Source organism: Halomonas sp. OfavH-34-E (genome assembly GCF_024124525.1).
In the GTDB taxonomy this organism is placed as follows: domain Bacteria; phylum Pseudomonadota; class Gammaproteobacteria; order Pseudomonadales; family Halomonadaceae; genus Halomonas; species Halomonas litopenaei.
This window is the reverse complement of record NZ_JAMXRY010000005.1, coordinates 1-115,343: the sequence shown is the minus strand read 5'-3', so window position 1 is coordinate 115,343 and position 115,343 is coordinate 1. Positions and strand designations below refer to the sequence as shown.

The window sequence follows — 115,343 nt, the reverse complement described above, 5'->3', positions numbered from 1 at the left end:
GTATTATACTTTTGTCTTTCGCAAACTCGCCTTAGAGAATATTTATTTCTTAACTTTCAGTGTCTTATATCGAAACAACGAGCTATCCAAGCCACTCGCTCCCTTGCTGCATCCCTGGAGACATACACAAAAAAAGCGAGCTCGAAGGCTCGCTCTGTCGCTTGCTGGTCGGTCCAGCACCCGTCCCTTTTGCCAGACAGTTGCCAGACCGAAATCAGGGATCTGAGACCGTCTCGGGCTCCAGCCCGGCTTGCCAGCCTGCCGCCTCGATGCCAGCGATGGCGGCGGCCTGATCGTCGGCCGAAGAGGCGCCACTGATACCGACCGCCCCCAGAATGCGCTGGTCGTCATCGAGGATCAGCACGCCCCCCGCCACCGGCACGAAGCGGCCCCCGGAGGCCTCGGCCACCGCCGCCAGGAAGGCGGGACGCTCGCGGTTACGCTCGCCGGTGGTACCACTGGATACCCCGATACCCAGCGCCGCGTAGGCCTTGCCGTTGGCCACCGGCCAGCGCAGCGGGCTGCAGCCGTCTTCACGCTCGGCCGCCACCGGATTGCCGCCGGCGTCCAGCACCACCGCGGTCAGAGGAGGCAGTTCGCCCTTGCGGGCAAAGGCGAAGGCGGCGTCGAGCAATTGCCGCGCCGACTGACGCGACAATTGTACCTGTGCAAGAAATACGTTTCCGGCCATAGCAACTCCAGCGCAAGATATGAGAGAAGACAGAAAAGGCAGGCAGCAAGACAGCGGCCGGAATCCGATCGATGCCATTCGGCCCCACCCTCCGCTGCCTCACAGGGTTACCCGAGTGCCTGGCCAAATACGCTCGCCAACACTCGCATAATTTGAATAATGAATTCATAATACGGAAAAGTTGAACCGTCAAGCGTTCGACCGTCAAACGATGATGAGCCCGGGAAATCCGCTATGGAAAAGATTCAGCCGCGTAGCCTGTACCTGGAAGTGGCCGACAGGATCCGCGACCTGATCGAGCAAGGCAGCCTGCTGCCCGGCGAGAAGATCGCCGAAAAGGCCCTGTGTGAAACCTTCGGTGTGTCACGCACCCCGCTCAGAGAAGCCCTCAAGGTGCTGACCTCGGAAGGGCTGGTCGAGAACCTGCCCAACCGAGGTTCCCGCGTGGTGCGCCTGACCCGGCGTGGGGTCAAGAATACCTACGACGTCATGGGCGCCCTGGAAGGCCTGTCCGGTGAGCTGGCCTGTCAGCACCTGACAGATACCGACGTCGAGGAGATCCGTCGTCTGCATCAGCTGATGCTGGGCCATTACCAGCGCCAGGAGCTGGCCCCCTACTTCGAGGTCAACCAGCAGATCCACGAGTGCATCCTGGCCGCGTCGAACAACGACGTGCTGATCGAGATGTACAACAACCTGAGCCAACGGGTGAAGCGCATTCGCTACAGCGTCGAGATGGGCTCGGCCAACTGGGCCAAGGCCGTCGACGATCACGAGGCCATGCTGGAGGCGATCGAGGCCCGCGATGGCAAGCGCCTGGGCGACATCCTGCGCGCGCACCTCGGCCACAAGCTCGAGGTAGCCGCCGTCAGCGGCATCATCGACGAGGAATAGCAGGTCCCGGGACGGCGCGCAGAAGTCTCTGCCGTCGTCCCGGCACTTACCACTCCTCCAGGCGCATGGCCGAGCGCTCCAGACGCTGATCCTCGGCCTCGATCTCGCGCAGCATGTCACCGATGGTGGACAGGTGCTCCAGCGCCACCCGCCGCGCCAGTTGTGGCTTGCCCTCTACCACGGCTCGGTGCAGGCGGGCGTGCTGGCGGTTGATCATGTCCCTGGCGTCAGGGCGATGATAGAGGTGCTTGACCGAGGCGAACACCGAGCTCAGCAGCAGATCGGTCAGGCTCTGCAGCGTATGCGCCAGCACCGGGTTATGCGACGCCTGGCAGATCGCCAGGTGGAAGGCGTGATCGAGTCGCGCCAGACGCTCCACCTCGAGGGGGTCCGCCTTGTCCACGTAGTCCGCCATCTCGCGGTAGCGCCGGGTGATCAACACCCTGTCCGAGGCGGTGCCTCGGCTCGCGGCCAGGCTCGCCGACTCCCCTTCCAGCAGCGCACGCACCTCGAGCAGGTCGTACAGGGTGCGCGGGTGCTCGCGAAACAGGTGCATCAAGGGCGTGGCATGGGGCGCCTCCACCAGTGGCGCCACCTCGGAGCCACGCCCCTGGCGAGTCACGATCACGCCTTTGCTTCGCAGGCTGCCAAGCGCCTCGCGCAGCGAGGAACGCCCCACCCCCAGCCGCTCGCACAGCCGCCGTTCCGAGGGCAACAGCTGGCCTGGGCGAAAGACACCGTCAAGGATCAGCGTCTCCAGCTTCGAGGCGATGGCCTGGGAGGTGCTGCTCGGTGCCAGTCGTTCTTCGTTGTCCCACATGTCCTGCCTCCCGCAGCGTGCGTGGTTCGTCGTCCGTATTGATGCCCTGAACCGAGCACATCTGCCAATAACTGGTCAGACCAGCAAACCAAAATCTGGACACCGAGGTCAAGACAACGCAGATTGTAGTGCAGACAATAACCATCATTAGCCGCACGACCGTGCTAGCTCAACCGAGGAAGCGTCATGAACATCCTCTATGACGAACGCCTGGACGGCGCCTTGCCACGCCGCGACAAGAACGAGGTGCTCGCCGAACTCACCCGCGTGGTCCCCGACCTCACCCTGCTGCACCGCCAGGAAGACCTGCGCCCCTTCGAATGCGACGGCCTGTCGGCCTACCGCGTACTGCCCATGCTGGTGGCCCTGCCAGAGCGCCTGGACCAGGTCGAGGCGCTGCTCAAGCAGTGTCGTGAACTCGGCGTGCCGGTGGTGACCCGCGGCGCTGGCACCGGACTTTCCGGTGGGGCCCTGCCGCTGGAACAAGGCGTGCTGCTGGTCATGTCGCGCTTCAATCGGATTATCGACATCGACGCCGACGCCCGCATCGCCCGGGTCCAGCCAGGGGTGCGCAACCTGGCCATTTCCGAGGCGGCGTCGCCCTACGGGCTCTACTATGCACCGGACCCCTCCTCCCAGATCGCCTGCTCGATCGGCGGCAACGTGGCCGAGAACGCCGGCGGCGTGCACTGCCTCAAGTACGGCCTCACCGTACACAACGTGCTGAGGCTCGAGGTGATGACCATCGAGGGCGAGCGCATGGCCATCGGTTCCGAGGCGCTCGACAGCCCCGGTTTCGACCTGCTGGCGCTGATGATGGGCTCCGAGGGCATGCTCGGCGTGGTCACCGAGATCACCGTCAAGCTGCTGCCAAAGCCCGAGACCGCCAAGGTGCTGATGGCCAGTTTCGATGACGTGGAAAAGGCCGGCGCCGCGGTCGGTGACATCATCGCCGCCGGTATCATCCCCGGGGGCCTCGAGATGATGGACAACCTGGCCATCCGCGCCGCCGAAGACTTCATCCGAGCCGGCTACCCGGTGGACGCCGAGGCGATCCTGCTGTGCGAGCTCGACGGCGTCGAGGCCGACGTGGACGACGATATCGAAACCGTGCGTGAGGTGCTGGCCAAGGCTGGCGCCAGCGACGTTCAGCTCGCCCGCGACGAGGCCGAACGCGCCAAGTTCTGGGCCGGTCGCAAGAACGCCTTCCCTGCGGTCGGCCGCATGTCGCCGGACTACTACTGCATGGACGGCACCATTCCTCGCCGCGAGCTGCCGAGGGTGCTCAAGGGCATCAGCGATCTGTCAGAGCAGTACGGGCTCAAGGTGGCCAACGTCTTCCACGCCGGCGACGGCAACATGCACCCCTTGATCCTGTTCGATGCCAACCGCGAAGGGGAACTCGAAACCGCCGAGGCACTGGGCGGCAAGATTCTCGAGCTATGCGTGGAAGCCGGCGGTTCGATCACCGGTGAACACGGCGTCGGCCGTGAGAAGATCAACCAGATGTGTGCCCAGTTCGACAGCCTGGAGATCACCGCCTTCCACGCGGTCAAGGCCGCCTTCGACCCGGAGGGACTGCTCAACCCAGGCAAGAACATCCCGACGTTGGCCCGGTGCGCCGAGTTCGGCGCGATGCACGTGCACAACAACGAGCTGCCGCACCCGGAACTGCCAAGGTTCTAGCCATGACAGCCACGAGAGCGTCCCGACGCTGGCGCGCTGCGCGCGATCAAGGTTCAGTGCGATGCACGTGCACAACAACGAACTGCCGCACCCGGAACTGCCGAGGTTCTAGCCATGACAGCCACGAGAGCGTCCCGACGCTGGCGCGCTGCGCGCGATCAAGGTTCAGTGCCATGCATGGTGCACAACAACGAGCTGCCGCACCCGGAACTGCCAAGGTTCTAGCCGGAGCCGCCACGCTTCCAGGCGCCGCAGGAAAGGGGCACGGTTCAGACAGGAAGGCGGCAAGCCTCGTCTCCTGCCATCGACCGTGACGCCCTTGCAGCGCTGCCGTGCTCCGTGTGTCGCGCCTTGTCGACGTTTGTCCCTCTTTGTCGGAATTCAGGTACCACCATGTCCAACAATGACGTTTCCCCTTCCGCCTTCGACGGCCTCGCGGCTCTGTCCGAAGCGATCCAGTCGGCAAGCGCCGAACGTCCGCTTCGCATCGTCGGCGGCAACACCAAGGCCTTCTATGGCCGCCCGGTGGAAGGTACGCCGGTATCCACCCGCGAACACCGCGGTATCACCAGCTACGATCCAGTCGAGCTTATCGTCTCGGTGCGTGCCGGCACCCTTCTCTCCGAACTCGAGGAGGCGCTGGCCGACCAGGGCCAGATGCTGCCCTTCGAACCCCCACACTTTGGTGCCGAGGCCACCGTCGGCGGCACCATCGCCGCCGGACTGTCCGGGCCCCGCCGCCCCTGGGCCGGCTCGGTGCGGGACTTCGTGCTGGGCCTGCGGGTACTCGATCACCAGGGGCGTGAACAGCGCTTCGGCGGCGAAGTCATGAAGAACGTGGCAGGTTACGACCTGTCACGCTTGATGGTCGGCGCCCAGGGCACCCTGGGACTGATCACCGAAGTCACCCTCAAGGTGCTGCCGCTACCCACCGCCAGCGCCAGCCTGCGTCTGGAAATGTCCCAGTCAGAGGCTCTGAGTCGTCTGGCCGAATGGGGACGCAAGCCGCTCCCCTTAAGCGCAGCAGCCTGGCACAGTGGTGCCCTGCATCTGCGTCTCGAAGGCGGTACAAGCTCGGTGGCCGCCACCCGCGAGGCGATCGGCGGGGACACCCTCGAGGCCGACTTCTGGCGCGAGCTCCGAGAGCTGTCGCTGCCCTTCTTCAGGGATGCCAGCACGCCGCTGTGGCGGATCAGCCTGCCGACCAACACCCCGAGCCTGGACATCGCCGGCGTCGAGCCACATCAACTGCTGCTCGACTGGGCCGGCAATCAGCGCTGGCTCAAGGGGCAGGTCGACGCCGAGTCGCTGCGCGACGCCGTCGCCCAGGCAGGTGGCCACGCCACCTGCTTCACACCGGGCGCCGCCGAGCCCTTCACGCCACTGCAGCCGGTGGTCGCCAAGTACCACGAGCGGGTGAAACGCAAGCTCGATCCCGACGGCATCTTCAATCCGCGCCGACTGTATCCGGACTGGTAGACCGGGCACTGAACGATCACAGCCGCCCGGCGAAGGCGGCATGATCGGACAGCCATCGACAGACGACCTGATCCCCCGTTTGGCCCCGGCGAAGGTCCGGGCCTCGACCATGACTAGCGGATAACAACATGCAGACCCATTTCAGCGAAAAAGACCTCGAGAAGCCGCACATTCGCGAGGCCGACAGAGTCCTGAGAAGCTGCGTCCACTGCGGCTTCTGCAATGCCACCTGCCCGACGTACCAGTTGCTTGGCGATGAGCGCGACGGTCCGCGCGGCCGCATCTACCTGATGAAGGAGATGCTCGAAAGCCCTGAAGACGACGACCAGATCACCGAGGAAACCCGTCTTCACCTCGACCGCTGCCTCACTTGTCGCAACTGCGAGACGACCTGCCCCTCAGGCGTCGAGTACCACAAGCTTCTGGATATCGGCCGCGCCGAGATCGAGCGGCGTGTGCCGCGCAGCACCTCCGACAAGGCGCTTCGCTTCGGCCTGCGCAAGGCACTGGTCGAGCCCGGCCGGTTCAAGGCCCTGCTGGCGCTGGGCCAGACCTTCAAGCCGCTGGTCCCCGGGGCGCTCAAGAGCAAGATGCCCCCGGCCCCGGTCGACGCTGGCAAGCGCCCCGACGGCAAGCGTCATCCGCGCCAGATGCTGATTCTCGAAGGCTGCGTGCAGCCTGGTCTTTCGCCCAACACCAATGCCGCCACTGCCCGCGTGCTGGACCGCCTGGGGATCGGCCTGACGCCTGCCCCCGAGGTCGGCTGCTGCGGCGCCATCGACTTTCACCTGAACGCCCAGGAAGCCGGACGCGAGCGAGCCAGACGCAACATCGACGCCTGGCTGCCTCACCTGGACGCCGGCTGCGAGGCCATCATCCAGACCGCCAGCGGCTGCGGCGCCTTCGTCAAGGAGTATGTCGAAGTGCTGGCCGACGACCCCGACTATGCCGAGAAGGCGCGCCGGGTCAGCGAGGCCGCCAAGGACCTGGTCGAGGTGCTGGGGCAGGAAGACCTGACAACCCTCGACGTACGCGCCGACCAGCGCCTGGCCTTCCATTGCCCCTGCACCCTGCAGCACGCCCAGAAGCTCAACGGCGCGGTGGAAACGGTACTGACCAGGATGGGCTTCACCCTGACGCCGGTGCGAGATGGTCACCTTTGCTGTGGCTCCGCCGGCACCTACTCGATCACCCAGCCCGAACTGTCACGCCAGTTGCGTGACAACAAGATGGACGCGCTGGAGGAAGGCAAGCCGGAGGTGGTTGTCACCGCGAACATTGGCTGCCAGACCCATCTCGCCGCCACCAACCGCACCCCGGTGCGCCACTGGATCGAAATCGTCGACGAGGCCCTTGGCTAGCATGTGATCATGGCGCAATGGACGGATGGTAACCGCGCTGACATCTTCAGGTGCCAGACCCATCTCGCCGCGACCAACCGCACCCCGGTGCGCCACTGGATCGAGATCGTCGATGAAGCGCTGGGCTAGCGCGAGAGCCACTGGATCGAGATCGTCGACGAGGCTCTGGTCAGACAGGCCCAGAGCGCCTAGACTAAAAACGAAAATATTTTCCACATTAACCACAACCCTCAATCACAAGGACTCCCCATGCCGACCAAGCCTTACCTCGACCAGTCCCAGGTCAACGCCATCCTCGACGCTGCCCAGAAGGAAGCCGAGGCCAATGGCTTCGCCGTGACCATCGTCGTCAGCGATGATGGCGGCTACCCGCTGGGCCTGCGCCGTCTCGACGGCGCTGCACCGTTCAGTGCCGACGTCGCGATGGCTAAGGCCCGCTCCGCCGCCATCGGTCGCAAGGAGACCCAGGTCTTCGAAGACATGATCAACGGCGGCCGCAACGCCTTCCTGTCGGCGCCCATGGAGGGCCTGATGTCCGGTGGCGTGCCGGTGATCATCGACGGCCAGGTGGCCGGTGCCGTTGGCATCTCCGGCGTCAAGCCGGACCAGGACATCCAGGTCGCCAAGGCCGGAGCCGCCGCTATCGGCTAAACGCCTGGGCAGGACACAGTGATACGTCACTCGAATCCTGTACAAGCCTGCTGTACAACTGGTATTGCGTTATCGACCGCCGCCTTGATAGGCGGCGGTGCCTTTTCCGCCAGACCTTCTCGATGACATGGACCCGTCCCGATGCCCCTCCTGCCCTTTCTGGCCCCCCTGGGCGCCGTCTTGATCTGGTCCGGCAACATGACCATCAACCAGCTGACCGTCGGCACCATCGCCCCCAGCAGCATCGCCTTCCTGCGCTGGTTACTGGCGGTGGCCGTGTTGACGCCCTTCGTCTGGCGCCAGAGCTGGCGCGAGCGACACGCCATCGCCACGCATTGGCCCAAGCTTGCGCTTCTGGGACTGCTGGGCATGGCCCTGTGGCAAGGATTGGCCTACGTCGCGGCGGCCTCTACCAGCGCCACCAACATGGGCATTCTGGCGGCCATGGTGCCGCTGTTGACGATTCTGCTCAGCGCCCTGGTGCTGCGTGAGCCACCTAGCTGGGGCGGCTGCCTGGGCGGCGTGATGGCTCTCGCGGGCGTGCTGTGGCTACTCGGCAGAGGTGACATCGCCGTCCTGGCCAACCTGGAAGTGGCCCCTGGCGATGCGCTGATGGTGGTGGCCGCGACCTGCTACGCCCTTTACGGGGTCATGCTCAAGCGTTGGCCGCTTGCCATATCGCCCTGGGTCATGCTCTACGTTCAAGCGGTGTTCGCCGTCCTGCTGTTGCTGCCGGCCTACCTGCTGGGCCCAATGACACCGATCGACACAAGCAACGCCGGCCTGATCCTGTACGCCGGCATCCCCGCCTCTATCATCACCACCTATCTGTGGATGTTCGCGATTCGCCACATCGGCGCCAGCCGCGCCAGCATCTTCATCAATCTGATGCCGCTGTTCAGCGCCCTGATCGCCATGCTCTGGCTCGGCGAACGGCTTGGCTGGTACCACCTCAGCGGCGGCGCTCTGGTGCTTGCCGGCGTACTGACGGCCCAGACCTTCCGTCAGCCGATCCGCCGTCACGGCGAGGCCCGCTGACTTTCGTCCCGCGGCCCCGTCACAAGGGCCGAGGACGTCAAGATGTCGCTGCAACGGCTAACCATAGTTAGACAAGAATAACGTCCGTATTTGCAAAACCACCATGCGTTGTATAGGTTTAGTATAACCGTTGAGCACAGGACACCAACGGCCTCTGCAAATCCAGCGACGAGAGGTTCCGCATGAAACACATCGTCAAGGCCGCAGCACTCATGAGCACGATGGCACTGTTCTCCAGCATGGCCATGGCCGCTCACCATGAGGAAAACGAAGCCCAGGAAAGCGGCGTCGATACCTCAAACAATGTGACCGAACAGCAAGACTCTTCCAGCATGGCCGATGACAGCGCCATGAATGCCGACAAGCCCCTCGTCGAAGACGGTGGCGTCGACTCTTCCAACAGCGCCGAGCAAGCCGACGACAGCATGTCCGAGACCCAGCCGAAGGGTGAGCTGGCAGAGGATAGCGGCGTCGACTCCGCCAACGACACCGAATAATCGCCAGGCCACGGATGGTCACAGTGGCAGGGACTCGCCACGGCATGGCGGCCAGGATGGCCGCTGGTGGTTCCAGGAAGGAACCGCAGGGCAGGACGCCCACGACTGAGCGATGGACAGGCTCGCGCCCGATATCCCCATGGACGATCTCGGGGCCCACGGAAGGGCCCAGGCCTTGACCCGAACAGCCGCGTGGCAGTCATCGCCGCGTGATAGCGGCCAGGATGGCCGCAAGAGGTTCCAGGAAGGAACCGCTGGGCAGGAAGCCCAACAGAGCCAGCGGACAGGCTCAGTGCCCGACACCGACAGGGAAGAACACAGGGCCCACGGAAGGGCTCAGGCCACCCACTCGATGGCGTCACCAGGAAGGTGACGCAATATGTCGCGAGCAGGCCTGCTCACGACCCGCCCCACATCCCGCCCCCCACCCTTCAGTCCCCCGCATGAAGCGACGGACAATGAAAGGTCGACGACGGGAATGCCGTTGGGCCGTCATCAGAGCATCATCAACAGCTACAACCCGGAGGTACTACGATGAACACCTACCAGACCACACTGCTGAAGCGCCTCGCCCTGGTCGGCTTGATCGGCCTGTTCTCCAGCGCCGCCCTGGCCGATCACCACGCCGAGGGAGACGAAGAGATGAAGCAGGAGCAAGTCATGCCTGAAGATAGCGGCGTCGACTCCTCCAACGATTCAGCGAAGGCCGAGGGCGAAGATGGCGCCATTCCCGGAGGCGAGATCGTCAAGGATGGCGGTGTCGACTCCAACCACGCGCCCAGCGACGACGCTTCCGCCAGCGACAGCCAGTCGGCGCTGGACGAGGGCGACCTGGTGGAAGACAGCGGTGTCGATTCGGCCAACGAGCCGGAAAACGACGTCTAAGCCTCCAGATTGCAGGACACCTGCGCTGCAGAGCTTGCACGCAGCATCCCAAGGCTCCGCTACGGCGGGGCCTTTGTCGTGGCAAGGCCCGCTGTTTGTTGGACGCGTTCTTTCCAGCGCTCTCTCCAGCGCTTCATGCTTCCCTTGATGTGCACTACTGCCCCCCCGAGCTTTAGATGCATAACGCTTATGCTTTTGCGCTATGCTGCACACCTCGTTCCGCCTTGCCCTGGGCGGCATGTTAGACTATGCGGTCCATTTCCGGAGGAACGCTTCATGTCCCTCGATGATCTTCAGCTCAATCTCCGTAACCTCACCTGTGACGACTACCCTCAGCTCAAGGGGCTGATGGACAAGGTCTACCACGACATCGGCGGAGCCTGGCCCAGGATCACCATCGACAGGCTGGTGGCGGAGTTTCCTGACGGCCAGATCGTCATCGAGGACGACGGCCGGGTCATCGGCGTGGCGCTTACCGCCCTGGTCGACTACGAGGAGTTCTCCAACCCGCACAAGTACGACGACCTGATCGGCAAGCGCGAGACGATCCAGAACGCCAAGGACGGCGATGCCATGTACGGCATCGACGTGCTGATCGACCCCGACTACCGCGGCTATCGCCTTGGCCGTCGCCTCTACGAGGCGCGCAAGGAGGTCTGTCGCCAGCTCAACCTCAAGGCCATCCTGGCCGGCGGACGCATCCCCGAGTATCACCGGGTGGCCGACAGCATGTCGGCGAGCGAGTACATCGACAAGGTCTCGCGCAAGGAGCTGCATGACCCGATCCTGTCGTTCCAGTTGTCCAACGACTTCCAGGTCAAGCGCCTGCTGCGCAAGTACCTGCCGGAAGACGAGAAGTCCCAGGGCTACGCGACCCTGCTCGAGTGGAACAACATCCTGTTCGAGCCGGCCGAACGCATGCTGGAAAGTCGTCCGACCCAGGTTCGAGTCGGCGCCGTGCAGTGGCAGATGCGCGAGTTCGCCTCGGTGGAGGCGGTGCTGCAGCAGGTCGAGTACTTCGTCGATGCCTTGTCCGACTACCAGAGCGACTTTGCGGTCTTCCCGGAGCTGTTCAATGCACCGCTGATGGGCCTTCAGGACCGCGCCGCCCAGCAGGACCAGATGGCGGCCATCCGCTTTCTGGCCGGCTTCACCGAGCGCTTCAAGACCGAAATGTCGCGCATGGCGGTGGCCTATAACATCAACATCATCGCCGGATCGATGATCGAGGAAGGTGACGACGGACGCCTCTACAACGTGGCCTACCTGTGCCACCGCGACGGCTCCATCGAGCGCCAGGCCAAGCTGCATATCACCCCCCAGGAGCGCCGCGACTGGGTGATCGAGGGCGGCGAGGATCTGTGCGTATTCCAGACGGATGCCGGACGCATCGGCATCCTGATCTGCTACGACGTGGAGTTCCCGGAGCTGGGCCGACTGCTCGCCGATCAGGACATGGACCTGCTGTTCGTGCCCTTCTGGACCGACACCAAGAACGGCTATCTGCGGGTTCGTCACTGCGCCCAGGCCCGAGCCATTGAGAACGAATGCTACGTGGTGCTGTGCGGTAGCGTCGGCAATGTGCCGTCCATCGAGAACCTGGACATCCAGTACGCCCAGTCATCGGTGTTCTCGCCTTCCGACTTCGCCTTCCCCCACGACGCAGTGATGGCAGAGACCACCCCCAACACCGAGATGATCATGTTCTCCGACCTGGATCTGTCGCGGTTGACCGTGGTGCGCGCCGAGGGCTCGGTGACCAACCTCAAGGACCGCCGCAAGGACCTGTTCGACCTGCGCCTACGCGACTGGTCGTGGAAGTCCGGCGCCAGGGACCAGGACGACAGCTAGTCGTGCTGTCACGACTCAAGCGCTGGCGGGCGGCCCGCTTCGATGCCCGCCACCCCTTCCCCGCCGCCACCTGGGCAGGCGCCCGAGCGCGCCTGCCCTTGCTGGCCCGCGTGCCCGAGGCTTCGGCCCAGCGCCTGGGCCAGCGTGCCTGGCGATTTCTTCACGACAAGCGTCTGAGCCTTCACCCGGACCTGGACCCTGCGGCACTGGATAGCGAGGAACGCCTGGCCCTGGCGGCCCAGGCCTGTCTGCTGACGCTGGGCTGGAGCGAGCACGAGCACCAGGAAGCCTTTGCCAACGTGCACGAAGTACTGGTGTTGCCCGACGCCTTTCGTCGCCAGGTCGAAGAGATGGACGAGGCCGGGGTGATGCACGTCTACGAGGACGAGCGCGCCGGCGAGACCTTCTACCAGGGGCCGGTGGTGATCGCCTTTCCCGATCTGGTCGAGAGCGGTGGCCTGGATGGCTTCAACGTGGTCATCCATGAATTCGCCCACAAGCTCGACATGGGCAATTCTCAGGACGTCGACGGATTTCCACCACTGCCGGTCACCATCGCCTCCAGGGAGTGGCATCGCGAGTTCACGGCGGTCTGGCAGGATCTGCAAAAGCGCCTCGAAGCAGGCGACCCCACGCCCATCGATGACTACGCCGCGAGCCATCCCGGCGAGTGCTTTGCCGTCTGCTGCGAGACCTTCTTCAGCGCCCCCGACCGTCTGATGGAGGCCTACCCGGGACTCTACGATCTGCTCTGTCGCTACTTTCAGCAGCAGCCCCTCACATGGGCGCTGACTGCCGATAACGACCATCCCGCACCCTCACCCGCCACTCAGGAATCCCCCCGATGACGAGGCGCTGGCTACTGCCGACCCTGGCCATCACCGTGCTGGCAGCGCTGGGACTGACCTGGCAGTGGCTGGCCATGCATGACCTGCTTACCGTCGACACCCTGATGAAGCTTTCCCAGGGTGGCACGGCGTGGCGCGACAGCCCCTGGGCCATCGTCGTGGTGGCTGCTGTCTATGCAGGGCTATCGCTTGTGATGTTTCCGCTGAGTCTGCTGGTGGCAGCGACCGGGCTGGTATTTGGCCCCTGGTGGGGCTTCGGCTACGCCCTGATCGGTACCCTGTCGGCCTCCTGCCTGACCTGGTGGGTCGGTCGCAAGCTTGGCCGCGATGCGCTGTTGCGCTACGGGGGAAAGCGCTTGAACGGCCTGTCACTCTACCTGTCGGGACGCGGCATCCGCACCATGACGCTGGTCAACCTGCTGCCGCTGGCCCCCTTCACCCTGACCAACATGATGGCCGGAGCCTTCCATCTGCGCTTTCGCGACTACCTGATCGGTTCCACCCTGGGCATCGCCCCGGGCCTGGCCGGGGTCACCCTGCTCGGCAGCCAGTTGGGCGAGTTGATCACCGCCGACAGTCGCAGCGAGATCTTCTATGCGCTGGGTGGCCTGGCGCTGGGTGTCGGCCTGCTGGTCGGACTCAAGCGCTGGGCCGACGGGAGAAAGGCCGATCGGGGATCATCCAGACAAGTGGAAAGCAAGTAGCACCGCCACGGCTGACCTACTGCGTCACGTGCACGAACTCGACTCGGTTTCGACCATTGGTCTTGGCCTTGTACATCGCCTGATCGGCCTGATTGACCAGGCTGTCGAGGTCAGCGCTGTCACTGTCGATCAGCAACGCACCGATACTGGCGGTGACGCGTATCACGCTATCGGCGACGGGTATCTCCAGCTCGGACAGGGCAAGGTTGAAACGCTCGAGGGCGGACATCAAGGCAGGCTTGTCGACGTCCGCCATGACCACGCAGAACTCCTCTCCCCCCATGCGGGCGATAAGGTCCGACTTGCGAAAGCTTGCGTCGAGCGCCTTGGCCACGGCGACCAGCACCCTGTCCCCGGATTCATGGCCGTAGGTATCGTTGATCGACTTGAAGTGATCGAGATCGACCAGCGCGACACCCAGCGCTCCCTTGCCGCGCTGCCAGCGCTTGGCCAGGGTGGCAAAACGGGTAGCAAAGGCGCGACGATTGCACACCCCGGTCAGGGGGTCGGTCTCGGACAGCACTTCCATCTCTTCGATCTGATGATGGATGCGTATGCTGGCGGCGACCCAGTGGGCCATGGCCTGCAGGCGCTCACGATCTTCATCGGTGAAGGCATTCGGGCTTTCGTGGGCGATGTTCATGGTGCCCACGCAGCGACTGCCGCTGATCATCGGGACATCGAGACAGCACCCTAGCCCCTTGGCACTGAGCATCTGGCAGTCGAGATCGGGACTCCCGTCAAAACGCTCGGCGTACTCCGCCTGGCGAGTGCGATAGACACGTCCGACCATGGTGCCGTAGATCGGCACAGGCTGATCCATCGGGATGGCGTTGTTACCTTCCATGGCGATCAGGGTCAGCTCGGTCTCGGACTGCGCCAGAGTGATGGAAGCGCGGTTGGCGCCAAACACCGTACTTGACCAGCGTGCCACCGTATCCAGCACGTCCTGGAGCGATTCGGCCGCGGACAGCTCATGCACGAAGCGTATCGGTAACTCGATGGTCAGATCCGCGCGCAGGGACACGGCGTCGTCATCACGCTGCGCCGACGATGATCGCTTGCTGTCCTGCCGTGTCTGTTCCAACGTCATACCCTCACCGAGCGCTGTTCGCTCTATCCAACCGAAGAAACGAAGCCTTTGGAGATTCTATCGTGCTCTCCTGGTGAAGCCGAGTCACATGAGCATAAAATGAATGAACGCACTATTCGGAAAATTTTGTGCGTTTAAACCTAGGTGTCTTGAATCAGCAAGCGGCGTCACCTCGACGGCAGTTCGGGTTCGTCTTCATGTTGGCCGGGCCACCAGGATGGCCGCTCCTCACGCCACTCTTCACGCCACTCCTCCTGGACCAGGTGGCGTAGCACCCTCCCTCGGTAGCGTAGCATCTGCCACTCCGCGCCCAGTCGGCTGCGTACACGCTCCCAGCCGCCGTCATCGGCGTGGGTGAAGGGGCCGCCGCGGGCGATCGCCAGGCGGTAGACCCGCAGGCAGCGCTCGGCGCAGCGAGCCTCGTCGTAGGCCTGGGCCGTGCTCAGGGCGGTCTCGTGCAGGGCCGGCCAGTATCGTGCGTCGGTACATTCGGCCAGGGCCAGGGCGAAGGCCTGCTCATCCTCATGCGCCAGCAGCCGTCCATTCTCGCCATTTCGCACGACTTCGCGAACGCCAGGGGCATCGAGGGCCACCACCGGCAGCCCCGCTGCCATTGCTTCGGCCACCACCATGCCCTGGGTCTCGCTGTGTGATGCAAAGGCAAAGACGTCCATGGCGTGGTAGGCGTCGATCAGCGCCTGCCCGTGCAGGCAGCCGGTAAAACAGACACGCTCGCTCACCCCATGACGATCGGCGGCGGCTTCCACCGCTTCTCGGGCATCACCGTCTCCTACCACCAGCCACCAGGCCTCGGCATCCTCGACCAGCGCCTGGCACACCGCGCCCGCCAGAAATGCCAGATTCTTCTCTTTGGCCAGCCGACCAAGATGGCCGATCACCCGGGCATCAGCGGGGATCGCGAAGTGGTCCCGCCAGCGATCACGCTTGCCCGTCGCAAAGAGTGAAGTGTCCACTCCGCTGGGCACCACCGTCATGTCCGGGTTGCCGGCGCGCTGGACCAGCAGTTGCTTGACGCTCTCGCTGGGAGCAATCACCTCGTCGCACAGCCAGGTGTACTGGGTCGCCAGCGCCACCGCAAAGCGCTGCATCCGCGAGGAATCCCCCGGCACGTAGTGGGTGTAGTGCTCGTACAGCGTGTGGTGGGTGAACACCAGTGGCAGGCCGTAGGTTTCCGCCGCGCGCGCTGCGGTGTCGCCCAGCAGGAAGGGATGGTGTGAATGAACGATGTCTGGCTCGAAAGCCTCGATGGCGTCGAACAGTTGTCCGGGGATTGGCACCGGCAGCGAGAAGTCGCTGCCGTTGAAATGCTGCACCGCGACGACACGCACCACGTCCGGCTCGTGTTCCGGCTGTCCCTCCAGCCGAGGCGCCACCACCAGTACACGATGCCCCGCCCGCTGCAACTGGTGCTTCAGGCGCTGCACGGACTCGCTGACACCACCGACGATCGGCGCATAGGTGTTGGTGAACATCAACACATTCACGGCGGCAGCAGTCTCCCGAAACAGATGATGGACCGCACCCCGGCGGCGACAATCCAGGGTGCGGTGCAGGCGGGAGCCGGACGGCACCCTCATTCTCAATTCTATGCTCTTACGAGCGCCAGCGCCCGCCAGCGATAGCGCTCGATCAGCGGGCACGATCATACCGACTCGATCGGCTCAGCCCCAGTCCTCCTGGAGCAAAGTGCCGAGGCCTGACCTCTTGCCGACAAAGTTGTCACGATGGCCCTGGCGCCACCTCGCCCGCCAGCCAGCGCCATAGCCGTTCGCTTTCGATACTGCCCTGCGCACTGCGCGGGCGACACAACCAGAATCCTTCGCGGGTGGGCACCTCGATGTCAAACGGGGCAACCAGCCCCTGGGGATCTTCCAGCAGGCAGCGGTGCACCAGCGCCACCCCCGCCCCTTGCCGGGCCAGGGCCATCACCATGGACAGGTTGTCGCAGATCAGACTGTGACAGTGGCTCGACAGATCCTTGCGCCCGGCGTGCTCCAGCCAGGCCGGCCAGCCGGCCGCGAAGCCCGCCGCGTGGAGCAAGGTCTGCCCGGCCAGGGCATCCAGCGAGACGAGCTGCCCTGCCAGCGGCGGCGTACAGACCGGCAACAACGACGACGCCCCCAGAGAGATCGACTCCATGCCGCGCCACTCTCCCTGGCCGTAGCGCAGTTCGATATCGGCCCCTTCGGCACCGAAATCCGAACTCCAGACGGCGCTGACCACACGCACGGTCACCTCGGGGTGGGTAAGGTGAAATCGTGCCAGACGAGGCGCCAGCCATTGGCTCTGAAGCGCCGGCGTAGTGCGCAGCGTCACTGAACGATCCGGGGTCACGCCGAACACCTCCAGGGTGCCCTCATCGAGCCGCGCAAAGGCTTCCTGGACGCTCGGCAACCAGGCCTGGCCCGCCGGCGTCAGCGTCAAGCTGCGCGGGTGGCGCACGAACAGTGGCTGCCCCAGGCGGTCCTCCAGCAGCCTAATACGTTGACTGATGGCGGCCTGGGTTACCGACAGTTCCTGGCCCGCTGCGGTAAAGCTCAGGGTTCTTGCCGAGGCCTCGAAGGCCTGCAGCCAATGCAGAGGAGGAAGTCGGTGCATGTGGTTTCTGGCCCTGTGGTTTAGCGTCGATGAAAAAGACAGTCATAAGCCAGGCTTGGCCTAAGGCGTCATATTAGTCGTTTGTCGCCATCGCCTCGAGCCCCCACCATCGGCGTCAACACTCGTCACCTATTTCGTCAACACTCGTCACCTGGGAGCCATCCATGAGCACCACCTCGTTGACCTCGACCGCCGACGCCGGCCACATCGATATGCACGAACTGGCCCCCTGGCCCCAGCACCTGACGCTGACCGACGTGGTCGCTGAAGGCTTGCGTCTCTCGCTGGTCTGGAACAACGGCGACCGAGGACAATTTCCTGTGTTGTGGCTGCGCGATCACTGCGCCTGTGATCAGTGCCGCCACCCGCTGACCCGGGAACGCCTGGTCACACCGATGGCCGCCGTTCCAGGGCTCGACGAGGCCCGCATCGAGCACGGTCAGCTCCACCTTGACTGGCAGGACGGACACCACAGCCGCTTCGCCGCCGGCTGGCTGCACCAGCGTCGCCCCGGCGAGGCCGTCATCGACAGCCTGCCGCGGCCTGTCGCCTGGCAGACGCCGTTTTCCCCCCAGCATGTGCGGCATGCCGATCTGGTAGCCGGGGGCAACGGCGAAAAAGCCTGGATCACGGCGTTGCTGCGCGACGGTCTGGTGCTGCTCGACGAAGGTCCGCTGGAACTCGAGGAGGTCAGTCGCCTGGCACGGCGCATTGGCCCGCTCAAGGCCACCAACTTCGGGGCTCGCTTCGACGTCATTTCAAAGCCCAACCCCAACAACGCGGCCTACACCTCGATTGCCCTGGCGCTGCACACCGACCTGCCCAACTGGCGCCAACCGCCGGACATGCAGTTGCTGTATTGCCTGAAGAACGATGCCGAAGGCGGCGGCTCGATCTTCGCCGACGGCATCCAGGTCGCCGAGGCGCTGCGCGCGGCTAACCCCGATCACTTCCAGCTTCTGACCGAGACCGCCATCGACTTTCGCTTCCAGGACGAGGAACACGATATCGGCGTCCGCGAGCCGGTCATCGACGTCGGCACGGATGGGCGCATCCGCGAGATTCGCTTCAACAACTGGATTCGTGACACCCTGCACCTGCCTGCCGACCTGATCACCCCCTGGTACGAGGCCTACCACCACTTCTGGACCCTGCTGCATGCACCACAGCATCAGATTGCCCTCGACCTGCGTCCCGGGCAGATGGTGGCCTTCGACAACCGCCGGGTACTGCATGGACGTGAGGCCTTCGATCCCACCACCGGGGAGCGTCACCTCCAGGGCACCTACCTGGACCGCGACATGCTGGAATCCCGGCTGCGAGTGCTGGCACGCAAGGGCTACAACCGCCGGGTACTGCATGGACGTGAGGCCTTCGATCCCACCACCGGGGAGCGTCACCTCCAGGGCACCTACCTGGACCGCGACATGCTGGAATCCCGGCTGCGAGTGCTGGCACGCAAGGGCTGACGGGGCCGGCAGTCGTTCAACCGAGTGACGGGATCCTGGCCGCCAAGCGCCGAGCGAGGAAGTCGACCAGCGCACGTAAGCGCGCGGGGACGTGCCGGCGCTGGGCGTAGACCGCGAAGAAGTCGGCACGCACCCCCTGCCAGCCCGGCAGCAGGCTGACAAGGCGCCCCTCCTTCAGTTCATCGTGAACGTCCCACCAGGAGCGCAGCATCACCCCGTGACCATCGAGCGCCAGTCGCTTGATGACCTCACCGTCATTGCTGGTAAGGCGCCCGCCGACCTTGACCGACGTCTCGACACCGTCGGCGTCGACGAATCTCCACAGCGCAAAATCGCTGTCATTCTCTCGCAGTACCAGACAGGCGTGGCGCTGCAGCGCCTGTGGAGTCTCGGCCCGACCACAGCGCTCGATATAGTCGGGAGAGGCGCAGGCAACACGCCGGCTGGCCACCAGACGGCGGGCCACCAGGCGCGAGTCGGGGGGCTCGCCGATACGGATGCCCAGATCCACGCCCTCCACCAATGGCGCGGGAAAGTTAGAGAGTTCCAGTGACGCCTCGATGCCCGGATGCAAGGCACAGAACTCGGACAGCAAGGGCGCCACATGGCGACGGCCGAAACCGAAGGTCGCGTTGAGCCGCAGCGGTCCCGCCAGCGCCTCGCGATCCTCGCCCAGGCTCTCTTCCAGTTCGGCCAGCTCATCCAGTAGCGCGACTCCCCTTGCCAGGTAACGCTCACCTTCGGCGGTCAGGGTAAGCCGCCGGGTGGTGCGCGTGGCGAGTTCCACCCCGAGCCGCGCCTCCAGCTGCTTCAGACGCTTGCTGACCGCCGACAGCGACAGTCCCAGCTCGCGTGCGGTGGCGGTCAGATTGCCGGCCTGGGCCAGTTGACGAAAGAACGCCAGATCATCGAGCGATGCCACCCTTTTCTCCACTTGAGGTCAACAATGAATTGCCATCGAGCCCCATTATCGCCTCGCTGTAAAGAGCTAGACTGACCTTACACCTTGCCGCCGCCACCCTTCACACCAAGCACAATCGTGGCCGCTGCGCGAGGCACCCTCTACACGCCAGCAGACAGGATCAAGGAGCTTTCATGGCCCATCGCATCGCCATCATCGCCGGTGACGGTATCGGCACCGAAGTCATGCCCGAGGGCGTGCGCGCCCTCGAGGCTGCCGCCAAGCGCTTCGCTATCGACCTGGATACCCAGACCTTCGACTTCGCCTGCTGCGACTACTACCTCGAGCACGGCAAGATGCTGCCGGACGACTGGCGCGAGACGCTGATCGACTTCGATGCGATCTTCTACGGCGCCATCGGCTGGCCCGAAAAGGTACCGGATCACATCTCGCTGTGGGGCTCGCTGCTCAAGTTCCGCCGCGAGTTCGACCAGTACGTCAACCTGCGCCCCTGCCGCCTGCTGCCGGGTATCAAGAGCCCGCTGGCCGGTCGCGAGCCCGGCGACATCGACTTCTACGTGGTCCGCGAGAACACCGAAGGCGAATACTCGAGCGTCGGTGGCACCATGTTCGAGGGCACCGACCGGGAGGTGGTGATCCAGGAAACGGTGATGACCCGCCACGGCGTCGACCGGGTGCTCAAGTACGCCTTCGACCTGGCCCAGAGCCGCCCGCGCAAGAAGCTGACCTCGGCCACCAAGTCCAACGGCATCGCCATCACCATGCCCTGGTGGGACAGCCGTGTGGCCGAGATGGCCAAGCAGTACGGCGACGTCGAGGTGGACAAGTTCCACATCGATATCCTGACCGCCAACTTCGTCATGCATCCGGACTGGTTCGACGTGGTGGTGGCCTCCAACCTGTTCGGCGATATTCTTTCCGACCTGGGGCCCGCCTGTACCGGCACCATCGGCGTGGCGCCCTCGGCCAACATCAATCCCGAAGGCACCTTCCCGAGCCTGTTCGAGCCGGTTCACGGCAGCGCCCCGGATATCGCCGGCAAGGGCATCGCCAACCCCATCGGCCAGATCTGGTCCGGCGCCATGATGCTCGAACACCTGGGTCACAAGGACGCCGGTGACGCCATCCTGGCCGCCATCGAGGCGGTGCTGGAAGACGGCGACAGCGAAGTGCTGACCCCGGACCTGGGCGGCAACGGCACCACCGAGCGTCTGGGCGCCGCGATCAGCGAGCGTATCGCCCAGGGCTGATCACCCTGCCGGCCCGGCATCCTCGAGCCGGGCCGGTCTTCAGAACCCCACGATCTGCTCTGGCAACCATGTCGCCAGACTCGGCACCAGTGCCACCGCCAGTAGTGTCACCAGCTGGATCGCGATGAAGGGCAGCACCCCTCGGCACATCTGACCGTAGGTGATGTCATCCGGGGCGATGGACTTCAGATAGAAGATCGACGATGCCATCGGTGGGGTGAGATAGCTGGTCTGGATGGTCACCAGCACCAGGGTGGCGAACCAGACCGGATCGATGCCCAGTTGCTTGACCACCGGCGTGAAGATCGGAACGCAGATCAGCACGATGGAGGTCCAGTCGAGCACGAAGCCGAGCAGGAAGGTCACGCCGAGGAAGAACAGTATGACACCGGTGGGGCCGCCGAGCTGCTCAGCGATCTCGGCCACCATCTCGCCGCCGCCGTTGACCGCAAAGATCCCGGTAAACATGGTGCCCCCCGCCACGATCAGCAGAATCATGGCGGTGATGCGCACCGTCAGGGACAGCGACTCCCCTAGCGCCTGGACGCTGATACCGCCATTCATCACAGCCAGCAGCAAGGCGCCGCCCACGCCGACCGCCGCCGCCTCTGTCGGTGAGGCAATGCCCATCAGCAGCGAGCCCAGCACCGCAAACATCAACAACAGCGGGGGTACCAGGGCCTTAGCGGTGATCGCGAGCTTCTGGCCCAGCGGCAAGGGTGTCGCCTCCACGGCCGGAGGGCCGTCCTGGGGGCGCAGGGCGCAGCGCACCAGAATGTAGAGAGCAAACAGCGAGACCATCAATCCGCCTGGCAGAATGATGGCGGCAAAGAGTTCGCCGATGGAAAGCTGGGCAAGGGCCGCATACACCACCACGATCACGGTCGGCGGAATGATCGTGCCCAGGGAGCCCCCAGCGCAGATGGTCCCGCTCATCAGGCTATTGCGATAGCCATAGGCCCGCATCGCGGGTATCGCCATCAGACCGATCATGATCTCGACAGCACCGACCACTCCAGAGGCGGCGGCAAAGATGGCCGCCATGGCGATCGTCGTCAGCGCCAGCCCCCCAGGCAGTCGGCCGATCCAGAGCTGGATGGCATCGAACAGTTGACGCGCGATTCCCGACTTCTCGAGGATTCCTCCCATCAGCACAAACAGCGGGATGGAAGACAGCACATAGTGGGTGGCGGCGCTGTAGACGCTACCGTACAGCTGCTGAAAGATCATCGGTCCGAAGGCGTACCAGCCAGCGGCAACCGAGACCAACGTCAACGAATAGGCGATGGGGATGCCCAGGAAGATAAGCAGAAATAAGCCGGGAAACATCAGACCGGCAACGAGGGCATCCATCAGCGACTCTCCTCGGTGGTGCGTGCTGTACAAAGCTGCCGCACTCCGTCCACCGCAAGCTGGCAGGCGAAGAGGGAAAGCCCGATGGCGATAAGGGCGTAGAGCGGCCACATCCTTGGTGCCCATACGCTGACCATTTCCACCTCATTGGTGTGCCAGGCCCGCAGGGTGCGCAGCCATCCGTGATGCGCCATCAGCGCCACCACCGGCACCATCAGCAGTAGATAGACGGCACCGTGCAGGCGCTGGACCAGACGCGGCGGAAGCAGGCGACTGAAGGCATCGACCCTGACGTGGCCATCCACCTTGGCGGTCCAGGCGATGCCGAGAACAAAGGCTGTTCCCGTGGCCATGTAGGACAGATCGAAGGCCCAGATGGTCGAGGCATTAAAGGCATAGCGTGCAATGACTTCGTAGAGCATGGCGCCGGTCAGGGCGACAAGCGCCAGGCGACTGCCCCACGCCAGCAGCGTCGACGCCCTGTCGATGAGGTTCATCAGTGTATTCATGAATAGGCGTCACCCCGCAGGCCGAGGTGACGTTCCTCCAGGATCGGTTGAGGGGTCAGTCGCGGATCAGGTAGTCGTTCTGCTCGCTCCAGCGCTGCTGGTAGGTGCGGTAGTCTTCCAGCAGCGCCCGCATTGCAGGATCGTCTGACGCTTCAACCGTGGCCTCCATCCAGGCCCGACCGCTCTGGGCCAGATCCTCGACAAACTCGGGGTCCAGGCTCACCACTTCATTGCGGCCCGAACGGTAAGCCTCCATTGCCAGCATGTCCTGGTGATAGAACTGGCTCAGGCCTTCATAGGTCGTGAGCTTGGCGGCGGCTTCGATCAGCGGCTTGAGGTCGTCTGGGACGGCCGCCCAGGTGTCCTCGGTCACGACAACCTCCCAAAGGAAGGTGGGCTGATGCACGCCGGGAACCACGATGTACTTGGCGGCTTCATGGAACCCTTCTGGCTGGTTGCTCGATGGGGTTGCCCACTCCACCGCGTCGACACCCTTGCGCTGAAGCAGGGTGTAGGTGTCCCCCGGCGGCACCACGGTCGGCACTGCGCCGTAGTATTCACGCATCACCTCCGCCCAGGGGCCCGACGTACGATACTTCAAGCCTTCGAGATCGTCGGCACCATCGATCCTGACGTTGGCGTGAGCGAAGACTTCGGTGGAGCCGATACCGACGATCAAGGAATGCAGCCCCTCGCTGGCGCGCAGCTCCTGCAAGGCCTCTTGACCGCCCCCTTCGTAGATCCAGTTGATATAGGTCTCCGGCCCCATGCCACCGGGGAAGCCGGCAAAGATGGCGTTGATGGGCTTCTGGTTTACCAGGTAGCTGGGCGTGGAGTGCCCCGCCTCCACGGTGCCTTCCAGCACGGCCTCGTATACCTGCAACGCAGGTACGATCACCCCTGCGCCGAAGGGTTTGATCTCCACCCGACCCTGGCTGAGGGTGTCGGCGTTGTCGGCAAACCGCTCCAGAAAGTTCTCGTAAAAAGGGGAGCCCGCCGGTACCGAGGTCGGCACCTTCCACTCGACGTCAGCCGCCAGGGCAGGCGCCACCAGCCCCATCACCAGACTTCCGATCGCTGCTGCACTCAAGGCCTTGTTGTTCATTGTATTGACTCCATCGGTGTATCCAGCGCCCATCGCCAGATTCCACATTCCCCAACGCTTCGACAGGCCGATACGCCCAGACTCAGGCAACACCGCCAAAACGTAGATTGTATAAAATATATTTACAGGATACCCAAATGCAAGAGCGCCGTGAAAGCCCGCCCCTGTGATCCATCACGACAACGGTCAGCCCAGAACCCGGTCAGGTGGCGCATGCCAACTCGACGTGACACAACCGCACCAGGCCACCCTGTACCAAGGCGTCGCACGTCGGCCGAGAGAGACAGAAAAAAAAGCACGGAGGGAAGGCAGGAAACAGAGAAGGATGCCGAGAGAAGAATGCAGAGAGACGACCAGAGAGCACAGAGCACAGAGCACAGAGCACAGAGCATCAGCAGGCTTGGCAAGCCCGTGCCCCCTGAGGAGGCAACCATGGGAGAGGGAGCCTCCTTGAGGAGGCACTCCGCTGCACGACATACAGCGGCAGTGGAGGGAGAAACTGTCAGGTTCGCGGCAATGGCTGGGCTTTCACAGAAAAGTCGACGAGCGAAGGTTAGACAAGGCAAAAATCGTCGAGAAAGCGCAGTTTACGGGGTGTAAATGAGCATTCTAAGGCGATTTTTAACGCCGTATTACCGAGTGCAGACACTTTTCAGAAAAGCCCTAGTGTTGCCACACCCCCTGGACCACCCGTACCCGGTCGTCGCTGAGGTTATCGAGCAGGTTACGGCCCATCTCCACGAAGACCTCACCAAAGATCAGCGCAGGCCCGGGCAAGCGGGGACGAATGGGAGGACGGGCAGCAGGTCCTGACGCCTGAGGTGACGACTCGCCCCCCTCCTGCCTGGGCGGCTGCGCCTGGTCCGTGTTGCTGCCACCATGGGCTCGGCGGTCAGCCCCGCCCTGCTCGCGACGCCGGTGATGGCTTCGCCAGGCCAGCGCCTCGGCGCTGACATCCTCCAGTGCCTGGCGCTGAAACCCGGCGGCCTGGAGGTGTTGCTCGAGATCCTTCAGGGACAACAGTCGGCTATGCTCGGGCGTTCTCGCCCAGGGCACCGGCAGCGATAACGGCGCAGGATTGTCGCCTCGAACCACCTCGTGGAGCAGCAACCTGCCGCCCGGAGCGAGCACCCTGCGACACTCGCTCAACACAGCGGCGAGGTCCGGCATATTGAGCAGGGCATGCTGGCACCACACCGCCTCGACACTGGCATCCCCCAGCGGCAACTCGGCACCATCGACGCACACGAAACGGGTAGTGTCCTCCAGTCCACAGGCCCGACTCAGCCAGGTCGCGACCTCGATGAAGCCCGGCGTGATATCCACCCCCACCACTTCGTAGCCAAGCTCACGGGCCAGCAGACGACTGGCGCCGCCGGTACCGCAGCCCAGATCGAGCAGGCGCGCTGCGCCGCTGGAACCCGTGCCCGCACCCGCGAACGCGTCCAAGCGAGGACCGTCCCCCTTGTTCGGGGGCTGGCCGGCATCCCTCCCCGCCAGGGCCATCAATCGCCGGCTGGCCGCCCTGCCCCCCAGATGCAGTTGATCGATACCGGCCATCTCGTCATGACTCAGATGGTCGGGGTCGCATCCCGCCTCGACAAAGGCACGTTCGAGCCGAGCCAGCAGGCTTCCTTTGGCATCATAGTGCTGGCCCAGCTGGCTACCTGCCGTTCCCTGCGCGGCCTCTCCTGGTGCCCCCTTTAGCGTCATGCGGCGCTCCTTGCACGTTTATGGCTGCTCGATCTCAAGCAGGAAGCCTCTTGGACAACAGCAGCAAAAAAGACATACACTTCTTGTACGAAAATTATGCAACACATCCAGCGCTGACTCGTCTTCCACCCGCCTGCCACCCTTCAGGAGCCCTCATGGACACGCAAGGACGCCGGCCTTCGTCGGCCCCGGCTCGAAAGCCGACGCGCCTCTCCACCCTGCTCGCAGCCGTTGGCGCCCCGCTGGCGCTGTCGGCCTGCACAGGCCTGCCCTCTGGCACCCAGCCCATCGAGGACTTCGCCCTGGAGGACTATCTGGGTCGCTGGTACGAGATTGCGCGCTTCGATCACAGCTTCGAGGAAGGGCTCGACTGCGTCACCGCCGACTACGCCACCCGGGATGACGGTGGCGTCCAGGTGATCAACCGTGGCGTCGACCTGTCCAAGGGCGAGCCCGACGTGGCCGAAGGCAAGGCCTACCTGCTGGAGGAAGACAACGTCGGCCGCCTGAAGGTGAGCTTCTTCGGCCCCTTCTATGCAAGCTACAACATTCTGGCGCTGGATGACGCCGGACAATGGTCGCTGGTCACCGGACCGGACCGCGACTATCTGTGGATCCTCGCCAGAAGTCCCCAGCTTGACGATGCGACCTACCGCTCGCTGGTCCAGCGCGCACAGGATCTGGACTACCCGGTCGAGGAGCTGATAGAGGTCGAACAGGGCGAGGAGTGCGAGCCCTATCGCCAGGGCTGAGCAATAGTCAGGCGCTGCCGCAGGGCCGCCTGACCTCGTCAGAATGTATAACATACAGACCAGTGAACACCTCATACGCTGAAAGGGCGACCACCTCGGTCGCCCTTTCACTGCATGGAGGTCAAGCAATGTCACTGGGAAGACGAGAGTTTCTTGCCGCCACGGCGGCCATCGGCGCCACCGCTGCGGCGCCGTCGCTATTTGCCCACGCCGGCGGCACGCCCGAGCGCTATCCGATCGACGCCTGGCAGGTGGTGGATGATCGCTTCAAGCAGTACATGCTGTTCAACGCCCCGCTGGAACGGGAATGGACGGGCGGACTCTGGCTCGAGGGGCCTGCCTGGAACGCCGTGGGTCGCTACGCAGTGTTCAGCGACATCCCCAGGGCCCGGCAGATGCGCTGGGACGAGGCCAGCGGCCAGGTCAGCGTGCTGCGTGATCATATCGGCCATTCCAACGGCAACGCTTTCGACGATCGTGGTCGCCTGATCGCCTGCGAACACTCGCCGGCCCAGGTGGTTCGCTACGAGTGGGACGGCAGTCGCCATGTGCTGACCAGCACCTTCGACGGCAAGCCACTCAATGCCCCCAACGATCTGGTCACCCTGCCCGGCGGCGCCATCATCTTCACCGACCCCGGCTACGGCGCGCACTCCGACTACGAGGGCAAGCAGCGCTCGCTCGAACTCGAGACCGCCATCTACTACTGGGAGGACGGCATGCAGGAGCCGACCCGTCTGACCACAGAGCTCTACAAGCCCAATGGTATCGCCCTGGGGCCGGACGGCAGCTCGCTGTATGTCACCGATACCGCCCCTTCGCACCATCCCGATCAGCCCGCTACCATCACGCGATTCACCTTCAGCGCCGAGAACAGGACGCTGGCTGGTGCCGAGAGGCTGGTGGAAAGCACCAGCGAGGGCTACGACGGCATGTGCTGTGATGAGGACGGCAACCTCTGGGTCGGCACCTCAGGGGGCGAGGGCAAGGATGGGGTCAGCGTGTTTGCTCCGGATGGCACCCTGATCGGTCGCGTCCTGCTGCCAGAAGTCTGCGCCAACGTCTGCTTCGTCGGAGAGAAGCGCAACCGTCTGCTGATGGCCGCCAGTCAATCGCTGTATACCCTCTATACCGGCGCTCGCGGTCTCTAGGCGCCTGCCGCTGTGGCCGCTCATCTCCAACCCGGCGGCGAATGCTGCCGGGCCTTTCATTATCGCACCCCCGGTTTTCACCAGATCGACGCTCGCTCTTGCGAGGTCCCTCGCTGCCTAAGAAGGTGAAGCGGCATCCGCGCCTCCAGCGATGATCGAATGCCCGACCATCGGCCGCTGACAGGCCACGCCCTGCCCTGTTTCCGTTCGCCCCAGCTCGGCTGGCGAGTCGGCCCGGAGGGTCGCTAGTGGGTAGGTAGTGGGCCAGCTCTGGGCCGATAAGAGGCAACGGGGTCCTCCTGGGGGCTCGCAATGGTGCGGCGACAAGAATTCGATAAATGCCTTGGCAACAAGAAGACTCCCGATGACGTTTGTTCTGACACCCGACTCAGGTTCCCTTTGTTCCTCGCCTCTGGCGGGAGGTCGCCATGCTGGCTGAGTGGCTGACGGCAAGTCTTGAGGCCGATGCGTCGTCCCCCGACCGGCCGATCAAGGGCCGGGAAGGCTCGCTAAAAGGCGGCCGCTATCGGATCGAGGGGCCAGGCCTGCTGCGCCTGATCCCGGACACCGTCGGCGCAGATGCACGCGCCTGCGTGCTGTCCGTCGGCATCCACGGCAACGAGACCGCGCCGATCGAGCTGCTGGGTGATTGCCTGGCGCGCCTGGAGGCAGGGCTTGCCTCTGTCGGTGCTCCGGTATTGGTGATCCTCGGCAACCTCGAGGCGATTCGTCGCAACACCCGCTTCGTCGAGACCAACCTTAATCGGCTGTTCCGGCGGGAACTCGACCAGCCAGGCGACGAGGCCGTCCGCGCGCGTGAGCTGATGGCCGCGGTGGATGCCTTCTTCGCCGACCACAGCCAGCTGCCAAGGCTGCACTACGACCTGCACACCGCGATCCGCGACAGCCACTACCCACGCTTCGTGGTGGACCCTTTCGCCGAGACTCGTACCGATAGCGAGCAGTGGCACTGGATGGCCGGCGCGGGCATCCAGGCGGCGCTCAAGCAGCATCAGCATAGCTGGACCTTCTCCCACTACAGCAAGCACTACCACGGCGCCCAGGCGTTTACCCTGGAACTCGGCAAGGCGTTGCCGTTCGGCCACAATGATCTCGAGCCACTTGAACCCATGGGCCGGCTGATTCAGTCGCTGATCGCCGGACAATTGCCCGAGTCGGGCGAGATCCAGCAGCTGGATGGCTTTGCGGTGGCTGTCGAAGTGTTCCGTGAAAGCGAGGACTTCGCGCTGTGCTTTGCCGATGATATTCCCAACTTCACCGAGTTCGCCCCCGGTACCGTGGTGGCGCGTGACGCCCAGGCCGGCGATACCCGTATCGGTGACGAGCCGCTCAAGGTGGTGTTCCCCAACGCCAGGGTAGAACTCGGCGCTCGAGCGGCGCTGCTGGTGCGCCCGGTGAGGCTGACATCAGCGTGAGATCGCACCTCTTTTACTTACAATAAATATATACATAACAACAACCTGGAGATAGACGCATGACAACTCCCGCCCCTATACTCGACGAAGGTCTATACCCCCTCGGATCAGCTTCGTCTGCTGCGCCGTTCCAAGCCTGTTAGAATCCCCCGTTTTTTTCGCGCCAGCCCGCGCCATCCGGCCGGCCCACCCGGCACGGCCGATTCTATCTGGAGCCCGATTCATGGCTGATACACCAATTCCGCTGGAAGTGCGCAATATCAAGAAGCGCTTTGGCAACACCGAAGTGCTCAAGGGGCTGTCTCTCGAGGCCCGCAAGGGGGACGTCATCACCCTGATCGGCGCCTCCGGCTCCGGCAAGAGCACCTTCCTGCGCTGCATGAACCTGCTTGAACAGCCCAACGAGGGCGAGCTGTTTGTCCACGGCGAACAGATCCGCTTCAAGGAAACCAAGCACGGCCGCGAGCCTGCCGACTGGAACCAGGTGGTACAGATGCGCGCCAAGCTGTCGATGGTGTTCCAGAGCTTCAACCTCTGGGCCCACATGACGCTTCTGGAGAACGTCATCGAAGCGCCTGTCCACGTGCTCAAGAAGTCGAAGAAGGAGGCCATCGAACACGCCCGCGCCCTGCTAAAGCGGGTCGGCCTGGCCGAACGCGCCGACTACTATCCGGCCCAGCTTTCCGGTGGCCAGCAGCAGCGTGGTGCCATCGCCCGGGCACTCGCCATGGACCCGGAGGTCATGCTGTTCGACGAGCCGACCTCGGCGCTGGACCCGGAGCTTGTCGGCGACGTGCTCAAGGTCATGCGTGACCTGGCCGAGGAAGGCCGCACCATGATTGTGGTAACCCACGAAATGGCCTTCGCCCGCGACGTCTCCAGTCAGGTGATCTACCTGCACCAGGGTCAGGTCGAGGAAGCGGGTCCGCCCGACCAGGTGCTGGGCAACCCCAGCTCCGAGCGACTCAAGCAATTCCTTGCACCCAAGCGCTGAGGCGGCCAGGAGAGACCCATGATTGACCTTCACGGTTACGGGCCACGCCTTCTCGAGGGGGCGCTGGTCACCATCGAACTGGCGGTGCTGTCACTGATCCTGGCCATCGGGCTTGGCCTTGTCACCGCCAGCGCCAAGATGTCGCGCAACTGGGTGGCCCACCGCCTGGGCACCCTCTATACCACCATCATCCGCGGCGTACCGGACCTGGTGCTGATGATGCTGCTGTTCTTCGGCGGCCAGATCGGCATCAACATGGTCACCGACTGGCTGTATGCCCGCTTCGGTATCGACATCTTCATCAACGTCAACGAGTTCGTCGCCGGCGTCCTGACCATCGGCCTGATCTTCGGTGCCTATATGGGCGAGACCTTCCGTGGCGCCTTTCTGGCGGTGGACAGCGGCCAGATCGAGGCAGGCCGCGCCTACGGCATGAGCCACGCCCTGGTGTTCCGCCGTATTCGCTTCCCGCAGATGATGCGCCATGCCCTGCCGGGCCTGTCCAACAACTGGATGGTGCTGTTGAAGACCACTGCCCTGGTCTCGGTAATCGGCCTGTCCGACATGGTGCGGGTCGCCGCGGAGGCCTCCAAGGCCACCCGCGAGCCCTTCCTGTTCATGATCATCGTGGCGGTCATCTATCTGCTGATCGCCAGCGTCTCGGAGTGGTTCTTCGCCAGACTGCAGAAGCGCTACGACGTCGGCTTCGGAGGGCATGACTGATGGATTCACTGCTTGCCTCAATCGAAGCACTGCTGGCCAACAACACCATCTTCACCCTCGACACCCTGTCCTACTACGGTGAGGGCCTGACCACCACGGTCCAGCTGGTGTTCCTGTCATTGATCGTCGGCCTGATCGCCGCGGTGCCACTGGCCATCGGCCGGGGTTCCAAGCGCCGCTGGATCAAGATGCCGATCTTCTTCTACACCTATGTGTTCCGCGGCACGCCGCTGCTGGTGCAGCTCTATCTTATCTACTACGGAGTGGTGTTCGTCGAGGGCATCCAGGACACCTGGCTATGGGTACTGCTGGAGAAGCCGTTCTTCCCGGCGCTGGTGGCGTTCTCGTTGAACACCGCGGCCTACACTACCGAGATCTTCCATGGTGCGATCAAGGCCACCCCGCGTGGCGAGATCGAGGCGGCCAGGGCCTACGGCATGCGCTACTCGCTGATGATGCGCCGCATCGTGCTGCCCAGCGCCTTCCGCCGGGCGCTGCCGGCCTACGGCAACGAGGTGATCTTCATGCTCCACGCCAGCGCCATCGCCAGCGTGGTGACCATCATGGACCTGACCGGTGCGGCACGCTTCGTCTATGCCCGCTACTACGCGCCCTTCGACGCCTTCCTGTTCGTGGCGGCGATCTACCTGTGCCTGACCTTCGCCATCCTGTACCTGTTCCGCTATCTGGAAAAGCGCCTGCTGGCTCACTTGAAGCCGGCCTCCGGTTAAGCCGTCGTGACGCCGGAGGCCACCGCCTCCGGCGCCGTCGCGCTATCGTCAAACAAGCGTTGGGAACTGGCGTTTCATTTCTGCCGCCCTGCCCTTCCTGAGAGGGCCCCGATTCGCTAAGGTGATGGTATGCGTCCACAAGACGCCCTCCCATCGCATCAACACCCGCTTATCAATAACAAGGGTTTACCGATATGACACTGCGCAAGCTCTTTACCGCTGGCCTGATCGGCACCGCGGTTCTCGCTTCTACCGCCCAGGCCGAGGTTCGTGACATCCGCATCGGCGTCGATGTGCCCTACGAGCCGATGGAATACCGCACCCCCGACGGCGAGCTGACCGGCTTCGACATCGATCTGGGTAACGCTCTTTGTGCTGAAGTCGGCATCCAGTGCGAGTGGGTGGTTCAGGGCTGGGACGGCATCATCCCCGGCCTGATGGCGCGCAAGTACGACGCCATCATGTCCTCCATGACCATCAACGACGAGCGTCGTGAGCAGGTGCTGTTCTCCGACCCCTACTTCACCCCGCCGTCCGCCTGGTTCGCCCCGACCGACCTGGAGATGGGCAACCCTGACGTCGAGTCCCTCGAGGGTCTGACCATCGGCGTGCAGCGTGGCACCCTGCAGGACAACTACGTCACCGACCTGTACGGCGACGTGGCCGATGTCAGCCGCTACGCCACCGCCGACGACCTGGTGCTGGACATGGACTCCGGCCGCGTCGACATCGGCTTCCTCGACTATCCGGTCGGCAAGTCGACCCTGCTGGACAGCGAGGCAGGCGACTACAAGGTGGTCGGTGAGCAGATCACCGAGCCCAAGGAGTACTTCGGTGACGGCTTCGGCATCGCCTTCCGTCAGCGTGACGAGGACCTGGCCAAGGCCTTCAACGAGGCGCTCGCCACCCTGAAGGACAACGGCACCTACGAAGAGATTCATGCCAAGTACTTTGCTGAATAAGTCTTTGCTGAATAAGCATCTTGCTGAAGCAACAAGTCCTGCCCGAGCCAACGCCTCGAGCAGGCACCGCGCCGGACCCTCTTGGGTCCGGTGTCACCACCGGCACTCGCTGGAACACTTGCTGGCAATCTTGCTGTAGCACTCGCTAGAACACTCGATAGCACCTTGAAGCGACAGGACATCTTCGTGCCCCTGACCCGGCTCCCCATCTTCGCAGAGTCCCTTCCCCGGCCGCCCTGGCTGGATGGCTTTGCCCTGAGTGAATGGTTCGACGAATAGCGTCCCCGGCGTATACTCCAACGCCTTGAAAGTTCTGCTTGTTCGCCCTCCCCTGGCGACATTCCCCTGTGTGTAGGCAGCTCCCTGCTGATGCATCGCTGCAGGGGTCATATGCTGTGGTTATTCACTCTTGTCCAAGGAAGTCCCCATGAATCGTTCTCCCCTGCTGCTCGCCTCCGCCCTGTCCGCGCTGATGATCGGCGCAGGCCCAGCACTCGCCGATGAGCCGCTTCGCCTGGCCGTCGATGTGCCCTACGAACCCTTCGAGTACAAGACCGCCGACGGTACCCTGACCGGCTTCGAGATCGACCTGGGCAACGCCGTCTGCGAGCGCCTCGAGATCCAGTGCACCTGGGTCGAGCAGCCCTGGGACGGCATGATCCCGGCGCTGATGGCGCGCAAGTTCGACGCCATCATGTCGTCCATGGCGATCACCGAGGAACGCAGCCGCCAGGTGCTGTTTTCCGAGCCCTACTACACCACCCCGAGCGCCTGGATCACGCCGCGCGGCCGCGACATCGACATCGCCGACAAGGCCAGCCTCGAAGGCCTGAGCGTCGGCGTGCAGCGCGCCACCCTGCAGGATCGCTACGTCACCGACCTGTACGGCGATGTGCTCGAAGTGCGCCGCTACGCCAGTGCCGACGACGTGGTCGCCGACCTGCGTGCCGGCCGCCTGGACCTGACCTTCATGGACTATCCGATCGCCGAGGCGATGATCGACATCGATACCGAACAGAGCGACTTCGTGCGCATCAGCGACTTCATCAAGGAGCCCGAGACCTACTTCGGCCAGGGCGTCGGCGTGGCCTTCCGCAAGCGCGACCGTGAACTCGCCGAGCGTTTCAACGAGGCCCTGGCCGAGCTCAAGTCAGACGGCACCTACGACGAGATCATGAACGAGTACTTCAGCTACGACGTCAAACTGTGAACGTTGCCCTTTATCGTTCAGGCCGGCCTGCCCCAGGGCCGGCCCTGTCTCGGGAGCCGCCATGCTGACCCTTCTGAAGAATGCCCGCCTCTACGCCCCTGCCGCGATGGGCCTGAAGCACCTGCTGATCACCGACCGCCGCATCGCGGCGGTGCTGGAGCCCGAGGCCAGCGTCGATGAACACTTTCCCGGCCTCGAGGTACACGACCTCGAGGGCCGGCGGGTCATCCCTGGCCTGGTCGATCCGCTGGTGCACATGACCGGCGGTGGTGGCGAAGGCGGCTTTGGCACCCGCACCCCCGAGCTCCGCCTCGAGGATGCCATCGCCTCCGGCGTCACCACCCTGGTGGGGGCGCTCGGCACCGACGCTCTGACCCGCACGCCGGCCAACCTGCTCGGCAAGGTACGCGAGCTCGCCGCCGGCGGCCTGAGCTGCTACGCCTACACCGGCTCCTACCAGCTGCCGCCGGTGACCCTGACCGGCTCGGTGGCCGAGGATATCGTCCATATCCCCGAGTTCATCGGCGTCGGTGAGGTCGCCATCAGCGACCATCGCGGCTCCCAGCCCAGCGCCCATGAGCTTGCTCGGCTGGCCTCCGAGAGCCGCACCGCAGGAATGCTCGCCGGCAAGTCCGGGATCGTCTTCATCCACACCGGCGACGCCGAAGGTGGCCTGGAGATCCTGCGTGAGGTAGCACGCACCACGGCCTTGCCCATCGCCCAGTTCATGCCGACCCACATCAACCGCACCGCGGCGCTGTTCGAGGATGGCCTGCGCTTCGCCCGGGACGGCGGGCGGATCGACTTCACCACCAGCACCACGCAGGAGCTTCTGGCCGACGGCGAGGTGCCTGCGTCAGAAGCCGCCGCCAGGGCGCTCAAGGCCCGCGTCGACCCTTCGCGCATCAGCCTGTCCTCCGACGCCAACGCTTCCCTGCCCCGCTTTGACGCCGAGGGGCGATTCGTCGGCCTCGAGGCTGGCCGCCTGGACAGCCTGTTCGAGGTACTGGGCGAGTGCGTCAACGACCACGGCATCGCCCTCGAGGTCGCCGTGGGCCTCGCCAGCACCCACGCCGCAGACGCCCTCGGGCTCAAGCGCAAGGGACGTCTGGCGGTCGGTCAGGACGCCGATCTGCTGGTGCTCAGCGACGATGACTGGGCCATCGACCAGGTCTGGGCGCTGGGCCAATGCCTGCATCGGCGTGACACGAATCGTTAGGCGTGTAAGGATCTCTCCATCACCACGACTGATTACGGTCCCGCAAGCTGGCGTGTAACCTTGATGGCAAGCCATCGCGCCGAGCCTGCGTCTCCCCCACCCACGAGGAGAGCCCATGAAAACCTATGAAAAGTCACCCGAGGCCATCGCCCGACTGAACCGCGAGCAGTATCGGGTCACTCAGGAAAGCGGCACCGAGCGTCCCGGCACCGGGGAGCACCTGCACAACCAGGAGCCCGGCATCTACGTGGACATCGTCTCTGGCGAGCCGCTGTTCGCCTCGTCGGACAAGTACGAGTCCGGCTGTGGCTGGCCCAGCTTCACCAAGCCGATCGAGCCGGCCTACGTCAACGAGCTGGTGGATTCGTCCCATGGCATGATCCGCACCGAGGTGCGCTCATCCCACGGTGACAGCCACCTGGGTCACGTCTTCAACGACGGCCCCAGGGACAAGGGAGGCATGCGCTACTGCATCAACTCGGCGTCGCTCAGGTTCATCCATCGCGATGACATGGAAGCCGAGGGCTACGGCGAATATCTGAATCAAGTCGAGGAGGTCTGAACATGGCACAACAACGCGCAGTTCTCGCAGGCGGGTGCTTCTGGGGCATGCAGGATCTGATTCGCCAGTTGCCAGGGGTCGAGTACACCCGGGTCGGCTACACCGGTGGCGACGTGCAGAACGCCACCTATCGTAACCACGGCACCCACGCCGAGGGTATCGAGATCCTGTTCGATCCCGACGTGATCAGCTATCGCAAGCTGCTGGAGTACTTCTTCCAGATCCATGACCCGACCACGCCCAATCGTCAGGGCAACGACCGTGGCATGTCCTACCGCTCGGCCATCTACTACGTGGATGAAGAGCAGAAGCGTGAAGCGCTCGACACCATCGCCGACGTGGAAGCCTCGGGTCTGTGGCCCGGCAAGGTGGTCACCGAGGTCGAGCCGGTGGGGGATTTCTGGGAGGCCGAACCCGAGCACCAGGACTACCTGCAGCGCATTCCCCATGGCTACACCTGCCACTTCCCGCGCAAGGACTGGGTACTGCCCAGGCGCACCGAAGAGGCCTGATGCGCGTCGTCTGACAACGCCAACCTGGCCATCGCATCACGGCACCCACCAGCGCCGCCCCTCCGGGCGGCGCTGTCGTGTCCGGCTCCTGGTGTCCCTGTCCGGGCTCTATGCAAGGGGAGACGCGGGCTTGCGCCAGCCGGGCTCAACGCCGCGGATGGACGCCACCGACGTGGGCATGCTCCAGCGTCTCGGGGGGATCGACCGGCTGGGACAGTTCATTGAGGATGCCGCACTCGCCGACCTTGCCCTGGCCTGCGCAGCGACGGCGCAGGCCTTCCAGTTCGACCTTGAGCCTGGAGAGCTGAGCGATCCTCTGCTCGACGTGCCCCAGGTGCGCCTCGATCAGGGCGTCGGCCTCCTCGCAGGGCTGCTCGGGATCGTCCTGACAGACCAGCAGCGCGCGGATCTCGTCCAGCGTCATGTCCAGGGCGCGGCAGTGACGGATAAAGTCCAGGCGCTCGGCGTGGGCCTCACGATAGAGTCGATAGTTGCCCTCGCTGCGCGCAGGCTCGGGCAGCAGTCCTTCGCGCTCGTAGTAGCGCACCGTCTCCACCTTGACCCCGCTGCGTCTTGCCAGCTCGCCGATCTTCATGGGTTTTCCTCTCGCCAAACGTCCGTCCATTCTGGCCAGGCATCGACTGTCTCGTGCCAGCCCTTGACCCTATAGTGACTACAGGGTGTCAACTCTGACTCAGAGACCCGAGTGGAGTTCCCAGGATGGTAGATTCCCCCAAGATGGCAGATTCCCCCAAGATGGCAGATTCCCCCAAGATGGCAGATTCCCCCAAGATGGCAGATTCCCCCAAGATGGCAGATTCCCCTGAAGAGCGCAGCGCGAAAAGTACGAGCAAGGCCGGCTGCTGCGCTTACCGAAGCGCAGACGGCGATTCCAGAGTTGACGCAAGACCGGCAAGCACAGATGCCCGCTGCGGCTCCGACGCCAGGACCGAAACAGTAAGCGAAACCAGCTCGGCAAGCGCTGGCAGTTGCTGCGCCTCCAGTGCCACGCCCCGCACTGAAACCAAGACCGAAACTAGAGACGAAACAACAAGCGAAACCAGGACAGCGGGTACCAACACCTGCTGCGGCGCAGCCGAGACTGCCGACACCCCACAGAGCAGCGAAGCGTCCCCTTCGGCTAGTCGTCTTGCGCTGACCATCGACGAGATGTGCTGCCCCACCGAAGAAGGCGTGCTCAGAAAGGCGCTGGCCGATCTTCCCGGGGTCGAGGCACTGAGCTTCCAGCTGATGCAGCGTCGTCTGGTGGTCCATCACCAGGGTGTCGATCGCGACGCCTTGGCCGCCCGTGTCCGCGACACCGGCATGACGCCTCGCTTCGAGGATGACCAAGGCGCCGACGCCGTCCATGATTCCCGCAGCACCACGACGACGCCCTGGGGGCGCCTCGCGCTGGCCGGCATTCTGGCCCTGGGCGCCGAGGCCATCGGCTGGCTAGGGCTGACCGCTGGCTGGCTTACGCCGCTGCTGGCCATCGTCGCCATCGCCCTGGTCGGCCTCCCCACCTGGAAAAAGGGCCTTGTGGCGCTGCGCCACGGCACCCTCAACATCAATGCGCTGATGAGCGTGGCGGTGACCGGCGCCATGCTGATCGGTCACTGGGCCGAGGCGGCCATGGTGATCGTGCTGTTCACCCTGGCCGAGCACCTCGAGGCCAGGTCGCTTGCACGCGCGCGCCAGGCTATCTCAGGACTGCTCGACCTGGCCCCGCCCAGGGCACGGGTGCTGGATGAAGGAGAGTCTGGCAGCGGCGAGTGGCGCGAGATCGACGCCGACGACGTCGCCATCGGTGATCTGGTCAGGGTTCACGCCGGCGAGCGTCTGGCGCTGGACGGCGAGATCGTGCGCGGTGACCCTAGCCTCGACGAGGCGCCGATTACCGGCGAGAGCCTGCCGCGTGATCGCTCCCTCGGCGAGAGCGTCTACGCCGGCTCCATCAACCTGGCCGGCGACTTCGACTACCGCGTCACCCGGCGGGCCAATGATACCACCCTGGCGCGCATCATCCACGCGGTGGAAGAAGCCCAGTCCCGTCGCGCGCCTACGCAGCGCATCATCGATCGCTTCGCCGCCATCTACACCCCGGTGGTGTTCGTGCTGGCCGGGCTGGTCGCGCTGGGCTGGCCACTGCTCGGCCTCGGTCCCTGGCTCGACGGGGTCTACCGCGCCCTGGTGCTGCTGGTCATCGCCTGCCCCTGCGCGCTGGTGATCTCCACCCCGGTAACGGTGGTCAGCGGCCTCGGTGCCGCCGCACGCCAGGGTATCCTGATCAAGGGCGGGGCCTTTCTCGAGCAGGCCACGCGACTCACCCACCTGGCGCTGGACAAGACCGGCACCCTGACCGAGGGCAAGCCACGACTGGTGCGCTCAGCTGCGCTCGGTGACAGCAGCGACGCCGAGGGACAGCGCCTGGCCCTCGCCCTGGCGGAGCGCTCCAACCATCCGGTGTCCCGCGCCCTGGTGCAGGGGCTGGGCTCTCAGCCTAGGGTGTCACTGGAAGGTGTCGAGGAGCGCGGCGGTCGTGGTCTGGTGGCAAGCGAGGTCGATAGCGGTGCGACGGTGTGGCTCGGCAACGCCCGCCTGGCCGGCGAGATGGGGGTCAGCCAGGCCCAGCTGACCAGCAGCGACGCCGACAACGACGACGCCGGCATCGTCTGGCTGGGGCGCGACGAGCGGCTGCTGGCCTACTTCGCGGTCAGGGACGCCCTGCGCAACACCAGCCGCCAAGCCATCGAACGTCTGCATCGCCAGGGGGTGAGCGTCAGCATGCTCAGCGGCGACGCCCAGGCCAGGGTCGATGCCATCGCTCGTGAAGCCGGCATCGACGAGGCCTACGGTGAGCTGTTGCCGGAGGACAAGCTGGCGCGCCTGGACGCGCTGTCCCGACGCGGTGTGTGCGCCATGGTCGGCGACGGCATCAACGACGCTCCCGCCCTGGCCCGGGCCGATATCGGCATCGCCATGGGCGCGGCAGGCAGCGACGTGGCCATCGAGACCGCCGATATCGCGCTGATGAACGACGACCCGGCCAGCCTGCCGCGGCTGATCGACCTGGCCCGCAGCACCCGCCGCCTGCTGGTGCAGAACATCGCCCTGGCGCTCGGCATCAAGGCGGTATTCCTGGCCCTGGCGCTGACCGGCCACGCCACCTTGTGGATGGCGGTGTTTGCCGACCTGGGCTCGAGCCTGCTGGTCGTCGGCAACGGACTGAGGATACTCAGACAGCGGTTTGATGGTTGATAGGCAAAGAGGGAGCACCTGAGCCTGGCTTTTCTGGCGAAGGCAGCTCCCATACTCCCGACCAACACCGCAGCGCGCCTAGTTGCCATGCAATCAGGTGACTACGATGAATGCACTGAATGCACTGGGAGACGCTACCTATGGCCATGCTGACGGTTCGCAACCTTCCCAACGAGGTACATCGCGCCCTGCGCATCCGTGCGGCTCGACACGGTCATAGCATGTAGGCGGAGGTACGCGAGATCCTCGAGACGGCGGTATCGCTCGAGGGCAAGGTCAAGCTGGGTTCGTTGCTGGCCGATATTGGCAAGCAGGCCAGGCTGAGCGACAGCGAATTTGCCGTGTTCGAGCAGGCCCGCGACAAGACGCCTGCGCGACCGGTGAGTCCATAACCCGACGCGCCATCACGGTATCCCTTGCGACGAGTCGAACTGGGAGAAGGTGTCCCATACCGACATACGATCAAAGTCCTCCGGCACGCTGAACTGGCCATCAAGAAAGCCAAGCCGCCTCAGGTGCTCGGGCTCCGGTCTTTCGATGGAGGTAACCCGAACCACCGGCTTGCCCGCCATTGTAATGAAGCATCCTTCTCCCTGACGGACTCGCTCGACGAGCTGTACCAATTGCGTGCTGGCTTCTTCGATGTCAAAGGATCGCATGCTCTTCCCCCCGCCTGGTCACGACAAACTGCCTGCGACATGAGACAAGCGTACAGCCGTATTCAGCTTGCTGCAGTCATCGTCACCCCTCCCTGACCGCCATCGCCTCGCGCATGAAGCGCAGTATCCACTCGGCCATCACGCCGTCGTCGATGCGTCCGGCCAGCGAGGCCTGGCCCTGGCGTACCCGTTCTTCCCCGACCAGGCCCTGGCGCAGTCGCATCAGGTCGCGGGAGTAGTCGGGGCGAAACTCGGGGTGGCCCTGGACGCCAAGAAAGCAGCGGCCGACGCGGATCAGGTAGTGGGGGCAGAAGCCGCTGCCGCCCAGGGTCGAGGCGCCTTCGGGTAGCGCCTCGACCTGATCCTGGTGGCTGACCAGCAGGTCGAGGTCATGCTGCCAGGGGGTCATCCAGGGCTCGCGCTCGCCGACCCGATTGTTGGAAAGCCCCACGCCCCAGCCCTTGGGACTCTTGATCACCTCGCCGCCCAACGCCTTGACGATCAACTGATGGCCGAAGCACACCCCCACCAGAGGCTTCTCCGCGCGATAGAGCGCGCGCACGAAGTCCTCGAGCCGGGCGATCCAGGCGTGGCCGTCGTTGACCCCGAACTTCGAGCCGGTGGTCAGCCAGGCGTCCACTGCCTCGACGTCATCGGGAATCTCGCCGTCCAGGCAACGGTAGACCTGCCACTCGAGGCTGACCCCCAGGGAAAAGGCCGCCGGCGCCAGCAGCGCCTCGAACATGGCCGGATAGTTGCCGTGGGCGTCGATCAGCTCCGGCGCCACGTCGTCGCACTGCAGTAGACCGATTCGCATGATGTTCTCCATCACCAGTACTCCCTTGACGCTGGCCGGCCACCTTGCCAGAGACGACCCGGGCGCCGCCAGGGCCATGTCATCGGGCGGGGCCGGGCGCTATTCCAAGCGCTAATACCAAGCGCTATAGCCGGCCCTGCTGGGCCGCCAGGAAGATGCGTTGATAGTCCTCGGCCGTAAAGGCGATGGGATTGCTTGCCGCGGACGGGTCGACCACCGCCATTTCGCCGATCTTCACCGCCTCGGCGTCGTCGATGCCGATGGCCGCCAGGTCGTGGGGGATAGCGAGCCGCTCGCGCAGCTCGAGCACCCAGTCGATGGCACTTGAGGTGCCCGGCTGGCGAATATCGAGATAGCGACACAGGCGCACCATGGGCTCACCGATGGCGCGCTCGTTGGCCTTGAGCACATAGGGCATCAGGATGGCGTTCAAGGTGCCATGGTGGGCGTCGTACAGCGCCCCCAATGGATGGGCCAGGGCATGCATGGCGCCGAGCCCCCGCTGGAAGGCGGTGGCGCCCATGCTCGATGCCACCAGCATGTTGAGCCGGGCCTCCAGGTCGTCGCCATGGGCGTAGGCCCGGGGCAGATAGTCACGGACCCGGCGCATGCCCTCCACCGCGATGCCCTCGGCCATGGGGTGATAGCCCGGCGCGCACCAGGCCTCCAGACAGTGGGACAGGGCATCCATACCGGTAGCGGCGGTGACCGCAGGGGGCAGGCCCACGGTCAGGGTCGGGTCCAGGATCACCCGGGCCGGCACCATGCCGGGGTGGAAGATGATGCGCTTGACCCGCTCGGCCTCGTCGGTGATCACCGAGGCGCGTCCCACCTCCGAGCCGGTACCTGCGGTGGTCGGCACCGCCACCAGCGGCACGATGGCGTCGCCGTCGGCGTTCTTCCAGTTGTCGCCGACGTCCTCCAGCGACCACAGCGACAGGCCGTCGCGCTGATTGGCCATCAGCGCCACCGCCTTGGCCGCGTCGAGTCCGGAGCCTCCGCCGAAGGCGATCACGCCGTCGTGCTCACCCTGGCGGAAGGCGTCGACGCCGGCGATGACGTTGGCACCGGTGGGATTGCCCTTGATCTCGGCAAACAGCCCCGCCCTGAGTCCTTCGCCGGCGCAGTGATCGAGCACTTCGCGCACCATCGGCAGCGCCGCGAGCCCCGGATCGGTGATCAACAACGGCGCTGTCATGCCAAGCTCTCGGCACTGGGCCGGCAGGTCACGAATCCGACCGGCGCCGGTGAGGATGGCCGAGGGGTAGTTCCAGCTGGTGGTGTAGCGGCTGATATCGCTCATGGTTGCCTCAGGCGTGTTTCAGATGGAAGGACTTGGGCCGGGTCAGGCTGTCGAAGCCGAGCCGCGACAGCGAGCAGCCGCGACCCGAATGCTTGACGCCGGTCCAGGCCAGCTCCGGGTCCAGATAGTCGCAGCGATTGACGAAGGCGGTGCCCACCTGAAGCCGCGCGGCCAGCGCTTCGCCGGCGACCAGGTCGCGGGTGAAGATCGCCCCGGTCAGGCCGAACTCGGAGTCATTCATCAAGGCGATGGCCTCGTCGTCGCCGTCCACCGCCATCACCCCGACCACCGGGCCGAAGCTCTCCTCGCGCATCACCGCCATGCTGTGGTCGACCCCGGTCAACAGCTGTGGCGCCAGATAGGCGCTGCCGGGGCGCGACAGCGGATAGTCGCCGGGGTCGATCCAGGCGCGAGCGCCGGCGGCCACCGCCGCCTCCACCTGGCCCCGTACGAAGTCGGCGGCGGCGGGCTTGACCACCGGCCCCAGGCTGGTTGACGGGTCGCAGGGGTTGCCGAGCCTGAGCTGCTTCAGCCAGGCCACCGCCCGTTCGACGAAGTCATCGAAGATGGCGCGCTCGACGTAGATCCGCTCGATGCCACAGCAGCTCTGGCCCGAGTTGAAGAAGGCGCCGTCCATCACCCCTTCCACCGCGCTGTCCAGGTCGACGTCGGCACGCACATAGGCGGCGTCCTTGCCGCCGAGTTCCAGCGCCGTGGCGATAAAGCGCCCGGCGGTGGCGGCTTCGACGGTGCGACCACCGCCCACCGAGCCGGTGAAGGACACATGGTCGATGCGAGGGTCACCCATCAGGGACTCGGTGGCCTGGTGGCTCAGATGCAGGTACTGGAACACCCCCTCGGGGATACCCGACTCTCGGGCGGCCTCGACCATGCGCTCGGCACACAGCGGGGTCTGGGCGGAGTGCTTGAGGATCACCGCATTGCCGGCGAGGATCGCCGGCACCACGGCGTTCACCGCGGTCATGTAGGGGAAGTTCCAGGGCGCGACGATCAGCGAGACGCCCAGCGGTTCGCGGCGGATATAGCGGGTAAAGCCGGGCTTGTCGGCCAGGCGCAGCGGCGCGAGCGCCTCAGGCGCCATGGCGATCATCGCCCGGGCGCGCTCCTCGAAGCCGCCGATTTCCCCGCCGCCCTGAGAAATGGGCCGGCCCATCTGCCAGCACAGCTCCTCGGCGTGCTGATCGCGCCGGGCGACGAAGGCGTCCACCATCGCACTGCACAGGCGGCAGCGCTCGGCGACGTCACGTTCGCGCCAGTCCTGCTGGGCCTCGACCGCGCGGGCCAGGGCCGTTTCGATCTCGGCCGCGCCGGCCTGCTCGCGCTCCACGTACACCGAGCCGTCCACCGGCGATATCGTCTGTTGAATGGCCATGCAGTTCTCTCGTCTGTCGGTTGGCGGGATGCCGGGCATCCGCGTCAGATGATCTCGATACCGGGCATCCGCGTCAGATAATCTCGAAATAGCGATCGAGCTCCCAGTCGGTGATATGCCGACGGAATTCGCGCTCCTCCCACTCCCGGGTGGCGGCAAAGTGCTCGACGAAGTCGTCGCCGAAAAGCCCGCGCGCAGGCGTCGATGCCTTGAGCCGCTGGGCCGCCTCCCACAGGGTTCGCGGCAGCGCCTGGTGCTCGGGATGGTCGAGCTCGTAGGCGTTGCCGGTAACCGCGGTATCGGGCTCGAGCCCCTGCTCGATGCCATAAAGGCCGGCACCGATGGCCGCGGCCAGCGCCAGGTAGGGATTGGCGTCGGCGCTGCCGAGCCGGTATTCGACCCGCTGGGACTTGGCGCTGCCGGGGATCACGCGCAGGGCGGTGGTGCGATTCTCGACGCCCCAGGTGGCGTCCGTCGGCGCCCAGAAGCCGGGAATCAGCCGGGTGTAGCTGTTGATGGTGGGGGCGAACATGGCCAGAAACTCGGGCATCAGCCGCTGCTGGCCGGCGACGAAGTGACGCTGGATGGCGCTCATGGAGTGCTCGGCGTCGGAGTCGTAGAAGGCCGACTCGCCGCTCTCGAGGTGCTTCATCGACAGGTGGATATGGCCGCTCTGGCCGGGATAGTCCGGCGACCACTTGGCCATGAAGGTGGCCATCAGGCCGCGTCGCTGGGCCCACACCTTGGTGAAGGTCTTGAACAGCGCCGCCTTGTCGCCGGCGGCCAGCGCCTCGTCGACGCCGATGGCGGCCTCGAGCACGCCTGGCCCGGTCTCGGTGTGCAGCCCCTCGATGGGGAAGTCCATGCGCTGGGACAGCTCCAGCAGCTCGTGGTAGAGCTCGGCATGCACCGAACTCCTGAGCATGGAGTAGCCCATCATGTCCGGGGTCAGCGGGCGCAGGTTGCGAAAGCCCTTCTCGCGCACCGATTCCGGCGTCTCCTGGAACATGAAGAATTCATACTCCAGCGAGCCGTGTACCGAGAAGCCCATCTCGGCGGCCCGGCCCAGCACTCGCCGCAGCAGGCCACGCGGACAGATCGCCTCGGCCCGCTCGGTGAATTCGGCCATGAACAGCAGCATGTCGCCTTCAAAGGGTACCTCGCGACAGCTCTCCGGCAGCACGCGCAACTGGGCGTCGGGATAGCCGGTGTGCCAGCCGGTGTAGCGCGTGTTGTCGTACAGCTCGTCCTTGCTGTCCCAGCCCAGCACCACGTCGCAGAAGGCGAAGCCGCCGTCGAGGGCGGCAAAGAACTTGTCGCAGTGCATGTACTTGCCGACCATCACCCCGTCCAGATCGAGGAAACCGATCTTGACGTGGGAGAGGTTGCGCGCCTCGACCACCCGGCGGGCGTCATCCGCCGTGCGCACGTCCCTGGGATTGAGTCCTGACATCGATCACCCTCCTCATGGGCGAAGGAACAAGGGCGAAGAAACAACGGGCCGACCTTGATTGCCGGGCCGGCCCGCAACGCCCGATATCTACCGAGAGTGTCAGCTGTAGCGGTAGGGAGGTCCCGCCTGCTGCATGGTCTGACGATAGTCCTTGAGGATCTGCACCACCTTGGCGTTGCGCTCGCTCTGGCCTGCGATCTCGTCCCAGAAGCTCAGCGCCTCGTCCTCGATGGTCTGCCACTCGCTTTCCGGGATCGAGGTCAGCTCCAGCTTGCCGCCCTGGGTGCGGTAGTGGGCCTCGCCCCACCAGTACCAGTGCTGACGATAGTAGTGAGAGCTGTCCATGCACATTCTGAACAGCGTCTTCAGGTGATCCGGCAGCTCGTTCCAGCGCTCGCTGTTGGCGAAGTAGGAGCCGGCCCAAGCGCCGGAAATATTGTTGGTCAGGTAGTAGCTGGAGACGTCCGCCCAGCCCACGGTGTAGGCCTCGGTGATGCCGGCCCAGGCGATGCCGTCGAGTTCGCGGGTCTGCATGGCGACCTCGATGTCCTCCCACGGCAGGGTCACCGGCACCACCCCGAAGCGGGTCAGGAAGCGCCCGGCGGTGGGGAAGGTGAAGACCCGTTTGCCCTCCAGGTCCTTGATGCTGCGAATCGGCTCCCGGGTGACAAAGTTGCAGGGGTCCCAGCTGCCGGAGCCGAGCCAGGTCACTCCCTCGATCTCGCCGTAGGCCTCCTCCCAGATTTCCTTGAGGCCGTAGTGGTTGAACAGGGTCGGCACGTCCAGGCTATAGCGCGAGGCGAACGGGAAGTAGCCGCCGAACACCGAGACATCGACCGGGGCGTTGATCGAGTCGTCGTCGCTCTGCACCGCGTCGATGGTGCCCCGCTGCATCGCTCGGAACAGCTCGCCGGTGGGCACCAGCTGGTCGGAGAAGTACAGCTCGATCTCCATCTCGCCGTTGGCGGCCTTGTTGAAGGCCTCGATGGAGGGCTTGATCACGTGCTCCGCCAGGGCTGGCCCTGCGTAGGTCTGCAGTCGCCAGCGGATCGGTGTCTTCGACTGGGCGTGGACGTAGGGGGCGGCCAGGGTGCCCGCCCCCACGGTGGCGGCGGTGGCGACACCGGCCTTCTTGAGGAAGTCGCGACGATTGGTCATCCGTTCTCTCCCGTTTTCGTTGTTGTTGCCTGACGTTGCGTCCGTAAAGGACGCCTGTTGTCGTCTTCTCCTGCCTTCTTTAAAGCTCCTTGCTTCACATCCCTGCCTGCCGGGCCAAGACCGCGACAGTCCTGCCTCAGTAGTCCCTGAACAGACCCGGCAGCCATAGCGCCAGCTCGGGAAACGCGGTGATCAGCGCAAGCCCCGCCAGCATGATGGCGACGAACGGCCAGACGCTGCGGTAGATGTCGCCGAGACTGATCTCCGGCGGGGCCATGGCGCGCATCAGAAAGAGGTTGTAGCCAAACGGTGGGGTCATGTAGGCGATCTGCACGGTGATGGTGTAGAGCACTCCGTACCAGATCGGGTCGAAGCCCAGTGTGATCACCAGCGGCACGTACAGCGGCGCCACGATCACCAGCATGGCGGTGTCGTCGAGGAACATGCCCAGCAGAATGTAAGACAGCTGCATCATCACCAGGATCTGCCAGGGGGTGAGGCCGAACTGGTCGAGGAATACCGACTCGATGGCGCGCACCGCGCCGAGACCGTCGAACACCGCGCCAAAGCACAGCGCCGCCAGGATGATCCACATGAACATGCAGGTGATGCCGAGCGAGCGACGCACCGTGGTCTCGATTACCGCCAGCGTCAGACGGCGCTTGAACGCCGCCGCCAGGGTCGCCGACAGCGCCCCCACCGCGGCGCTCTCGACCAGGCTGGTGACGCCCATCACGAACAGCCCGGTCATGAAGAAGAAGATCGCCAGCGGCATGATGCCCGCGCGCAGAAGCTTCAGCTTGTCGGCGGTGGACAGGTTGCGCTCCTCCGGCGGCAGCGCAGGCCCCAGGCTCGGCTGCAGGCGACAGCGCACCACGATGTAGATGACGAACATCGCCGCCAGGATCAACCCGGGGATGGCTCCGGCCAGCCATAGCTGGCTGACCGGCTGTCGCGCGATCATGCCGTAGAGCACCAGCACCACGCTGGGCGGCACCAGGATGCCAAGCGAGCTTCCGGCCTGGATTACCCCGGTGACCATGATCTTGTCGTAGCCCCGGCGCAGCAGTTCCGGCAGGGCGATGGTGGCGCCGATGGCCATGCCGGCCACACTCAGTCCATTCATCGCCGAGACCACCACCATCAGGCCGATGGTACCCACGGCGAGCCCGCCCTTGAGCCCGCCCATCCATACGTGGAACATCTCGTAGAGTTCGGAGGCAATGCCCGACTCCGACAGCATGTACCCCATGAAGATGAACAAAGGCAGGGTCAACAGCGGATACCAGTTCATCAACTGGATGGCAGCGCTGAACGGCATCTCCATGCCGCCATCGCCCCACAGCAAGAGCGCCGCCGCCGCGCCGACGAAGCCGATGACGCCGAACACCCGCTGTCCGGTCAACAGCAGCAACATCATCGAAGAGAACATCGTCAGCGCGATCATTTCATAGCTCATCGATCGCCCTCCGTCCCTGGCTCTGGCTTAGAAACAGCAACATCATCGACGCTCTCGACAAGGGCAGCGTAAGCGCGATCATTTCATAGCTCATCGATCGCCCTCCCCGTCCTTCTCCCCCTCGGTCTGCTCGAGCGGGTGTCCTCTCAGCACGGCGATATCCTTGAACAGGGTCGAGAGGCACTGGGCGAGCATCAGCGCTACCCCCAGGGTCATGATGATCTTGATCGGCGCCAGCGGCGGCGCCCAGGAGCTGTAGTTGGTCTCGCCGTACTTGATCGCGTAGCTGGTGCTGGAGATGCCGCCGGCCAGCAGGGTGGCGAGGAACACCAGCAACAGCAGCATGGTCAGGACGTCGCTCATGGCCTTGGCCCGTGGCGATAGTCGGGTATAGAAGAGGTCCATGCGCACATGGTCGTCGAGCTGCATGGAGTAGGCGCCGCCCAGCAGAAAGTAGGCGACCATCAGGAACTGGGAGACCTCGACGCCCCAGATCAGCGGCCGATCAAACAGGGTGCGCGAGAGCGAGGCGTAGAGCAGGACCCCGATCATCACGAAGATCAGGTACATGACGATACGACCGATACGCCGATTGAATCGGTCCACGTAGCGGACGTAGAGACGAATGGCTGCCGGCATGGGCGCTCCCGGACACAAGAGGAATCTCCTGAGTCTTGGCCCAGCCTGGCCGGACGTGCCAGTTGCATCGACTTCAACGACGTGATGACTATCGAAGCTTTCGATACTGCTCAAGCAAAGTGCAGAGAAAAGCAGCCACTGCACCGAAACCGGCCATGCAACTAACCATCGCCGGGAATATTCTCACACGGAAGTGACGATCTGCTCCTCGACCCAGGGCAGCTCCTCGGTGAGCGTGGCACGAAAGTCGCCGTCCAGCAGGCGGCGGGCGTCCCGCGCCAGCTGCCCGGGCAAGCCACCGAGTTCGTCGCGCCTTGCGACCAGCGTCAACGAGCGCTTGAGCGGCGCCAGCGGCAGCGCTTCGATACGCACCCTGAGCTGATCGAGCCCCGCCTGATACAGGCACAGCGGGGTCGTCACGGTAAAGCCGACGCCGTCGCTCACCGCCTTGAGCAAGGCGCAGGTGTTGTCCAGGTGCAGCCGCGCCGGCAGCTCCACACCGGCCAGGCGCAGGTGGCGCTCGATACTCTGGCCGATCAGCGACTGTGGCACGTAGCGCACGAAGTCGAGCTGACGCGATAGCCAGCGCAGATTGTCAGCAGGCCCCGTCCAGCTCGCCGGCAACACCAGCACAAAGGGCTCGTCCAGCACCCTGTGACGCTCCAGGCCGTCGTAGTTTTCCAGCCGATCGTCGGAGATGATCACGTCCACGTGCCGGGTCAGCAGCGAGTGGCCGTGCATGTGCGAAAGCCCGGTGGTCAGGGTGTAGTCACGGGTGTGGCGGCGGATGACATCGATCAGCGGCTTGCCCACGGCGGTGGCCAGCGAATCCACCAGCGCCAGGCGCATCTGATGCAATTGACCGAAGGCGCCGGTGATCAGTTCGCGGCGGGTATCCCGGGCCTCGCCCAGCAGACGGCGGGCACGGTCATAAAAGAAGCGTCCGGCGCTGGTGGGTTCCAGCGGCCGCGAGCGGCGCTCGAACAGCGCCAGCCCCAGGCTCTCTTCGAGGGTCGCCAGGCAATGCGACACCGACGACTGGGTCAGGCCGAGCGCCTCGGCGGCGGCGCTCTGGCTACCGCGTTCCAGGGTCTCGACGAAGATTTCCATACTGCGCAGGTCGAAGCCGAAGCCATTCTTCATGGCGTCTCCTCGGTGGTGATGTTGTTATTGTCTCGGCGCTGTTGTCGGCTCTTGCAGGGGCTGTCGCAGGGATCCTTGACCCGGTGCTGATCCTGGTCGGTGTCGAAGCTCTACTCTGACTCCTGCGGAACTTGTCGGCCCGGCACAAGTCTACCCTGGCAAGCCGAACAACAGGGAAGTCCGATGACCTACGTCGCCAGCGCCAGCTACCACGAACGACCGTCCTCCCACTGGACCGGCTGGGGCCAGTGGATCGCGCTTGTCACCATGACCCTGGACCACCTGGCACGCTACCTGGCCACCGACGCCTGGCACCTTGGCTGGGTCGACTCGAGCGTGGGCCGTATCGCCTTTCCACTGTTCGCCGGCATGGTCGCCTGGCACGGGCTATTCAATACCCGTGATCCGCTGCGCTACGCACGCCGGGTGATGATCATCGGTCTGCTGGCCCAGTTACCCTACCAACTGATGCCCCGCGAGGCGCTGTTTCAGCTCAACATCTGCTTTACCCTGGCGCTCGGGCTGATGGCCGGACACTGGCTTGAGCAACTGACCCGGCGACAGGAGGCCGGAGAGCTCGGCCATGTACGCCTGGCGCTGGAAACCCTCGGCGTGGCAACCGGCTGGTACTTTGCCGGCTTCTGGGTCGAATACGGTCACCATGGCCTGTTGCTGGTGCCGTTTTTCATGCTCGGCATGGGCCAGCTCCATCGTACCGACGACGCCCTGCTCTCGCGCCTGCTGGCGGTGGTCGGCTGCCTGCCGCTGCTGCTGGTGGCAGGCATGATGAACAGCTCCGACATGGCCAAGTCGGTGACCGTGGCCACGGTCCTGGCGGTGCTGCTGCTGGCCGCTGGTGCTCACCGGCTATGCCGCGCGCCCGGCATCGTCATGCCGCGGCGGATGTGGCTCGCATGGTATCCGGCCCACTTCGCGGTGATCGCCGCCATTCTGTTGTGGACCGGCAACGCCCAGGTCATGTAACGGCACCGGCAACGGTCAAAGAACCCGCCAAGGTGGCTCGCCTGCTCTTGATACCCCCAGGCCCACTTCGCGGTGATCGCCGCCATCCTGCTGTGGATCGGCAACGCCCAGATAATGTGATATTGAAAGCGCGGTGATCGCCGCCATTCTGCTGTGGAACGGCAACGCCCAGATCCTCTAGGCGTCCTGCGCCGGCAGCGCGAAACGGCTTCTCTGTTCCATCAAGAAGACCTTGAAGGCCTGCCAGGCCGGGCTGCGGTAGCGGTCCGGATGCCACACCAGCGAGAAGTGGCGGGTCAGCGGCAGGTCATGTGACAGCGCCAGCAACTCCCCTCGTTCGAGCTCTCCCCGCACGCTCAGGTGCGACAGGCAACCCAGTCCCAGGCCAGCCGCCACGGCCTGCTTGATCGCCTCGTGCTGTCCCAGCTCCATGCGTACCTTGAGCCTCGGCACCCGGGGCAGCACCGCCGCCTCGAGCACCTCCCGACTGCCGGAGCCGATCTCGCGCAGGATCCACGACTGCTCGACCAGATCAGCGTCCTCGACCCGGCCCTTGGCCACCAGAGGGTGCCCGGGCGCGCAGACGATCACCATATGGTCTTCGCACCACACTTCGCTGGCGAGCCCTGGCTCGTGACAGCGCCCCTCGATCATCCCCAGATCGGCGTCGAAGCGCTGTACCTCGGAGATCACCTCGCCGGTATTGCGCAGTCGCAGGCGCAGGTCGACCCCCGGATGCAGTCCGCCGAACTCCCCGGCCAGCGGCGGCAACAGATAGGTGCCGATGGTGGCGCTGGCGGAAATCGCCAGGCTGCCGTGGAGCTCGTCTCCCGGTTCCTCGGCGGCGGCGATCAGCTCTCCCAGATCATCCAGCAGCTGTTCGGCGCGCGGCAGCAGCCGATGGCCCATGTCGTTCAGGCCAAGCCGCCGTCCCGGGCGTTCGAACAGGGTGACACCAAGCTGACGCTCCAGGTCCGCCAGCGCCTGGCTGGTCGCCGACTGGGACAGGCTCAGTTGCCTGGCCGCGGCGCTGACGGTTCCCAGCCGGGCCACCGCCACGAAGACCTCGAGCTGGCGCAGGGTGATATGGGAGCGGGTGGGACTGTCTGGCGAGAAACTCATCACGGTGCTCGACGGTTGCAGGGAAGATGGCGGGGAAACGACAACGGCTCCTATATCGGCTCAGCTTATAACAGGTTTCGTTATTACACGATAATCATCTGGTATATCCACGCCTAGAATCTCCCTATCGAACCGACGCCTCAGGCTCCACCCAGACGAGCCGGTAGCGGCGATACCCTGACACGAAGAGGAGATCCGCTCATGTGGCAAGGACTTGCGCTATGCGCACTATTGACGCTGGCCGGGCAGGCCATCAGCCGACTGCCCGGTATCGCCGACGCAGGCGTGAGTCCGCTGGTGTTCGCCCTGCTGCTGGGCATCGTGGTCGGCAATCTGCCGCTCAAGCGCACCGTCGAGGGCGCCCAGCCGGGGCTCGCCTTCGCTACCCGCTGGCTGCTGCGCGGCGGCATCGTGCTGTTCGGCCTGTCGCTGACCTTCGCTCAGGTGGTCGGACTCGGGCCCAAGGTGCTGCTGCTGGACGCGCTGATCATCACCGCGGTACTGCTGGTCGGCTACCAGATCGGCACCCGGGTGCTCGGCATGGATCGCGAGACCACCCTGCTGACCAGTGCCGGCAGCGCCATCTGCGGCGCCGCTGCGGTGCTGGCCACCGAGTCGACCATTCGCTCGAAGCCGGCAGCGGCGTCCATGGCGGTGGCCACGGTGGTGCTGTTCGGCTCCCTGGCCATGCTGACCTACCCGCTGCTGTATCCGTGGCTGGGCATGGACGAGGGACTGTTCGGGGTCTATATCGGCGCTACCGTGCATGAGGTGGCCCAGGTGGTCGCCGCCGGCGACGCCGTCGGCCCGGATGCCCTGGCCAACGCGGTCATCGTCAAGCTGGTACGGGTGATGCTGCTGGTGCCCTTCCTGCTGGTGGTCGGCCAATGGTGGCTGCGTCAGCCGACCCAGGAAGGCGCCGAGGCAGGCGCTCAGGGCGCACAAAAGGCCAAGCTGGTGATCCCCTGGTTTGCCCTCGGCTTTATCGCCATGGTCGGCGTCAACAGCGTCATCACCCTGCCCGCGCCGCTGCACTCGGGTCTGGTGCTGGCCGGCCAGATCGCCCTGACCATGGCCATGGCCGCGCTTGGCATCAACACCCGGATGTCTCGCCTCAAGGCGCTCGGCGTGAAGCCCTTTCTGCTCGCCCTGATCCTGTTTGTGCTGCTGGTGGTTGGTGGCGGGATGGCCAGTGCCCTGCTGATGGGCTGACCGGATCGATGGACCGGGCAGGAACCCGATACACAGCGAAGAAGGCGGCCTTGCGGCCGCCTTCTTGCGTGGTGCTGATCCATCATTGAGCAGCGATCGACTTGCCCCCTCGACATGCCCCCTGCTACAGGGAGAATTCCTCGCCGTCGTAGGACGTCTGTACCTCGATGCTTCCTTCGACGATCTCGGCGGCGAGGCGATCGAGTTCGGCGACGATGTCGTCCTCGACCCAGGGCGCCAGCGACAGACGCACCGCCTCCGGGTTCTCCAGGCCGATACGCACCACCTCACCCGAGCTCCAGCTGCCCTGCTTGACCGCCTCGGCAGCTACAAAACCTGCCATGGACACGTTGGCGATGGCGGAGCCGGCGAACACCTCCGGGTAGTCCTCATGCCACTCGCGCACATTGCCGAACTGCCAAACGCCTTCGGCCTCCTGCATCGCCTCGATGGCCCCTTGGCGACCCGCGTTCAACATGGTGAAGATGATATCGGCACCGGCCTCGATCTGGGCGCTGGCCACGTCATGGGCCAGTGACACATCGTCCTGATCGCCGGCGAAGATGGTGAGGAAGTCGGCGTCCGGCCGGGTATGCTGCAGACCGTGGTAGAAGCCCCCGCGACCCTTGAGACCCGGAGTGACGCGAATCCCCGAGATATGGCCCACCACGCCGCTTTGAGTCAGCAGACCCGCCGCTGCACCGGCGAGCCAGGCGGACTGCTCCTGAAGGACTTCATAGCTCGACACATTGTCGCCGGTGACATCCCCCTGGGTGACGGAGAACAGCACCTCGGGATAGTCCGCGGCCACCGTCATCACCGCCTCGGAATTCTGACCTCCGTGGGCGATGATCAGGTCCGGCCCGGCATCCGCCAATCTCCGCAGGGCGGCCTCAAGCGCGTCGGGCTCCGGCGCTATCCCGTCCTCGTAGCTGATCTCGGCGCCAAGTTCGGCCTCGATGTGCTCGAGTCCACGGTAACCCGCCTCCATGAAGCCGCCGTCATCCTTCTGCCCCGGCAATAGCATGGCCACCTCGAAGGCATCCGCCACGGCCAGGGAAGGCGAAAGCGAGAGACCACACAGCGCCGCCATGTATCCAACTTTGCGAATCATCGAACACCTCATTACTTGTTTTTGTATACAGAACGCACCAACTACTCTAGCGCCGTGGTGGCGTCATCGCCACCCTGAAACGACGACGGGCCCCGTGTTGGGGCCCGTCGTGGAGGGAGCGAAACAGCGCCTGGTTCAGTCTTCGAAGCTGAAGCGCACCTCGGGCGCGTCCGGCACCAGGGCGGCGCATTCGCGCACCCGCTTGAGCAGGCTCGCGTGATCGTCGGCGACCAGGTTGATGTGACCAAGCTTGCGACCGGCGCGCTCGCTCTTGTCGTAGCGATGCAGGTGGGCGTCGCGCATGGCCAGCACCTGGCTCGGCTCGGGCTCGCGTCCGATCACGTTGACCATGCAGGTCGGCGCCCGGGCACTGGTGTCCCCGAGCGGCAGGCCCTGGATGGCACGCAGATGATTCTCGAACTGGCTGGTCACCGCGCCATCCATGGTCCAGTGGCCGGAGTTGTGCACTCGCGGTGCCATCTCGTTGGCCAGCAGGCTGCCGTCGGCGCACTGGAACAGCTCCAGGGTCAGCACACCGACATAGTCCAGCTCGTCCAGCAGCGCCCGGATGTATTCATCGGCGGTGTGCTGGACGCTGTCGTCGAGATCCGGCATCGGCGCCAGCGAGTAACGCAGGATGCCATCGACATGGACGTTTTCCGCCATGGGATAGAACACCACCTCACCGTCGCGTCCGCGCACGGCGATGATCGACACCTCGCGCACGAAGTCGACAAAGGACTCGACGATCAACCGCGGGTGATTGATGCGCTTCCAGGCATCGGCAGCTTCCGCCGGGTCCTTCAGCACCGCCTGCCCCTTGCCGTCATAGCCCTCGGTGATCGACTTGGCCACCACCGGCGTGCCCAGCTCACGAGCGGCGGCTTCCAGCGACTCGGCGCTGTCCACCAGGCGATAGGCCGGCGTCGGAATACCCAGTCGATCGAACAGCGCCTTCTCCTCGGCACGATTCTGACACACCCGGATCGCCTCACTGCCGGGGTAGACCGGTTTCTCGGCTTCGATCGCCTGGACCAACGACACCGGCAGGTGCTCAAACTCGTAGGTGACCAGGTCGACGTCTTCGAGGAAGCTCTGGACGTGCTTCTGGTCGGTGTCGATCATCACCTCGCCGATCCCGGCGCTGGGGTGGCCGGTGGTATCGAGAAAGCGGAACCGGTTGGCCAGCGGATAGCCGGCCAGCGCCAGCATACGGCCGAGCTGTCCGGCCCCGAGAACGCCAATCTTCATGACTTGCTCCTGTTTTCCTGCGGGTACACGACGCCGTTCAGCCCTGGCGAGACTCGGGCGGACGAGGATCGGGATTGTCGAGCACGGTCTGGGTCTGCTCGGCGCGGAAGGCCTCGACGGCCTCGCGAACCTGGCTGTCCCCGAGCCCCACGATCTGGGCTGCCAGCAGGCCAGCATTGGTAGCGCCGGCCTTGCCGATGGCCAGGGTGCCGACGGCGACGCCGCCCGGCATCTGGGCGATCGACAGCAGTGAATCCAGCCCCTTGAGCGCCTTGGACTCCACCGGCACGCCGAGCACCGGCAGCGCGGTCTGGGAGGCGACCATGCCGGGCAGGTGCGCTGCACCGCCGGCCCCGGCGATGATCACCTGAATACCACGCTCGGCGGCACCCTTGGCGTAGTCGAACAGCAGATCCGGGGTGCGGTGGGCGGAGACCACCTGGGTCTCGTAGCTCACGCCGAGGCGCTCGAGCATGGTCACGGCGTGTTCCATGACCGGCCAGTCGGACTTGGAACCCATGATCACGCCGACCCGGGGCGCTGGGGAAGTGGATGACATCGGCAACTCCTCGAAGAAACGACGGCGCCGCGGCAAAGAAATCGCCACGACAAGGGAACAATCGGGAAGCGGCATAGTCTAGCAGAGCCGGGGGAGCAGTACCTCTCCCTATGCGGAGACGTCGCCAGCCAGCGACAGCGCCTTTCACCCTGACTGCGCATTGGCCTGCTAGGGTAACGCTGCTGTCGCGGCCATCGCCGACACTCCACGCCGCCTGACAGGACGACCCGCTCACCCAAGGAGAGAGCCATGAAACCGACCCTGCTGCTTATTGCCGCCCTGACCTCCGGCCTGGCGCTGGCCGGTTGCGATGAGGGACAGAGCACCGCCAGCACCGCGCAGGAGGGCTCGAACGCCAGCCAGCAGAGCACCACCGAACAGGCGCAGAAAATGACGCTTGACGGTACCCTGAGCTTCGCCGAGGCCGGCCAGAGCCTGCCCGACAATGCCGAGGTCACGGTGTTGCTCAACGACGTTGCCCTCGCCGACGCCCCGGCCAGGACCATCGCCGAAACCACGGTGACCATCGAGCGCCAGGCACCGACCGACTTCTCGCTGAGCTACGCAAGCGACGCGGTGAACCCGCGCCACACCCACAGCCTGCGTGGCGAGATCCGCAACGACGAAGGTCAGTTGGTGTGGACCAGTACCGAAGCCACTCCGGTGGAAGTCGGTGCCGACGCCGACCAGCCGCCGGTGTCGGTGGTGCTGCGCCCGGTGGGTGCCGACGGCAATGCCCAGAGCGACAGCATGCAGAAGGCCCAGGAGGCGCTGCTGTCCAGCGGTGATGAACCCACCGCCGCCGAGAAGCAGGCCGTGGAAGAGGCCGACGCCGTGGCCGAACAGGCCGCCGGCATGCAGGAGCCCAGCCAGGGCGCCGCCGCGGCGAGCGGCGAAAATGCCGACACCGGTGCCAATACCGAGACCTCGTCCAGCCAGCCTCAGTAAGCGAGCGCCCTCGACGGACCGGCTCCTCCCGATACGACAACGCCGTGCCCTTGGGCACGGCGTTGTCGCTGCTGGCGGCTGCCCTGGTGCCGCTACGCTGTTGCCGGCGAGCGGCGGGCCTGCCAGAAGTTGAGGCTGATGATCGCCAGCATGACGGCTGCACCGGCGACGTCGAACACCAGCGACGGCAGGAACACCCCGACGATCGCCGGCAGCAGCAGCACGCGCTGCCAGATCGCCATGCGGGTGAACAGATAGCCTTCCAGGGTGGCGGCGAAGGCGCCCAGCGCCAGAAGCCCGGTGAAGCCCTTCCAGATCAGCAGCCAGACCGGCCCGCCGACGATGATCTCGGGGTTGTAGACCATGAACAGCGGCACCAGGTAGAGGCCCTTGGCAAACTTCCACGACTGGAAGCTGGTCTCCATGGGCTTGGCCCCGGCGATGGCGGCCCCGGCGAAGCCGGCCAGCGCGATCGGCGGCGTCACGTTGGAGTCCTGGGAATACCAGAACACCACCAGGTGGGCGATCAGCAACGGCACCCCGAACTCATTGGCCAGCGCCGGTCCCACCAGCACGATCAGCACAATATAGCTGGCCGTCACCGGCAGCCCCATGCCCAGCACGAGACTCGCCAGCAGCACCATGATCAGCGCCAGCAGCAGGTTACCGCCCGAGAAAGCCAGCATCATGGCCGAGAACTTGAGGCCGAGACCGGTCAGCCCCACTACCCCGACGATGATCCCTGCCACCGCACAGGCCATGGTCACCGCCACGGCGTTGCGCGCACCGAGTTCGAGGCCTTCAATCAGCTTGAGCAGACCGTTGCGACAGGCCAGCCCCAGACGCTCGGCGGTCACCGGCTGCCCCTCGCCTGGCGCCACGAACAAGAACCACACCGCGAAACGCAGCACCGCCACCAGCAGCATGCAGACGATGGCGTAGTAGCCCACTCGCATCGGCGACATGTTCATCATCAACAGCCACACCAGCACCGCCAGCGGCAGCAGGAAGTGCCAGCCGTGCTTGAGCACGTCGCTCATCTGCGGCAGCTCGTCCTTGGCCATGCCCTGCATGCCCTCCTTGAGGGCGATGATATGCACGAACAGATAGACGGTGGCGAAGTACATGAAGGCCGGCAGGATGCTGACCTTGACCACCTCGAGATACGGCAGCCGGGTGTACTCGGCGATCAGGAAGGCACCGGCCCCCATCAGCGGAGGCATGATCTGGCCACCGGTCGACGCCGCCGCCTCGATGCCACCGGCCTGGTGGGGCTTGTAGCCCAGGCGCTTCATCAGCGGGATAGTAAAGGCGCCGGTGGTGACCACGTTGGCGATGGCGCTGCCGGAGATCGAGCCCATGCCGGCGGAGGCGATGACCGCGGCCTTGGCGGGCCCGCCACGCTGGCGTCCGGTGGCGGCGTAGGCCAGATCGATAAAGAACTTGCCCGCCCCGGTGATCTCGAGAAAGGCACCGAACAACACAAAGATGAAGATATAGGTGGCGGCCACCCCCATGGGCAGGCCGAAGATGCCTTCCTGCCCCAGGTAAAGCTGGCCCACCAGGCGATCGAGATTGTAGCCGCGATGCTCGAGGATGCCGGGCAGGAACTGGCCGAGCCAGGGTAACTCGCCACGGGGCCCGGCAAAGGCGTAGAGGATGGCGATCAGGCCGATGATGGTCATGCCCAGCCCCACCGCGCGACGGCTGGCCTCAAGCACCGTGATGGTGGCGATGATGCCGACGGTGATGTCGGTCTGGCTCCAGAAACCGGCGCGATTGATGATCTCGTCCAGAAACAGCGCCATGTAGCCGCCGGTGATCATCGCTCCGATGAAGAACACAAGGTCGATCGCCCCACCCAGCACGCCCCTGTCACGCTTGGGACCGAACACCGGAAACATCAGGAACGCCAGCATCATCACCAGCGCAAGGTGGATGCTGCGCTGATAGAACAGCCCCAGCGGCTGAATCCCCGCCGAGTAGAGCTGGAACAGCGACAGGCCGACCGCCACCAGGGTGATCAGCCATAGGATGGTCTTGGGGTGGTTGGCCTGGCTGCCAGGCACCACCGGTGAAGCTGCCGTTTCGCTCATTGTCGTGATTCTCGTCAGGCCTTGCCGGCGCTTGGCCGGTCGGCATAATTCGGAATGCTGTCGCAGGTCGCAGGCCCTCGAGGGGCCGAAGTGCCCACGCGGTTGGTGGCATCATTCGATAGCCTGGGCCAACGACAGGCTAGTCGCGCCGCTCGAGTCCAACGCTGACCAAACGCCCCGCCGCCAGATCGCTCAGGCTGATGGGCGTGGAGGCCGCCGGCAAGGCCAGGGACTCCCCGTCCGGACAGTCGGCCCAAGCCTTGATCAACGTCTCCAGGGTCGGCTCACCACGGCTGACCAGGCGATGATCGACGCGCTTGGCGCCGACCCTCAGCCGATAGCGATTGCCGGGGACGGGCTCGTCGATGTCCTCGATCCAGTAGCCGCCCTGACCGTCGCTGACTTGGCGTCCGCGCCCGGGCACGTGGTCGAGGCCCGCGGCAAAGTCCGGCAGGTGACTGCGTTCAAGCACCATGGCACCGCCGAGGTTGCGATAGCAGTCGAGCACCTCGAAGCCTTCTACCGAGTGGTTCCAGGCCAGGCACCAGCCAGCGCCATCGGGCATCGGCAGTTCCACCAGCGCGGCGCCCTCGGCGTCGCGCACGCTCAAGGTAAAGAGAGCATCGCAGTCGGCATCACTTGCCTGGCCAGCGCACGCCACGGTCATCAGCGTGACCAGCCCAAGCGCAGGCAGGGCGAGCCCGGAGGCCCGCCCTGCCATGAATCGACGCCCCGCCATCAGGGACGCTGCTTGTCCTGCACCTCGGCACCGACTTCCTCGTAGTAGCGCAGTGCGCCCGGGTGGAAGGCGATGGGTGTGGAGTTCACCGAGAACTCGACGGTGGTGTCATTGGCCGCCGGATGGATGGCGATCAGCTCGTCGGTCTGCTCGAACAGGGTCTTGGTGATCTGGTAGGCCAGTTCCTCGTCCATCTCGCTGCTGGCGATCAGCACGTTGGGTACGCCAAGGGTCTGCACCGCTTCTTCCATGCCTTCGTAGAGACCGGCCTTGAGCTCATACGGGGCAAACACCGGTTCGTCCTCGCGCGCCTTGGCGACTTCCTCGTCGCTGAGGCCGATCAGCCGAACATCGCTGGTGGTGGCCAGATTCAGAATCGAGCTGGTGGGCGGCCCCACGCTCCAGAAACCGGCATCGATATCGCCATCACGCAGGGCGTCGGCGGTCTCGTTGAAGTTCAAGCGGCGCGGGTCGAAGTCGTCGTAGCTGATGCCGTTGGCTTCGAGGATGGCGCGGGCGTTGAGCTCGGTGCCGCTGCCCGGCGCACCCACGGACACGACCTTGCCTTCCAGGTCATCCAGCGAGTCGATGTCGGAGTCGGCCATGGTCACGATCTGCACCGCGTTGGGATAGATAGAGGCGATGGCACGAATGTTCTCGAGCTTGCGCCCCTCGAAGTCACCGGTACCGGTAGCGCCCTGGTGGACGGTGTCGGCCAGCGCCAGCGCCAGATCGGAGTCACCACGCCAGACCAGCCCCATGTTCTCCACCGAGGCGCCGGTCACTTCGGCCACGGCGTCGTAGCCGTCGACATGCTTCTTGATCAGCTCGGCCAGGCCTCCACCGTAGGGGTAGTAGGTGCCGCCGGTTCCACCGGTGGCGATCGACAGCTGGCTCTGGGCCACGGCGCTGTGGCTGGCAACCAGCAGGGATGCCGTCAGGGCAAGGGTCAGTGCTCGCATGGTCTTCCTCCGTTCCTCGTAGGAACCGCTTAGAATTTATTGTGCGGAATTGAAGTGTCGATACAGCAATCGCCTAGGCAAGCTAGCAAGAGCCGGCCTCGCTTGCCACTGCAGACATTTCGACGTTTTTTATCTTTGTCTGCAATTCTCACAAGGTCTTAGAGACACTGGCCCGCCATCCTGCCCGTCGAACCCCCGAAGGGCGCGCTTCATCAGGGAGCTGGCGTCGCGCCGGCTTTTCACGCCTCAGCGTTGACTGTCGACCTGCTCGCGTACCTTGGCGACGATATGGGCACCGATCGGCAACGCTGAGGTCGCCGCCGGCGATGGCGCATTGCCTACGTTGATGGTGCGCGGCGTGTTGACGAACAGGAAGTCGTCGACCAGCTTGCCGTCTCGTGTCACCGCCTGGGCACGCACCCCGGCCGGGTAGGGCTTCAGGTCATCGAGGGTGAGACTCGGGCAGTACTTGCGCACCTCTTCCAGATAGCCACGCCGTGACAGCGAGTTCTTCATCTCGCGCATGCCAGGGCCCAGATGACGCCACAGCACCTTGAGAATACCCGGATGGCTGACCATGCCGACCAGATCCGCTGCCGAGACATCACGCTTGCGATAGCCCTCGCGGGCCAGTGCCAGCACGGCGTTGGGCCCCACCGTCACGCTGCCATCGATCATGCGGGTAAGGTGGACGCCGAGAAACGGCATGCTGGGGTCCGGAATCGGGTAGATCAGATGATTGACGATGGCATTGCGGTGCTCGGGCAACTGAAAGTACTCCCCGCGGAAGGGACAGATGGTGAAGCTCGGGGTCTGCCCCAGCATGCGCACCACCCGGTCGGCCATCAGCCCCGAACAACTTACCAGGTAGCGACTGCTGAAGGTCTCGGTGGTGGTGGTCACCACCACTTCTTGGCGACGTTCGTCGAGCCCGGTGACCTCCCGCGAGTAGCGGATCTCGCCACCGCGTCGCTCGAACTCGGCGGCCATGGCGCGAGTGACCTCGGCATAGTCGACGATACCGCTGGACGGCACGAAGATGGCGCCGACGCCGGTGATGTTGGGCTCACGCTCTGCAAGGGCACCGGCGTCGAGCCATTCACGCTCGAGCCCATTGGCTTCGGTGCGTTCCCACAGGGCCTTCATCCGCCCCAACTCCACCTCGTTGGTGGCGACCAGCAGCTTGCCGCAGCTGTCGTAGGCGATGCCGTGGGTCTCGCAGAACGCCTTGGTGGCACGGTTGCCTTCCAGACAGAAGCGCGCCTTGAGGCTGCCCGGTGTGTAGTAGACCCCGGCGTGTATCACGCCACTGTTGTGACCGGTCTGATGGCGAGCCGGACCGTCCTCCTTTTCCAGCAACAGCATGCGCTTTTCAGGATAGGCGTCCTTGAGCTGCATGGCGGTGGACATGCCCAGAATGCCACCGCCGATGATGATGAAGTCGTACATGGGGGTCTCGTTGTCCTTGGTCTTGCCCCGCCGCCGGGACGGGACCGGATACATCGTGGGCAGCCGGGTATCGCGGGGCCCATCACCCTAGAGTACCGCGTCGGGCCGTGCCCCGCTGCACCCCTCTTCCCCGGAGGACACCTCAACCCTGGCGCGCTCGCAGGGTGCTGCCACAGGTGAAGACACCGCGCTGGCGCATCAGCTCGCGCCTGAGCTGCGGGTGAGCCTCGAACTTGTCGCGACCGTGCAGCCAGAAGTGGTTGTTGATCAGCAGGAAGCTTCCGACCGGGTTGGGCAGGGAAATGACGCCGTCGCTCGACTCCAGCGAGTCGGACAGCTCGCAAAGCCAGTTGCCCTCCTCCAGATCACGTGGCTGGACGAACTGATCGATGTAGGCCATCACCGGGCGGCCATCACGGTCGACGTCGAATACCGGGTGAAAGACGTCGCGCACCACCTTCTTGCTGGGCGGAGCCGACCAGCGCATCTCACTGAACGCCAGCGGGTGACGGCAGAACCGCTCCAGCTCGTGCCAGTCGTCCAGATGGAGCAGCCGCGAGTTGCCGCCTTCCATGTGCTGCTCGTCGATCTTCATCATCAGCACGTAGTCGGTGACCTGCTCGACGAAGGTGCCGTCGTTGTGAAGCTCCATCACCCGATGCGGCGCCCGCAGATAGCTGTCGGAGGAGTCGACATTCTCGACCACGAAGCGGGCATAGTACTGACCACTCATGGCATCGAAGTTGGATCGTCCGATCAGGTGGGCAACGGCGGTGGCAAACTTGACCATGTCCTCGGCCTGCTCGACCCGGTCCAGCCCTTCCGGCACGACCTGCAGTGCTCCCTGGCGACGGTCCAGCAGGATATTCGCCAGCCGCGGCCTGAGCGTCCCCTCGCACAGCTCATCGAGTATCCCCGCGACACGAAAACGCAGCATCGACTTGTACTCCAGCGCCTGAATCGGCCATTCGGCACAGGCGTCGAGGAAGGCAGCGACGACCGACCGCTCGACACGCAGCTCCTGCAGACGCTCGGAAGACGTCGACGGGACCAGGGTGAACCCGCGCGGATCGCGTGCGCCAGGGGCGGTGGTCTGATCATCACGATCCTGAAGCTGGGCAGAGGCAAGGATGGACATGGCAGGGCTCCGTATTTGTTTTGACGTTTTGTCAAAATATCTACATTTTTTATTTTTAGTCAACAAAAACCCGGCTGCCGCCGGGTGCTGACATTCTCGACAAGGTCCAGAGTTCTTGAAGCGTCCGCCGGCCGGCAAAGATGCCGACCGGCGTTGCGGTCAAGGCGTCAGGTGCCTTCCAGCTCACGACGCATCTGTCGCTGGCTGTAGGCCGTGCCATAGCGGCGGCGGGACCACAGGTACAGGCCAAGCCCGGCACCCATCCAGCCGGCGAACAGCCCCCACTCGATGGGTGACAGCGCCGAGGGGCTACCGGGCAGGTAGAGCCCGATCAGTCCCAGCGACAGCACCACCGCCAGCCAGCCGACCAGGCGAGGATGGCTGACCTTGAACGGTCTTTCGAGTTCCGGCTCCTTGCGCCGAAGCACCAGAAACGAAATGGATACGAACAGGTAGGCGATGACGATGCCGAGACCACCGGCCACCACCAGCCACACCATGGCCTGGCGTCCCAGCAGAGGCGCCAGGCTCGACAAGGCTCCCATCAACAGGATGGCGTTGACCGGCGTCCTGTGACGAGGATGCAGCTTGGCCAGAAAGGCCGGCAGCATGCCGCAGTGGGCCAGTGCATAGATGGCGCGAGAGCCACCGACGTAGAAGGCGTTCCAGCTGGTCAGGATGCCGGCGATACCCGCCAGCACCATCAGGTTGGCCGCCCAGGGGGTGTTGAACACCGCCCCCATGGCGTCAGGTACCGCCAGGGAGCTGTTCTCGAGCTCCGCCTTGGGCAGCATCAATGCCGTTCCCAGCACGATGAAGGCGTACCAGAACACCGCCAGGACCACCGACAGCATCAAAACCCTACCGATCTCGCGAAACGGCAGGTCGATCTCTTCCGCCGCCTGCGGGATGACGTCGAAGCCGACAAACAGGAAAGGAACCATGATCAGCACCATGGTGATCCCGCCCAGCACACCCTCTTCGGTGTTGAACAACGGCGTCAGCGAAGCGCTGCTACCCTCGAACAGGGCGCCGGTGATGAACATCACACCGACGGCCAGAATCAGCAGCGTCACCACCTTCTGGACCAGCGCCGCGGTGCGCACGCCAACATAGTTGATGGCCATCATGACCACCGAGCCGGCCACACCGACGGCAACCCAGGTGGCCTTGACGTCCCAGCCCGCCAGGGTCCACAGGTGACCGACGGCGTAGCCGGGGAACAGATGCTCGACCACGGTGGGCAGCGCTACCGCCTCGAAGGCCACCACGCTGAGATAGCCCAGCACGATCGCCCAGGTACACAGGAAGGAGGCAAAATGGCCCAGGGCACGGTAGCTGTAGACGTGCTCACCGCCGACCTGGGGCATCGCCGAAGCGAGCTCAGAGTAGGTCAGCCCCACCAGCACGATCACCATGCCGCCTAGCACGAATGCCAGTATGGCGCCAAGGCTTCCTGCCGAGGTGATGAAGCCACCCGTCAATACGATCCAGCCCCAGCCGACCATGGCACCGAAGGCCAGCGCCAGGACGTCCTTGCGGGCCAGCACTCGGCTCAGCTGGGCTCCGCCATTGCTGTTATTGTCCATGAGATAAACCTCTCGCCGCAGTGGTGCGTTCCCGCAGAACAGTGATTGTTGACCGGGGACAGGACGCACCGTTGAATTTATCAATCGCGCGTGCAACTTATCATGAGGATGTTTGCCGTCCGCAGCCTTCGTTTATACCTCTTTGGTCTAAGTTTGTAGGGCCTGCAGATGGCGCCATCGCCGTCAGCCGCAGTCTCCCGCGGCGTCTGCGGAATGAGGAGTTTTCGTCGCTGCGCCACGTCCAGTACGGACACCAAATTGGACTGGCAAGAGGGCAAAAAAGGTTGCATGCTGTAGGGGTCGAAAACGCCCATTGGAGTACCATGAGCACCGCAGATTCCTTGTCTCGAGCAGACGCTTCCGAACCGCCTCCTCGACGATGCCCTGACCTCGATGTCAGGGACCTGGAACAGCGCACACGACTGATGCGCATTGTTACGCGGCTTATCGCCGTATCTGATCTCGGAAGCCGCGAGATCGCACGCCGCGCGGGTCTCCCCATGCAGAAGATCAGTGATCTGCTGTCGGGACGACTGGAACACTTCACCTGCGACGAGCTGCAGGCCATTCGCCGCATCATCGACGATGGCCATCTGTCACTCTCCTGATTGGCCCGTGCTGGACGGCGCCCCGGAAGGCAATTCTGCCAGGGCGCCGCGTCTTGTTCGCGCGAGCCATTGCCCCGCCCTTCCCCTTGATCTTCATGCCATGAGGAATCATCGATGCGCCGTCTGCTAGCGGCTTGTCTGCTATGTGTGTCTGCAAGCGCCCTGGCCGATGGCCAGGCCACCCTGGTCGATGGCAGTGGCGACCCCGAGAGCGCCGTCACCGCACGCTGGATCGGTGATCAACTGCGCCTGGACTTTCCCCGCCACGCGGCCAAGGGCTATCTGCTGTTGAGAGACGGCAAGGGCCACGTGGTCACCAACTTCGGTGGTCAGACGGTGGTGCTGGGCATCCGCGATGTTCAATCCATCGCCGGGCAACTCGGTGGCCAGGACCTGTCCGACCTCGGCAGTTACCAGGCCCAGCAGGTGCTGTCGCTGGAGCCTGTCGGCACGCGGGAAAGCGTCGCCGGCATCGAGGGCGAGGTCTATCGTCTTGACTGGATTACCCAGGAGGGCGATCGCCGAGAGGATGAACTGGTACTCAGCCAGCGACCGGAGGTCATCGAGCTTTTACGGGTCGTCGACCGCTATCAGAGCATTCTGTCGGGGCAACCGGACCCGGTGGCGGCAAGGCTCGAGCAACAGGGGCTCGGACTTCTGCGTTTTGGCGACAAGTTTCAGGTGGCCAGCCTGACGGCGACGTCGCCCGATCCTGCCCTGCTGGCATTGCCGTCCCAGAGTGGCAACGTTGGTGAGCTGTTGCGTTCGGTCATTCAATAGACTTAGGGCCAGGCGCCAACTTTCCCCCTCTCCAGCACTAGATCCACAGCATACCTAGGATGGTGTACTTGATCGCGCACCGCGTGGAATAGGTGTGTGTCAATTGCGTGTAAAACCGCGAAAATGCGATGCAGGAGTCTCCAATCCACGATATATCTTGAAGGTAGCCTTCAAGACATGGTGCGGCCGCACGGCTCGATGTCGTTCCGCAGTGGTCGCACCCATCCAGTGAGAGTTGCCATGAGGCCAATCGACAAGTCCCTGCTGGAACAGATGCACATCAGCGAGGTCGAGATCCAGCGTCGCAAGGAATTCCTGAGCCTCGACGAAGCCGACCTGGCCGATCTGGCAGCGCTCAAACCCCTCATCAACGAGCATATCGAAATCATCGTCGAAGAGTTCTACGAGCGGCAGACCGAGATCGACGAGATCAGCCTGCTGATCGGCGACTCCGAGACCCTGCAGCGACTGCGCTCGGCCCAGCGCCAGTACGTCCTCGACATCTTCACCGGCTACTACGACGCGGAATACGTCAACAGTCGGCTGCGCATCGGTCTGGTGCACAAGCGTATCGGCGTCGAACCCAAGCTGTTTCTGGCCGCCATGCGCACGCTCAAGGAAATCCTGTTTCGCGTCATCGACGAGAACCTCGAGGACGTGCAGGCGACCAAGTCGGCGAAGAACAACCTCGACAAATTGATGTACTTCGATATCACCCTGGTCTTCGATACCTATATCGATACCCTGCTCAACGAGGTCCACAGCGCCAAGCGCCGAATGGAGCTCTACGCTCGCAACCTGGAAGAGAAGACCAAGGAGCTGGCCGCCTACGCAGAAAAGGACGCCCTTACCGGGCTGTTCAACAAGCGAGGCATGAGCGAGGCCCTGAACAGGGAGATCCGCATGGCCGAGCGACGTCACTCGCTGGTCAGCCTGATCTACTGCGATATCGATGACTTCAAGCAGATCAACGATACCCACGGCCACCACAAGGGTGATGAAATCCTTGTCACCTTCGGCCAGATCATGCGTGAAACGGTCCGCAGCAGCGACATCTGCTGCCGCCTCGGGGGGGATGAATTCTGCTGTATCCTGCCAGACTGTGACGCCAAGAGCGCCAAGACCATCGGCAGCAAGATTGAACTGGCCTTCCAGAGCAAGTACCCGAACTTCTCGATCAGCCTGGGCGTCGCCGAGACCGGGGATCGAGACTACCTGCGCGAGGAAGAACTGCTGCGCGCCGCCGACGCCATGATGTATCGCAACAAGGAAGCCAGAAAGCGCAGTGCCGCAGAGGCCGCCTCGAAGACCTCAGCCAAGACGTTGCCAGCCCCCGCCCAGGCAGCAGAGAAGACAACCAGTTCAACGGCCGCCCAGAGTGACGATCACTGACTTCCACTCGCCTGGCTCGGCATTGTCTCGATAAAAATTTAAATTTCTGCTAATAAAGTTGGGTCTAAAATAAAAAGCCTCGATCAGGGCATGCGGGAAGCTCGGCAGACGCCCCTGCTTCAACCAGGTCCTGATGGTGGCATGTGCTGGTTGTCGTACGGTCTCGAGGAAAATGCCCCATGTCCTACCATGAAGCCAAGGAACACGCGCCCGGTCGCCTGCATCGGCTATTCAGTTCGCCCTATACCGCCTTCGACAACCAGACCAGCGAGCGACGCCTGCATCTACTGCTGGCCCTCAATCTGCTGGTCTTCGCGCCGATGCGCCAGGGCCGACTGACGTTACGACTGCTCGATGGCTGGGAAAACGGCGACTGCGAACAGCACACCCTGAACTTCCGGGACGCCGACATCCACCGCCCTCATGACCTCATCAACGCCGCACCACACACCCAGTCACACCCACTGCTCGCCCCGGCCCTGGAAGAGGCGTTGTCCAGCGCCGAGGCCAATGCCATGGGGCTGGATAGCGATATTCGCCTTCACCCGGCGAAGTGGCCGGCCTTCCCCGGCGGACTCTCGCTCTACACACGCTACAAGGTCTGCCATCGCCTCATCTATGGCGAAGACGACAGCTACCGCTCGATTCGCTGCGAGACCCCGGTAGGCCTGCGCGAGATTCACGAGTTCCACTTGGAAGAAGGCGACTTCGCCGTCAGCCTGCCCCACGATGACTCCCCCGCCGACAGCGATGACACCGTGGGCCTGGTCCTTCATGCGGCCCAGCGCTCCGCCCTCACCCACTGGCTTGCCGATCTGGCAGAGCAACCACTGTCGAAGCTGATGGGCTGAGTTCAGGCGTCTCTGGGCACCCTGCCCATCAAATAGAATTCCGGGTTGGGTGGCGTCCCGGTCAAGGTCACCAGGCGGTTGGACAGCCCAAAGAAGGCGCAGATCGCACCGATATCCCAGATATCGTCGCGGCTGAACCCCACCGCCTGCAGACGTTGCTCCCACTCATCGGTCAGCTCACCCAGATCGATTGCGCAGTGCAGCGAGAAGTCCAGCATGACGCGATGTCGCTCGCTCAAGCCAGAACTGCGATGGTTGACCGCCACCTGGTCGGCGAGCAGAGGATCCTTGCTGTAGATCCTGACCAGCGCTCCATGAGCCACCACGCAGTAGAGGCAGTGGTTGCGGGCGCTGGTGGCGACCACGATCATCTCCTTCTCGGCCTTGGTCAGGCTATCGGACTCACGCTCCATCAGCGCATCGTGATAGGCGAAGAAGGCACGAAACTCCGCCGGCCGATGGGCCAGCATCAAGAAGACATTAGGCACGAAGCCCGCCTTCTCCTGAACCGCCAGGATGCTGTCACGGATATCATCGGGCAGATCGTTCAGTGATTCGGGGACGGGAAAGCGGCTGAGAGATGGGCTGATCGAGGGGCTCATGGGGGCTCCGGGCTGACGTGGGCATGGAAGAAGGGCCAGGCAATACATTGACGTTAACGTAAAGGTCAATTTAGTGCTCTGGTACTTTGATCGAATGCCGGGTCGCCGCTGCCGAAAACGACGATGCCCCCTTGATGGGGGCATCGCAGCCTGCAGCCGGGCCAGGCCCGAGAGCTCGAGTCAGACAAGACGTGGCCGCTGCGTCAGCATGCCTGCTCGGCCCTGGATCAGCCGAGCGAGATGGTGCTGTTGATGCCGCTCGAGACGTTTTCCGGCTCGAACCAGCGCGCGGTCACCGTCTTGGTCTGGGTCCAGAAGCTGATGGCCTGCTTGCCATTGGGGCCAAGGTCACCCAACTTGGAGGCGCGCGAGCCGGTAAAACTGAAGTAGGCCACCGGCACCGGGATCGGCACATTGATGCCCACCTGACCGACATCGATATCGCTCTCGAAGCGACGCGCCACCCAGCCGGAATTGGTGAAGATGGAAGTACCATTGCCGTTGGGGTTGGCGTTGACGAAGGCGATGGCCTCGTCCAGCGTGTCCACCTCGACCACGCACAGCACCGGACCGAACACCTCTTCACGATAGATGCTCATGTCCGCCGTCACGCCGGCGAACAGGGTTGGGCCGACGAAGTTGCCGTCGGGGTAGCCCTCGACCTGGCAGCCACGTCCGTCGACCAGCAGCCGAGCGCCTTCCTGTTCGCCCTTGGCGATCAAGCCTTCGACACGATCCTTGGCCGCCGGTGACACCAGAGGCCCGAGATCCGCCTCGCGGTCGGTGCCCGGCCCCACCTTCATGTTGCGAGCCCCCTCGACGATATCCTCGAGCCACTCCCGGGCCTGGCCGACCAGCACCACCACCGAGTTGGCCATGCAGCGCTGGCCGGCGGCGCCGAAGGCCGACCCCAGCAGGTTGTTGATGGCCTGAGAGCGGTTGGCGTCAGGCATCACCACACAGTGGTTCTTGGCACCCATCATGGCTTGAGCGCGCTTGCCGGACTCGCTGGCACGGCGATAAAGCTGGGTGCCGACATGGGTGGACCCGATAAACGACATGGCCTTGATATCCGGGTGCTCGCACAGGTGATTGGCGACATCAGGGCCGCCATGCACCACGTTGAGCACACCGGCGGGGACACCGGCCTCGAGCGCCAGTTCCACCAGGCGCAGGGTGGAGCTCGGGTCCTGTTCGGAGGGCTTCAGCACGAAGGTGTTGCCGGTGGCAATGGCCAGCGGGAACATGAAGCAGGGCAACATGATGGGGAAGTTGAAGGCGGTGATGCCGGCACCTACCCCCAGCGGCTGGTTGAGGGTGTAGACGTCCACCTCGTTGGCGGCGTTCTCGGCCAGCTCCCCCAGTTGCAGCGAGGTGATCGAGCAGGCGTGTTCGACCACCTCGAGACCACGACCGACTTCACCTTCGGCGTCGGGCAGGGTCTTGCCGTGCTCCTCGGTGATCAGGGCGGCAAGCTCCGGGGTATGCTCGCGAATCAGCGCCTGCAGCTTGAGCATGATGCGCATGCGCTTGGCCAGCGGCACCTTGCGCCAGGTGGCAAAGGCCTGATGGGCGCTGGCAACGGCCCGGTCGACCTCCTCCAGGGTACAGAACGGCACCCGCGCGACCACTTGCTGGGTCGCCGGATTGATCACATCGCGCCATTCGCTGGACTGCGAGGGGACGGCCTGGCCATCGATGATCATGGGAATTTCGCGGACTGACATGGGCGTGCTCCGGCTGTTGTCGTTGTGCATGAGCGTGGCGTCGTATGAGATGGACTGGGCGTACTGCCATGCCAGCAGCCGCCTTGATCGCCGTGGCGGTGTGCACCACGGCACGGCTATCCATGCTGACCAGTCTAGACACAGGTAGGATGGCCAAACAACGGCCAGACAGGCACATTGCTTGTGCACTGATGCACAACCACAAACACATCGAAGTCCACGACGTCGTCGCTCAGCGGAGGTGATTTTTGCTCGACTGGCAGGATCTTCAGGTCTTTCTCGAGGTGGCCAGGCATGCCCGCCTGTCCGACGCCGCCCGACGGCTGGGCGTTGACCACTCGACCCTGTCGCGGCGAACCCGCCGCTTCGAACAGCGACTCAACACCCAGTTGTTCGAACGCAGCACCCACGGCTACCGCCTGACTCCCGCCGGCGAACGTCTGAAGAGCCACGCGGAACAGATGGCCCGACACGCCGACGAGGCCGCCGACAGCCTGACCGATCAGAACCTGCGCCTGGAGGGCCAGATCCGACTTGGCGTGACCGAAGGCTTCGGGACCTGGGTGGTGGCCCCGCTGCTCAGCGCCTTCTGCCGGCGTCATCCCGGCCTCACCCTGGACCTGCTGGCGCTGCCTCGCGTGGTCAATCTCAGCCGCCATGAAGCAGACCTGGCGATCACCATCGAACGACCGGGCAACCCCGGTCTGGTCACCTCGCGACTGTGCGACTACCGGCTCAAGCTCTACGCGGCGAGGCACTACGTCGAGCGCCACGGGGCACCGCAGCAGCTTGCCCAGCTGGGCACACATCCGCTGATCGGCTACGTGGACGACCTGTTGTTCAGCGAGCAGCTCAACTACCTGGATCCGCTACTGTCGCCGGAGGTGCAACAGGCGCAGCAGACCCACTTTGCGCTTCGCAGCACCAGCGTGACGACCCAGATGATGGCCACCGAGAGCGGCGCAGGCCTGGGCATTCTGCCGTGCTTCATGACGGCGGGACGAGACGGGCTGATGCCGCTGCTGGAGGACGAAGTGTCGGTGGTGCGTCAGTTCTGGATCACCGCCCGGCAGGAGCAGCGCCAGCTTGCCCGGGTGCGTCTGCTGTGGGACTTCCTGCGCGAGGCGCTGGCAATGAATCAGGATTTTCTGATGGGACGCCATGACCGGCTGGTGCTGCCGGACGACGTCGAATGAACACCGGCTGGCTGCCACCAGGGCCGGCGCCAGCATAGGACTAGGCCCCCGCTCCAGAACCACGACACCCCGCCTGGGCGGGGTGTCGTCGATGCGCAAGCAACCGCGTCAGGATTCGACCTTGGGTGGCTCGACCTCGAGCTTCTGGGCAGCGATCACCGCCTGGGTGCGCGAGTGCACGCCCAGCTTTCTGAGGATGGCGGTCACGTGGGCCTTGATGGTGGCCTCGGAGACGTTCAGCTCGTAGGCGATCTGCTTGTTGAGCAGGCCTTCGGTCAACATGTTGAGTACGCGGAACTGCTGAGGCGTCAGCGAGGCGATGGCCTCGGCAAAGCGCGCCTCTTCCTCGTTGGCCTCACCCAGGGCGTCGGCCATCTCTTCCGGCAGCCACACTTCGCCGTCGAGGATCTCGCCCACCGCCTCGGCGATCAACGCCAGCGACGAGGACTTGGGAATGAACCCCGAGGCACCGTAGTCGATGGCGCGGCGCACGACGTGCACTTCATCGCTGCCGGATACCACCGCCACCGGCACATCCGGGGTCTGACCACGCAGCTGGATCAGCCCGGAGAAGCCGTGGGCTCCAGGCATGTGCAGATCGAGCAGGATCAGGTCCGCGTCGGGGTGGCGAATGACCACGTCCGAGGTGGCCTCCATGGTGTCGGCCTCGATGATTTCGGCCTGGGGCGCGAGCTGGCGAAGCGCCTGCGTCAGGGCGGCACGGAACAGCGGATGATCATCGGCTACGATGAATTTCTGGGCAAAGGCCATGGACTCTCCTCCGGATTCCGATGCAGCGTGTCAGGCCTGGACGCCGCAACGCAAGACGCTTGTTTGCACAGCATGTTACCCCATGGTTGCCGGCTTTCCCAAGCGCCCTGACGCAAGCATCCTCAACGGCTACCCGTGGTGCCGACTCTGCGGCCTCCATCACTATGCAAAAACGGGCCGGCGCCGGAAGTTTCCGGCAGCCGGCCCGCAGGACCTGCTGTTACGCCATGAGCCTTACTTGGCGGCGCGGTGCTCGATCAGATCCTCGACCACCGAAGGATCGGCCAGGGTACTGGTGTCGCCGAGGCCATCGCACTCATTGGCGGCAATCTTGCGCAGAATCCGGCGCATGATCTTGCCCGAGCGGGTCTTGGGCAGTCCCGGTGCCCACTGGATATGATCCGGCGAGGCGATCGGGCCGATGTCCTTGCGCACCCACTGGGTCAGTTCCTTCTTGAGCTCGTCGGTGGGTTCGGCCTCGTCGTTGAGGGTCACGTAGATATAGATACCCTGCCCCTTGATGTCATGGGGGAAGCCCACCACGGCGGCCTCGGCCACCGCTGAGTGTGCCACCAGCGAGGACTCGATCTCGGCGGTGCCCATGCGGTGACCGGACACGTTGAGGACGTCGTCCACCCGGCCGGTGATCCAGTAGTAGCCGTCCTCGTCACGGCGACAGCCGTCACCGGTGAAGTAAGTCCCCTCGTAGGTGGAGAAGTAGGTCTGGATGAAGCGCTCGTGATTGTTCCAGATGGAGCGCGCCTGTCCCGGCCAGGAATCGAGGATGACCAGGTTGCCGTCGGTGGCGCCCTCGAGGCGCTTGCCTTCGTTGTCCACCAGCGCCGGCTGCACACCGAAAAACGGCAGGGTCGCGGAGCCCGGCTTCTGGTCGATGGCACCGGGCAACGGGGTGATCATGATGCCGCCGGTCTCGGTCTGCCACCAGGTATCGACGATCGGGCATTTGCTGTTGCCGATCACCCGGTAGAACCACTCCCAGGCCTCGGGGTTGATCGGCTCGCCCACCGAGCCAAGCAGGCGCAGGCTATCCCGAGAGCTGGAGTCCATCACCTTGTCGCCGTGGGCCATCAGGGCGCGCACTGCGGTGGGGGCGGTGTAAAGGATACTGACCTTGTGCTTGTCGACGATCTCACCCATCCGCCCGTGGGTCGGATAGCTCGGCACCCCCTCGAACATCAGGGTCACCGCACCGTTGGCCAGGGGCCCATAGACGATGTAGCTGTGGCCGGTGACCCAGCCCACGTCCGCGGTGCACCAGTAGACCTCGTCCTCGTGATAGTCGAACACGTACTGGTGGGTGAGGCTGGCGTAGGTCAGGTAGCCGCCGGTGGTGTGCTTGAGCCCCTTGGGGGTGCCGGTGGAGCCGGAGGTATACAGGATGAACAGCGGATCCTCGGCGCCCATCTCTTCGGCGGGGCAGTCGGTGTCCTGGTCGGCCACTGCGTCGTGGTACCAGACGTCACGTCCCTCGTGCCATTCGATGTCACCGCCGGTACGCTTGACCACCAGCACCTTCTCGGCCACGTCGGTGCCATCACGGGTCAGGGCGGCGTCGACGTTGTCCTTCAGCGGTACCTGCTTGCCACCGCGTACGGACTGGTCGGCGGTGATGATGACCCGTGAGGCAGCGTCCTTGACCCGCTGTGCCAGGGCGTCGGGAGAAAAGCCGCCGAACACCACCGAGTGCACCGCACCGATACGGGCGCAGGCCAGCATGGCCATGGCGGCTTCCGGGATCATCGGCATGTACAGGGTCACGGTGTCACCCTTGCCGATCCCCATTCCTTTCAGGGCGTTGGCCAGCTGGCAGGTACGCTCGTACAGCTCGCGGTAGGTGATCACCGAAGATTCGTTCGGATCGTCCCCTTCCCAGATGATCGCCGGCTTGTCGCCACGCTTGTCGAGGTGTCGATCCAGGCAGTTGGCCGCCACGTTGAGGGTGCCGTCCTCGAACCAGCGGATGTCGACATTGTCGCTGGCGAAGGATACCGACTTGATGGTCTGCGGCGGCTTGATCCAGTCAAGGCGTGCGGCCTGCTCCTTCCAGAAGCCCTCGGGATCTTCCACCGACTGCCGATAGAGCTTGTCGTAGGTGGCCTTGTCGGCCCAGGCGGTCTTGGCAAACGCATCGGAAACCGGATAGACGTGCTGATGATCGCTCATGGTGCTCTGTCCTTGGATACCCATCGAAGTGAAGAGCCAGCCGCCTGAATAAGAGAGACCGACCGGCGCGAATAACCTGACAGCCAGCATAACGTCGCCAGGCCAGGGTTTCCCCTTAGACATTGGTATGACTATTTTTTTATTTTATAACAAGAGGTTAAGCGCAAATTTCAGCACTTCTTCCCAACCAGGCACAGTCGGCCGCGACAGTGCCGGCAGCGATACTCCTGACCGGCCTGGGCGTTGGCGTGACGCCGTGCCGAGAATCCGTGCTCGCGACAGGCGCAGCGATAGCGATACGGGACAGGGCTCGAGCGGGCGGTATCGAAGCGATGGGTGACCCGGGGGGCCAAGCCGAACAGCCTGAGCATGACGGTCTGCCACTCCCTGCCATGGGGGCGAAAGGTAGGCCCATCTTCCAGGTGCCAGACCAGCCAGTGGGCCACCTCGTGGGGCACCACCTCGGTGAAGAAGGCGTGGCGGTTCTCTTCCAACAACTGGCCATTGAAGCGCAGTCCGCCGCGACCGAAGTGGGCCTGCCCTGCGCCCTTGCCGCGCAGATCGCACCACACCTTCGGCTCCGGCAGCCCAGGATGATAGTCACGACACAGCGCCACCGCCTCCACGACTCTTGCCATCAGCGCCTGGCGCAGGGCGGCGACGTCGAGTGACTGAAGCCAGGCGTCGTCGACGTCGGGCAACACCGGGGTGGGAGAGTCACCGCGAGCGCGCGGGCGAATTGATGGCCGGGTCGAGGTCATGACGCAGTCAGAGTAGGTAAAGGAGTGCTAGAATGCCGCCTCGAACGGGGACGGTAAAGACCACCGTCCAGTCATCCCCTCGCCAAGTGAGCGCCCCATGTCCGACGCCGAAACGCCGCTCCCCCTCCCCTTGCTCGAAGACGACGCTCTGGACCTGCTCGATGACTTTCTCGAGGAGCGCGCCGGTCCCGATGCGCTGGACCTGATCGGCGCCCACGGCTTCCTGGTCGCGCTGGCGGTGGCGCCGCGGGATGTCGAGGCTGCCGCCTGGGTCGCGGAGCTGTTTCACGGCACCCCCGAGTTCGAAAGCGACCAGGAAAGGGAGATCATCCTGGGCCTGCTCGAGCAGCTCAGGACCAACGCTATCGGCGTGCTGGAAGGCGGCGGTCTTCCCGAGCTGCCCTTCGAGCTGACGCTGGACGGCATGGCGGCGGAAGAGACGCCCATCGGCGACTGGTGTGCCGGCTTCATGGAAGGCGTCTTCCTCGACGAGGGCGCCTGGTTCGAGGGCGATGAAGAAACCGTGGCCACACTGCTGTTGCCCTTCATGGCGCTGTCGGGACTGTTCGCTGACGAGCCCGACATGGCCGATCTGGCCGGGGAAGGCGAGCGACTCGAGCGCCTGGTCGGTCAGTTGCCGGAACTGGTGCTGGATCTGTACCTGCACTTCCGGGTACCGCCGGACACCCCCAAGCCCAAGCCCCGCGGCAAGGCGCCAGCCGGCGGCAGGGGTGGCAAGGCAGGCCACAAGGGCCCTGGCAACAAGGGCCCTGGCAACAAGAGCCAAGGCAACAAGGGCAAGGGCGGCCAGGGCAGACCCCAGGCCAAAGGCCCCAAAGGAAAGCGATAGCGAATAACAGGCCAAGCGCTAGCGAGTTGCAGGCCAAGCGATAGCGAATAACAGGGCAAGCGATAGCGAGTCACAGGCCAGGCGCTGGTCAGCACCGGAGCAAGCGATAGCCGGCGCCTCAGCGCAAGCGGGTCAGCCAGCCATCAAGGGTGCCGTACAGCCAGGTCCTGATCCTGGCCCACCAGGAGCGGCGCGCCCAGCTTTCCCGGGTGATCTCCCGACTCGCCGCGAAATTGCGCTCGAACAGCGCCGCGACCTCGTCGGCCAGGACGGCGTCCTCGACCTCCTGATTGGCCTCGAGGTTCCACTGCAGGCTCCAGTGGTCGAAGTTGCAGGACCCCAGGCTGACCCAGTCATCGGCGACCACGAACTTGGCGTGGATGAAGCTTGGCTGGAACTCGTAGATGCGCACCCCTGCCCGCAGCAACCGAGAGTAGAAGCGCTGCCCGGCGTAGCGGATACCGGGATGGTCGTGGTCCCGTCCTGGCAGCAGCAGGCGCACGTCACGGCCCTTGCGCGCCGCGCGCTGCAGCCTGAGCCTCAGCCCCAGGGTGGGCACAAAGTAGGGCGTACACAGCCACAGGCGCCGTTCGGCGCGGGCGATTCGCTCCTGCAGTGAGTGGCGAATGGCCTGAAAGCGGTACCCCCGCCCCCAGATCACCCGTGCCCTGACTCCAGGGTCATGGCGCCTCTCGCCACTCGGCGACGGCAGCGCCGGCGCCTGCGGGGCGCCTCTGGTCAGCGGCGAGTTCCACACCTGGGCAAACAGCGCCACCCAGTCGGCCACCACCGGGCCCTCGACACGCACGGCCACCTCGAACCAGGCCGCCAGGAACTCATCGACGGCGCCAAAGCCCCCGGTAAAGGCCAGTCGCTGATCCACCACCACCAGCTTGCGATGATCACGACTGACGTTGCGTCCCAGCGAGTGCCAGCCCAGCGGGTTGAAGTCCCGCAACCACACGCCGGATGCGACCAGGCGTTCTCTATCCTGGCCTGAAAGCCCCATGGCGCCGAAACCGTCCAACAGTAGATAGACGGCGACGCCGCGCTGCGATGCGGCCACCAGCGCCTCGATGACGCGGTCGGCCAGTTCGCCGGACTCCATCAGATAAAGTTCGATCAGCACGCTTTGACGGGCCTCGGCCACCGCCTCGAACAGCGCCGGCAGGAAGCGATCGGCCTCCGGCAATAGATCGACGCGATTATGCTGTCGCCACGCGGTGGTCATGCTGCACGTCTCCCTGGCGGTGTCATATCAACCGGATATCAAGCAGATCATGGCGCCACCCTACCCGATCGTTATACTGACGGCACGACATGGATGGCCCGCAGACGGTCCTCGCCTACTGCCCCGAACAACGGAATTGCTATGCCTGGCATGCTTCGCGCACCGCTGCGCCGACTCATCGAACTGTGGACCGAGGTTCGGCTGGCGGAACCGACGCCGGATAAACTGGCGCTGGATCCGCAGCTGCCGACGCTCTATGTGCTACCGCGCCCCTCGCTGAGCGACGCCCTGCTGCTGGACAGCTACTGCCAACGTCATGGCCTGCCCCCGGCGCGTGGCCGGTTGGCGCTGCCCGACAGCAACCTGCCGCGCTGCGTGGCGCTGCCGGCACGCCGGTTCCGGCTGTGGCCGGGCCAAGCCACCGGTGTCGCGCCCTTCACCGAGCTGATCACCAGCGACACCCGGATACAGCTGGTGCCCGTCAGTGTGTTCTGGGGGCGAGCCCCGGGCAAGGACTTCGGCCTCTGGCATCTGCTGGCAGCGGACAGCTGGCGCCTGACCGGACGACTGCGGCGAGCGCTGTCGGTGCTGGTCAACGGCCGCGACGTGGAAATCCAGTTCGGCGCCCCGCTGCACCTCGAAGAACTGCATGACGGTGACGCCCCACGCACCAACCGCAAGGCGGCAAGGCTGTTGCGGGTACACTTTCGCCGGGTGCGTACGCGGGTGCTGGGGCCGGACCTGTCGCACCGCAGCACGATGATTCAGGGAGTGGTGGCAAGCGACGAGGTGCGTCGGGAGATCGACCAACTGGCAGAGAAGGCCAGCTCACGCAAACGACTCAAGCGACGCGCCAGACGCTATGGCCACGAGATCGCGGCCAACATGACCTATCCGGTGCTGCGCTTTCTGGCCGGCGCCTTGAAGCGCCTGTGGAACCGGCTCTACGACGGCGTCGACGTCAATGGTCTGGAAGAGGTCAAGGCCCTGGCCGAGGATCACACCCTGATCTACGTGCCCTGCCACCGCAGCCATATCGACTACCTGCTGCTGTCCTACGTGCTCTACCGCGAAGGCTTGATGCCGCCCCACATCGCCGCAGGACGCAACCTTGACATGCCGTTGATCGGCCCTTTGCTGAGACGTGGTGGCGCCTTCTTCCTGCGTCGCAGCTTTCGCGACAACCGCCTCTACGGCGCGGTGTTCAACGAATATCTGCACCGCCTGCTGGCCCGGGGCTATCCGATGGAGTACTTCATCGAAGGCGGTCGTTCCCGCAGCGGTCGCATGCTCACGCCTCGTCCCGGCATGCTGGCGATGACACTGCGGTCCTTCCTGCGCTGCCAGCGGGTCGACGAGCGGCCGATGGTCTTTGTTCCGGTCTATATCGGCTACGAGCGTATTCTCGAGAACTCCAGCTACCAGCGCGAACTGGGCGGTGGCAAGAAGCGCAAGGAGTCCCCGCTGGATCTGCTGCGGGTGCTCGGACGTCTGCGCGAGCCCTACGGCCGGGTATCGGTCAATATCGGCGAGCCGCTGCCCATCGGGGGCTTTCTCGATAGCCACGCCCCCGGCTGGCGAGACGACGAGTCGCCGCGCCCCGACTGGCTGGCACCGACGGTCACCACGCTTGGCAGATCCCTGACCCGGCGCATCAACCGGGTGGCGGCGCTGAATGCCATCAACCTGACAGGCCTAGCGCTACTCTCGTCGCCGCACCGCGCCCTGGAGTACGCCACCCTGACCGACCAGCTCGCCCTGCTCTGTCGCCTGGCCGACAGCCCCGCCTGCGGCGAAAGACCCAGTCTGCCCGACGAGTCTCCGGAAGCCTGCATCGCCAGGGCGGTGGACCTGGACATGGTCGAGCGCCACGCCCATAGCCTTGGTGACATCGTTAGCGCCACGCCCGAGCAAGCGGCACTGCTGGCCTGGTATCGCAACAACGTGCTGCACCTGTTCGCCCTGCCGGCGCTGGTCGCCTTCGCCTTTCGCAGCCGCCACCAACGCAGCCTCCACGAACTCTGCGACCTGTTGACGCCGCTTTGGCCACCGCTGGCCCGGGAGTTCTGTGTCGATGAAAGCGCGGACATGAAGGAACGCCTCGCGGCCATTCTTGCCGTCCAGGTGGACCTGGGGCTGCTGGAGCGCCATGGCGAAGGCTTTACGCCGGTGGAAAGCCTCGAAGGCCGAGAACGCCTCGAGCTGATCGGCCGCATGATCCAGCCATCGCTGGAGCGCAACGCCCTGCTGATCGAGGTGCTGCTGCGATCCGGATCGGGGGCACTGGACCGGGCCACCCTGAAGGAGCGCTCGCGTGCGCTGTCGGAACGCCTTGGACTGCTCAGCGGTCGCGAGGCACCGGAGTTCTTCGACCCCAAGCTGTTCGAGACCCTGATCGATACCCTGGAACAGGAAGGCTGGGTGTGGCTCGAGCAGGACCGGCTGCACTTCGACGAGTGCCTCAAGCGCGCGGCCCAGCGGGCCTCACGCCTGCTCGACGCCTCGCTGCGACGGCGGCTGGCGTTGATCAGCCGTCACCGCGAGGAGGCCGTCGAGACTCCCTCGGAGGTCAGCGCTCAGCCTTGAGCGAGCGGTGCACGTAGATGTCGTAGCGGCTGGTCTTCTCCTCGAGTCGATGCCTCGGCTCGGGGCCTGCTATGGCAGGCGCCTTGCGCGGACGCTTGACCACCACGCGGTGGCTGGCGACGTCCAGCGCCGCTTCCAATAGCCGCGGTGCATCGTCATCGTCCCCCGCCAACTCGCGAAACAGCCGCATCTCCTTCTTGACCAGGGCCGACTTGTCGCGGTGGGGGAACATCGGGTCCAGGTGGATCACCTCCGGGGCTACCCCGGCCGCTGCCACGATGGCGCCAAGCTCACGACTGCTGTCGCCGTGGGCAAGGTGCATGTGCGCCGCCGCTTCCTGAGTGTCGCTATCCTCCCGGGCACGCCGGAGTCCGTCATCCAGCAGGGCCGCAATCGCGGCTACCCGCTCGATCAGCAGCACCTCGGCGCCCAGGCTCGCCAGCACGAAGGCGTCACGGCCTAGACCCGCGGTGGCATCGATGATGCTCGGGGTGACGCCCTTGGCCAGACCGCAGGCCCGAGCCACCAGCTGACCGCGCCCACCGCCGAAACGCCGTCGGTGGCCGGCTCGCCCACCGACGAAGTCCACCCACAGCGGCTTGCCATAGCGGGCCTCGTCACCGACCAGCACCAGCCGACCCTGGTCATCCCGTTCCAGCGCCAGCGCCGCCTCGGGGTCGGTGTCCAACACGAAGGGCAGCGCCAGGTCAGGGCTCAGGCGAACACTCACGAACGCGCCTTTCGCTCGGTCTTCTTCCAGGCCACCTGATCGCGCAGATAGACGGGCTGGGCGTCATGGGGACGCTGGGCATCGCCTGCGGCAAAGACCTCGACGGCCAGGCGCACCATGTCCTCGGCGGCAGGGTCGACATCGGTCACGGTCAGATTGAGGCTGGCCTGGATCTCGGCGGGCATCTGATCCCACAGCGCCCAGCCAGACCCCAGCCCCACCCAATCATGGTCTTCATGCTCGCGGGGCAGCACCAGTCGTTCGGGCGGCAGCACCGCTTCGTCCATCAGTGCCAACGGCCGCCCATCCTCGACCCGCCAGGCACCGACGTAGATTTCGCCCATGCGGGCGTCCAGCGCGGTGACCATGTAGCGATAGCGATGGCGCAGGTGGCCGCCCAGCGCCAGTGCCTCCAGCGTCGATACACCGACCAGTGGCCGGTCCAGTCCATAGGCCAGCCCCTGGGCCACACCCGCGGCAATCCGCAAGCCTGTGAAGGAGCCTGGTCCGCGCCCGTAGGCCACGGCGTCCAGTTCGCTGGCCGCCACCCCGGCCTCGGCCAGCACTTCGTCGACCATCGGCAACAGACGACGGGTATGCTCTCGCGGGGTCTGCGCAAAACGCGCTATCACCTCGTCCGGGCTACCCTCCTGGCGACGCAGCAGGGCCGCGGAGCAGGCGCTCGAGGAGGCATCGAGGGCCACAATCAAGGTCATGTCAGGCTCATCCTGGTAGTGAATCCGGCACATTATAAACGACTCACGGCCCGCCTTGGGGCGAGCCGTGAGTCGAATGCAGCAAGCGTGGTGCGGTAGATCAGCCTTCGAGGGCCTCGCGCACCTGACGGGTGATGTCATCGACACTACCCACGCCTTCCACGCGATGATAGCGCGGGGCATCCTCAGGCGCCTGCTGGGCCCATTGCTGGTAGTAGCCCACCAGCGGCTCGGTCTGCTCGTGGTAGACCGACAGACGATTGCGAACGGTGTTCTCGCGATCATCATCACGCTGAACCAGCGCCTCGCCGGTCACATCATCCTTGCCGTCTTCCTTGGGCGGATTGTGGTCGACATGGTAGACGCGGCCGGACGCCGGGTGGACCCGACGACCCGCCAGACGATTGACGATTTCCTCGTCGGCCACGGCGATCTCGAGCACGTGATCGATCTTGACGCCACCTTCCTTCATGGCATCGGCCTGGGGAATGGTGCGCGGGAAGCCATCAAACAGGAAACCGTTGGCGCAGTCAGGCTGGGCGATGCGTTCCTTGACCAGGGCAATGATGATGTCATCGGAGACCAGGCCACCGGTGGTCATGATTTCCTTCACCTTGAGGCCCAGTTCACTGCCTTCCTTGACCGCTGCACGCAGCATATCACCAGTGGAAATCTGTGGGATATCGTAGCGCTCACAGATGAATTGGGCCTGGGTGCCCTTGCCGGCACCCGGGGCACCCAAGAGGATCAAACGCATCGTTGGAACTCCTTCGAGAAAGCGAAAAGTCGGGGTGAAGAATGGGTTAAGCGAACAATACCCGTGCCGTCTTGGCGACACAACCTGAGGTTACTCGCAACTCACCGAAAACCTGCAGAAAAAGCGTTTAACATCAAGCTGCTGGCATCTAGATTGCACTTTGGTCAGGAGTCATAGAAGCGTCACGATTCGCCCGGCCTGGCACATCCACATGGCACGCAGTCAGAGCTGACGGCAGGACGAGAAACGGCGCCTTGCGGCGCCGTTCTGTTCTCGCATTCAGCCTGAATTACAGCAGAAGGCGACGCACGTCGGTCAACAACTGTCCCAGCAACGCGGTGAAGCGCGCGGCATCGGCGCCGTTGACGGCACGGTGGTCATAGGACAGCGACAGCGGCATCATCAGTCGCGGCTGGAAGTCCGCGCCATTCCACACCGGCTTCATCGACGCCTTGGAGACCCCGAGGATCGCCACCTCCGGCGGGTTCACGATGGGCGTGAAGGCGGTCCCGCCGATGGAGCCCAGGCTCGAGATGGTGAAGCAACCACCGGTCATCTCGTCACGCTTGAGCTTCTTCGACTGAGCCTTCTTGGCCAGCTCCACCGACTCCTTGGCCAGGTCGATCAGCGACTTCTTGTCGGCATCGCGGATCACCGGCACCATCAGGCCATCGGGCGTGTCCACGGCAATACCGATGTGCACGTACTTCTTCTGCACCACGGTCTCGCCGTCGGCCTTGAGGCTGACGTTAAACTGCGGGTACTTGTTCAAGGCATAGGCGCACGCCTTGATCAGGAACGGCAGCGGAGTCAGCTTGGCGCCCTGGGCTTCCGCCTCGGCCTTCATCGACTTGCGGAAGGCCTCGAGCTCGGTGATGTCCGCCTCGTCGAACTGCGTGACGTGGGGAATATTGACCCAGCTGCGATGCAGATTGTTGGCGCCCATCTTCATCAGGCGGCCCATCTGCTTCTCTTCGATCTCGCCGAACTGGCTGAAGTCCTGATCCGGGATCGGCGGAATGCCAGAGCCCCCGGCAGCAGGTGCCGCAGCGGCGTCGCTCTTGCCCTTGCCCTGGTTGGCCATGGCCTGCTTGACGTAGTTCTGCACGTCTTCCTTGAGCACTCGATCCTTGGGACCGGAGGGCTTCACCAGGGCCAGGTCGACACCCAGTTCGCGGGCCAGCATGCGCACCGCAGGGCCGGCGTGAACGCTCTTGGCATCACGCGGCTTGTCGGCCACCGCAGAGCCCTGACCGGAGGCCGCCTGCTGCTTGTGCGCGTCCTTCTTCGGGGCATCCTTTTTCGCGGCGTCCTTCTTGGGAGCGTCCTTCTTGGGAGCGTCCTTCTTCGGCGCCTTCTTCTTGGGCGCCGCGCCGGCGACCTCGATGTAGCCGATCAGGTCACCCTCGGAGACACTGTCGCCTTCCTTCACCGACAGCTCCACCACCTTGCCCTTGAACGGGCTCGGCACGTCCATGGAGGCCTTGTCGGACTCCAGGGTGATCAGGGCGTCCTCGACGTCCACCTCGTCACCTTCGCTGACGGCCATCTCGATGATCGGCACGTCGCTGGAACCGGACAGGTCGGGGACACGAACCTCCTGACGACCACCTTCGGCGGCCTCGTCGTCGGAATCGTCCTCTTCCTGCTCTTCCGACGCGCTTTCGGCGGACTCGGCTGCACTCTCATCGGCAGACTCATCGGCAGACTCATCGCCATCACCGCCTTCACCGGCGACTTCCATGGAGCCGATGACGTCACCTTCGGAGACGGTATCCCCTTCCTTGACGGTCAGGCTGACCAGCTTGCCGGCGTGGGGGCTCGGCACGTCCATGGAGGCCTTGTCGGACTCCAGGGTGATCAGGGTGTCTTCCTCGCCGACCTCGTCGCCTTCGGACACCGCCACCTCGATGATCTCGACGTCGCTGGAGCCACCCAGGTCCGGCACCTTGATCTCGACGGTCTTGCTGCCACCGCCGCTCTTCTTCTTCGGTGCCGGCTTGTCGTCGGACTTGGGCGCTTCCTGCTCGTCGCCGCCGGAATCGGCCTGCGACTCTTCAGCCGAATCGGCGTCGGCGTCAGCATCCTCGTCGGCGTCGCCACCACCTTCGGCCTCGATCTCGACGATGTCATCGCCTTCCGAGACGGTGTCGCCTTCCTTGACCAGAACCTTGAGGACCTTGCCGCCCTTGGGCGCCGGCACGTCCATGCTGGCCTTGTCGGATTCCAGGGTAATCAGGGTGTCTTCCGGCTCGATCACGTCACCTTCGGACACCGCGACTTCGATGATTTCCACATCGGTGTCACCACCGATATCGGGCACTTTGATGATTTCGCTACTCAAGGTCGCGCTCCTTCAAACTCTTGACGGAGGCGGGCCACCGGCCCGCCATGCCACCGGACAGTCCAACCGATGCCTTACACCTCGAGCGGGTTGGGCTTGTTCGGGTCGATGTCGTACTTCTTGAGTGCCTCGGCCACGACCTTGCGGTCGATCTCGTCACGATCGGCCAGCGCCTTGAGCGCCGCCACGGTGACGTAGTAGCGGTCGACCTCGAAGAACCGGCGAAGCGCTTCGCGGGTGTCGGAGCGACCATAGCCGTCGGTGCCCAGTACATGATAGTCGGTCGGCACCCAGGCGCGGACCTGGTCGGCGTACAGCTTCATGTAGTCGGTCGAGGCGATCGCCGGTCCCTTGCGCCCTTCCAGACACTTGGTGACGTGAGGCTTCTCGGGGTCCGCATCCGGGTTGATGAAGGCCTGACGATCGAGCCCCAGGGCCTCGCGACGCAGCTCATTGAAGCTGGTCACGCTCCAGATGTCGGAGCCCACACCCCACTCTTCGGCCAGTATCTCGGCGGCAGCCTCGACCTCGCGCAGGATGGTACCGGAGCCCAGCAGCTGGACGTGGCCCTTCTTGCCCTTGGTCTCGCGCAGCAGGTACATGCCCTTGATGATGTCCTCGGCGGGAATCTCCTCGAGCTCGGGGTGCTCGTAGTTCTCGTTCATCAGGGTCAGGTAGTAGAAGCAGTTTTCCTTGTCGGAGAACATCCGCTTCAGACCATCCTGCACGATGACCGCGACTTCGTGCCCGTAGGTCGGGTCATAGGTGCGGCAGTTCGGGATCATCGCTGCCTGCAGCAGGCTGTGACCGTCCTGGTGCTGGAGACCCTCGCCATTGAGCGTGGTACGACCGGCGGTACCACCGCACAGGAAGCCGCGAGCCTGCATGTCACCGGCGGCCCAGGCCAGATCACCGATCCGCTGGAAGCCGAACATCGAGTAGTAGATGTAGAACGGCAGCAGAGTGGTGTTGTTGTTCGAGTACGAGGTGGCCGCGGCAATCCAGGCAGACATGGCGCCGGCCTCGGTGATGCCTTCCTCGAGGATCTGACCCTTCTGATCCTCGCGGTAGAACATGATCTGGCCCTTGTCGACCGGCTCGTACTTCTGGCCTTCGGAGGTGTAGATACCGAGCTGACGGAACATGCCCTCCATACCGAAGGTGCGCGCCTCGTCGGGGATGATCGGGACCACCCGCTTGCCGATCTTCTTGTCCTTGACCAGGCCATTGAGGATCCGCACGAAGGCCATGGTGGTGGACACTTCGCGGCCCTTGGAGCCGCCGGTCTGGGAGGCGAAGGTCTTGTCATCGAGGCCGGGAATCTCGAGCGCCTCGAAGTCATTGCGACGGCTCGGCAGATAGCCGCCTAGCTGTTCGCGCTGATAGTGCATGTACTTCATTTCGGGCGAATCGTCGTCCGGCTTGTAGTACGGCACTTCCTTGAGCTGGTCGTCGGAGATCGGGATGCCGAAGCGATCACGGAAGCGCTTGAGCGCCTCGTACTCCATGGTCTTGACCTGGTGCGCCTCGTTGGCCGCCTCGCCGTCGCCGCCACCCATGCCGTAGCCCTTGACGGTATGCGCCAGGATCACGGTGGGGCGACCATTGGGTTTGGTGGTCGCCTCGTGGTACGCCGCGTAGACCTTGAACGGATCGTGGCCACCGCGATTGAGCTTCCAGATGTCCTCGTCGGACATGTCCTTGACCAGGTCGGCGGTCTCCGGGTACTTGCCGAAGAAGTGCTCACGGGTGTAGGCACCGCCGTTGGCCTTGTAGTTCTGGTAGTCGCCGTCGACCGCCTCGTCCATGCGCTTCTGCAGCATGCCCTTCTTGTCCTTCTCGAAGAGCGGGTCCCAGTGACGACCCCAGACGACCTTGAGCACGTTCCAGCCGGCACCGCGGAAGACACCCTCGAGCTCGTCGATGATGCGGGAGTTGCCGCGCACCGGGCCATCGAGACGCTGCAGGTTGCAGTTGATAACAAAGATCAGATTGTCGAGCTTCTCGCGGCTGGCCAGGTGGATGGCGCCGAGAGATTCCGGCTCGTCACACTCACCGTCGCCCATGAAGCACCAGATCTTGCGATCCTGCATGTCGTGCAGCTCGCGGGAGTGCAGGTACTTCATGACGTGGGCCTGGTAGATCGCCTGGATCGGGCCCAGACCCATGGAAACCGTCGGGAACTGCCAGAACTCCGGCATCAGCCACGGGTGCGGGTAGGATGACAGGCCGTTGCCATCGACTTCCTGACGGTAGCTGTCCATCTGCTCTTCGGTCAGCCGGCCCTCGAGGTAGGCGCGGGCGTAGATGCCCGGTGCCACGTGACCCTGGATGTAGATCAGGTCGCCTTCGAAGTCGCCGTTGGGGGCACGGAAGAAATGGTTGAAGCCCACGTCGTAGAGAGTCGCGGAGGACATGAAGCTGGCGATGTGGCCACCCAGTCCCGGCTTCGCCTTGTTGTTGCGAATGACCTGAGCGATGGCGTTGTAGCGGATCACCGAGCGAATACGACGCTCCATGAACAGATCGCCAGGCATCGGGGCCTCGCAGTGCACCGGAATGGTGTTGCGATGCGGGGTGGTGACCGAGAAGGGCACCTGCATGCCGTCCTGGCGATAACGGTCGGCGAGCCGCGTCATCAGGTACCGGGCACGATCCTCGCCCTCACGATCCAGAACAGACTCCAGGGAATCCAACCATTCCTGGGTTTCGACCGGATCGAGATCTTCTCTTGAACCAAGACTCATAGAACGTCTCTCCGAATGACGATGGGGGTCCATTGCCCCACGATCGAGGCCAATGAGCGAGCGGGATAGAGGGGGTGATTCCCCGCCCGCCTCGCAGCGTCAGGCATGTAGTAATATTACTAGAATGTCCGTGCCAAACGAGCACGATTGGGCAAGAAGATACCTCAAACGCCCTGCACTGCCAATTGAAGCAGCTATGGAAATATTTTTCAATTACCTCATATTGCACTGCAACACAATGGCTTAACCCAAAGGGGGTATGACTTAAGCGCCTCAAGTCAGCCACTTGTAAACAAACTACCGTTTGACCTGAAGGTGATGGCTCGCGCTATGCCGAAACGATGCATGGCATCTTCATCTAGCGGTGCTGCAAACAGCGCCGCAGGTACGCCCAGTCGAAGGAGGGGCCGGGATCGGTCTTTCGCAGGGGAGCGATTCGCGCGTGACTGGTCAGTCGTTGGGGGGTGATCTCGGGGTAGGCGTCAAACAGCGCGTGCAGCACCTGGGCCAGGGCACGGTACTGGGCGTCTCGATAGGGCGACACCTCGTCCCCTTCGAGCTCGATCCCGATCGAGAAGTCGTTGAGCTCGCGGCGCAGGCAATGGCCATCGAACCAGCTGGAGCGTCCCGCGTGCCAGGCCCTCGCCTCGAAGGGCGCAAACTGAACACACTCTCCGTCGCGACGGATCAACAGATGCGCCGAGACCTTGAGTCCGGCGATACTCGCGAAGTAAGGGTGGGCCTCGGGATCCAGACGGTTGGTGAACAGTTCCTCGATGTGCTCGCCGCCGAATTGACCCGGCGGCAGACTGATGGAATGCACCACCACCGCCGATATTTCTCGTTCGGGTCGTTCATTGACGTTGGGCGAAGGCGCTCGCCTGGCCCCGTCGAGCCACCCGTCGTGACACTGCATGCTGGTGTCTCCATTGTCTGAATATGGGATCGTCACCTCGCCCACTGACGTCGAGGTGCTAGTGCCCCTATAATGTCGGCTCCACGCGCCGCAATACAGAGATACCCATGCACTTTCAGGACGCCCTTGCCGAAGACATCCGCAACAGTGCCGCTCGCCTGCTGGCCGAGGACGTCGGTCCGGTGGACATCACCGCCCAACTGATTCCCGAAAAGCATCTGGGCAAGGCCCGCGTCATCAGCCGCGAGCCGGCGATACTCTGCGGCGTGGCCTGGGTCGACGAGCTGTTCCGCCGCCTCGATCCCCGGGTCGCTCTGACCTGGCATGCCGCGGACGGCGATCGACTGACGCCAGACGAGCCCTTTCTCGAACTGGCAGGCCCCGCACGCAGCCTGCTGACCGGCGAGCGCGCGGCTCTCAACCTGCTGCAGACGCTGTCGGCCACCGCCACGCGCACCCGCCACTACGTCGACCTGCTCGAGGGCACCGGTGTGCGGCTGCTCGACACCCGCAAGACGTTGCCAGGTCTGCGTATCGCCCAGAAGTATGCGGTGGCCTGTGGCGGTGGCTGCAACCATCGGATCGGCCTCTACGACGCCTTCCTGATCAAGGAAAACCATATCTCGGCCTGCGGCGGCATCGCCGGCGCCGTGAAGGAGGCCCGCAGCATCGCGCGTGACCTGACGGTGGAGGTGGAAGTCGAGACCTTCGAGGAACTGGATCAGGCGCTGGCCGCCGGCGCCGACGTGATCATGCTCGACAACTTCTCACTGGATGACATGCGAGAAGCGGTGCGCCGCGTCGCAGGCCAGGCGACGCTGGAGGCGTCCGGCAATGTCGACGAGACGACGCTGAAAGCCATCGCCCAGACAGGTGTCGACTGCATCTCGAGCGGCGCACTGACCAAGGACGTGAAGGCCATCGACCTGTCCATGCGCATGGTCGAGGAAGGCCCGGCAGGCTGACGCCCTGTCCGTTTCGAGAAGCGCTCCCCCGGCCTGGACCCTGGCCCATGCCTGGGGGCTGTTCTTGAAGGGCACTCTCGGAGTTACTCTTGGAGATTACTCTCAAGGGGCTCTCCAGCGGGGTCACTCCAGCGGGGGGGCTCTCCAGCGGGGTCACTCCAGCGGGGGGGCTCTCCAGCGTCCAGCGTGGGGGCTCTCCAGCGTCCAGCGGGGGCACTCCAACGTCCAGCCGGGGTCACTCCAACGGCTTGCTCATGCATAGCCGTGGCAGCAGCTCTCCGGCGCGCTCGACCCACTCTTCACCGTGGGATTCCCAGCCGGCGTCGAGCAGTGGCTCTGCCAGCATCAGGCTGGCTTCGATGATCATCCGCCGGGCGCCGGCGTTTCTCAGGCGCTCCTCGGCAAGCGACAGCAAGCGGCCGCCGATGCCCTGGCCGGTCAGCGAGGGCCACACATAGAGCGTCTCGACGCGCGCGCGACCGGGGTCCAACTCGACAAAGCCGACGCAGCGACCGTCACACTCGGCCACCAGGGTAGTAAACAATGCCTGACGAGCACGCCAGGCGGAACCGTCCCTGGGCAGCGCCGAAGCCCAGGCCTGACGCTGGGCCAGACTGTAGTGGCGACTGGCCCCCATCATGACGGCGTGATAGAACACTTCGGCTTGATCCGAGCCATCCTTGGCGAGGGCCTCACGATAGTGAATACGGGAACGTCGCTCGACCGGCATGGCTTGCGACATTCTGGGTTCGGACATGTAGGGAACTCCTGCAGGACTGGAGACGGATAATCCGGCGCGTCGAGGTTCGCCAAGCCTAATCAGATAACGGGCTCGATCCAACACTCCTGACCACCCTGATGCCCGGCGACGCTGTTTCATGCCCAACTGGAGCTTTGTCATGTCACGATACCTGCAAGCACGTTGCTGGAGTCATTCAGGTCACCCCTGACCCACTTCCTGCGTCATCAGAGTTTCGACATCAAAGCATCGACGTAAAAGCATCGACATCAGAGCCTCACCAGATCATGCCCGACGACCTCTATACCCTGACGCCCATCGGCACCATACGCAGCGACTTCCCGGACAAGTTCGGCGTACCCCGTCAGCCAGGGCTTGCAGAAGATGCCAGAGCTCGTCTGGTGCTGGAGGGCGACTTCGCCAATCCCATGGCCGTACGTGGGCTGGAGGGGTTCAGCCACCTGTGGCTGACCTTCATCTTTCACCTTAGTCCGCCCCACTGGAAAGCGATGGTCCGTCCGCCTCGACTGGGAGGAAATGCACGAATAGGCGTATTTGCCAGCCGCAGCACCCACCGCCCCAACCGTCTCGGGCTCTCGCTGGTGGAGTTGATCGACATCGATACGCGCGACGGCGTCAGCCTGGTGCTCAAGAGCGCCGATCTGGTCGACGGCACACCAGTGGTGGATATCAAGCCCTACCTGCCCTGGGCCGAGAGTCGCCCCGACGCCCGTACCGGTTTTGCACCTGAAGCGCCGACGCAGCATCCGGTGGTGTTCTCGGCCGAGGCCGAAGCGGTGCTTTCCAGCAGCGACAACGATGGTTCCTTGCGTCGCTTGATCGCCCAGGTCCTCGCCCAGGACCCGCGCCCCGCCTATCGCAGCAAGGGCAGTGACGACGATCGCCAGTACGGTGTCAGCCTGAGAGGTTTCAACGTGCGTTTTCGCGCCGAAAACGACAAGGGCGCCCTGCGCTTTCGCGTGGACGCCCTTGAAACCGGGCAGGAACCAGGAAGAAACGACTGACCCGCTGTGCTCGTAACTCCACTGGCCGCAGCATCATATGCCGCTACTTCAACTTCCGCGCCCACTGTCACTGTGCATCGACGCCGATCACCATCCGTGATCGCGACACCGTCAGTACCGCTGTGCCTTGCGACACAGCCACACCCAAGGTGAACGACCAGGTTTTCGTTTGACCTGCCCACTGGTCTCAATCGATGACCCCGGAGATTCCCAGACCGACCGTTGGGCCACCGTGGGAGGCGCCAATCCCCATCCCGACACTCCAGCGGCCAGTATCAGCGGTTCGTCGTACGCTCACACCTAGTGCCGATTCTCCGTTGTAGTAGCCAGTCCCCACATGATAGGTGAGCTTTCCTGCGACATAGGGTGCATCGCCCATGGCGGCCAGGGCCGCGATCCCCGCACTGGCATCTCGCTCTACTTCGTCAATCTTGTGGTCGAGTTGGTTGTAGTCGGAAGTGAACTTGCGGTTCAGTTCATTGAGCTGCGACATGTTGACCGCGTCGGTGGGTGCCGAACCGGCAGCCACGTTATGCAACTGGGTGGGGCCACTGCCATTGCCCAGGCTGACAGAGTGGTAGTCGACGCTGCCATCCTCGCTACGATCGTAGTTGACCGCTCCCTCTTGCACGGCACCAAGCTGGCGCACATTGACCGCATCGGTGTCCTCGGTGCCCCCCGCGACGTGGGTGATCTGACGTTCACCACCCTCGTTGCCGACCGCAACAGCTCCCTTGGATGACTCCACCGCCACGTGCGAAAAGGCTTCCTCCTCCCCCTTCATGCCTTCTCTATCGGCCACAGCGCCATCACCAAGTGCAACACCTCCTTCAGCTTGAGCCTTGGCGCCACCTCCGATGGCAACGGTGTCTGCAGCACTGGTAGTGGCAGCGTCTCCCTGCGAATTCGCCTGGAAGTACTTGGTGTCCTGACCACTCAGTGCCAGGTCGCCGATATCCTCCATCAAGTCCCAGATCTGACCACCATTGACCGCATCAGTACTGCCTTGATGGATATCGCCTTCGGCCAGATTGCTGATCACGGTACCACCGTCGGCACCAGCCAGAGTGATCTTTCCCTGGTGGGAATCTGGGTCATATTGCACGACATTCTGGGCCGGGTTGCCACTGCCGCCCCCCAAGCTGTCGAGGGTCGTCTGGATATCACCGACATCGCCTTCAAGATTGGTGAGACGACCATTGGTGGCGTGGAGCTGACTGCCGTTGACCGCCTCTAGACTGGTGTCGGAAAGCGACCCATCCGCAATATTACCGAGCACGGTACCGCCGAAGGCTCTACCAGGCGACTTCAGGGTTACGTGGTTCCAGTCGACGCTGCCGTCGTTGAAGTGGTCATACGCCACCACTTCCTCAAGCGCCATATTGGTCGCATGGAGCTGGCTGCCATTGACCGCATCGGTACTGGTAGCGGAGATTCGACCCGCGGCCAGGTGGGTCAAGGTTCGCTCCTGCCCTTCGTCACCGATGCTGACGGTAGCAATGGGGTTTGTGCCGGCGTATTCATGCTGTTCACCGAAGATAATGCCTGACTCGGTGCCTATTGCCTCCTGTGAGGTCGACTGGGCCCCCAGCGCCACATCCATAGCCTGATTGGCGCTGGCTCCAGCACCCAGGGCCATCGCCTGCTCGCCCGAGGACACTGCCGTACTACCGACCGCAATCGCATCTTCCAGCAGGGTGTGGCTCTGGTCGCCAATGGCAACCGCACCGGCTGCCCCTATCTCCACCTTGGCGCTCACCCCCATACCGATGGCGTCATCGCCATTGACCGTGGTATCAGGCCCAATGGCGATGGAGCCTTCGCCGGTGGCGAGGGCGTCGACTTCCCCTCCCCCGTTGGCATGAAAATACAGCGATCCCGTATCCGAGAGCGACCCCACGGCCCCCTTGAGCTGACGCATGGTCACCGCATCGTGATCCTCGATACCATCGGCGATGTTGATCAACTGGCGATACTCACCGTCCCGCCCCACGGAGACCGCTCCCATTAGATCGGCGTCCGAAGTGTTGTACTGAATGGTGGCATTGCCCACGACGATCTGGCCGGAAACCTTCGCCACCTCGCGGTTCGCGATCGATCCGCTGCCCAGTGCCACACCGCCAAACACCGAGCTTGAAGCGCCATTGCCGATGGACACCGCATTAGTTGCCGAGGACACCGCCGCCGGCCCCATCGCCAGGCTGTCGGTGCCGCTGGCACTGGCACCGCTACCGCTGGATTTGGCCTGGTAGTACGCGCTGTCGGCGGCGATATCCCCCAGGTTGGTGGTGAGATTGGTGATATCGCCTTCGTTCTGGGTCACCCGCACATTGGTCGCGTTCAACTGACGACCGGTGACTGCATCGGTGCTGTCGGTGGACAGGGTGGCGTCGGTGAGATTGGTGATTCGGGTTCCGGCATCGCCGGCCAGGGTGATACTGCCCTCATTGAGCGTGCCGTCGTCGCTACGGTCGTAGACCACCGCACCGGCCGACAGATCCCCCAGGTTGGTGGTGAGATTGGCGATATCGCCTTCGTTCTGGGTCACGCGCACATTCGTCGCGTTCAACTGACGACCGGTGACCGCATCGGTGCTGTCGGTGGACAAGGTGGCGTCGGTGAGATTGGTGATCCGGGTGCCGGCATCACCGGCCAGGGTGATACTGCCCTCATTGAGCGTGCCGTCGTCGTTACGGTCGTAGACCACCGCACCGGCCGACAGATCCCCCAGGTTGGTGGTGAGATTGGTGATATCGCCTTCGTTCTGGGTCACCCGCACATTGGTCGCGTTCAACTGACGACCGGTGACCGCATCGGTGCTGTCGGTGGACAGGGTGGCGTCGGTCAGATTGGTGATCCGGGTGCCGGCATCACCGGCCAGGGTGATATTGCCCTCATTGAGCATGCCACCGGTGCCGCGGTCGTAGACCACTGCGCCCTCGGCCAGATTCCCCAGAGCCTGGTTGGTGGCATGGAGCTGGCTGCCGTTGACCGCGTCGGTACTGGTGGCCGAGAGTCGACCTGCTGCCACGTGGGTGATGGTGCGCTCGCTGCCGCTGGTGCCCACGCTGACCGTACCGGTCGGGCTGCTGCCGGCCAAGGCGTAGTCAGTACCGGCCACGGTGGCCGTGGTGGTGGCCACCGCCGCTTCCGTGGTGGCACCGTTACCCAAGGCTACGCTGTTGGCGACGCTGGCCTTCGCGCCATTGCCGATAGCCACCCCATTGGTTGCCGAGGACACCGCCGCCGGCCCCATCGCCAGGCTGTCGGTGCCGCTGGCACTGGCGCCGCTACCGCTGGATTTGGCCTGGTAGTAAGTGCTGTCGGCGGCGATATCCCCCAGGTTGGTGGTGAGATTGGCGATATCGCCTTCGTTCTGGGTCACCCGCACATTAGTCGCGTTCAACTGACGGCCAGTGACCGCGTCGGTGCTGTCGGTGGACAGGGTGGCGTCGGTCAGATTGGTGATTCGGGTTCCGGCATCGCCGGCCAGGGTGATACTGCCCTCATTGAGCGTGCCTCCGGTGCCGCGGTCGTAGACCACCACGCCGTCTGACAGATCTCCCAACGCCTGCACGCCTTCCGACAGTTCTCCCAGCGCCTGATTGGTGGCGTTCAGCTGACTGCCGTTGACGGCATCCGTGCTGGTGACAGCTAACCGTCCAGCCGCTACGTGAGTAATAGTACGCTCGACGCTGGCTACCGCATTGCCCCCGCTATCGGTCGTTGCCGCCGCGCCAAGGCTCAGAGTGCCTGTCGGTGCCGCACCGGCGAAACTGTAGCTCTTGCCCGCGATGGTAGCCTGGGTGGTTCCCACCACCGCCTCGGTGGTGGCGCCGTTTCCCAAGGCCACGCTGTTGGCCACGCTGGCCTTGGCATTGGTACCGATGGCAATGGCGTTGCTGGCGGACGCCTCTCCGGAATCACCGAGCACCATGGAGTAGTTGCCACTCGCTTTCGACCAATTTCCCACTACATTGGTAGCGGCGCCAGCGACGGTATTTTGAAGACCTACCACATTGGCACCAGTAGCAGTCGATGACAGCGTGTTACTTGAGCCGAAAACACCGGAAAAATCGCTAGTCACGTTATTGGTATTGCCAACGACCCGGACTGCATTGCCTTTAACGGTATTGTTGAGACCAATCGCAGACGCATATGTCGATGTGCCTTCGATCTTGTTGGAAGTACCAATGGCAATCGCGCTCTTGGCACCTGTCGATGTTGAGTTGCTCTCACCCAATGCAAGGCTATTGTCGCCATTGGAAACGTTGAGATGGCCAACACTGACACTTTTCGCGCCGTTGGCAACACTGCCTGATCCCAGTGCCGTAGAGTGGCCGCCTGTCGCTTTAGCCGTGGCACCAAGTGACGTCGCATTGGTCGCCGTGGAGGTCGCCTTTGCGCCAATAGCAAGACTCGAGGTGGCGCTGGCAACGGACCCTCCGGTCAGGTCTCCGCCAATGGCAATGGCGTTTACACCTATCGCTTGTGCGCCGTTTAATCGAGCGACCGTGCCGCTAGACAGTGCCCCGCCACCGATAGCGACGCCATTCTTGCTTTTCGCATAAGCCCCACGCCCGATCGAGACACCGGCCAAACCGCTGGTAACAGCCTGATCGCCCAGGGCAATACCAGAATCTGCCGCCGCACTCGTGGTCGCATAGTAGCCCATCGCGATAGAGGCATCACCATCGCCAACGACACCGGTGCCTATATGGATGGCAGATGCCCCCGCAGCGGGCTGGATGCCCACCGGCGCCAGATATCGGCTGACGACAAACTGCTCAGGCTTGTCGACAGGCGTCGACGTCTCACCTGGCATGACGCATCTATCTTTAGTCGGTGACGTCAGAGGTATCGTTGCCTCCTCTGACGCTATGTTGCCGACCTCACCTGCCACCGTCGGACAGTCATCAACGAGGGGGCCAGCCTCCGCTTTACTCGACCCCAGTCCAGGCGTGACAGCCGATAGAGACATCAGGATACAGGTGATACAAACGCTTTTTGTCCCACTTCTTGCTGATTTGAGCGAGTTAACGAACAAAAAAGTACGGCCATCCAATTCACTCACTCCGACCTCCTTGTCACCAATACTTAGGTGACATCTTCGTGCGCCACCAAGACACTCACTTTCATCCGAAATCCGTCTTCAACCACTTAAAACTCTCTTATAAGAATCCTGAAAGAAGAAAAAACGAATCAGAAAAAACAGCGTGCAGAAACTCGACTTTCCGGACACAAAACTTTCAAAAAAAACATGATTAAAAAAATCTACACGCGCAGCGCCGTCACTTCCATTTTCAAATGTGACACAGATCATTTCTTGCTTGTAATTGGCGCAGGACGTGCCAAATAAAGCACAAAAACTAACGGTCCGTTTCAGAAGCTGTACGGGCACTGATGAGATTCATCTTTCCCCCCAGCCATAGCCAGTTGCCATCAAAAACTGACGAGCGATGGTCAAATGAACAGGAATTTTCCCGACAGCTCAGTGCAAAGGAAGGTGTTGTACTGCGGTTAGACGCAGCCACACCAGGCACAGGGGGTTTCAGGACTTGCGGGAATGCGAATAACGTTGCCGCACACCTATCCGAGTCGACACTTCCCAGTACCCAACATCAGCGTAGCGCCAGGAACTTCATTCACTCGTGGGAGCCCAGCCATTGGTACAGACGTGGGCAGCGGAAAGCAGATCGCCCGGGCCAGGCCCGGGCGATCCTCTACATGCTTTCGGCGTTATCACCACTTGCACCACCGTCGTTGCATCATGCCCTTGCGGCAGTCAGCGCAGACCAGTGCCGGCAAGCGGCTGTCAGCTGAAATCGATGCCGATACGACGGCCGACTTCCTCGTAGGACTCGATGACGCTGCCCAGCCCCTGGCGGAAGCGATCCTTGTCGAGCTTTTCGCGGGTCTTGGCGTCCCACAGACGGCAGCCGTCCGGTGAGAATTCATCACCCAGCACGATCTTGCCGTGGAATACGCCGAACTCGAGCTTGTAGTCCACCAGCAGCATGCCGCCGTCGGCGAACAGCTGCTTGAGCACCTCGTTGACCTTGAAGGTCAGCGCCTTCATCTCGGCCAACTGCTCGGCGCTGGCCCAACCGAAGCTTTCGGCCAGGGACTCGTTGACCATGGGGTCGTGGAGCTCGTCGTTTTTCAGAAACAGCTCGAAGGTCGGCGGTGTCAGCGGCTCGCCTTCCTTGACGCCGAGACGCTTGACCAGACTACCGGCGGCGATGTTGCGCACCACGCACTCCACCGGAATCATGTCGAGCTTCTTGACCACGCACTCGGTGGGCGACAGCAGCTCTTCCACGTGGGTGGGGATGCCGGCCTCTTCCAGCTTGGCCATGATGAAGGCATTGAAGCGGTTGTTGACCATACCCTTGCGCTCGAGCGACTCCATGCGGCGTCCGTCGAAGGCGCTGGTGTCGTCACGAAAGTGCAGGATCAGACGATCCGGGTCATCGGTGGCATAGACCGACTTGGCCTTGCCGGCATAGAGTTCTTCGCGCTTTTCCATGGGTGCCTCCACAGGCAAATCAAAAAAAGGGGTTCAAGCAGGACCAGGGTCCTGAATCAGTGAATCGCTTGCCAATCCAGGCCGTCATCCTGGGCAGCCACGGTCAGGCGGGTCTCGTCGCCATCCAGCAGAGGCGTCAATGCCTCCAGAGCGAGTTCGGGGCGGTTATTATGCTCCGACAGGTGGGAGCAGACGATACGCTGCAGCCGATCCAGCCCCAGTTCGGTCAACAGCGCCGCAGCCTGGCCATTGGCCAGGTGCCCCCAACGTCCGCCGACACGGCGCTTGAGACTGGGCGGATAGGGGCCTTCAGCCAGCATGCGCACGTCATGATTGCACTCGAGCACGAGGGCATCGCAGCCACGGAAGGCCTGGCGCACGTGTTCGCTGGGGTGGCCCAGGTCGGTCAGCAGCCCCAGCTTCCTGTCACCTGCGGCGATACGAAACTGCACCGGCTCTCGGGCGTCGTGGGGCACCGTGATGGCGTCGACGTCGAGTCCCTTGATGGCAAAACGCGACTGAGGGGTGATCCAGTGGGTCCTGGGCAGTCGGCCGAGCTTGCCGGATAGCCAGGTGCCCGGGGTCAGATGTACCGGCAGGTCATAGCGACGGGCTAGGGGGCCGATGCCACGCACATGGTCGCCATGCTCGTGGGTGACCAGCAAGGCATCGAGCTGACGCGGATGGACACCCAGCCGCGCCAGCCGGCGTTCTGCCTCCTTGAGACCGAAACCGCAGTCCACCAGCAACATCGACTCGCCGTCGCTGACCAGGGTGGCGTTGCCCTTGCTTCCGCTGCCCAGGGAGGCGAAACGCAAGCCTCCCCGGGAACCATTGGCATGCCCGACGCTCATCAGCGCAGCAAGCCCTCCATGCGCTGCAGCAGCTCACGCTGGTCATCGCCGGAAAGCGGCTCGTCGTCGGCGCTACGTGCCTCCATCAGGGTTTCCTGGCCCTGGGGCGACAACCTGAGCTCGATGCGTTGCATCGACTCAAGCAGATCCATCGAGGTCAAGGAGTCGATGAAGCCACGGGTACGCTCGCTCTCGGTGATGTAGTCGATCACGAAGCGCTTGCCGCTTTCATCCACGGAGACCAGCTCGCGACGATCTTCCATCTCGAAGTTGTTCTCGAGCTGGAAGGCGAGCTCGGCGTAGGCCCGCTCGATGTCGAAGGGCATCACCATCACCCAGTCATCGCCGCGGGGCTCGAAGCGAACGCTGTCGGCTTCGGGGGTCTGCTGGGCCGACGCCGAGGCGATGCTGGCCGAGGCGCTACGCGCTTCAAAGTGACGCTGCAGAGAGTTCAGGCACAGCCGGTTGAGCTGGCCCGCGGTATCACAGCGCACCTCACTGGTGCCCGACCTGAGGCCCTGGCGCAGTACCAGGCTGGCGTCGGAGGTCTCGATGACACCGCTGGCGCTGTCGCTGCGGGTGATCTCCAGCCCGCGCTGTTCGACGAAGCGCTCGAGCTCCGGCCACACCACCGCGGGCGCGGCCCCTACCACCAGCCAGCGATCGGCGTCGGTCTCGCGCACCGCCACGTCACCGGCGGCCACCGCGGTGCTGGCAGACAGCGTCTGGGGCAAGGGCGCGGCGAAGTCTCCCTCGCGGGCGTAGAAGTCCCCGCGAGCCTGAGGCACCGGCATGATATCGCGATAGCGGCTCTGGTCGCGGCTGCCGGGGAGGGTCAGCGGAGCCGCCTGACGGGCGCCCGCGTAATCCTCGTTGCGATCGTGATAGTGACCGTCCTTGGCACAGCCGGCCAGGGTCAGGGCCGCGATCATCGCCAGCGGCAGTCCTTTAAGCGCAGAATTCATGCATCCACCTTGATTGAAAATTGGGTCCACGACATCACGACCGGAGGCACGGTTCAGGCGTCAGTCCTCGATCAGTCCTGCCAGCTGCAGGGCTTCGCTGATGGTGGAGTGATACTTCTCGCTCAGCCAGGTCAACGGCAGGCGGATGCCGGGCTCGATGATACCCATGCGGTTGAGCGCCCACTTGACGGGGATAGGATTGGCCTCGATGCCCAGGTTGGTATGCAGGGGCAGAAGCCGGGTGTTGATCTGGTGAGCCTTGTCGCTTTCACCGGCCACGGCGGCGGCGCACAACTCGTGCATGGCCTTCGGCGCCACATTGGCGGTCACCGAGATATCGCCATGACCGCCCATCAGCATGAAGTCGCAGGCGGTGGCGTCATCGCCGGAGTAGAGCATGAAGTCGCTGCCCTTGAGACGTTCGATCAGGTCCTCGGCGCGCTCCAGGTTGCCGGTGGCATCCTTGAGGCCGATGATGTTGTCGACCTCGGCCAGACGCAGCACGGTCTCGTTGTAGATGTCCGAACAGGTGCGTCCCGGCACGTTGTACAGGATCACCGGCAGATCACTGGTCTCGGCGATCACCTTGAAATGCTGATACAAACCTTCCTGGGTCGGCTTGTTGTAGTAAGGCGCCACGGTCAGGCAGTAGTCGGCCCCCACTTCCTTGGCGTAGCGGGTCAGCTCCACCGCCTCGGTGGTGTTGTTGGAGCCGGTGCCGGCGATGACGGGAATGCGGCCATTGACCTCTTCGACCACGCTGCGAATCACGTCGAAGTGCTCGGCGAAGGTCATGGTGGTGGGCTCACCGGTGGTACCCGCCGCCACGATGGCGTCTGTGCCATTGTCGAGGTGGAAATTCACCAGTTTGCGCAACACTTCCCAGTCGATATCGCCGTTGGCCTTCATCGGTGTCGCCAAGGCGACAATACTGCCCGTGATCATCCTCGTTGTTCCTCTGTTGTCTGCCCTCCCGCGACCCTGACGATGGCGGTCGGGGTGAACGAATGTGGCCAAGGGGGTCGCGACCCGGGGAAGCGTGGTCGTGACCAGAGCACAAATGGTACTCAGGCGGCCATATCCTGTACAGCCGCGTCTTTACATGAAGAGCGTCATTGCGTGTAATCGGACGCCTATTTTTGCGATTCTGGAGCCACCATGACAGTGTCCATCGGCGAGCCGGTCCCCGACTTCAGCGCCAGCGCCACCGGCGACAACACCATCACCCTGTCGCAACTGCGCGGTCGCCAGGTGGTGATCTACTTCTACCCCAAGGCCAGCACCCCCGGCTGTACCACCGAGGGCGGCGACTTTCGTGACCACAAGGCAGACTTCGACGGCGCCAACACCGTGGTCATCGGCGTCTCCCGTGACGGCATCCGTGCCCAGGAAAACTTCAAGGCCAAGCAGGGCTTCAATTTCGAGCTGATATCAGACAAGGACGAAGCCGTGTGTGGCCTGTTCGACGTCATCAAGCTCAAGAAGCTCTACGGCAAGGAGCACCTGGGTATCGAGCGCAGCACCTTCCTGATCGACAGCGAAGGTCGCCTGGCCAGGGAGTGGCGCAAGGTCAAGGTCAAGGGCCACGTGGAAGAAGTGCTGGAAGCCGCCCGCGAACTGCACGCCCAGTCCTGACACGCCGGCCCACGGATGCAAGCCTCGTCCTCCCCGGCAAAGAACGAATGCCCGGCCATTGGCCGGGCATTGTGTTTCGCCTAGAGAGCAGGGCTCAGCCGTCGGTGCCGGTCCCTGTACCTGCGTCAGAGTGGGGCGGCAACCTTGCCATGCTGCGCTCCTTGATCCCGCGAGGCCAGGCATAGACCAGCGCCTTCAACAGGGTCGCCAGCGGGATCGCGAAGAACACCCCCCAGAAGCCCCAGACGCCGCCGAAGAACAGCACCGCCAGGATGATCGACACCGGGTGCAGATTGACCGCCTCGGAGAACAGCACCGGCACCAGCACGTTGCCGTCCAGCGCCTGGATCACGCCGTAGGCGACGATCACATAGAGAAACTGGTCGCCCAGTCCGAAGTGAAAGCCCGCCACCGCCGCCACCGGCAGTGTCGCCACCGCGGCGCCGATGTAGGGCACCAGCACCGAAAAACCCACCAGTACCGCCAGCAGCGCCGAATAGGGAAGGCCAAAGAAGGCGAAGGTGAAGAAGGTCACACTACCGACGATGACGATCTCGGTGGCCTTGCCGCGCACATAGTTGGCGATCTGGCAGTCCATCTCCTTCCACACCCGGGTCATCAGGTCACGCTTGGCCGGCAAAAGCGACACGGTAAAGCCCACCAGACGGTCACGGTCCTTGAGCATGAACAGCACCAGGATCGGCACCAGTACCAGGTAGATGAGCAGTCCCAGCACATTGCCGAGCGACGCCAGCGACAGCGTCAGCGCACGCTGGCTCAATTGGGTCGCCTCGCGGCTGAGCACGGCGATCCAGTCCTGGACCAGGTCCGGAGTGATCAGCTGGGGGTAGCTCATCTGCAGGTCGTCCAGCATCTGCTGGCCGGCAGCAAACATCCGCGGCGCTTCCTGGATCAGGCTGGCGAGCTGGTTCCAGATCAACGGCAGCAGGATCAGCGCCAACGCCAGCAGCACCCCGACAAAGGCCAGAAAGACCGTCATGACCGCCACCAGGTGTGGCACCTTGCGTCGCGTCAGGGCGTTGACCGCGCCCTGCAGCAGAAAGGCCACCACCAGCGCGGTGAGAAAGGGCGCCAGCATCTGGCCAAGCCAGATCACCACCGCCAGCCCCACCACCAGCAACACCAGCAGCAGCACCGCCTCTTCATCGGAGAAGTAGTGATCGACCCAGCCACGAAATACGCTACGCAGACTCATGCATCACCCGCCTTGCGCAACCAGTAGACATAGACCTTGTCGCGTTCTTCACGCCCTTCCAGCACGTGGGCGCTGTGCTCGGCAAAGCTTTCAAAGTCTCGCCAGGAACCGGCGTCGGTGGCCCTGACCTCCAGCACCTGCCCAGGCGACAGGCGCGACAGCGCCTGCTTCGCCTTGAGCAGCGGCAGCGGACACGGAAGTCCGCACGCATCTAGCACATCGTCAGGTTGCACTGCCATGATCTCTCCCGAGAGAATGCGATATCGGATCGCTGCACATCGCAGCGCCGTTGCCCCGAGGGGCGAGCCCTTGCGATTTAAAGGCACTTTTCCGGCTGAATCAATGTCCCAAGGCAACCCCCTCCAACGCTATCGACGAGGATTTCGATGCCCAAGCGCACGCTGTTTGCCGTCACCGCTCGCCCCGCGCGGGCACGCCGTCAGGCATCGCCTTGGCATCGTGGCCGCTGGCGCCCGATGCCGGGCCTAGCCCTGGCGTCGACGCTTGCGTTGAGCCTGAACGCCACCACAGTCCAGGCCCAGTATCTGGACCAAGGCACCCTGCTCGATCAGCCGAGGGAGCTGAACCTGCCCTCGCTGATGTCCACCGGCAGCAACGCCATCAGCGGCGAGGAAACCCGCCTTGGACGTGCCTGGCTACGCCAGTTTCGCGCCCACGTGCCGGAATGGCGCGACCCATTGGCCCAGCACTATGTGGAGACGCTGGTCGGCCGCCTGGTGCCCTACAGCGACCTGGGAGGCATCAACACCACCATCACCCTGGTCGACAACAAGACCCTGAACGCCTTCGCCGTCCCCGGCGGCGTGGTCGGCGTCAACACCGGCCTGTTCGCCTTCGCCGACCAGGAGGCCGAGGTGGCCTCGGTACTGGCCCACGAGCTGGGCCACCTGTCACAGCGCCACTACGCCCGTAGCAAGGCACGCGCCGAGCAGACCCAGGTGCCTGCCATGGCCACCATGCTGGCGGGCCTGATCCTGGCCGCCAGCGGCGCCGGTGACGCCGGCATCGCGGCCCTGGCCGGCAGCCAGGCGGCGATGATCCAGGACCAGCTTCGCTACTCGCGTCGCTACGAGGAAGAGGCCGACCGCATCGGCCTGCAGGCCATGGCCAGCGCAGGCTACGAGCCCCAGGCGATGGTCGACATGTTTCGCTCCATGCAACGCCTGATGAGCCTCCAGGGCGGCACTCCGCCGGAATTCCTGCTGACCCACCCGATCACCGAATCACGCATCAGTGACACCCAGGCCAGGGTCAACCAGACCCGGGTGACGGGCTCGGCACCGGATGAACTGCAGTACCAGTTCATCCGTGCCCGGGCACTGCTGGCGATCCACGAGCGTGCGCCCGGCCAGGCGATGACGGTGATGCGCCAGGACCAGGCGCCGGCGGACGCCCAGCGCTATCTGCAGGCGCTGATCGACGCCCGGGCCGGCCAGACCGGCTCGGCACTGAATACGCTCGACGGCCTGGCACGGGCCCACCCGGATACCGCCCTGCTGCCCGCCAGCGCCGTCCAGGTGGCGCTGGAAGGCGGGCGCGTCGACGAGGCCATCGAGCGTGCCCGGCGTCAGTTGCGCCTGATGCCAGGCTACCCACCGACCAGCCAGCTGCTGGGCGAGGCGCTCTTGCAGCGCGACCCCGACGCGGCCTACCGGGAACTCCACGAACTGGCCCAGCGCCGTCCCGAGGACCCCACCGTGTTCGGGCTGCTGGCGGAAGCCGCCGGGCGCAGTGGCCGCGAAGCCTGGGGCCATCTGGCCAGAGCCGAGCAACTGCAGCTGACCGGTGAGATCGATCGCGCCATTCGCCAGCTGGAGGTCGCCGAGGCGATGGCCGAGCGCGAAGGCGACCTCAACGCCAGGTCAAGCATTCAGCGTCGTCGAGACGCCTTCCTCGACTACCGCCGGACCATGGAGAAATTCCGCTGAGCAGGAAGCTCCGCTGAACCCGACAGCGACGGACGCGGCGACGACACCGTGCTCAGGCGACACAGTGCTCGGGCGACGCAGCGCTCAGGCCCGCCAGCCCACAGACGACTCGGCCCATGAACAAAAGCGCCCACGAGACTCTCTCGTGGGCGTGGGCTCGTGGGCGTGGGCGCGGGGTGTCACCAGAAAAAAGTAACGGCTGGCCTCAGGCCTGAAACTCCAGCATACGCGTCAGCGGCTTCAGCGCCTGGGTCCGCAGGGCGTCGCTGACCTGGATTTCACCGCTGCCCTCTCGCAGCGCGGCGGCCAGATTGTCCAGGGCATTCATCGCCATCCACGGGCAGTGGGCGCAGCTTCGACAGGTCGCGCCATTGCCCGCCGTCGGGGCCTCGAACAGGGTCTTGTCGGGCACCGCCTGCTGCATCTTAAAGAAGATGCCGCGATCGGTGGCGACGATCAGCTGCTCGTTGGGCAGCTCCTTGGCCGCCTTGATCAACTGGGAGGTGGAACCGGCGACGTCGGCCAGACTGACCACCGCTTCGGGCGACTCCGGGTGCACCAGTACGGCGGCGTCCGGATAGACCGACTTGAGGTCCTCGACCCCCTTGGCCTTGAACTCCTCGTGGACGATGCAGGCGCCGTCCCACAGCAGCATGTCGGCGCCGGTCTGCTTCTGGATGTAGCCGCCCAGGTGCTTGTCCGGGGCCCACAGGATCTTCTCGCCCCTGGCCTTGAGGTGCTCGATGACGTCCACCGCGATGGAGGAGGTAACGACCCAGTCGGCACGCGCCTTGACCGCCGCCGAGGTATTGGCATAGACCACCACGGTGCGATCCGGATGGGCGTCGCAGAAGGCCGCGAACTCGTCCTCCGGGCAACCCACGTCCAGCGAGCAGGTGGCCTCCAGGGTCGGCATCAGCACGCGCTTTTCCGGTGACAGGATCTTGGCGGTCTCGCCCATGAAGCGCACGCCGGCGACCACCAGCGTATCGGCCTCGTGGCGTGCACCGAAGCGCGCCATCTCCAGCGAATCGGCGACACAGCCGCCGGTCTCTTCGGCCAGCTGCTGGATAGCGTCATCGGTGTAGTAGTGCGCCACCAGTACGGCATTGTGAGCCTTGAGCAGGCGCTTGATCTCTTCGACGCGCGCAGCGTCTTCCGAGGGAATACGGGTAGGGCAGTACGGGCGCGCGAGATGCTCTCTGATCTCGGCGCGAGAAGTCATGATCGTCATCGTGTCTACCACTGTGATCGACAGGGGATCCCCCTGCTGATGGGACAGTGCCGCGAACGCTCCGTTCGGCGACACGCCAGGAGAACCCTCGAGCGTGGAGCCCGGCGCCGATAGCGCCAGCGGCGACTCCTGATGCGGCGCTGGAAAGGCGTCACTGCTGCTCCAGACCCGCTGCCGGTGGTTCTCTCCCTCGCCCATGCGTCTATCGCAGCGGCGAGTCACTTGACAGTTTAACGCAGGCGGACGGTTATGCCGAGTCTCCACGCATGGCATCGGCGCAAGATTGCGCCTGCGGCATACCTGTTCTCGATTCCCTGTCGACACGATGGCATCGGCTCGGCGCGGCGTACTCGCGTCGCTTGAGGAACGGCCTGTTCAGACTGACAGCGCCGTCGTGGCTGCGGCGGCGACTCCAGCCACAGACTGCGCAAACGAAAAACGGCCCCCGCTGCAAGCAGCGAGGGCCGTGAATCTGGTGGGTCGTGTAGGATTCGAACCTACGACCAATTGGTTAAAAGCCAACTGCTCTACCAACTGAGCTAACGACCCGATCATGACAGGACATCGTCCTGACCATGCACAGGTTCGGATGGTGGGTCGTGTAGGATTCGAACCTACGACCAATTGGTTAAAAGCCAACTGCTCTACCAACTGAGCTAACGACCCTTCCGAACGGGTGCAGATATTACGGATATGCCCCTTTCGACGCAAGTGTTTTTTTCGATTACCGTATCTTTAGCGCTTCTTGTCGCCGCGATCCGGCTTGCCGCCACGCTTCATCGTGTGCACCGGGCGACGCTTGTTCTTGTCGCGGCTCCAGCGATTCTTCTCGTCCGGCGTCAACTCAGGCACCTTGCGCGATTCGAGTCCCGCCAGTCCGGCCAGGTCGTCGACCTCGTCCTGGGAAAGCTCGGTCCACTCGCCGGCCTTGGCCCGCTTGTCGAGGAAGATGTTGCCGTAGCGGACCCGCTTGAGGCGACTGACTGTCAGCCCCTGGGACTCCCACAGACGCCTGACCTCGCGGTTACGGCCTTCCATGATGACCACGTGGAACCAGGTGTTGATGCCCTCGCCACCGAACTCCTGGACGTCGCTGAAGCGTGCCGGGCCATCCTCGAGCATCACGCCTTCGACCATGGCCACCACGTGCTCACGTTTGACCTCCCCCATGACTCGCACCGCGTATTCGCGCTCGATCTCGGTGGAAGGATGCATCAGCCGATTGGCCAGCTCGCCGTCGGTGGTGAACAGCAACAGCCCGCTGGTGTTGATGTCCAGGCGGCCAATCGCGATCCAGCGCTCGCCCTTGAGGCGCGGCAGGCGGTCGAATACCGTACGCCGCCCCTCTGGATCCTTGCGCGTGCACAGCTCGCCCTCGGGCTTGTTGTACATGATCACCCGCCTTGGCACCTCGTCGGCGGCGCGCAGGGTGATCGGTCGGTCATCGAAACTGACCCGGTCACGGGCCTCCACTCGGTCGCCCAGGGTCGCCACGCTGCCGTTGACCTTGACCCGGCCATCGGCGATGGCGGCCTCCATCTCCCGGCGGGATCCCAGGCCGGCACGCGCCAGCACCTTCTGCAGTTTTTCGCTGGTGGTCGTCATTCGTCGTTCTCACTCTCTGTGGGTTCCACCCCCGAGGCAGCGTCATCATCGACGCGGCCCCGGGCGCGTTCGGACAGCCTGGCTTCCAGATCGGCAAAGCTCAGGCGAGCCCGTTCGGACGCCATCCCGGCGTGCTTGTCGTCGGCCGTCCCGGCCGTCGGTTCATTGACGTCGGGCGCTTGGCCCGCCGTCGTCTCGGCTTCCTCGCGGGAAGCCGTCACTTCATCCTTATCGGGCGATACAGCCTCGCCTTCCTCGGTCTCGCCTCTTTCGCTGCCAACTTCAGCGCTTCCATCTTCAGCGGGTTCACCCTCGGCAGTTTCACCCTCGGCGGTCTCACCATCGTCGTCCAGCGGCTCGTCGGCCTGGGCCAGCAGCGCCGAGGGCGGAGGCGGTGGCTCGTCCTCGGTGTCGAACTGCTCGAACTGCTTGAGCTCGTGCATCGGTGGAAGTTCGTCGAGGGTCTTGAGACCGAAATCGTCCAGAAAGCCACGGGTGGTGGCGAACACCGCCGGCCGTCCCGGCACGTCGCGGTGACCGACCACGCGAATCCAGCCACGATCGAGCAGGGTGCGCATGATCGAGCCGCTCACCGTGACCCCGCGGACCTCCTCGATATCGCCCCGGGTCACCGGCTGACGATAGGCGATCAGCGCCAGCGTCTCCAGCAGCGCCCGGGAATAGCGCTGGGGGCGTTCGTCCCACAACCGGGCGACCCAGTTGGCCAGCCGCGGGCGAATGCGCAGCTGGTACCCGGAGGCGGTCTCGATCAGCTCCATGGCGCCTCTGAGGTGACGCTCGGACAATCGCTCCAGCGCTTCCTTGAGCGCCCGTCGCGGCGGGCGCTCGTGTTCATCGAACAGCTGTTCGAGGCGGTCCAGCGCCAGCGGTTGGCCGGCGGCCAGCAGCGCCGCCTCTACGATGTCGTCCAACGCATCGGGCGTCTCCATCACGCTCATGCGGGCTCATCTCCCTGTGTCTTGTCAACCGACTGACCGATACGCCCATCCGGTTCACCGGCATCATCGAAGGCGCTGTCGTCGCCCGCCTCGTCGTCTATAGCGCTGTCCTCAGCGGCACTATCATCCAAGGCATCATCCAAGGCATCACCGAAGGTTTCGTCGTCGAAGGCGCTCTCGCCCTCGTCCTCGAGCCCTTCGTACGGATCTTCGTCGCCGTCCTCGGCCAACCGCGCCCTGACGTGGATCGGTGACATCGGCGCATTCTGGACGATTTCGATCATCGCCTCCTTGGCCAGCTCCAGGATCGCCATGAAGGTCACCACCACCCCGGCCCTGCCCTCATCAAGCGAGAACAACGCCTCGAAGGGGGTGTAGTGCTCGTGAGTCAGGCGCTCCATGATCGCCAGCATGCGCTCCCGGGTCGACAGCACTTCACTTTCGATCTGGTGGGCCTGGTTGAGTTCGGCCCGGCGCAGAATGCCGGCCAGTGCGCCAAGCAGTTCATCGAGTTCGACGTCCGGGTGGATGACCCGGGCCTCCACCGGGGGCAGCGCCGCCCGGGCGGGAAACCAGTCACGTCCAACCCGGGGCAACTCCGCCAGGGCCTCGGCGGCGAGCTTGAGCCGCTCGTACTCCTGCAGGCGGCGAATCAGCTCGGCGCGGGGGTCTTCGTCCTCGTCACCGTCTTCGCTCCTGGGCGGGCGCGGCAGCAGGGTGCGCGACTTGATCTCGGCCAGCATCGCCGCCATCAGCAGGTACTCGCCGGCCAGTTCGATTTCCATGGCCTTCATCAGTTCCACGTACTCGATATACTGGTGGGTAATGGCGGCCACGTTGATCGACAGGATATCCAGATTCTGCCGGCGAATCAGATAGAGCAGCAGGTCAAGCGGTCCCTCGAAGGTCTCGAGAAAGACCCTGAGCGCCTCCGGGGGAATGTACAGATCCTCGGGCAGCTCGGTGATCGGCTCATCGAACAGGCGTCCCAGCACCTGGGCGTGGGCTTCGACCTCGGCGTGAGGGGCAGCACCGGCCTGGGCCTGCAAATCGCCCTCGGCGTCAGGCCGAGTCGCTGCACCTTCCTCGTCAGTCCCACCCTGGGGTTGTTGTGTCGTCGGCGAGTCGCTCACGCGTGGGGGACCTGGGTTGCCATGGTAGTGGTTACGATGAACAAGGGAGGATGCGGCCGCTTGGACCGAGGCGCCACCAATCCCCCAGTCTACCAAGCTCCGCGCGATCTGGCTAAATCAGCGAGGCCCGGTCGGCACTTCAGTCGGCACTTCAGTCGGCACTTCAGGCGGCACTTCAGGCGGCGCTTCAGTCGGCGCTGTCGGCGGTGCGATAGCGGCCGCGATAGTCGAACAGCTTTTCACGCACCTGCCAGTGACGCCCCACCTTGCGCCCGACCACGAAATCCGGGACCCTGAGTCTTTGCTGCTCGCGACATACCTGATCGGGTGACGTCGGCGACCAGGGCACACCGGGCGCCCGGGCGTGATCACGCAGAAACACTGCCTCGAAGGCCCGCCGCTGGGCGGGCGTCTCCAGCGCGAACCACTCGGCCAGGGTGGCGCCATCCTCATCATGGTAAGTGACCTTGAGCCGCGGCAGCCCCCGCCCATTGACGGTGGGCTCGAGCAGCATGCCGCTGACCCGCAGCACCCTGGCGTCCTTGAGCTTCAAGGCCTCGCGCAGCTTGTCATCGGCGTCCACCAGCAGCGTCTGGCACCCATGGCAGCGTCGGGCGGCGATATCGTTCTCGGCGCCGCAGTCACCGCAGGTCTTGAAGCGAAAACGAAAGTCGCACTGGCGCGCCCCTGGCTCGGCGGCGGCCAGCGCCCTGCCTTCGGCGTCGACCAGGCCCTGGCAGCGACGGCCGAAGTGTTCGATCACCAGCTCGCCGTCGCGCTTGCCCCAGAACAGGTTGGCGTGGCCACACAGCGGACAGGGCACCTGCACCGGCTCGCTGTCGCTGTCCGGCCGCGGACTGCCCACCTCCGGCGCATACAGGTCCCAGGGATTGCCGGCGTAGTCGAGGATCAGACAGTCGCGCTTGCCGGGCGAGAGCCTGAGCCCTCGCCCGACGATCTGCTGGTACAGGCCGACGGACTCGGTGGGCCTGAGGATCGCGATCAGGTCCACATGGGGCGCATCGAAGCCGGTGGTCAGCACCGAGACGTTGACCAGGTACTTGAGCCGTTTCGCCTTGAAGTCCTCGATCAGCCGGGTGCGCTCGTCACTGTCGGTATCGCCAGTGATCAGTGCCGAGGCTTGTGCCGGGAGATAGCCGAGGATCTCCTCGGCGTGGGCCACGCTTGCCGCAAACAGCATGACCCCCTCGCGCTGCCGCGCCCGCTCGACCACCTCGGCGATGATGCCCGGCGTGGCCCGGTGCCCGGCCACCACGCGATTGAGCTCTTCCTCGCGATATAGCCCGCCGGTTCCCGGCGCCAGTTGTGAGAAGTCGTAGCGGGCCACCGCCGCATCAACCTTGAGCGGGCTTGCCAGGTAGCCCTGGCGCACCATCAGCCGCAGCGGCTGCTCGAACACGCAGTCGCCAAAGAAGCTGTCCGCGTCACCGCGCACCATGCCGTGGTGGTGGCGGTGGTAGATGAAGCCCTGGCCCAGCCGATAGGGGGTCGCGGTCAAACCCAGTACCTTGAGCGAGGGATTGCGAGAACGCAGATGGTCGATGACCCGCCGATAGGAGGAGTCCGCGTCCAGCGATACCCGGTGGCACTCGTCGATCACCAGCAGGGTGAAGGGGCCGTGGGCGTTCTGATCGTCGCTTACCGCGTCCAGGTGGCGGACCACCGACTGCACCGAGCCGAACACCACCTGGCGGGCGCTCTCCTTGCGCCCGAGTCCGGCGCTGAAGATGTCCGCCTCGAGGCCGTAGGCCAGGTACTTGGCATGATTCTGCTCGACCAGCTCACGCACGTGGGCCAGCACCAGAACCCGCCCTCGGGCCAGGCGGGCCAGTTCGGCGATGACCAGCGACTTGCCGCTGCCGGTGGGCAACACCACCACCGCGGGCTCATCGGACTGACGAAAGTGACCAATGACGCGTTTCACCGCATCACGCTGATAGGGCCGCAGCTCTGGCCTGACGGAGGCGGGAGGCGACGATGGCGGGAGCCGGGACTCGGTCTGGGGCATGACGACGCCTTTACTCTGCAGGGTTCGGCAAATATTGATCCAGGGCACATCAGCGTGCACTCGGCGCCAGTAGCATAGGCGCCTGCGCGTCGAACCGACGCACTCTACGCCAAGCGCTCGATGCTCCACAACAGGGCCTGCCCCTCCCCCACCCTCCGGGTAGCCCTGGGGCACCGGCCTCGGCGAGTCACGCCGCACGTCAAGCGGCTCCGTCTTCAAGGACTCAGCCATGTCGCTTCGCCAACTCTGTCAGATGGCCTCCCTGCTCGTCTTTGCCGGTCTGCCCCTGCTGCAGGGCTGCTCCGAGGGAGATCCGCCCCTGGCCAAGCAGGTCACCCGCCCGGTCAAGCTGCTCACCCTGGACGAGATGGGCAATCGCTCCCTGACTCGCTACCCCGGTGTGGTCGAGGCCTCCGAACGCACCGACCTGGCCTTTCGCATCGGCGGGGAACTCAAGGAGCTGAACATCCAGGCCGGCCAGGCGGTCACCAGTGGCGAGCGTATCGCCCTGCTCGACGACCGCGACGCCCGCAACGCCTTGTCCAACGCCCAGTCAAGCTACGACCTGGCGCTGGCGACCTACCGCCGCATGCAGATATCGCTGGAAAAAGGTGCCATCAGCCGCGCCGCCTTCGATGAAGCCCGGGCGGCCTTCCTGTCGGCCCAGGCCCAGTTCGACCTGGCCAAGGACCAGCTCGGCTACACCGAGCTCAAGGCGCCCTTCGACGGCGTCATCGCCAGCGTGCCGGTGGACAATTTCCAGGTGGTGGCCCCCCAGCAGACCATCGCGGTGCTGCAGCAGCCCGGCAATATCGACGTGACCTTCGACCTGCCCGAACAGCAGATCCGCCAGCTCGATCTGGAACGCGTGCGTGCCGCCCTCGAGAAGGCCGACAGCGTCGCCTGGGTGCGCTTCGGCGATGACGAGCGTCGTTTCCCCGCGCGCTACAAGGAGCACGATACCCGCGCCTCCAGCGGCACCCTCAGCTACACCGTCACCCTGACCCTGCCGACGCCGGACGACGTCTACGTGCTGGCCGGCATGAGCGCCGTGGTATCGATGGACCTCAACGCCCTGACCGGCGAAAGCGACGGCCTGTGGCGGGTGCCGCTGGGCACCGTGGTCACGCTGGAGGACGACCCCGAGGCCACGGTGGTGTGGCGCTATATCGCCGACGACGAAGCCTCGGGCAAGGTGGAAGCGGTACCGGTACAGGTCCGCACCGCCAGCGACGACGGCATCTTCATCGCCGGCGATCTGGCGGCCGGCGACCGACTGGTCGGCGCCGGCGCCCATCTGATGCGCCAAGGTCTTCGCGTCACCGCCTGGACCCAGGAAGAGGGGCTCTAGGTCATGGTCGGCTATTTTCTGCGCAACAAGACCATCAGCTGGATGGTCACGATCCTGTTGTCGGTGGGCGGTATCGTCTCCTTTCTGGGCCTGGGGCAGCTGGAGTTTCCCGACTTCACCATCCGCATGGCGCTGGTCAGCACCGCCTACCCCGGCGCCAACCCGCAGCAGGTCGAAGAAGAGGTGACACTGCGCCTGGAAAAGGCGATCCAGGAGATCCCCAACCTCAAGCGGGTCAGCTCGGTGAACAGCGCCGGGCTCTCCCAGATCACCGTGGAGCTCGACACCGACGTCCAGGGCACTGCCCTGCCCCAGTACTGGGACCTGCTTCGGCGCAAGATCGGCGACGCCCAGGCGGGCCTGCCCCCCGGCACCTCGGAGTCGCTGGTGGTGGACGACTTCAGCGACGTCTACGGTCTGCTGTTCAACCTGTCCGGCGATGACTACAGCCTTTACGACCTGAAGAATCAGGCCGACTTCCTGCAGCGCGAACTGCGCCTGATCGAGGGCGTCAAGAAGGTGGTGATCGCCGGCGATCGCCCGGAGCAGGTGACCATCTCGCTCAACCGCGAGCGCATGCAGGCTCTGAACATTCCCCCGGATGCACTGATCGGCCTGCTCAACGCCCAGAACGCGGTAGCCGACGCCGGCAGCGTGCGTCGACACGGCAAGATCATCTCGCTGCAGCCCAGCGGTGAATTCAGAAGCGTCGAGGCGCTGGAGGACCTGATCGTCGGTCGCCCCGGCGCCAACCCGGTGCACCTGGGCGACATCGCCACGGTGACGCGCGCGCTCACCGACCGTCCCGGTCAGCTCTACCATGCCGACGGCAAGCCGGCGATCTCGCTTGGCCTGTCGTTCGTGTCCGGGGTCAACGTGGTCAAGGTCGGCGAGGCGGTGGACGCCCGCCTGGCCGAACTGGAATCCCGCCTGCCGCTGGGCATGCAGCTGACCCCGGTCTACCACCAGCCCCAGGTGGTCAAGGAGGCGGTGTCCGGCTTCGTCATCAACCTGATGGAGTCGGTGGGCATCGTCATCGTGGTGCTGCTGGTGTTCATGGGCCTGCGCTCCGGCCTTCTGATGGGGCTGATCCTGTCGATCACCATCCTCGGCACGCTGATGCTGATGGCCGCCCACGGCCTGCAGTTGCAGAAGGTCTCGTTGGGGGCCCTGATCATTGCCCTGGGCATGCTGGTGGACAACGCCATCGTGGTCACCGAGGGCATGCTGATCGGCCTTGGCAAGGGCAAGAGCAAGCTCGAGGCGGCCAAGGAGGTGGCCGGCCAGAACTGGCTGCCGCTGCTCGGCGCCACCGCCATCGCCATCACCGCCTTCGCCCCCATCGGCCTGTCGCCGGACGCCACCGGCGAACTGGTGGGCTCGCTGTTCTGGGTGCTGTTCTATTCGCTGCTGTTGAGCTGGATCACCGCCCTGACCCTGACCCCCTTCTTCTTCGACATCTTCTTCAAGGATCGTGAGATAGGCGACGGCGACAGTCACGAGGATCCCTACAAGGGAGTGATCTTCCAGCTGTTCGGCTGGCTGGTCGACAAGGGCATTCGCTTTCGCTGGCTGACCATCGCGGTCTGCGTGGGCCTGCTGGTCGGCGCCTTCGCGCTGTCCTCCAACATCAAGAACGCCTTCTTCCCGGATTCCACCACACCGCTGTTCTTCGTCGATGTGTGGATGCCTGAGGGCACCGACATTCTCGAGAGCGAGCGGGTGGCCTCGCGCCTGGAGGCCCAGGTGGCGACGATGGACCAGGTCACCCACGTGACCAGCGTGATCGGCGGCGGCGCCCAGCGCTTCACCCTGACCTACTCGCCCGAGGACCGCTATCCGAGCTACAGCCAGCTGATTGTCGAGACCGAGGATCTCGACAGCCGGGCCAGGCGCATGGCCGAGATCATCACCCTGCTGCGCGATGACTACCCCGAGGTCCAGTACAAGGTCCAGGCGCTGCAGGTCGGCCCTTCGGCCAAGGCCAGCCTGGAGGCACGCCTCTACGGCCCGGACCCGGATACCCTGCGCAACCTCGCCACCGAGGTCAGCGAGGTGTTCCGCGCCGATCCCTTCGTCGACAGTATCCGCCTGTCCTGGGGAAATCGGGTCGAGGAGCTGACGCCCGAGTTTCTCGAGCAGCAGGCGCGGCGCGTCGGCGTCACCCGCCAGGCGCTGCACCAGGCGTTGCTGATCCACAACGACGGCCAGATGGCCGGCGTCTACCGCGAGGGCTCCGACCTGATCCCCATCGTGCTGCGCGATGAACGGCAAGAGCGCTACGGCCTCAACGACATCGCCAGCCTCAACGTCTGGAGCGCCGAGCAGCAGACCTACATCAGCGCCGGCAGTGTGCTGGGGCCGCTCGAGACCCAGCTGCATGATCCGCTGATCAAGCGTCGCGACCGTCAGCGCATGCTGGCGGTCTACGCCGAGCCGCTACCGCTGTCCGGCGAGACGGCGGCCAACATCCTTGCGCGGCTCAAGCCCCAGATCGAGGCCATCGATCTCCCCGAGGGCTACCACCTGGGCTGGGGCGGCGAGGACGAGACCTCGCGTGACGCCAAGAAGGCGCTGTTCAAGCTGTTGCCGCTAGGCATCCTCGGCATGTTCATCCTGACCATGCTGCTGTTCGGCAACCTGCGCCAGTCGCTGGCGATCTGGGCCATCGTGCCCTTGACCGTGATCGGTATCGTCGGCGGTCTTCTGACCTTCAACGCCCCCTTCACCTTCATGGCGCTGCTCGGCACCCTGAGCCTGGTCGGCATGGTGCTCAAGAACGCCATCGTGCTGGTCGAGGAGATCAAGATCCAGATGCCTCTGTACGAGGCGCCCTTCGATGCGGTGATGGCCGCCGCCATCAGTCGGGTACGGCCGGTATCCATGGCGGCGATCACCACCATGCTGGGCATGATCCCGCTGTTCGGCGACGCCTTCTTCGCCTCCATGGCGGTGGTCATCGTGTTCGGTCTGGGTGCGGCCACCCTGCTGACCCTGGTAATCCTGCCGGTGATCTACGCCACCCTGTTCCGTATCCATCCTCCGTCGCCAGTCGAGGGGCCTACCGGAACCTGACCCCTATCGGAAGGTGACTGCAAGACAAGGCCCTCGCGGGCGATACCCGCGAGGGCCTTGTCGTTGGCTTGCGGCATAGGCCGCCGGCGCTCAATCGAAGCGCGGTGGGCGCCCGTCCAGGCGTGCCCGGGTCGCTTCTCGCTGCTCGCGCCCGGCCAGCAGGTTGCGCTGCAGTTCGGCCTCCATGGCCAAG

96 protein-coding genes, 2 tRNA genes and 1 pseudogene are annotated in these 115,343 nt (G+C 64.4%); 41 read left to right on the top strand and 58 right to left on the bottom strand.

Going from position 1 to position 115,343, the window contains the following annotated elements; all coding sequences use genetic code 11:
- Positions 1-214: 214 nt before the first annotated feature.
- Positions 215-691 carry a heme-binding protein gene (locus tag NH448_RS03860; protein ID WP_045991724.1) on the bottom strand — a complete coding sequence of 159 codons (477 nt, stop codon included), beginning with the start codon at positions 689-691 and terminating at the stop codon, positions 215-217.
- A gap of 234 nt (positions 692-925) precedes the next feature.
- On the opposite strand from NH448_RS03860, the gene NH448_RS03855 reads away from it, so the two are divergent.
- The gene (locus NH448_RS03855; protein ID WP_045991723.1) at positions 926-1,585 is read left to right on the top strand and encodes a GntR family transcriptional regulator; all 660 of its coding nucleotides are present in this window, start codon (positions 926-928) and stop codon (positions 1,583-1,585) included.
- 46 nt (positions 1,586-1,631) lie between these two features.
- On the opposite strand, the gene glcC is transcribed toward NH448_RS03855, so the two are convergent.
- A complete protein-coding gene (gene glcC, locus NH448_RS03850; protein WP_045991722.1) occupies positions 1,632-2,405 on the bottom strand; it encodes a transcriptional regulator GlcC in 774 nt (257 codons plus the stop codon).
- Positions 2,406-2,591: 186 nt separating this feature from the next.
- Between glcC and glcD the strand changes: the two genes are divergently transcribed.
- The 10 genes from glcD (at position 2,592) to NH448_RS03800 (ending at position 13,405) form a co-directional block, all read left to right on the top strand.
- On the top strand, positions 2,592-4,091 hold the full coding sequence (gene glcD / locus NH448_RS03845) for a glycolate oxidase subunit GlcD (RefSeq protein WP_045991721.1): 1,500 nt from the start codon (positions 2,592-2,594) through the stop codon (positions 4,089-4,091).
- Between the two features lie 393 nt (positions 4,092-4,484).
- The gene (gene glcE / locus NH448_RS03840; protein ID WP_045991720.1) at positions 4,485-5,570 is read left to right on the top strand and encodes a glycolate oxidase subunit GlcE; all 1,086 of its coding nucleotides are present in this window, start codon (positions 4,485-4,487) and stop codon (positions 5,568-5,570) included.
- A 128-nt stretch (positions 5,571-5,698) separates the two neighbouring features.
- Positions 5,699-6,931, top strand: a complete 1,233-nt coding sequence (gene glcF / locus NH448_RS03835; protein ID WP_045991719.1) for a glycolate oxidase subunit GlcF — start codon at positions 5,699-5,701, stop codon at positions 6,929-6,931.
- A gap of 249 nt (positions 6,932-7,180) precedes the next feature.
- On the top strand, positions 7,181-7,582 hold the full coding sequence (locus tag NH448_RS03830) for a heme-binding protein (protein WP_045991718.1): 402 nt from the start codon (positions 7,181-7,183) through the stop codon (positions 7,580-7,582).
- 141 nt (positions 7,583-7,723) lie between these two features.
- Entirely contained in the window at positions 7,724-8,620 is an 897-nt protein-coding gene (locus NH448_RS03825; RefSeq protein ID WP_045991717.1) for a DMT family transporter, read from the top strand.
- Between the two features lie 182 nt (positions 8,621-8,802).
- Complete coding sequence (locus NH448_RS03820; protein WP_045991716.1) at positions 8,803-9,117, top strand: hypothetical protein; 315 nt, start codon at positions 8,803-8,805, stop codon at positions 9,115-9,117.
- Between the two features lie 534 nt (positions 9,118-9,651).
- Entirely contained in the window at positions 9,652-10,002 is a 351-nt protein-coding gene (locus NH448_RS03815) for a hypothetical protein (protein ID WP_045991714.1), read from the top strand.
- A 276-nt stretch (positions 10,003-10,278) separates the two neighbouring features.
- Entirely contained in the window at positions 10,279-11,853 is a 1,575-nt protein-coding gene (locus NH448_RS03810) for a bifunctional GNAT family N-acetyltransferase/carbon-nitrogen hydrolase family protein (RefSeq protein WP_045991713.1), read from the top strand.
- 2 nt (positions 11,854-11,855) lie between these two features.
- On the top strand, positions 11,856-12,701 hold the full coding sequence (locus NH448_RS03805) for a M90 family metallopeptidase (RefSeq protein WP_083970243.1): 846 nt from the start codon (positions 11,856-11,858) through the stop codon (positions 12,699-12,701).
- On the top strand, positions 12,698-13,405 hold the full coding sequence (locus NH448_RS03800; protein ID WP_045991712.1) for a TVP38/TMEM64 family protein: 708 nt from the start codon (positions 12,698-12,700) through the stop codon (positions 13,403-13,405). The genes NH448_RS03805 and NH448_RS03800 overlap by 4 nt, the downstream gene beginning before the upstream one ends.
- A gap of 16 nt (positions 13,406-13,421) precedes the next feature.
- Here NH448_RS03800 and NH448_RS03795 read toward each other — a convergent pair whose 3' ends face one another.
- From NH448_RS03795 to NH448_RS03785, 3 genes are all read right to left on the bottom strand, one after another.
- Positions 13,422-14,498 carry a sensor domain-containing diguanylate cyclase gene (locus tag NH448_RS03795; protein WP_083970241.1) on the bottom strand — a complete coding sequence of 359 codons (1,077 nt, stop codon included), beginning with the start codon at positions 14,496-14,498 and terminating at the stop codon, positions 13,422-13,424.
- Positions 14,499-14,665: 167 nt separating this feature from the next.
- Complete coding sequence (locus tag NH448_RS03790; protein ID WP_239452510.1) at positions 14,666-16,096, bottom strand: glycosyltransferase; 1,431 nt, start codon at positions 16,094-16,096, stop codon at positions 14,666-14,668.
- A 142-nt stretch (positions 16,097-16,238) separates the two neighbouring features.
- Positions 16,239-17,117: a LysR substrate-binding domain-containing protein gene (locus tag NH448_RS03785; protein WP_045991711.1), complete on the bottom strand. Its 879-nt coding sequence runs from the start codon at positions 17,115-17,117 to the stop codon at positions 16,239-16,241.
- A 164-nt stretch (positions 17,118-17,281) separates the two neighbouring features.
- Here NH448_RS03785 and NH448_RS03780 point away from each other — a divergent pair, with 164 nt between their 5' ends.
- Positions 17,282-18,586: a TauD/TfdA family dioxygenase gene (locus tag NH448_RS03780; RefSeq protein ID WP_071211090.1), complete on the top strand. Its 1,305-nt coding sequence runs from the start codon at positions 17,282-17,284 to the stop codon at positions 18,584-18,586.
- Positions 18,587-18,602: 16 nt separating this feature from the next.
- On the opposite strand, the gene NH448_RS03775 is transcribed toward NH448_RS03780, so the two are convergent.
- Positions 18,603-19,508, bottom strand: coding sequence for a LysR family transcriptional regulator (locus NH448_RS03775; RefSeq protein ID WP_045991710.1), 906 nt, complete (start codon positions 19,506-19,508; stop codon positions 18,603-18,605).
- A 173-nt stretch (positions 19,509-19,681) separates the two neighbouring features.
- Between NH448_RS03775 and NH448_RS03770 the strand changes: the two genes are divergently transcribed.
- Positions 19,682-20,758, top strand: coding sequence for a tartrate dehydrogenase (locus NH448_RS03770; protein ID WP_045991709.1), 1,077 nt, complete (start codon positions 19,682-19,684; stop codon positions 20,756-20,758).
- Between the two features lie 39 nt (positions 20,759-20,797).
- Here the strand turns inward: NH448_RS03770 and NH448_RS03765 are convergent, their stop codons facing one another.
- From NH448_RS03765 to NH448_RS03750, 4 genes are all read right to left on the bottom strand, one after another.
- Positions 20,798-22,111, bottom strand: coding sequence for a TRAP transporter large permease subunit (locus NH448_RS03765; RefSeq protein WP_045991708.1), 1,314 nt, complete (start codon positions 22,109-22,111; stop codon positions 20,798-20,800).
- Entirely contained in the window at positions 22,111-22,620 is a 510-nt protein-coding gene (locus NH448_RS03760; RefSeq protein WP_045991707.1) for a TRAP transporter small permease subunit, read from the bottom strand. Before NH448_RS03760 ends, NH448_RS03765 begins: the two co-directional genes overlap by 1 nt.
- A gap of 55 nt (positions 22,621-22,675) precedes the next feature.
- The gene (gene dctP / locus NH448_RS03755; RefSeq protein WP_045991706.1) at positions 22,676-23,725 is read right to left on the bottom strand and encodes a TRAP transporter substrate-binding protein DctP; all 1,050 of its coding nucleotides are present in this window, start codon (positions 23,723-23,725) and stop codon (positions 22,676-22,678) included.
- 663 nt (positions 23,726-24,388) lie between these two features.
- Positions 24,389-25,438: a methyltransferase domain-containing protein gene (locus tag NH448_RS03750; RefSeq protein ID WP_253028420.1), complete on the bottom strand. Its 1,050-nt coding sequence runs from the start codon at positions 25,436-25,438 to the stop codon at positions 24,389-24,391.
- Between the two features lie 155 nt (positions 25,439-25,593).
- Here NH448_RS03750 and NH448_RS03745 point away from each other — a divergent pair, with 155 nt between their 5' ends.
- The 11 genes from NH448_RS03745 (at position 25,594) to msrA (ending at position 35,690) form a co-directional block, all read left to right on the top strand.
- Positions 25,594-26,190 carry a lipocalin family protein gene (locus NH448_RS03745; RefSeq protein WP_045992789.1) on the top strand — a complete coding sequence of 199 codons (597 nt, stop codon included), beginning with the start codon at positions 25,594-25,596 and terminating at the stop codon, positions 26,188-26,190.
- Between the two features lie 128 nt (positions 26,191-26,318).
- Positions 26,319-27,341 (top strand): SMP-30/gluconolactonase/LRE family protein, encoded by a 1,023-nt coding sequence (locus tag NH448_RS03740; protein ID WP_045992790.1) that lies wholly within the window; start codon positions 26,319-26,321, stop codon positions 27,339-27,341.
- A 428-nt stretch (positions 27,342-27,769) separates the two neighbouring features.
- A complete protein-coding gene (locus tag NH448_RS03735) occupies positions 27,770-28,777 on the top strand; it encodes a succinylglutamate desuccinylase (RefSeq protein ID WP_045992791.1) in 1,008 nt (335 codons plus the stop codon).
- A 223-nt stretch (positions 28,778-29,000) separates the two neighbouring features.
- The gene (locus NH448_RS03730) at positions 29,001-29,771 is read left to right on the top strand and encodes an ATP-binding cassette domain-containing protein (protein ID WP_045992792.1); all 771 of its coding nucleotides are present in this window, start codon (positions 29,001-29,003) and stop codon (positions 29,769-29,771) included.
- An 18-nt stretch (positions 29,772-29,789) separates the two neighbouring features.
- Positions 29,790-30,494: an ABC transporter permease gene (locus NH448_RS03725; RefSeq protein WP_045992793.1), complete on the top strand. Its 705-nt coding sequence runs from the start codon at positions 29,790-29,792 to the stop codon at positions 30,492-30,494.
- Positions 30,494-31,225, top strand: a complete 732-nt coding sequence (locus NH448_RS03720) for an ABC transporter permease (protein ID WP_045992794.1) — start codon at positions 30,494-30,496, stop codon at positions 31,223-31,225. The genes NH448_RS03725 and NH448_RS03720 overlap by 1 nt, the downstream gene beginning before the upstream one ends.
- A gap of 200 nt (positions 31,226-31,425) precedes the next feature.
- Positions 31,426-32,187 carry a transporter substrate-binding domain-containing protein gene (locus NH448_RS03715; protein ID WP_045992836.1) on the top strand — a complete coding sequence of 254 codons (762 nt, stop codon included), beginning with the start codon at positions 31,426-31,428 and terminating at the stop codon, positions 32,185-32,187.
- A 427-nt stretch (positions 32,188-32,614) separates the two neighbouring features.
- On the top strand, positions 32,615-33,397 hold the full coding sequence (locus NH448_RS03710; protein WP_083970403.1) for a transporter substrate-binding domain-containing protein: 783 nt from the start codon (positions 32,615-32,617) through the stop codon (positions 33,395-33,397).
- 61 nt (positions 33,398-33,458) lie between these two features.
- Positions 33,459-34,616, top strand: coding sequence for a beta-aspartyl-peptidase (iadA, locus tag NH448_RS03705; protein ID WP_045992795.1), 1,158 nt, complete (start codon positions 33,459-33,461; stop codon positions 34,614-34,616).
- 115 nt (positions 34,617-34,731) lie between these two features.
- A complete protein-coding gene (gene msrB / locus NH448_RS03700) occupies positions 34,732-35,178 on the top strand; it encodes a peptide-methionine (R)-S-oxide reductase MsrB (protein ID WP_045992796.1) in 447 nt (148 codons plus the stop codon).
- A gap of 2 nt (positions 35,179-35,180) precedes the next feature.
- Positions 35,181-35,690, top strand: a complete 510-nt coding sequence (gene msrA, locus NH448_RS03695) for a peptide-methionine (S)-S-oxide reductase MsrA (RefSeq protein WP_045992797.1) — start codon at positions 35,181-35,183, stop codon at positions 35,688-35,690.
- A 145-nt stretch (positions 35,691-35,835) separates the two neighbouring features.
- Here msrA and cadR read toward each other — a convergent pair whose 3' ends face one another.
- The gene (gene cadR / locus NH448_RS03690; protein ID WP_045992798.1) at positions 35,836-36,285 is read right to left on the bottom strand and encodes a Cd(II)/Pb(II)-responsive transcriptional regulator; all 450 of its coding nucleotides are present in this window, start codon (positions 36,283-36,285) and stop codon (positions 35,836-35,838) included.
- 575 nt (positions 36,286-36,860) lie between these two features.
- Between cadR and NH448_RS03685 the strand changes: the two genes are divergently transcribed.
- On the top strand, positions 36,861-38,951 hold the full coding sequence (locus NH448_RS03685) for a cation-translocating P-type ATPase (RefSeq protein WP_253028419.1): 2,091 nt from the start codon (positions 36,861-36,863) through the stop codon (positions 38,949-38,951).
- 404 nt (positions 38,952-39,355) lie between these two features.
- Here NH448_RS03685 and NH448_RS03680 read toward each other — a convergent pair whose 3' ends face one another.
- The 9 genes from NH448_RS03680 to NH448_RS03640 all read right to left on the bottom strand — a co-directional run bounded on the left by NH448_RS03680 (position 39,356) and on the right by NH448_RS03640 (position 48,975).
- Positions 39,356-39,610 carry a type II toxin-antitoxin system prevent-host-death family antitoxin gene (locus NH448_RS03680; protein WP_045992800.1) on the bottom strand — a complete coding sequence of 85 codons (255 nt, stop codon included), beginning with the start codon at positions 39,608-39,610 and terminating at the stop codon, positions 39,356-39,358.
- Positions 39,611-39,692: 82 nt separating this feature from the next.
- Positions 39,693-40,427, bottom strand: a complete 735-nt coding sequence (locus NH448_RS03675; protein WP_045992838.1) for a glutamine amidotransferase — start codon at positions 40,425-40,427, stop codon at positions 39,693-39,695.
- Positions 40,428-40,551: 124 nt separating this feature from the next.
- Positions 40,552-41,730 carry an iron-containing alcohol dehydrogenase gene (locus NH448_RS03670; RefSeq protein WP_185696393.1) on the bottom strand — a complete coding sequence of 393 codons (1,179 nt, stop codon included), beginning with the start codon at positions 41,728-41,730 and terminating at the stop codon, positions 40,552-40,554.
- 7 nt (positions 41,731-41,737) lie between these two features.
- The gene (locus tag NH448_RS03665; RefSeq protein WP_045992801.1) at positions 41,738-43,123 is read right to left on the bottom strand and encodes an aldehyde dehydrogenase family protein; all 1,386 of its coding nucleotides are present in this window, start codon (positions 43,121-43,123) and stop codon (positions 41,738-41,740) included.
- Between the two features lie 73 nt (positions 43,124-43,196).
- Positions 43,197-44,576, bottom strand: a complete 1,380-nt coding sequence (locus NH448_RS03660; RefSeq protein ID WP_045992802.1) for a glutamine synthetase — start codon at positions 44,574-44,576, stop codon at positions 43,197-43,199.
- 99 nt (positions 44,577-44,675) lie between these two features.
- Complete coding sequence (locus tag NH448_RS03655; RefSeq protein ID WP_045992803.1) at positions 44,676-45,734, bottom strand: twin-arginine translocation signal domain-containing protein; 1,059 nt, start codon at positions 45,732-45,734, stop codon at positions 44,676-44,678.
- Between the two features lie 136 nt (positions 45,735-45,870).
- Positions 45,871-47,193: a TRAP transporter large permease subunit gene (locus NH448_RS03650; protein ID WP_045992804.1), complete on the bottom strand. Its 1,323-nt coding sequence runs from the start codon at positions 47,191-47,193 to the stop codon at positions 45,871-45,873.
- 90 nt (positions 47,194-47,283) lie between these two features.
- Entirely contained in the window at positions 47,284-47,832 is a 549-nt protein-coding gene (locus NH448_RS03645; protein WP_045992805.1) for a TRAP transporter small permease subunit, read from the bottom strand.
- A 183-nt stretch (positions 47,833-48,015) separates the two neighbouring features.
- Positions 48,016-48,975: a LysR family transcriptional regulator gene (locus NH448_RS03640; protein WP_045992806.1), complete on the bottom strand. Its 960-nt coding sequence runs from the start codon at positions 48,973-48,975 to the stop codon at positions 48,016-48,018.
- Positions 48,976-49,158: 183 nt separating this feature from the next.
- Between NH448_RS03640 and NH448_RS03635 the strand changes: the two genes are divergently transcribed.
- Positions 49,159-49,959: a TraX family protein gene (locus NH448_RS03635; RefSeq protein WP_124803332.1), complete on the top strand. Its 801-nt coding sequence runs from the start codon at positions 49,159-49,161 to the stop codon at positions 49,957-49,959.
- 177 nt (positions 49,960-50,136) lie between these two features.
- Here the strand turns inward: NH448_RS03635 and NH448_RS03630 are convergent, their stop codons facing one another.
- The gene (locus NH448_RS03630) at positions 50,137-51,081 is read right to left on the bottom strand and encodes a LysR substrate-binding domain-containing protein (protein ID WP_045992807.1); all 945 of its coding nucleotides are present in this window, start codon (positions 51,079-51,081) and stop codon (positions 50,137-50,139) included.
- A 201-nt stretch (positions 51,082-51,282) separates the two neighbouring features.
- Here NH448_RS03630 and NH448_RS03625 point away from each other — a divergent pair, with 201 nt between their 5' ends.
- A complete protein-coding gene (locus NH448_RS03625; RefSeq protein ID WP_045992808.1) occupies positions 51,283-52,293 on the top strand; it encodes a YeiH family protein in 1,011 nt (336 codons plus the stop codon).
- A gap of 124 nt (positions 52,294-52,417) precedes the next feature.
- Here NH448_RS03625 and NH448_RS03620 read toward each other — a convergent pair whose 3' ends face one another.
- The 3 genes from NH448_RS03620 to purE all read right to left on the bottom strand — a co-directional run bounded on the left by NH448_RS03620 (position 52,418) and on the right by purE (position 55,217).
- Positions 52,418-53,407, bottom strand: coding sequence for a BMP family protein (locus NH448_RS03620; protein WP_045992809.1), 990 nt, complete (start codon positions 53,405-53,407; stop codon positions 52,418-52,420).
- A 135-nt stretch (positions 53,408-53,542) separates the two neighbouring features.
- Positions 53,543-54,658 (bottom strand): 5-(carboxyamino)imidazole ribonucleotide synthase, encoded by a 1,116-nt coding sequence (locus tag NH448_RS03615; protein ID WP_045992810.1) that lies wholly within the window; start codon positions 54,656-54,658, stop codon positions 53,543-53,545.
- A 37-nt stretch (positions 54,659-54,695) separates the two neighbouring features.
- On the bottom strand, positions 54,696-55,217 hold the full coding sequence (gene purE / locus NH448_RS03610; protein ID WP_045992811.1) for a 5-(carboxyamino)imidazole ribonucleotide mutase: 522 nt from the start codon (positions 55,215-55,217) through the stop codon (positions 54,696-54,698).
- 249 nt (positions 55,218-55,466) lie between these two features.
- Here purE and NH448_RS03605 point away from each other — a divergent pair, with 249 nt between their 5' ends.
- Positions 55,467-56,165, top strand: coding sequence for a YbaY family lipoprotein (locus NH448_RS03605; RefSeq protein WP_052704348.1), 699 nt, complete (start codon positions 55,467-55,469; stop codon positions 56,163-56,165).
- 92 nt (positions 56,166-56,257) lie between these two features.
- On the opposite strand, the gene NH448_RS03600 is transcribed toward NH448_RS03605, so the two are convergent.
- From NH448_RS03600 to NH448_RS03575, 6 genes are all read right to left on the bottom strand, one after another.
- Positions 56,258-58,261 (bottom strand): TRAP transporter permease, encoded by a 2,004-nt coding sequence (locus NH448_RS03600; protein ID WP_045992812.1) that lies wholly within the window; start codon positions 58,259-58,261, stop codon positions 56,258-56,260.
- Between the two features lie 139 nt (positions 58,262-58,400).
- Positions 58,401-59,000, bottom strand: coding sequence for a DUF1850 domain-containing protein (locus NH448_RS03595; RefSeq protein ID WP_045992813.1), 600 nt, complete (start codon positions 58,998-59,000; stop codon positions 58,401-58,403).
- The gene (locus tag NH448_RS03590) at positions 59,000-59,962 is read right to left on the bottom strand and encodes a TAXI family TRAP transporter solute-binding subunit (RefSeq protein ID WP_045992814.1); all 963 of its coding nucleotides are present in this window, start codon (positions 59,960-59,962) and stop codon (positions 59,000-59,002) included. Before NH448_RS03590 ends, NH448_RS03595 begins: the two co-directional genes overlap by 1 nt.
- 246 nt (positions 59,963-60,208) lie before the next feature.
- Positions 60,209-61,411 carry an L-2-hydroxyglutarate oxidase gene (lhgO, locus tag NH448_RS03585; RefSeq protein ID WP_045992815.1) on the bottom strand — a complete coding sequence of 401 codons (1,203 nt, stop codon included), beginning with the start codon at positions 61,409-61,411 and terminating at the stop codon, positions 60,209-60,211.
- A gap of 142 nt (positions 61,412-61,553) precedes the next feature.
- The gene (glaH, locus tag NH448_RS03580; RefSeq protein WP_083970404.1) at positions 61,554-62,549 is read right to left on the bottom strand and encodes a glutarate dioxygenase GlaH; all 996 of its coding nucleotides are present in this window, start codon (positions 62,547-62,549) and stop codon (positions 61,554-61,556) included.
- Between the two features lie 167 nt (positions 62,550-62,716).
- Positions 62,717-64,138 (bottom strand): APC family permease, encoded by a 1,422-nt coding sequence (locus NH448_RS03575; protein WP_045992816.1) that lies wholly within the window; start codon positions 64,136-64,138, stop codon positions 62,717-62,719.
- Between the two features lie 323 nt (positions 64,139-64,461).
- Here NH448_RS03575 and NH448_RS23505 point away from each other — a divergent pair, with 323 nt between their 5' ends.
- The 4 genes from NH448_RS23505 (at position 64,462) to NH448_RS03555 (ending at position 67,769) form a co-directional block, all read left to right on the top strand.
- Entirely contained in the window at positions 64,462-64,746 is a 285-nt protein-coding gene (locus NH448_RS23505) for an XRE family transcriptional regulator (RefSeq protein WP_071211119.1), read from the top strand.
- Positions 64,747-64,860: 114 nt separating this feature from the next.
- The gene (locus tag NH448_RS03565; RefSeq protein WP_045992818.1) at positions 64,861-65,526 is read left to right on the top strand and encodes a hypothetical protein; all 666 of its coding nucleotides are present in this window, start codon (positions 64,861-64,863) and stop codon (positions 65,524-65,526) included.
- A gap of 240 nt (positions 65,527-65,766) precedes the next feature.
- Positions 65,767-66,918: a diguanylate cyclase gene (locus NH448_RS03560; RefSeq protein WP_052704349.1), complete on the top strand. Its 1,152-nt coding sequence runs from the start codon at positions 65,767-65,769 to the stop codon at positions 66,916-66,918.
- Positions 66,919-67,097: 179 nt separating this feature from the next.
- Positions 67,098-67,769 (top strand): hypothetical protein, encoded by a 672-nt coding sequence (locus tag NH448_RS03555; protein ID WP_045992819.1) that lies wholly within the window; start codon positions 67,098-67,100, stop codon positions 67,767-67,769.
- 2 nt (positions 67,770-67,771) lie between these two features.
- Here NH448_RS03555 and NH448_RS03550 read toward each other — a convergent pair whose 3' ends face one another.
- Both NH448_RS03550 and NH448_RS03545 read right to left on the bottom strand, forming a co-directional pair.
- Positions 67,772-68,359: a peroxidase-related enzyme gene (locus NH448_RS03550; RefSeq protein WP_204248948.1), complete on the bottom strand. Its 588-nt coding sequence runs from the start codon at positions 68,357-68,359 to the stop codon at positions 67,772-67,774.
- 239 nt (positions 68,360-68,598) lie between these two features.
- Entirely contained in the window at positions 68,599-70,098 is a 1,500-nt protein-coding gene (locus NH448_RS03545) for a CoA-acylating methylmalonate-semialdehyde dehydrogenase (protein ID WP_045992821.1), read from the bottom strand.
- A gap of 248 nt (positions 70,099-70,346) precedes the next feature.
- Here NH448_RS03545 and NH448_RS03540 point away from each other — a divergent pair, with 248 nt between their 5' ends.
- Positions 70,347-71,294, top strand: coding sequence for a LysR family transcriptional regulator (locus tag NH448_RS03540; RefSeq protein ID WP_045992822.1), 948 nt, complete (start codon positions 70,347-70,349; stop codon positions 71,292-71,294).
- Between the two features lie 108 nt (positions 71,295-71,402).
- On the opposite strand, the gene NH448_RS03535 is transcribed toward NH448_RS03540, so the two are convergent.
- The 3 genes from NH448_RS03535 to NH448_RS03525 form a co-directional block, all read right to left on the bottom strand.
- Positions 71,403-72,065, bottom strand: a complete 663-nt coding sequence (locus NH448_RS03535) for a response regulator transcription factor (protein WP_045992823.1) — start codon at positions 72,063-72,065, stop codon at positions 71,403-71,405.
- Positions 72,066-72,299: 234 nt separating this feature from the next.
- Complete coding sequence (acs, locus tag NH448_RS03530) at positions 72,300-74,249, bottom strand: acetate--CoA ligase (protein ID WP_045992824.1); 1,950 nt, start codon at positions 74,247-74,249, stop codon at positions 72,300-72,302.
- 170 nt (positions 74,250-74,419) lie between these two features.
- On the bottom strand, positions 74,420-75,010 hold the full coding sequence (locus NH448_RS03525) for a SprT-like domain-containing protein (protein ID WP_045992825.1): 591 nt from the start codon (positions 75,008-75,010) through the stop codon (positions 74,420-74,422).
- Positions 75,011-75,107: 97 nt separating this feature from the next.
- Here NH448_RS03525 and NH448_RS03520 point away from each other — a divergent pair, with 97 nt between their 5' ends.
- Positions 75,108-75,860, top strand: a complete 753-nt coding sequence (locus tag NH448_RS03520; protein WP_083970406.1) for a YecA family protein — start codon at positions 75,108-75,110, stop codon at positions 75,858-75,860.
- 118 nt (positions 75,861-75,978) lie between these two features.
- On the opposite strand, the gene NH448_RS03515 is transcribed toward NH448_RS03520, so the two are convergent.
- Complete coding sequence (locus NH448_RS03515; RefSeq protein WP_045992826.1) at positions 75,979-77,091, bottom strand: phospholipase D-like domain-containing protein; 1,113 nt, start codon at positions 77,089-77,091, stop codon at positions 75,979-75,981.
- 141 nt (positions 77,092-77,232) lie between these two features.
- On the opposite strand from NH448_RS03515, the gene plsB reads away from it, so the two are divergent.
- On the top strand, positions 77,233-79,677 hold the full coding sequence (gene plsB / locus NH448_RS03510; RefSeq protein ID WP_083970407.1) for a glycerol-3-phosphate 1-O-acyltransferase PlsB: 2,445 nt from the start codon (positions 77,233-77,235) through the stop codon (positions 79,675-79,677).
- On the opposite strand, the gene NH448_RS03505 is transcribed toward plsB, so the two are convergent.
- From NH448_RS03505 to ampD, 6 genes are all read right to left on the bottom strand, one after another.
- The gene (locus NH448_RS03505) at positions 79,661-80,365 is read right to left on the bottom strand and encodes a class I SAM-dependent methyltransferase (protein WP_213229948.1); all 705 of its coding nucleotides are present in this window, start codon (positions 80,363-80,365) and stop codon (positions 79,661-79,663) included. The two genes, plsB and NH448_RS03505, sit on opposite strands and share 17 nt — an antisense overlap.
- 38 nt (positions 80,366-80,403) lie before the next feature.
- Positions 80,404-81,123 carry a tRNA (adenosine(37)-N6)-threonylcarbamoyltransferase complex dimerization subunit type 1 TsaB gene (gene tsaB, locus NH448_RS03500; RefSeq protein WP_045992827.1) on the bottom strand — a complete coding sequence of 240 codons (720 nt, stop codon included), beginning with the start codon at positions 81,121-81,123 and terminating at the stop codon, positions 80,404-80,406.
- Between the two features lie 100 nt (positions 81,124-81,223).
- A complete protein-coding gene (adk, locus tag NH448_RS03495) occupies positions 81,224-81,880 on the bottom strand; it encodes an adenylate kinase (RefSeq protein ID WP_045992828.1) in 657 nt (218 codons plus the stop codon).
- A gap of 289 nt (positions 81,881-82,169) precedes the next feature.
- Positions 82,170-84,224 (bottom strand): pyruvate dehydrogenase complex dihydrolipoyllysine-residue acetyltransferase, encoded by a 2,055-nt coding sequence (gene aceF, locus NH448_RS03490; protein ID WP_124803352.1) that lies wholly within the window; start codon positions 84,222-84,224, stop codon positions 82,170-82,172.
- Positions 84,225-84,298: 74 nt separating this feature from the next.
- Positions 84,299-86,971: a pyruvate dehydrogenase (acetyl-transferring), homodimeric type gene (aceE, locus tag NH448_RS03485; protein WP_045992830.1), complete on the bottom strand. Its 2,673-nt coding sequence runs from the start codon at positions 86,969-86,971 to the stop codon at positions 84,299-84,301.
- A gap of 358 nt (positions 86,972-87,329) precedes the next feature.
- On the bottom strand, positions 87,330-87,887 hold the full coding sequence (gene ampD, locus NH448_RS03480; protein ID WP_045992831.1) for a 1,6-anhydro-N-acetylmuramyl-L-alanine amidase AmpD: 558 nt from the start codon (positions 87,885-87,887) through the stop codon (positions 87,330-87,332).
- A 107-nt stretch (positions 87,888-87,994) separates the two neighbouring features.
- On the opposite strand from ampD, the gene nadC reads away from it, so the two are divergent.
- The gene (gene nadC, locus NH448_RS03475) at positions 87,995-88,852 is read left to right on the top strand and encodes a carboxylating nicotinate-nucleotide diphosphorylase (RefSeq protein ID WP_045992832.1); all 858 of its coding nucleotides are present in this window, start codon (positions 87,995-87,997) and stop codon (positions 88,850-88,852) included.
- 235 nt (positions 88,853-89,087) lie between these two features.
- Here nadC and NH448_RS03470 read toward each other — a convergent pair whose 3' ends face one another.
- A complete protein-coding gene (locus NH448_RS03470; RefSeq protein WP_045992833.1) occupies positions 89,088-89,609 on the bottom strand; it encodes a GNAT family N-acetyltransferase in 522 nt (173 codons plus the stop codon).
- A 269-nt stretch (positions 89,610-89,878) separates the two neighbouring features.
- Between NH448_RS03470 and tsaA the strand changes: the two genes are divergently transcribed.
- Positions 89,879-90,616 carry a tRNA (N6-threonylcarbamoyladenosine(37)-N6)-methyltransferase TrmO gene (tsaA, locus tag NH448_RS03465; RefSeq protein ID WP_045992834.1) on the top strand — a complete coding sequence of 246 codons (738 nt, stop codon included), beginning with the start codon at positions 89,879-89,881 and terminating at the stop codon, positions 90,614-90,616.
- A gap of 187 nt (positions 90,617-90,803) precedes the next feature.
- Here tsaA and NH448_RS03460 read toward each other — a convergent pair whose 3' ends face one another.
- The 6 genes and pseudogenes from NH448_RS03460 to dapA all read right to left on the bottom strand — a co-directional run bounded on the left by NH448_RS03460 (position 90,804) and on the right by dapA (position 99,909).
- Complete coding sequence (locus NH448_RS03460) at positions 90,804-94,553, bottom strand: YadA-like family protein (RefSeq protein WP_045992835.1); 3,750 nt, start codon at positions 94,551-94,553, stop codon at positions 90,804-90,806.
- Between the two features lie 309 nt (positions 94,554-94,862).
- Positions 94,863-95,291 (bottom strand): annotated as a pseudogene (locus NH448_RS23610) (hypothetical protein); the annotation flags it as partial.
- A 1,140-nt stretch (positions 95,292-96,431) separates the two neighbouring features.
- The gene (purC, locus tag NH448_RS03455) at positions 96,432-97,145 is read right to left on the bottom strand and encodes a phosphoribosylaminoimidazolesuccinocarboxamide synthase (RefSeq protein WP_045992003.1); all 714 of its coding nucleotides are present in this window, start codon (positions 97,143-97,145) and stop codon (positions 96,432-96,434) included.
- Positions 97,146-97,201: 56 nt separating this feature from the next.
- Positions 97,202-97,999 carry an MBL fold metallo-hydrolase gene (locus tag NH448_RS03450; protein WP_045992002.1) on the bottom strand — a complete coding sequence of 266 codons (798 nt, stop codon included), beginning with the start codon at positions 97,997-97,999 and terminating at the stop codon, positions 97,202-97,204.
- A complete protein-coding gene (locus NH448_RS03445) occupies positions 97,999-98,964 on the bottom strand; it encodes an outer membrane protein assembly factor BamC (protein WP_045992001.1) in 966 nt (321 codons plus the stop codon). The genes NH448_RS03450 and NH448_RS03445 overlap by 1 nt, the downstream gene beginning before the upstream one ends.
- A 60-nt stretch (positions 98,965-99,024) precedes the next feature.
- Positions 99,025-99,909, bottom strand: a complete 885-nt coding sequence (gene dapA, locus NH448_RS03440) for a 4-hydroxy-tetrahydrodipicolinate synthase (RefSeq protein ID WP_045992000.1) — start codon at positions 99,907-99,909, stop codon at positions 99,025-99,027.
- Positions 99,910-100,122: 213 nt separating this feature from the next.
- Here dapA and NH448_RS03435 point away from each other — a divergent pair, with 213 nt between their 5' ends.
- A complete protein-coding gene (locus NH448_RS03435; RefSeq protein WP_045991999.1) occupies positions 100,123-100,599 on the top strand; it encodes a peroxiredoxin in 477 nt (158 codons plus the stop codon).
- 94 nt (positions 100,600-100,693) lie between these two features.
- On the opposite strand, the gene NH448_RS03430 is transcribed toward NH448_RS03435, so the two are convergent.
- A complete protein-coding gene (locus tag NH448_RS03430; RefSeq protein WP_045991998.1) occupies positions 100,694-101,815 on the bottom strand; it encodes an AI-2E family transporter in 1,122 nt (373 codons plus the stop codon).
- Positions 101,812-102,054 (bottom strand): sulfurtransferase TusA family protein, encoded by a 243-nt coding sequence (locus tag NH448_RS03425; RefSeq protein WP_045991997.1) that lies wholly within the window; start codon positions 102,052-102,054, stop codon positions 101,812-101,814. The genes NH448_RS03430 and NH448_RS03425 overlap by 4 nt, the downstream gene beginning before the upstream one ends.
- A gap of 147 nt (positions 102,055-102,201) precedes the next feature.
- On the opposite strand from NH448_RS03425, the gene NH448_RS03420 reads away from it, so the two are divergent.
- Entirely contained in the window at positions 102,202-103,764 is a 1,563-nt protein-coding gene (locus tag NH448_RS03420) for a M48 family metalloprotease (RefSeq protein WP_239452522.1), read from the top strand.
- A 205-nt stretch (positions 103,765-103,969) separates the two neighbouring features.
- Here the strand turns inward: NH448_RS03420 and nadA are convergent, their stop codons facing one another.
- The 7 genes from nadA to NH448_RS03385 form a co-directional block, all read right to left on the bottom strand.
- Positions 103,970-104,998 carry a quinolinate synthase NadA gene (gene nadA, locus NH448_RS03415; RefSeq protein ID WP_045992009.1) on the bottom strand — a complete coding sequence of 343 codons (1,029 nt, stop codon included), beginning with the start codon at positions 104,996-104,998 and terminating at the stop codon, positions 103,970-103,972.
- Between the two features lie 473 nt (positions 104,999-105,471).
- Positions 105,472-105,547, bottom strand: a tRNA-Lys gene (locus NH448_RS03410).
- A gap of 41 nt (positions 105,548-105,588) precedes the next feature.
- A tRNA-Lys gene (locus NH448_RS03405) sits at positions 105,589-105,664 on the bottom strand.
- Between the two features lie 69 nt (positions 105,665-105,733).
- Positions 105,734-106,603 (bottom strand): 23S rRNA pseudouridine(2605) synthase RluB, encoded by an 870-nt coding sequence (gene rluB, locus NH448_RS03400; RefSeq protein ID WP_045991996.1) that lies wholly within the window; start codon positions 106,601-106,603, stop codon positions 105,734-105,736.
- The gene (scpB, locus tag NH448_RS03395) at positions 106,600-107,562 is read right to left on the bottom strand and encodes an SMC-Scp complex subunit ScpB (RefSeq protein WP_045991995.1); all 963 of its coding nucleotides are present in this window, start codon (positions 107,560-107,562) and stop codon (positions 106,600-106,602) included. The genes rluB and scpB overlap by 4 nt, the downstream gene beginning before the upstream one ends.
- Positions 107,559-108,611, bottom strand: a complete 1,053-nt coding sequence (locus NH448_RS03390; protein ID WP_045991994.1) for a ScpA family protein — start codon at positions 108,609-108,611, stop codon at positions 107,559-107,561. Before NH448_RS03390 ends, scpB begins: the two co-directional genes overlap by 4 nt.
- Before the next feature lie 271 nt (positions 108,612-108,882).
- Positions 108,883-110,724, bottom strand: coding sequence for a DEAD/DEAH box helicase (locus NH448_RS03385; protein ID WP_045991993.1), 1,842 nt, complete (start codon positions 110,722-110,724; stop codon positions 108,883-108,885).
- Positions 110,725-110,953: 229 nt separating this feature from the next.
- Here NH448_RS03385 and NH448_RS03380 point away from each other — a divergent pair, with 229 nt between their 5' ends.
- Together NH448_RS03380 and NH448_RS03375 are read left to right on the top strand one after the other, a co-directional pair.
- Positions 110,954-112,075 (top strand): efflux RND transporter periplasmic adaptor subunit, encoded by a 1,122-nt coding sequence (locus NH448_RS03380; RefSeq protein WP_045991992.1) that lies wholly within the window; start codon positions 110,954-110,956, stop codon positions 112,073-112,075.
- A gap of 3 nt (positions 112,076-112,078) precedes the next feature.
- Positions 112,079-115,150 carry an efflux RND transporter permease subunit gene (locus NH448_RS03375; protein ID WP_253028418.1) on the top strand — a complete coding sequence of 1,024 codons (3,072 nt, stop codon included), beginning with the start codon at positions 112,079-112,081 and terminating at the stop codon, positions 115,148-115,150.
- The last annotated feature ends 193 nt before the right edge of the window (positions 115,151-115,343 follow it).

Coding starts and splice junctions, on each gene's coding strand:
- nadC (WP_045992832.1), top strand. CDS start 87,995: ATGCACTTTCAGGACGCCCTTGCCGAAGACATCCGCAACAGTGCCGCT.
- NH448_RS03520 (WP_083970406.1), top strand. CDS start 75,108: ATGTCCGACGCCGAAACGCCGCTCCCCCTCCCCTTGCTCGAAGACGAC.
- NH448_RS03860 (WP_045991724.1), bottom strand. CDS start 691: ATGGCCGGAAACGTATTTCTTGCACAGGTACAATTGTCGCGTCAGTCG.
- NH448_RS03575 (WP_045992816.1), bottom strand. CDS start 64,138: ATGGACAATAACAGCAATGGCGGAGCCCAGCTGAGCCGAGTGCTGGCC.
- NH448_RS03730 (WP_045992792.1), top strand. CDS start 29,001: ATGGCTGATACACCAATTCCGCTGGAAGTGCGCAATATCAAGAAGCGC.
- NH448_RS03450 (WP_045992002.1), bottom strand. CDS start 97,999: ATGAGCGTCGGGCATGCCAATGGTTCCCGGGGAGGCTTGCGTTTCGCC.
- lhgO (WP_045992815.1), bottom strand. CDS start 61,411: ATGTACGACTTCATCATCATCGGCGGTGGCATTCTGGGCATGTCCACC.
- NH448_RS03385 (WP_045991993.1), bottom strand. CDS start 110,724: ATGCCCCAGACCGAGTCCCGGCTCCCGCCATCGTCGCCTCCCGCCTCC.
- NH448_RS03555 (WP_045992819.1), top strand. CDS start 67,098: ATGTCCTACCATGAAGCCAAGGAACACGCGCCCGGTCGCCTGCATCGG.
- NH448_RS03750 (WP_253028420.1), bottom strand. CDS start 25,438: ATGACGCTAAAGGGGGCACCAGGAGAGGCCGCGCAGGGAACGGCAGGT.
- NH448_RS03780 (WP_071211090.1), top strand. CDS start 17,282: ATGAGCACCACCTCGTTGACCTCGACCGCCGACGCCGGCCACATCGAT.
- aceE (WP_045992830.1), bottom strand. CDS start 86,971: ATGAGTCTTGGTTCAAGAGAAGATCTCGATCCGGTCGAAACCCAGGAA.
- NH448_RS03825 (WP_045991717.1), top strand. CDS start 7,724: ATGCCCCTCCTGCCCTTTCTGGCCCCCCTGGGCGCCGTCTTGATCTGG.
- NH448_RS03685 (WP_253028419.1), top strand. CDS start 36,861: ATGTGCTGCCCCACCGAAGAAGGCGTGCTCAGAAAGGCGCTGGCCGAT.
- NH448_RS03675 (WP_045992838.1), bottom strand. CDS start 40,427: ATGCGAATCGGTCTACTGCAGTGCGACGACGTGGCGCCGGAGCTGATC.
- NH448_RS03635 (WP_124803332.1), top strand. CDS start 49,159: ATGACCTACGTCGCCAGCGCCAGCTACCACGAACGACCGTCCTCCCAC.
- tsaB (WP_045992827.1), bottom strand. CDS start 81,123: ATGACCTTGATTGTGGCCCTCGATGCCTCCTCGAGCGCCTGCTCCGCG.
- NH448_RS03735 (WP_045992791.1), top strand. CDS start 27,770: ATGCTGGCTGAGTGGCTGACGGCAAGTCTTGAGGCCGATGCGTCGTCC.
- NH448_RS03420 (WP_239452522.1), top strand. CDS start 102,202: ATGCCCAAGCGCACGCTGTTTGCCGTCACCGCTCGCCCCGCGCGGGCA.
- NH448_RS03545 (WP_045992821.1), bottom strand. CDS start 70,098: ATGTCAGTCCGCGAAATTCCCATGATCATCGATGGCCAGGCCGTCCCC.
- NH448_RS03445 (WP_045992001.1), bottom strand. CDS start 98,964: ATGAATTCTGCGCTTAAAGGACTGCCGCTGGCGATGATCGCGGCCCTG.
- NH448_RS03380 (WP_045991992.1), top strand. CDS start 110,954: ATGTCGCTTCGCCAACTCTGTCAGATGGCCTCCCTGCTCGTCTTTGCC.
- glcE (WP_045991720.1), top strand. CDS start 4,485: ATGTCCAACAATGACGTTTCCCCTTCCGCCTTCGACGGCCTCGCGGCT.
- NH448_RS03615 (WP_045992810.1), bottom strand. CDS start 54,658: ATGAAGATTGGCGTTCTCGGGGCCGGACAGCTCGGCCGTATGCTGGCG.
- adk (WP_045992828.1), bottom strand. CDS start 81,880: ATGCGTTTGATCCTCTTGGGTGCCCCGGGTGCCGGCAAGGGCACCCAG.
- scpB (WP_045991995.1), bottom strand. CDS start 107,562: ATGAGCGTGATGGAGACGCCCGATGCGTTGGACGACATCGTAGAGGCG.
- NH448_RS03375 (WP_253028418.1), top strand. CDS start 112,079: ATGGTCGGCTATTTTCTGCGCAACAAGACCATCAGCTGGATGGTCACG.
- NH448_RS03430 (WP_045991998.1), bottom strand. CDS start 101,815: ATGAGTCTGCGTAGCGTATTTCGTGGCTGGGTCGATCACTACTTCTCC.
- rluB (WP_045991996.1), bottom strand. CDS start 106,603: ATGACGACCACCAGCGAAAAACTGCAGAAGGTGCTGGCGCGTGCCGGC.
- NH448_RS03470 (WP_045992833.1), bottom strand. CDS start 89,609: ATGTCCGAACCCAGAATGTCGCAAGCCATGCCGGTCGAGCGACGTTCC.
- NH448_RS03605 (WP_052704348.1), top strand. CDS start 55,467: ATGAAACCGACCCTGCTGCTTATTGCCGCCCTGACCTCCGGCCTGGCG.
- glcD (WP_045991721.1), top strand. CDS start 2,592: ATGAACATCCTCTATGACGAACGCCTGGACGGCGCCTTGCCACGCCGC.
- ampD (WP_045992831.1), bottom strand. CDS start 87,887: ATGCAGTGTCACGACGGGTGGCTCGACGGGGCCAGGCGAGCGCCTTCG.
- NH448_RS03625 (WP_045992808.1), top strand. CDS start 51,283: ATGTGGCAAGGACTTGCGCTATGCGCACTATTGACGCTGGCCGGGCAG.
- purC (WP_045992003.1), bottom strand. CDS start 97,145: ATGGAAAAGCGCGAAGAACTCTATGCCGGCAAGGCCAAGTCGGTCTAT.
- NH448_RS03680 (WP_045992800.1), bottom strand. CDS start 39,610: ATGCGATCCTTTGACATCGAAGAAGCCAGCACGCAATTGGTACAGCTC.
- nadA (WP_045992009.1), bottom strand. CDS start 104,998: ATGACGATCATGACTTCTCGCGCCGAGATCAGAGAGCATCTCGCGCGC.
- NH448_RS03670 (WP_185696393.1), bottom strand. CDS start 41,730: ATGAGCGATATCAGCCGCTACACCACCAGCTGGAACTACCCCTCGGCC.
- NH448_RS03645 (WP_045992805.1), bottom strand. CDS start 47,832: ATGCCGGCAGCCATTCGTCTCTACGTCCGCTACGTGGACCGATTCAAT.
- NH448_RS03655 (WP_045992803.1), bottom strand. CDS start 45,734: ATGACCAATCGTCGCGACTTCCTCAAGAAGGCCGGTGTCGCCACCGCC.
- NH448_RS03665 (WP_045992801.1), bottom strand. CDS start 43,123: ATGGCCATTCAACAGACGATATCGCCGGTGGACGGCTCGGTGTACGTG.
- plsB (WP_083970407.1), top strand. CDS start 77,233: ATGCCTGGCATGCTTCGCGCACCGCTGCGCCGACTCATCGAACTGTGG.
- tsaA (WP_045992834.1), top strand. CDS start 89,879: ATGCCCGACGACCTCTATACCCTGACGCCCATCGGCACCATACGCAGC.
- NH448_RS03630 (WP_045992807.1), bottom strand. CDS start 51,081: ATGAGTTTCTCGCCAGACAGTCCCACCCGCTCCCATATCACCCTGCGC.
- NH448_RS03770 (WP_045991709.1), top strand. CDS start 19,682: ATGGCCCATCGCATCGCCATCATCGCCGGTGACGGTATCGGCACCGAA.
- NH448_RS03820 (WP_045991716.1), top strand. CDS start 8,803: ATGAAACACATCGTCAAGGCCGCAGCACTCATGAGCACGATGGCACTG.
- NH448_RS03525 (WP_045992825.1), bottom strand. CDS start 75,010: ATGACCTCGACCCGGCCATCAATTCGCCCGCGCGCTCGCGGTGACTCT.
- NH448_RS03810 (WP_045991713.1), top strand. CDS start 10,279: ATGTCCCTCGATGATCTTCAGCTCAATCTCCGTAACCTCACCTGTGAC.
- NH448_RS03460 (WP_045992835.1), bottom strand. CDS start 94,553: ATGGTGCTCGGTGATTCCGGAGAGGCGTCCGCCAGCAACGCCATTGCC.
- NH448_RS03515 (WP_045992826.1), bottom strand. CDS start 77,091: ATGACCACCGCGTGGCGACAGCATAATCGCGTCGATCTATTGCCGGAG.
- NH448_RS03620 (WP_045992809.1), bottom strand. CDS start 53,407: ATGATTCGCAAAGTTGGATACATGGCGGCGCTGTGTGGTCTCTCGCTT.
- NH448_RS03855 (WP_045991723.1), top strand. CDS start 926: ATGGAAAAGATTCAGCCGCGTAGCCTGTACCTGGAAGTGGCCGACAGG.
- NH448_RS03650 (WP_045992804.1), bottom strand. CDS start 47,193: ATGAGCTATGAAATGATCGCGCTGACGATGTTCTCTTCGATGATGTTG.
- NH448_RS03760 (WP_045991707.1), bottom strand. CDS start 22,620: ATGAATACACTGATGAACCTCATCGACAGGGCGTCGACGCTGCTGGCG.
- NH448_RS03660 (WP_045992802.1), bottom strand. CDS start 44,576: ATGTCAGGACTCAATCCCAGGGACGTGCGCACGGCGGATGACGCCCGC.
- NH448_RS03640 (WP_045992806.1), bottom strand. CDS start 48,975: ATGAAGAATGGCTTCGGCTTCGACCTGCGCAGTATGGAAATCTTCGTC.
- NH448_RS03535 (WP_045992823.1), bottom strand. CDS start 72,065: ATGGCCTTTGCCCAGAAATTCATCGTAGCCGATGATCATCCGCTGTTC.
- NH448_RS03800 (WP_045991712.1), top strand. CDS start 12,698: ATGACGAGGCGCTGGCTACTGCCGACCCTGGCCATCACCGTGCTGGCA.
- NH448_RS03815 (WP_045991714.1), top strand. CDS start 9,652: ATGAACACCTACCAGACCACACTGCTGAAGCGCCTCGCCCTGGTCGGC.
- NH448_RS03565 (WP_045992818.1), top strand. CDS start 64,861: ATGCGCCGTCTGCTAGCGGCTTGTCTGCTATGTGTGTCTGCAAGCGCC.
- NH448_RS03710 (WP_083970403.1), top strand. CDS start 32,615: ATGAATCGTTCTCCCCTGCTGCTCGCCTCCGCCCTGTCCGCGCTGATG.
- NH448_RS03560 (WP_052704349.1), top strand. CDS start 65,767: ATGAGGCCAATCGACAAGTCCCTGCTGGAACAGATGCACATCAGCGAG.
- NH448_RS03720 (WP_045992794.1), top strand. CDS start 30,494: ATGGATTCACTGCTTGCCTCAATCGAAGCACTGCTGGCCAACAACACC.
- NH448_RS03795 (WP_083970241.1), bottom strand. CDS start 14,498: ATGACGTTGGAACAGACACGGCAGGACAGCAAGCGATCATCGTCGGCG.
- NH448_RS03830 (WP_045991718.1), top strand. CDS start 7,181: ATGCCGACCAAGCCTTACCTCGACCAGTCCCAGGTCAACGCCATCCTC.
- NH448_RS03590 (WP_045992814.1), bottom strand. CDS start 59,962: ATGCGAGCACTGACCCTTGCCCTGACGGCATCCCTGCTGGTTGCCAGC.
- glaH (WP_083970404.1), bottom strand. CDS start 62,549: ATGTCCATCCTTGCCTCTGCCCAGCTTCAGGATCGTGATGATCAGACC.
- glcF (WP_045991719.1), top strand. CDS start 5,699: ATGCAGACCCATTTCAGCGAAAAAGACCTCGAGAAGCCGCACATTCGC.
- NH448_RS03595 (WP_045992813.1), bottom strand. CDS start 59,000: ATGGCGGGGCGTCGATTCATGGCAGGGCGGGCCTCCGGGCTCGCCCTG.
- NH448_RS03790 (WP_239452510.1), bottom strand. CDS start 16,096: ATGAGGGTGCCGTCCGGCTCCCGCCTGCACCGCACCCTGGATTGTCGC.
- NH448_RS03435 (WP_045991999.1), top strand. CDS start 100,123: ATGACAGTGTCCATCGGCGAGCCGGTCCCCGACTTCAGCGCCAGCGCC.
- dctP (WP_045991706.1), bottom strand. CDS start 23,725: ATGAACAACAAGGCCTTGAGTGCAGCAGCGATCGGAAGTCTGGTGATG.
- NH448_RS03425 (WP_045991997.1), bottom strand. CDS start 102,054: ATGGCAGTGCAACCTGACGATGTGCTAGATGCGTGCGGACTTCCGTGT.
- acs (WP_045992824.1), bottom strand. CDS start 74,249: ATGAGCGATCATCAGCACGTCTATCCGGTTTCCGATGCGTTTGCCAAG.
- msrB (WP_045992796.1), top strand. CDS start 34,732: ATGAAAACCTATGAAAAGTCACCCGAGGCCATCGCCCGACTGAACCGC.
- glcC (WP_045991722.1), bottom strand. CDS start 2,405: ATGTGGGACAACGAAGAACGACTGGCACCGAGCAGCACCTCCCAGGCC.
- NH448_RS03745 (WP_045992789.1), top strand. CDS start 25,594: ATGGACACGCAAGGACGCCGGCCTTCGTCGGCCCCGGCTCGAAAGCCG.
- iadA (WP_045992795.1), top strand. CDS start 33,459: ATGCTGACCCTTCTGAAGAATGCCCGCCTCTACGCCCCTGCCGCGATG.
- NH448_RS03740 (WP_045992790.1), top strand. CDS start 26,319: ATGTCACTGGGAAGACGAGAGTTTCTTGCCGCCACGGCGGCCATCGGC.
- NH448_RS03785 (WP_045991711.1), bottom strand. CDS start 17,117: ATGCACCGACTTCCTCCTCTGCATTGGCTGCAGGCCTTCGAGGCCTCG.
- msrA (WP_045992797.1), top strand. CDS start 35,181: ATGGCACAACAACGCGCAGTTCTCGCAGGCGGGTGCTTCTGGGGCATG.
- NH448_RS03725 (WP_045992793.1), top strand. CDS start 29,790: ATGATTGACCTTCACGGTTACGGGCCACGCCTTCTCGAGGGGGCGCTG.
- NH448_RS03600 (WP_045992812.1), bottom strand. CDS start 58,261: ATGAGCGAAACGGCAGCTTCACCGGTGGTGCCTGGCAGCCAGGCCAAC.
- cadR (WP_045992798.1), bottom strand. CDS start 36,285: ATGAAGATCGGCGAGCTGGCAAGACGCAGCGGGGTCAAGGTGGAGACG.
- dapA (WP_045992000.1), bottom strand. CDS start 99,909: ATGATCACGGGCAGTATTGTCGCCTTGGCGACACCGATGAAGGCCAAC.
- purE (WP_045992811.1), bottom strand. CDS start 55,217: ATGTCATCCACTTCCCCAGCGCCCCGGGTCGGCGTGATCATGGGTTCC.
- NH448_RS03765 (WP_045991708.1), bottom strand. CDS start 22,111: ATGGATGCCCTCGTTGCCGGTCTGATGTTTCCCGGCTTATTTCTGCTT.
- NH448_RS23505 (WP_071211119.1), top strand. CDS start 64,462: ATGAGCACCGCAGATTCCTTGTCTCGAGCAGACGCTTCCGAACCGCCT.